The 107,470-nt window shown below is 51.3% G+C and carries 105 protein-coding genes (1 of these 105 running past the window's edge); 69 read left to right on the top strand and 36 right to left on the bottom strand.

The annotated features are described in order from the left end of the window. Positions 1-210: 210 nt before the first annotated feature. The 36 genes from RBT11_09980 to RBT11_09805 all read left to right on the top strand — a co-directional run bounded on the left by RBT11_09980 (position 211) and on the right by RBT11_09805 (position 38,178). Positions 211-1,305 (top strand): polysaccharide pyruvyl transferase family protein, encoded by a 1,095-nt coding sequence (locus tag RBT11_09980; protein MDX9787096.1) that lies wholly within the window; start codon positions 211-213, stop codon positions 1,303-1,305. 41 nt (positions 1,306-1,346) lie between these two features. Further along, on the top strand, positions 1,347-2,924 hold the full coding sequence (locus RBT11_09975; GenBank protein ID MDX9787095.1) for an oligosaccharide flippase family protein: 1,578 nt from the start codon (positions 1,347-1,349) through the stop codon (positions 2,922-2,924). Further along, positions 2,921-4,090 (top strand): Coenzyme F420 hydrogenase/dehydrogenase, beta subunit C-terminal domain, encoded by a 1,170-nt coding sequence (locus tag RBT11_09970; GenBank protein ID MDX9787094.1) that lies wholly within the window; start codon positions 2,921-2,923, stop codon positions 4,088-4,090. Before RBT11_09975 ends, RBT11_09970 begins: the two co-directional genes overlap by 4 nt. Next, positions 4,075-5,382 (top strand): hypothetical protein, encoded by a 1,308-nt coding sequence (locus RBT11_09965; protein MDX9787093.1) that lies wholly within the window; start codon positions 4,075-4,077, stop codon positions 5,380-5,382. Before RBT11_09970 ends, RBT11_09965 begins: the two co-directional genes overlap by 16 nt. Beyond that, positions 5,379-7,241 carry an asparagine synthase-related protein gene (locus RBT11_09960; GenBank protein ID MDX9787092.1) on the top strand — a complete coding sequence of 621 codons (1,863 nt, stop codon included), beginning with the start codon at positions 5,379-5,381 and terminating at the stop codon, positions 7,239-7,241. The genes RBT11_09965 and RBT11_09960 overlap by 4 nt, the downstream gene beginning before the upstream one ends. A gap of 150 nt (positions 7,242-7,391) precedes the next feature. Then, positions 7,392-8,531 carry a glycosyltransferase family 4 protein gene (locus RBT11_09955; protein ID MDX9787091.1) on the top strand — a complete coding sequence of 380 codons (1,140 nt, stop codon included), beginning with the start codon at positions 7,392-7,394 and terminating at the stop codon, positions 8,529-8,531. 107 nt (positions 8,532-8,638) lie between these two features. Next, entirely contained in the window at positions 8,639-9,829 is a 1,191-nt protein-coding gene (locus RBT11_09950; GenBank protein MDX9787090.1) for a glycosyltransferase, read from the top strand. A gap of 77 nt (positions 9,830-9,906) precedes the next feature. Next, complete coding sequence (locus RBT11_09945) at positions 9,907-10,929, top strand: polysaccharide biosynthesis protein (protein MDX9787089.1); 1,023 nt, start codon at positions 9,907-9,909, stop codon at positions 10,927-10,929. Positions 10,930-11,084: 155 nt separating this feature from the next. Then, the gene (locus RBT11_09940; GenBank protein ID MDX9787088.1) at positions 11,085-11,306 is read left to right on the top strand and encodes a UPF0175 family protein; all 222 of its coding nucleotides are present in this window, start codon (positions 11,085-11,087) and stop codon (positions 11,304-11,306) included. Beyond that, positions 11,299-11,703, top strand: a complete 405-nt coding sequence (locus RBT11_09935) for a hypothetical protein (protein ID MDX9787087.1) — start codon at positions 11,299-11,301, stop codon at positions 11,701-11,703. Before RBT11_09940 ends, RBT11_09935 begins: the two co-directional genes overlap by 8 nt. Positions 11,704-12,057: 354 nt before the next feature. Beyond that, on the top strand, positions 12,058-13,164 hold the full coding sequence (locus tag RBT11_09930; GenBank protein ID MDX9787086.1) for an NAD-dependent epimerase/dehydratase family protein: 1,107 nt from the start codon (positions 12,058-12,060) through the stop codon (positions 13,162-13,164). A 31-nt stretch (positions 13,165-13,195) separates the two neighbouring features. Continuing rightward, positions 13,196-13,489, top strand: coding sequence for a four helix bundle protein (locus RBT11_09925; GenBank protein ID MDX9787085.1), 294 nt, complete (start codon positions 13,196-13,198; stop codon positions 13,487-13,489). Between the two features lie 99 nt (positions 13,490-13,588). Then, entirely contained in the window at positions 13,589-14,779 is a 1,191-nt protein-coding gene (gene wecB, locus RBT11_09920; protein ID MDX9787084.1) for a UDP-N-acetylglucosamine 2-epimerase (non-hydrolyzing), read from the top strand. Between the two features lie 9 nt (positions 14,780-14,788). After that, a complete protein-coding gene (locus tag RBT11_09915; GenBank protein MDX9787083.1) occupies positions 14,789-15,994 on the top strand; it encodes a glycosyltransferase family 4 protein in 1,206 nt (401 codons plus the stop codon). An 18-nt stretch (positions 15,995-16,012) separates the two neighbouring features. Further along, entirely contained in the window at positions 16,013-16,669 is a 657-nt protein-coding gene (locus RBT11_09910) for a sugar transferase (protein ID MDX9787082.1), read from the top strand. A gap of 90 nt (positions 16,670-16,759) precedes the next feature. Then, on the top strand, positions 16,760-17,131 hold the full coding sequence (locus RBT11_09905; GenBank protein MDX9787081.1) for a GxxExxY protein: 372 nt from the start codon (positions 16,760-16,762) through the stop codon (positions 17,129-17,131). A gap of 83 nt (positions 17,132-17,214) precedes the next feature. Then, entirely contained in the window at positions 17,215-17,850 is a 636-nt protein-coding gene (locus tag RBT11_09900) for an acetyltransferase (protein ID MDX9787080.1), read from the top strand. A 22-nt stretch (positions 17,851-17,872) separates the two neighbouring features. Continuing rightward, positions 17,873-18,301, top strand: coding sequence for an acyltransferase (locus RBT11_09895; protein MDX9787079.1), 429 nt, complete (start codon positions 17,873-17,875; stop codon positions 18,299-18,301). 6 nt (positions 18,302-18,307) lie between these two features. Continuing rightward, the gene (locus RBT11_09890) at positions 18,308-19,009 is read left to right on the top strand and encodes a YdcF family protein (protein ID MDX9787078.1); all 702 of its coding nucleotides are present in this window, start codon (positions 18,308-18,310) and stop codon (positions 19,007-19,009) included. A 37-nt stretch (positions 19,010-19,046) separates the two neighbouring features. After that, positions 19,047-20,315, top strand: coding sequence for an aminotransferase class I/II-fold pyridoxal phosphate-dependent enzyme (locus RBT11_09885; protein ID MDX9787077.1), 1,269 nt, complete (start codon positions 19,047-19,049; stop codon positions 20,313-20,315). A 449-nt stretch (positions 20,316-20,764) separates the two neighbouring features. Further along, positions 20,765-22,705, top strand: a complete 1,941-nt coding sequence (locus RBT11_09880; GenBank protein ID MDX9787076.1) for a nucleoside-diphosphate sugar epimerase/dehydratase — start codon at positions 20,765-20,767, stop codon at positions 22,703-22,705. Continuing rightward, positions 22,698-23,936, top strand: a complete 1,239-nt coding sequence (locus RBT11_09875) for a nucleotidyltransferase family protein (GenBank protein MDX9787075.1) — start codon at positions 22,698-22,700, stop codon at positions 23,934-23,936. Before RBT11_09880 ends, RBT11_09875 begins: the two co-directional genes overlap by 8 nt. 38 nt (positions 23,937-23,974) lie before the next feature. Beyond that, positions 23,975-24,460, top strand: coding sequence for a response regulator (locus RBT11_09870; protein MDX9787074.1), 486 nt, complete (start codon positions 23,975-23,977; stop codon positions 24,458-24,460). Positions 24,461-24,556: 96 nt separating this feature from the next. Beyond that, positions 24,557-25,450, top strand: coding sequence for a hypothetical protein (locus RBT11_09865; GenBank protein ID MDX9787073.1), 894 nt, complete (start codon positions 24,557-24,559; stop codon positions 25,448-25,450). Positions 25,451-25,480: 30 nt separating this feature from the next. Next, positions 25,481-25,771, top strand: coding sequence for a PqqD family protein (locus tag RBT11_09860; protein MDX9787072.1), 291 nt, complete (start codon positions 25,481-25,483; stop codon positions 25,769-25,771). Beyond that, complete coding sequence (locus tag RBT11_09855) at positions 25,768-26,241, top strand: S24/S26 family peptidase (GenBank protein ID MDX9787071.1); 474 nt, start codon at positions 25,768-25,770, stop codon at positions 26,239-26,241. Before RBT11_09860 ends, RBT11_09855 begins: the two co-directional genes overlap by 4 nt. Positions 26,242-26,293: 52 nt before the next feature. Then, the gene (locus RBT11_09850) at positions 26,294-27,415 is read left to right on the top strand and encodes a radical SAM protein (protein ID MDX9787070.1); all 1,122 of its coding nucleotides are present in this window, start codon (positions 26,294-26,296) and stop codon (positions 27,413-27,415) included. Positions 27,416-27,504: 89 nt separating this feature from the next. Further along, positions 27,505-27,669 carry a hypothetical protein gene (locus RBT11_09845; GenBank protein ID MDX9787069.1) on the top strand — a complete coding sequence of 55 codons (165 nt, stop codon included), beginning with the start codon at positions 27,505-27,507 and terminating at the stop codon, positions 27,667-27,669. Between the two features lie 66 nt (positions 27,670-27,735). Continuing rightward, positions 27,736-28,527 (top strand): PEP-CTERM sorting domain-containing protein, encoded by a 792-nt coding sequence (locus tag RBT11_09840; GenBank protein ID MDX9787068.1) that lies wholly within the window; start codon positions 27,736-27,738, stop codon positions 28,525-28,527. Then, positions 28,520-30,340, top strand: coding sequence for an ABC transporter ATP-binding protein (locus RBT11_09835; GenBank protein MDX9787067.1), 1,821 nt, complete (start codon positions 28,520-28,522; stop codon positions 30,338-30,340). The genes RBT11_09840 and RBT11_09835 overlap by 8 nt, the downstream gene beginning before the upstream one ends. A gap of 54 nt (positions 30,341-30,394) precedes the next feature. Continuing rightward, positions 30,395-30,715 (top strand): hypothetical protein, encoded by a 321-nt coding sequence (locus RBT11_09830; GenBank protein ID MDX9787066.1) that lies wholly within the window; start codon positions 30,395-30,397, stop codon positions 30,713-30,715. A 15-nt stretch (positions 30,716-30,730) separates the two neighbouring features. Beyond that, on the top strand, positions 30,731-32,023 hold the full coding sequence (locus tag RBT11_09825; GenBank protein ID MDX9787065.1) for an outer membrane beta-barrel protein: 1,293 nt from the start codon (positions 30,731-30,733) through the stop codon (positions 32,021-32,023). A 14-nt stretch (positions 32,024-32,037) separates the two neighbouring features. Next, positions 32,038-32,829, top strand: coding sequence for an SLBB domain-containing protein (locus RBT11_09820; protein MDX9787064.1), 792 nt, complete (start codon positions 32,038-32,040; stop codon positions 32,827-32,829). 32 nt (positions 32,830-32,861) lie between these two features. Continuing rightward, positions 32,862-35,054 (top strand): polysaccharide biosynthesis tyrosine autokinase, encoded by a 2,193-nt coding sequence (locus RBT11_09815; GenBank protein ID MDX9787063.1) that lies wholly within the window; start codon positions 32,862-32,864, stop codon positions 35,052-35,054. Positions 35,055-35,079: 25 nt separating this feature from the next. Then, complete coding sequence (locus RBT11_09810; protein ID MDX9787062.1) at positions 35,080-35,772, top strand: CpsB/CapC family capsule biosynthesis tyrosine phosphatase; 693 nt, start codon at positions 35,080-35,082, stop codon at positions 35,770-35,772. Between the two features lie 54 nt (positions 35,773-35,826). Beyond that, positions 35,827-38,178 (top strand): O-antigen ligase family protein, encoded by a 2,352-nt coding sequence (locus RBT11_09805; protein ID MDX9787061.1) that lies wholly within the window; start codon positions 35,827-35,829, stop codon positions 38,176-38,178. A 97-nt stretch (positions 38,179-38,275) separates the two neighbouring features. Here RBT11_09805 and RBT11_09800 read toward each other — a convergent pair whose 3' ends face one another. After that, positions 38,276-39,256: a hypothetical protein gene (locus RBT11_09800; protein MDX9787060.1), complete on the bottom strand. Its 981-nt coding sequence runs from the start codon at positions 39,254-39,256 to the stop codon at positions 38,276-38,278. Positions 39,257-39,754: 498 nt separating this feature from the next. Between RBT11_09800 and speD the strand changes: the two genes are divergently transcribed. Genes speD through RBT11_09785 form a run of 3 tightly spaced genes read left to right on the top strand, consistent with a single transcriptional unit; the run spans position 39,755 to position 42,292 of the window. Further along, complete coding sequence (gene speD, locus RBT11_09795; protein ID MDX9787059.1) at positions 39,755-40,258, top strand: adenosylmethionine decarboxylase; 504 nt, start codon at positions 39,755-39,757, stop codon at positions 40,256-40,258. After that, entirely contained in the window at positions 40,239-41,099 is an 861-nt protein-coding gene (gene speE, locus RBT11_09790) for a polyamine aminopropyltransferase (GenBank protein MDX9787058.1), read from the top strand. Before speD ends, speE begins: the two co-directional genes overlap by 20 nt. Further along, entirely contained in the window at positions 41,099-42,292 is a 1,194-nt protein-coding gene (locus RBT11_09785) for a type III PLP-dependent enzyme (protein ID MDX9787057.1), read from the top strand. Before speE ends, RBT11_09785 begins: the two co-directional genes overlap by 1 nt. A 70-nt stretch (positions 42,293-42,362) precedes the next feature. On the opposite strand, the gene tyrA is transcribed toward RBT11_09785, so the two are convergent. Together tyrA and RBT11_09775 are read right to left on the bottom strand one after the other, a co-directional pair. After that, positions 42,363-43,544, bottom strand: coding sequence for a bifunctional chorismate mutase/prephenate dehydrogenase (gene tyrA / locus RBT11_09780; protein MDX9787056.1), 1,182 nt, complete (start codon positions 43,542-43,544; stop codon positions 42,363-42,365). 98 nt (positions 43,545-43,642) lie between these two features. Next, positions 43,643-44,485 carry a hypothetical protein gene (locus RBT11_09775; GenBank protein MDX9787055.1) on the bottom strand — a complete coding sequence of 281 codons (843 nt, stop codon included), beginning with the start codon at positions 44,483-44,485 and terminating at the stop codon, positions 43,643-43,645. Positions 44,486-44,843: 358 nt separating this feature from the next. Between RBT11_09775 and RBT11_09770 the strand changes: the two genes are divergently transcribed. The 3 genes from RBT11_09770 (at position 44,844) to RBT11_09760 (ending at position 46,267) form a co-directional block, all read left to right on the top strand. Then, positions 44,844-45,056 (top strand): hypothetical protein, encoded by a 213-nt coding sequence (locus RBT11_09770; GenBank protein ID MDX9787054.1) that lies wholly within the window; start codon positions 44,844-44,846, stop codon positions 45,054-45,056. A gap of 119 nt (positions 45,057-45,175) precedes the next feature. After that, positions 45,176-45,538 carry a cytoplasmic protein gene (locus RBT11_09765; protein ID MDX9787053.1) on the top strand — a complete coding sequence of 121 codons (363 nt, stop codon included), beginning with the start codon at positions 45,176-45,178 and terminating at the stop codon, positions 45,536-45,538. 15 nt (positions 45,539-45,553) lie between these two features. After that, a complete protein-coding gene (locus RBT11_09760) occupies positions 45,554-46,267 on the top strand; it encodes a single-stranded DNA-binding protein (GenBank protein ID MDX9787052.1) in 714 nt (237 codons plus the stop codon). On the opposite strand, the gene RBT11_09755 is transcribed toward RBT11_09760, so the two are convergent. Next, entirely contained in the window at positions 46,229-46,852 is a 624-nt protein-coding gene (locus RBT11_09755) for a TrmH family RNA methyltransferase (GenBank protein MDX9787051.1), read from the bottom strand. The two genes, RBT11_09760 and RBT11_09755, sit on opposite strands and share 39 nt — an antisense overlap. A 195-nt stretch (positions 46,853-47,047) precedes the next feature. Between RBT11_09755 and RBT11_09750 the strand changes: the two genes are divergently transcribed. From RBT11_09750 to RBT11_09710, 9 genes are all read left to right on the top strand, one after another. Then, positions 47,048-47,875, top strand: a complete 828-nt coding sequence (locus RBT11_09750; protein ID MDX9787050.1) for a purine-nucleoside phosphorylase — start codon at positions 47,048-47,050, stop codon at positions 47,873-47,875. Then, entirely contained in the window at positions 47,868-49,172 is a 1,305-nt protein-coding gene (locus RBT11_09745; protein MDX9787049.1) for an amidohydrolase, read from the top strand. The genes RBT11_09750 and RBT11_09745 overlap by 8 nt, the downstream gene beginning before the upstream one ends. 42 nt (positions 49,173-49,214) lie before the next feature. Then, positions 49,215-50,534, top strand: coding sequence for an amidohydrolase (locus tag RBT11_09740; GenBank protein MDX9787048.1), 1,320 nt, complete (start codon positions 49,215-49,217; stop codon positions 50,532-50,534). Continuing rightward, the gene (gene ade / locus RBT11_09735; GenBank protein ID MDX9787047.1) at positions 50,531-52,309 is read left to right on the top strand and encodes an adenine deaminase; all 1,779 of its coding nucleotides are present in this window, start codon (positions 50,531-50,533) and stop codon (positions 52,307-52,309) included. The genes RBT11_09740 and ade overlap by 4 nt, the downstream gene beginning before the upstream one ends. Positions 52,310-52,583: 274 nt before the next feature. Continuing rightward, positions 52,584-52,784, top strand: coding sequence for a hypothetical protein (locus RBT11_09730; protein ID MDX9787046.1), 201 nt, complete (start codon positions 52,584-52,586; stop codon positions 52,782-52,784). A gap of 205 nt (positions 52,785-52,989) precedes the next feature. Continuing rightward, positions 52,990-53,892, top strand: coding sequence for a TIGR01777 family oxidoreductase (locus RBT11_09725; protein MDX9787045.1), 903 nt, complete (start codon positions 52,990-52,992; stop codon positions 53,890-53,892). Between the two features lie 254 nt (positions 53,893-54,146). Beyond that, complete coding sequence (locus RBT11_09720; protein ID MDX9787044.1) at positions 54,147-54,554, top strand: response regulator; 408 nt, start codon at positions 54,147-54,149, stop codon at positions 54,552-54,554. 66 nt (positions 54,555-54,620) lie between these two features. After that, positions 54,621-55,163 carry a nitroreductase family protein gene (locus RBT11_09715; GenBank protein MDX9787043.1) on the top strand — a complete coding sequence of 181 codons (543 nt, stop codon included), beginning with the start codon at positions 54,621-54,623 and terminating at the stop codon, positions 55,161-55,163. A 111-nt stretch (positions 55,164-55,274) separates the two neighbouring features. Then, on the top strand, positions 55,275-55,916 hold the full coding sequence (locus RBT11_09710; GenBank protein MDX9787042.1) for an XRE family transcriptional regulator: 642 nt from the start codon (positions 55,275-55,277) through the stop codon (positions 55,914-55,916). 11 nt (positions 55,917-55,927) lie between these two features. Here the strand turns inward: RBT11_09710 and RBT11_09705 are convergent, their stop codons facing one another. Then, on the bottom strand, positions 55,928-57,781 hold the full coding sequence (locus tag RBT11_09705; GenBank protein ID MDX9787041.1) for a M3 family oligoendopeptidase: 1,854 nt from the start codon (positions 57,779-57,781) through the stop codon (positions 55,928-55,930). A 346-nt stretch (positions 57,782-58,127) separates the two neighbouring features. On the opposite strand from RBT11_09705, the gene RBT11_09700 reads away from it, so the two are divergent. The 5 genes from RBT11_09700 to RBT11_09680 all read left to right on the top strand — a co-directional run bounded on the left by RBT11_09700 (position 58,128) and on the right by RBT11_09680 (position 62,369). After that, positions 58,128-58,619, top strand: a complete 492-nt coding sequence (locus tag RBT11_09700; protein MDX9787040.1) for a hypothetical protein — start codon at positions 58,128-58,130, stop codon at positions 58,617-58,619. A gap of 151 nt (positions 58,620-58,770) precedes the next feature. Continuing rightward, positions 58,771-59,394, top strand: coding sequence for a cytidylate kinase-like family protein (locus tag RBT11_09695; protein MDX9787039.1), 624 nt, complete (start codon positions 58,771-58,773; stop codon positions 59,392-59,394). A gap of 22 nt (positions 59,395-59,416) precedes the next feature. Then, positions 59,417-60,766, top strand: coding sequence for an NADP-specific glutamate dehydrogenase (gene gdhA / locus RBT11_09690; GenBank protein MDX9787038.1), 1,350 nt, complete (start codon positions 59,417-59,419; stop codon positions 60,764-60,766). A 47-nt stretch (positions 60,767-60,813) separates the two neighbouring features. Then, positions 60,814-61,740 carry an FAD-dependent oxidoreductase gene (locus RBT11_09685; protein MDX9787037.1) on the top strand — a complete coding sequence of 309 codons (927 nt, stop codon included), beginning with the start codon at positions 60,814-60,816 and terminating at the stop codon, positions 61,738-61,740. Then, complete coding sequence (locus RBT11_09680; GenBank protein MDX9787036.1) at positions 61,719-62,369, top strand: TIGR00730 family Rossman fold protein; 651 nt, start codon at positions 61,719-61,721, stop codon at positions 62,367-62,369. The genes RBT11_09685 and RBT11_09680 overlap by 22 nt, the downstream gene beginning before the upstream one ends. Before the next feature lie 49 nt (positions 62,370-62,418). On the opposite strand, the gene RBT11_09675 is transcribed toward RBT11_09680, so the two are convergent. After that, the gene (locus RBT11_09675) at positions 62,419-62,889 is read right to left on the bottom strand and encodes a universal stress protein (GenBank protein ID MDX9787035.1); all 471 of its coding nucleotides are present in this window, start codon (positions 62,887-62,889) and stop codon (positions 62,419-62,421) included. Positions 62,890-63,022: 133 nt separating this feature from the next. Further along, entirely contained in the window at positions 63,023-64,318 is a 1,296-nt protein-coding gene (locus RBT11_09670; GenBank protein ID MDX9787034.1) for a (Fe-S)-binding protein, read from the bottom strand. A 224-nt stretch (positions 64,319-64,542) separates the two neighbouring features. Between RBT11_09670 and ilvC the strand changes: the two genes are divergently transcribed. Beyond that, positions 64,543-65,598, top strand: a complete 1,056-nt coding sequence (gene ilvC, locus RBT11_09665) for a ketol-acid reductoisomerase (GenBank protein MDX9787033.1) — start codon at positions 64,543-64,545, stop codon at positions 65,596-65,598. A 71-nt stretch (positions 65,599-65,669) separates the two neighbouring features. Here the strand turns inward: ilvC and RBT11_09660 are convergent, their stop codons facing one another. Further along, complete coding sequence (locus tag RBT11_09660; GenBank protein MDX9787032.1) at positions 65,670-66,719, bottom strand: GGDEF domain-containing protein; 1,050 nt, start codon at positions 66,717-66,719, stop codon at positions 65,670-65,672. 544 nt (positions 66,720-67,263) lie between these two features. On the opposite strand from RBT11_09660, the gene RBT11_09655 reads away from it, so the two are divergent. Continuing rightward, positions 67,264-67,941 (top strand): zinc ribbon domain-containing protein, encoded by a 678-nt coding sequence (locus RBT11_09655; GenBank protein ID MDX9787031.1) that lies wholly within the window; start codon positions 67,264-67,266, stop codon positions 67,939-67,941. Between the two features lie 9 nt (positions 67,942-67,950). On the opposite strand, the gene RBT11_09650 is transcribed toward RBT11_09655, so the two are convergent. From RBT11_09650 to RBT11_09625, 6 genes are all read right to left on the bottom strand, one after another. Further along, positions 67,951-68,823, bottom strand: a complete 873-nt coding sequence (locus RBT11_09650; protein ID MDX9787030.1) for an NAD(P)H-hydrate dehydratase — start codon at positions 68,821-68,823, stop codon at positions 67,951-67,953. Then, entirely contained in the window at positions 68,808-69,356 is a 549-nt protein-coding gene (locus RBT11_09645) for a DUF3343 domain-containing protein (GenBank protein MDX9787029.1), read from the bottom strand. The genes RBT11_09650 and RBT11_09645 overlap by 16 nt, the downstream gene beginning before the upstream one ends. Positions 69,357-69,359: 3 nt before the next feature. Then, entirely contained in the window at positions 69,360-69,578 is a 219-nt protein-coding gene (locus tag RBT11_09640) for a sulfurtransferase TusA family protein (protein MDX9787028.1), read from the bottom strand. 11 nt (positions 69,579-69,589) lie between these two features. Beyond that, positions 69,590-70,681 (bottom strand): YedE family putative selenium transporter, encoded by a 1,092-nt coding sequence (gene yedE, locus RBT11_09635; GenBank protein MDX9787027.1) that lies wholly within the window; start codon positions 70,679-70,681, stop codon positions 69,590-69,592. A 36-nt stretch (positions 70,682-70,717) separates the two neighbouring features. Further along, on the bottom strand, positions 70,718-70,924 hold the full coding sequence (locus RBT11_09630; GenBank protein MDX9787026.1) for a hypothetical protein: 207 nt from the start codon (positions 70,922-70,924) through the stop codon (positions 70,718-70,720). A 63-nt stretch (positions 70,925-70,987) separates the two neighbouring features. Next, positions 70,988-72,166 (bottom strand): hypothetical protein, encoded by a 1,179-nt coding sequence (locus RBT11_09625; GenBank protein ID MDX9787025.1) that lies wholly within the window; start codon positions 72,164-72,166, stop codon positions 70,988-70,990. Between the two features lie 448 nt (positions 72,167-72,614). Here RBT11_09625 and rpsF point away from each other — a divergent pair, with 448 nt between their 5' ends. The 7 genes from rpsF to RBT11_09590 all read left to right on the top strand — a co-directional run bounded on the left by rpsF (position 72,615) and on the right by RBT11_09590 (position 79,115). Further along, complete coding sequence (gene rpsF, locus RBT11_09620; protein MDX9787024.1) at positions 72,615-73,085, top strand: 30S ribosomal protein S6; 471 nt, start codon at positions 72,615-72,617, stop codon at positions 73,083-73,085. A 1-nt stretch (position 73,086) separates the two neighbouring features. Then, a complete protein-coding gene (gene rpsR / locus RBT11_09615) occupies positions 73,087-73,383 on the top strand; it encodes a 30S ribosomal protein S18 (protein ID MDX9787023.1) in 297 nt (98 codons plus the stop codon). 46 nt (positions 73,384-73,429) lie between these two features. Beyond that, positions 73,430-74,395 carry a YybS family protein gene (locus RBT11_09610; protein MDX9787022.1) on the top strand — a complete coding sequence of 322 codons (966 nt, stop codon included), beginning with the start codon at positions 73,430-73,432 and terminating at the stop codon, positions 74,393-74,395. A 14-nt stretch (positions 74,396-74,409) separates the two neighbouring features. Continuing rightward, on the top strand, positions 74,410-74,856 hold the full coding sequence (rplI, locus tag RBT11_09605; protein MDX9787021.1) for a 50S ribosomal protein L9: 447 nt from the start codon (positions 74,410-74,412) through the stop codon (positions 74,854-74,856). Positions 74,857-75,134: 278 nt separating this feature from the next. Next, entirely contained in the window at positions 75,135-76,514 is a 1,380-nt protein-coding gene (gene dnaB, locus RBT11_09600) for a replicative DNA helicase (protein ID MDX9787020.1), read from the top strand. Next, complete coding sequence (gene hflX, locus RBT11_09595) at positions 76,515-78,155, top strand: GTPase HflX (protein ID MDX9787019.1); 1,641 nt, start codon at positions 76,515-76,517, stop codon at positions 78,153-78,155. Between the two features lie 138 nt (positions 78,156-78,293). Further along, complete coding sequence (locus RBT11_09590; GenBank protein ID MDX9787018.1) at positions 78,294-79,115, top strand: inositol monophosphatase family protein; 822 nt, start codon at positions 78,294-78,296, stop codon at positions 79,113-79,115. Between the two features lie 326 nt (positions 79,116-79,441). Here the strand turns inward: RBT11_09590 and RBT11_09585 are convergent, their stop codons facing one another. Together RBT11_09585 and dnaA are read right to left on the bottom strand one after the other, a co-directional pair. Further along, a complete protein-coding gene (locus tag RBT11_09585) occupies positions 79,442-80,821 on the bottom strand; it encodes an FAD-linked oxidase C-terminal domain-containing protein (protein ID MDX9787017.1) in 1,380 nt (459 codons plus the stop codon). A gap of 27 nt (positions 80,822-80,848) precedes the next feature. Beyond that, positions 80,849-82,204, bottom strand: a complete 1,356-nt coding sequence (gene dnaA, locus RBT11_09580; GenBank protein ID MDX9787016.1) for a chromosomal replication initiator protein DnaA — start codon at positions 82,202-82,204, stop codon at positions 80,849-80,851. A gap of 573 nt (positions 82,205-82,777) precedes the next feature. Here dnaA and pdxA point away from each other — a divergent pair. Beyond that, on the top strand, positions 82,778-83,800 hold the full coding sequence (gene pdxA, locus RBT11_09575; protein MDX9787015.1) for a 4-hydroxythreonine-4-phosphate dehydrogenase PdxA: 1,023 nt from the start codon (positions 82,778-82,780) through the stop codon (positions 83,798-83,800). Between the two features lie 107 nt (positions 83,801-83,907). Continuing rightward, complete coding sequence (gene uvrA / locus RBT11_09570) at positions 83,908-86,757, top strand: excinuclease ABC subunit UvrA (protein MDX9787014.1); 2,850 nt, start codon at positions 83,908-83,910, stop codon at positions 86,755-86,757. 189 nt (positions 86,758-86,946) lie between these two features. Here the strand turns inward: uvrA and atpE are convergent, their stop codons facing one another. From atpE to RBT11_09495, 15 genes are all read right to left on the bottom strand, one after another. After that, positions 86,947-87,237, bottom strand: a complete 291-nt coding sequence (atpE, locus tag RBT11_09565; GenBank protein MDX9787013.1) for an ATP synthase F0 subunit C — start codon at positions 87,235-87,237, stop codon at positions 86,947-86,949. Positions 87,238-87,330: 93 nt separating this feature from the next. Next, complete coding sequence (atpB, locus tag RBT11_09560; protein ID MDX9787012.1) at positions 87,331-88,020, bottom strand: F0F1 ATP synthase subunit A; 690 nt, start codon at positions 88,018-88,020, stop codon at positions 87,331-87,333. A gap of 1 nt (position 88,021) precedes the next feature. Next, positions 88,022-88,408, bottom strand: a complete 387-nt coding sequence (locus RBT11_09555; protein MDX9787011.1) for an ATP synthase subunit I — start codon at positions 88,406-88,408, stop codon at positions 88,022-88,024. 28 nt (positions 88,409-88,436) lie between these two features. Then, the gene (locus RBT11_09550; protein MDX9787010.1) at positions 88,437-88,655 is read right to left on the bottom strand and encodes an AtpZ/AtpI family protein; all 219 of its coding nucleotides are present in this window, start codon (positions 88,653-88,655) and stop codon (positions 88,437-88,439) included. A 117-nt stretch (positions 88,656-88,772) separates the two neighbouring features. Further along, positions 88,773-89,567 (bottom strand): dihydroorotate dehydrogenase electron transfer subunit, encoded by a 795-nt coding sequence (locus RBT11_09545; protein ID MDX9787009.1) that lies wholly within the window; start codon positions 89,565-89,567, stop codon positions 88,773-88,775. Positions 89,568-89,573: 6 nt separating this feature from the next. After that, the gene (gene pgeF / locus RBT11_09540) at positions 89,574-90,395 is read right to left on the bottom strand and encodes a peptidoglycan editing factor PgeF (GenBank protein MDX9787008.1); all 822 of its coding nucleotides are present in this window, start codon (positions 90,393-90,395) and stop codon (positions 89,574-89,576) included. Next, a complete protein-coding gene (locus RBT11_09535; protein ID MDX9787007.1) occupies positions 90,392-91,270 on the bottom strand; it encodes a ComF family protein in 879 nt (292 codons plus the stop codon). The genes pgeF and RBT11_09535 overlap by 4 nt, the downstream gene beginning before the upstream one ends. Continuing rightward, a complete protein-coding gene (gene icd, locus RBT11_09530; protein ID MDX9787006.1) occupies positions 91,228-92,451 on the bottom strand; it encodes an isocitrate dehydrogenase (NADP(+)) in 1,224 nt (407 codons plus the stop codon). Before icd ends, RBT11_09535 begins: the two co-directional genes overlap by 43 nt. Continuing rightward, positions 92,451-93,239 carry a 23S rRNA (guanosine(2251)-2'-O)-methyltransferase RlmB gene (gene rlmB / locus RBT11_09525; protein MDX9787005.1) on the bottom strand — a complete coding sequence of 263 codons (789 nt, stop codon included), beginning with the start codon at positions 93,237-93,239 and terminating at the stop codon, positions 92,451-92,453. Before rlmB ends, icd begins: the two co-directional genes overlap by 1 nt. After that, on the bottom strand, positions 93,236-93,895 hold the full coding sequence (gmk, locus tag RBT11_09520; GenBank protein ID MDX9787004.1) for a guanylate kinase: 660 nt from the start codon (positions 93,893-93,895) through the stop codon (positions 93,236-93,238). The genes rlmB and gmk overlap by 4 nt, the downstream gene beginning before the upstream one ends. After that, positions 93,873-94,166, bottom strand: coding sequence for a DUF370 domain-containing protein (locus tag RBT11_09515; GenBank protein ID MDX9787003.1), 294 nt, complete (start codon positions 94,164-94,166; stop codon positions 93,873-93,875). Before RBT11_09515 ends, gmk begins: the two co-directional genes overlap by 23 nt. Before the next feature lie 90 nt (positions 94,167-94,256). Next, on the bottom strand, positions 94,257-95,141 hold the full coding sequence (locus tag RBT11_09510) for a YicC/YloC family endoribonuclease (protein MDX9787002.1): 885 nt from the start codon (positions 95,139-95,141) through the stop codon (positions 94,257-94,259). A gap of 165 nt (positions 95,142-95,306) precedes the next feature. Continuing rightward, positions 95,307-95,837 (bottom strand): DUF4416 family protein, encoded by a 531-nt coding sequence (locus RBT11_09505; GenBank protein MDX9787001.1) that lies wholly within the window; start codon positions 95,835-95,837, stop codon positions 95,307-95,309. Between the two features lie 85 nt (positions 95,838-95,922). After that, on the bottom strand, positions 95,923-96,093 hold the full coding sequence (locus tag RBT11_09500; protein ID MDX9787000.1) for a Trm112 family protein: 171 nt from the start codon (positions 96,091-96,093) through the stop codon (positions 95,923-95,925). 27 nt (positions 96,094-96,120) lie between these two features. Beyond that, positions 96,121-97,182 (bottom strand): ketoacyl-ACP synthase III, encoded by a 1,062-nt coding sequence (locus RBT11_09495; protein MDX9786999.1) that lies wholly within the window; start codon positions 97,180-97,182, stop codon positions 96,121-96,123. A 289-nt stretch (positions 97,183-97,471) separates the two neighbouring features. Here RBT11_09495 and RBT11_09490 point away from each other — a divergent pair, with 289 nt between their 5' ends. Then, a complete protein-coding gene (locus RBT11_09490) occupies positions 97,472-98,233 on the top strand; it encodes a putative 4-mercaptohistidine N1-methyltransferase (GenBank protein MDX9786998.1) in 762 nt (253 codons plus the stop codon). Between the two features lie 150 nt (positions 98,234-98,383). Here RBT11_09490 and RBT11_09485 read toward each other — a convergent pair whose 3' ends face one another. The 3 genes from RBT11_09485 to RBT11_09475 all read right to left on the bottom strand — a co-directional run bounded on the left by RBT11_09485 (position 98,384) and on the right by RBT11_09475 (position 104,050). Next, on the bottom strand, positions 98,384-101,374 hold the full coding sequence (locus RBT11_09485; GenBank protein MDX9786997.1) for an MMPL family transporter: 2,991 nt from the start codon (positions 101,372-101,374) through the stop codon (positions 98,384-98,386). A 160-nt stretch (positions 101,375-101,534) separates the two neighbouring features. Beyond that, a complete protein-coding gene (locus RBT11_09480) occupies positions 101,535-103,400 on the bottom strand; it encodes an AMIN domain-containing protein (GenBank protein MDX9786996.1) in 1,866 nt (621 codons plus the stop codon). Positions 103,401-103,417: 17 nt separating this feature from the next. Further along, entirely contained in the window at positions 103,418-104,050 is a 633-nt protein-coding gene (locus RBT11_09475) for an outer membrane lipoprotein-sorting protein (protein ID MDX9786995.1), read from the bottom strand. Positions 104,051-105,193: 1,143 nt separating this feature from the next. Between RBT11_09475 and RBT11_09470 the strand changes: the two genes are divergently transcribed. Continuing rightward, positions 105,194-106,198 (top strand): glycosyltransferase, encoded by a 1,005-nt coding sequence (locus RBT11_09470; protein ID MDX9786994.1) that lies wholly within the window; start codon positions 105,194-105,196, stop codon positions 106,196-106,198. 29 nt (positions 106,199-106,227) lie between these two features. Here the strand turns inward: RBT11_09470 and RBT11_09465 are convergent, their stop codons facing one another. Further along, positions 106,228-106,911 carry a DapH/DapD/GlmU-related protein gene (locus tag RBT11_09465; GenBank protein MDX9786993.1) on the bottom strand — a complete coding sequence of 228 codons (684 nt, stop codon included), beginning with the start codon at positions 106,909-106,911 and terminating at the stop codon, positions 106,228-106,230. Positions 106,912-107,035: 124 nt separating this feature from the next. Beyond that, positions 107,036-107,470, bottom strand: the 3' portion of a protein-coding gene (locus RBT11_09460) for a PEP-CTERM sorting domain-containing protein (protein ID MDX9786992.1). It continues 486 nt past the right edge of the window; the window shows 435 of its 921 coding nt (coding positions 487-921); the start codon falls outside the window, past its right edge; it ends in the stop codon at positions 107,036-107,038.

Below are 107,470 nucleotides of genomic sequence, written 5' to 3'. Positions count from 1 at the left end.
CAGCCCCTCCCATCACGCAAAAACAGCCCCTTCCTGAAATAGAGACAGTAATGAGGGCTTTTTATTTAACGATAGGGGGGTCAAAATTGGGTTATCGCAGGGGGTCAATTTTGGGTTGTCATTTCGATTAAGTAATTAAGTTAACATGGTTTTGTTTGGTTCGACCCCAAATCCACACCCAAATCCACTCAAGACCCATCAGAGTTCAAAATGAAAATTGGAATCCTAACTTTTTTCCGTTTTAACTATGGCGCGATCCTGCAAGCTTACGCGCTGCAGACCGTTTTAACATCTCTCGGGCATTCGGCTGAAATTATAGACTATGAAGCCTCCCACCGCATCGAATCCTTGTTCACTTCATGGACGAGTACAAAGGGTGTCGCCCTTAACCTCTCCACGATTTTGCGATACCGGAAGTTTATTGAGCGAAATGAGCGTATTGCCGCTTTTCGCCGGCAAAATTTACATGTCAGCGAGAAAAGGTATTATTCCAGCGAAGACCTAGAAAAAAGTCTACTCGAATATGACGCATTCATTTGCGGAAGCGACCAGGTGTGGCACCCCAGAGCGGATCATGATTGCAATCGGGCCTATTTCCTTGGTTTTGTGAAGCAAGACCAAGCGATTAAGACATCGTATGCGCCGAGTTTTGGGGTTTCCTCTGTTTCGCAATCGTTTCAGAAAGAAATACAGCCCTGGCTAACTGACATTCCAAATCTCTCTGTTCGCGAGGAGACCGGGCGCGCCATCATTGAGCAGGTGGCGGGGCGGCTGAGCGCAGTGGTGCTTGACCCTACCCTGTTGCTGAAAAGTGATCAATGGGGTCGTATTGCAGCGCCGTCAACGGTCAAGCCTCCCTATATTCTTGTTTATACCACAAGCCAAAGAGGGTTATTCCCGCAATTGGTAAAACACGTAAAAAAGACGACACGGCTTCCCCTCGTCGTTCTTTCGCTCACTGCCCTTAATCTTATTCCCATGGCAGACCGGGTGATCTACGATGCGGGTCCATCCGAGTTTGTCGGTTTGTTTGCCAATGCAACATGCGTTTGCACTAATTCGTTCCACGGAACCGCGTTTTCGATCATTTACCGGAAGCCGTTCTGGTCTGTCCCTCACAATGCGACAAACTCGCGGGTCGCTGACTTGCTAAACCGAATCGGATTGTCAAATAGACAAGTAAGTGCTTTGGACCAGTTCCCCGAATGGCCTTTGAAAATCGATTACACAGCCGCCAATTCATTATTTGACGGAGAAAGACGGCAATCAATCGTCTTTCTGAAAACCGCGTTGCAACAACCGTGAATTTCAATGAGCCCCCTCATGATCGACCGGCGAAATCGAATATGACCCACGTTGCTTCGGAAATACAAGGCCAAAGGGAAAGAAGGCTGGGCGCCGCTTTTGGGCTGGTGTATGTGATTTCCAGTCTCAGCTCGAAGCTGTTGATCATCCCGATTATCCTGCGCCACCTCGATAGCGCCGAGTTCGGTTTGTATCAGTTGATCGGCGCCTTCGTGGGGTACCTGGCGCTGATTGATTTCGGCATCAGCGGCACTCTGGGTAGATTCACCGCTAAATATCAAGCCTTGAATGACCGCGTCCGTCAGGACAATGTTTTTGCGATGTGTATCATCATTTATGTATTTTTGGCCGCAGTAATCAGTGTCGTCGGCTTTTTTCTGTACCTTAACCTGGACACGATATTTTCGAAGTCGCTGACATCGAACGAGATGGCGGATGCCAGGGTTATGTTTATGATTCTCCTCGGCAGCATTTGCGCCACAATTATTGGCAGAGCGTTTATTGGGGTGAATGCCGGTCACGAGCGGTTTGTTTTTTCCCGGATTACTGACAGCGTTTGTATGTGGGTGAAAGTTGGCGTGGTTGCGGCCGTGCTGGCCCTGGGGCATCGAGCGATCGGCATCGTTATCGCTGAAGCGTTTATTAATGTTGCGATTCTGGCGTTGAACGCGGCCTATGCCGGTATTGTTCTTAAGGTCCGCTTTAAACTTCACTACTGGGACTGGTCTCTCTTTGGCGAGGTGCTTGGATTCGCCTTCTGGGCGTTTCTCGCCATGCTGGTGCTTCAAATCAATTTCCGTCTGGGGAGCATTTTGCTCGGCGCCATGACAACCACCAGCCTGGTCGGCATCTATGCAATCGCCTTGCAGGTCAATACGATATACAACACGCTGCCGTCGATGATTTCCAGCGTGTTTCTGCCCCGAATTACGCGATTAGTCGTGGAAGATGCGGATGGTGAGCTGCTCACACGAGCCATTATCGGTCCCAGTCGATATCAACTCATGCTCGTGGGGTGCGTCTTGGGCGGATTCATTCTTTTCGGGCGGCAATTTATTTCGCTGTGGGCCGGGCCCGAATATGTCGGCGCCTGGGCGACGGCGCTTTTTATAGTGGCTCCGGTGACGATCCCCATATGTCAAAATACGATTCTCTCTATTCTTTATGCAAAAATGCTCAACCGCGACCGGGCGCTTATCACCTTGGCCTTCGCTGTTATCAGCGGCGTGAGCGCTGTTTTCCTGATTCGTGCTTTCGGATTATATGGTCCGGCAATTGCCACGGGTTTGGCGCTGCTGATCGGTCATGGGGTGGTCATGAACCTTTACTACCATTACTATGTCGGCCTGAATATGTGGCTGTTCTTCAAAAAAGTGTCTGAACGGATTCTTACCGTCATTGTCGCAGTCACGGTCGTGGGAGCTGCCCTTGTTTATCTGCCGGTGGGTGAGGGCTGGGTTGGGCTAACGGTGCGCTTAATCCTTTTCCTTATCCTCTATGCCCTGTCGATGTGGCTTTTCGGTATGAATGAAAGTGAGCGCGCCCTCTTTCGTTCCGCATTTCAGGCTGGTATCAGGGTGACGTTCGCGGTAGGCGGAGGGGAGGTAAAAGCACGATGAACGATAGGGTGCCCGTTGAAAACTGCACAGGTTGTTCCGCCTGTGTTTTTAGTTGCCCACAGAAGGCCATCGACATGGTCGAGGATGGCGAGGGGTTTCTTTACCCGCGAGTCGACCCGGAAAGATGCAATTCCTGCGGTCTTTGTATCAAGGGCTGCCCGGTGCGGGCTGATGCCGTCGTAACATCAATGGCCATACCGACCGTTTATGCGGGTTGGACAACTGATCCCGACCTGTTGCGGCAAAGCACCTCCGGCGGCGTATTTTCGGAAATCGCCCGCCCTATTATCGAAGAAGGCGGTGTCGTGTTTGGCGCCGCGTACGATGAGAAGATGACGGTTCGGCATATGGCCGTAACGTCGTGGGGCGGTCTGCGGGCGCTGCGCGGCAGCAAATATGTGCAATCGGACGTCGGGTACTCATACCACGCGGCCGAAAAATACCTTATGGCTGGAAAGCGCGTTCTTTATTCCGGAACGCCCTGCCAGATCGCCGGACTTCAGGCTGCGATCGGAAAAGACCATGAGGGCCTTTTAACTTGTGACTTGATTTGCCATGGTGTTCCTTCCCCGAAGGTCTTCCGTATGGCTATCGACTCAATAGAAAAACACAAAAACTCAAAGGTCGTCGACTTTTTCTTCCGGGATAAGTCGTTCGGTTGGTTGTACCCCATGGTGCGAATTGCTTGTGCAGACGGCATGTTTTGTGATGAAAACAATATGGATAATCATTTTAATCTTGGCTTTCTAAAAAACATCTATCTAAGACCGGCTTGTCATCAATGCACCAGTAAGCTTGGCGACTCAGCGGCTGACATCACGTTAGGGGATTTTTGGCAGTTGTTGAAATTCGAGCCGTCACTGATAAATCGCGGGGGCACTTCGGCTGTCATTGTCAATACAGCACGGGGCCGCCGGGCAATCCAGCAAAGTGCAGGGCGTCTTTCTCTTACGGAATGCCCGTTCGCCTATGTCGAAAAAGAAAGCAATCTTCGAAAATCGGTCAAGCCTTCGCCTGAAAGAGCGGCGTTTTTTGCGGACCTCGATCGCTTGTCATTCGAGGAACTCACACAAAAGTATATAAAACCCCGAAATACCTTGGTGCGCCGGCTTGCCTATATTCGCCGGGTTTGTCTCAGGTGGCGCGACAATTGGAAATGCGCATGAGAATTCCTTCAACGCCATCCAGGAGGTTACGACCACCCCCGATGATGCGGCTTCCTTTTTTTCCACGGTTGGATATCCCATTTGCCGTCATGGGGTTGTTTTTTGTGGCGATGGCCGTTTCAGAATACTTGCTCCCAGGTGGGGCAGGGGGCGACCGGTTGCCAGTCAGGATACTCTGCGGGGCTCAGACTGCTTTCGCGCTCATGGTTGTTTTTTTTAGTCACGCGCCCACCATTCTCTCCGGCCGTATGCCTATTTCCTTTCTCCTTTTATTTATCTGGCTGTGTGTTTCAGGAATTACATATACGGACAACAAGATGATGGAGGCGGTGTACCTATGGGTCATGTATCTTTATTGGTATTCGCTGTTTCTATTCTTCTATATTCGTTCCCGTGCCCATCCCGAACGCTTGCAGATGTTTATAGTTCTGGCCGTCTGTTCATTGTTGGTATGGGTGCCTGCGTTACTGAATTTCACGAGGGTTAATGTGGAAATAAGCAATACTCCGGTGTACCGGCAGGCCCAGAACTACGCAGGTTATTACATCGTAGCCCTGTTCCCCTATGCGCTGTTACTAAAGAGAAAGACTTTAAAAATAATTGCCATTGCGTTGATATCCTATGGGGCGGTTTATTCCTTGAAACGTGGCGTGATACTGGCGTTAATTTTAATGGGGTTCAGTTCATCCCTGCTCTATTATACTATTTTTTCCAACGTAAAAAAAAAAGGCAAAAACGCCATTGCCATAATCGCTCTATGGGCCATAGCTATATCGGCTGGATTGCTATTCGTGCGCGCCAATCCAGAGGCTGTTTCTCGCCGTTTAAAATCCGACACCGGCCGAAGCGGCATTTATGCCGCAACTTTGGAGGCAATTGCAAAAGCGGATTATTATTTATTAGTTATAGGACACGGAAACCGGCAATCGCTTGCAGCGACAGGGCATGAACCGCATAATGATTGGCTTTTACTTCTTTATGATTATGGCATAGTCGGTGTGATAATTATGCTTAATATTTATAGTAGTCTAATCAGTTTGCTTTTAAAACTTTGTAAGTTAAAATCGCCTTTGGCAATACCGTTGGTCTCGGTCATCGTATTGATGGCTTGTGTTCAATTCTATAGCACCGGTTTATACGTAAAGATTTTTGGTTTCATTACAGGGGGCATTGGTATAATAGTGGGCCGTTTCTATGGCGAACCCACATCCATACAGAATTCAACTGAATTGAGTCGATCGCGACCGCTTCTGATTGGTTGTAACGCACCTATTCGTGGAGAATTGACATGAGCATAGCCATCGTTCTGCTTAAGGCGGAGGAAAATATTTCCCATCACATGGAAGCACTGCGCAATGCTATTGCTCCCAATTCAAAACAGCTGTTGCCTTGTGTATATTCTCTGCGCCAAGCGGTGGTCGGTTGGGTGCCTGGACCAGAGGTTTTTCTTTTTTATGAGAATAACGATTCCCGCATTGGTGTAACTGGCCGGGTCGTCATTTTGGGGTACGCAGTAGCGCCAGGTGCAAGTGCACCCGGCAAATTAGGGCAGATCCTTCTCAATGCTTGGAGGGAACGCGGCACTGCTTTTCTCGCCGATGTAGAAGGCTCTTTTTCCTTGTTTATGCATGATAGCCAAAAAGAGATTTCCCTTGTAGCGACGGACCCAATTTCAAGCCGCCCCTTATGGTCTACAAACACCTCGTACGGCACCGTGATTTCTTCTGATTTGCGCGACGTTTGCCATTTGTTCGATGGCAAATTGTCGATTGACAAGGCCTATTTGTGGTCATTTTTTTCTTGGGCCAAAACTGTCGGCGATCATTCGCCAATAGACGGAGTGAAAGGATTAGAGCCGGGACAAGCGATAGAATTTAAGGGTGATCGTGTAATCAGCAAGTCCTACTATACAGAACCGGTATTTAGACCGGATTTCGATCGGTCTACCCGAGAGACGGCTGAAGCGCTTGTTGAATGCATGCGTCATACCCTCGTGGATCTTTGCACCGGAAGCCGTGCCCCGTGCCTCATGCTTAGCGGTGGCCTTGATTCAAGACTGATCGCTGCATTGTGTCCTGATGAAATGGGTGCGGTCACTTTGTGCGACAGGGTCAATCGGGAAGTGGATATCGCACACAAAATCGCAAACCGCTGTGGTCTGAAACATTCGATCATTAAACGAAACATTGACTGGTACCCTTCTCTCGTGGCGAAGGCCAGCCAGGGAAGTTCAGGGTTATGGTCCTGGCTGGAGTCACATTACACGCCATTGGCGGACATGCACGACTTATTTCCATACGATGTTGTGACCTTAGGTTTCGGCGCCGATACTTACTTTAAGGGCTTACTTTTAAAGAAAGATAAAAGATTTTGGTGCGACTGGCGAAATCGTCGTGGACCAAAACCGAATTCTGACCAAATTCTTCGTCTTTTGATGGATACCCGCCAAGATAATTTTTTGGGGTACAATGTTTTGCGCAAGGAAATTCATCGAGAATGCAGAGACGCATATGTAGAAGCGGCAAGCAAAGAGATCGAAAAATGTATTCGGTGGGCGAACAATTTGCCAGACTTGTGGGAGCTTTACCAAACACGGAGTATGGTCCGCGTAAAAGAAATGCTGAATTTGGTTTGCTTTCGGTCTTTTACATCTGAAAGAAATCTATTCAGTTCTCCGCGCCTCCGAAAACTATATTTGACGATTCCTTCAGATACGCGTGCAGGCGGCCGTCTCGTACTTGAAGCATTAAAAATCGTTGGGAAGGGGCTTGCTTCGCTCCCTGATGCATCGAGCTGGCTGCCTGCCAGATTTCCCGGTTGGATGCATAATGGAGCGCTACAATGTCGCGGCAATTTATCGCGAGCTCGAGGCGCTCTTTTAAGAATCTCGTCCAGTCGTGAAGTAAGCGGGCATGGCGCATGGCAACGGACTGATCGACTGCTTGATACGAGTTCGGATTTACAACAAATTATTACTAATGTCATTGAGGATAATGAAGCGTTACCCGATAGTATTTTCGACCGCGATGTTTTGATAGAACTATGGACGAAAAGGACTAAAAATTCAGCCGAAAAGCACATGATGCTTGCTCTCTTGGTTTCATTTGGACTTTTCCATAACGAGTTGATTTCGCAGTCATTAGAACCTTAGGCGGGGCAAAAAATTTTTAAGCGTATGTAGTTATGGCCTGATCAATATCAGGCCAGATAAAAGCAATTGAAGTGGTAATATCTGAATACCGTTAGAGTAATGAACAGTTACTGGCTGAGATACCATAATCGATAAAATTTAGGTTTCCGCATGCAAAATATACTTATTCTCACCAACATCGCCCCAAATTATCGCAAGCCATTGTGGCTTAAATTGTTGCAAACCGATTCGTTTAACTGTTCTTTTGCTTATGGTGAAAATCTCTCAATAGGAATCCCGCAAATTCGAATGAAAGAGTTTGAAAATTCCAGTAAATCAAATCAAATTCAAAGGCTAAAAAATATTTGGCTAAAAAATATAATACTTTTTTGGCAATTGGGAGCATTAGCTATTATTTTGAAAAGCGATTATTCGGTGGTCGTCTTCCTTGGGGAATGTTATTGCCTTTCTACTTGGCTATCAGCCATCATTTGCAGGCTTAAAGGTGCCCGGGTTGTGTTTTGGGGGCATGGGATATATGGGAATGAATCGAGGCTAAAACTCTTCCTGCGGAAAAATTTTTACCGCCTGGCACACCAACACTTGGTGTACGGGCGGCGGGCAAAAAGATTGATGATCGCGTTGGGGTTTAAGGCCGAAGACCTGTTCGTGGTGTTTAACTCGTTAGATTATGATCGTCATAAAGCTATGCGGGAACAATACCGTACTTTGACCAAGCAAGAAGTTTATCCCTTTTTTCGAAACCAATGTCTTCCGATTCTTTTGTTTATTGGGAGGCTTACAATAAGCAAAAGACTAGATATTTTATTGCATGCTGCGAATTCCATCAACAGCAAAAAACCTTTTTTAAACCTTGTTGTCATCGGCGATGGCCCCGAACGTGAAAAACTTGAGAAACTTGGTCAGAAAGGAATTGCGGGTAAATGGCTGCATTTTGTTGGTGCTTGTTATCTCGAGGAAAAAAATGGAAGATATCTATCGGTTTCAGATCTGTGCGTCTCGCCGGGCAATGTTGGGCTAACAGCCATCCACAGCCTTAGTTTTGGCACGCCAGTTTGCACCCACAGTAATTTAAACAACCAAGGGCCAGAAGCGGAGGCCATTGTGGATGGTTATAATGGTTTTTATTTTAAAGAAAACGACGTCGCTGACTTAATAGAAGGAATAAAAAAATGGTTGTTGATCAATCCGGACAGAGAACTGGTGAGGGAGCGGTGTTTCAGGATCATTGATGCCTACTATAACCCTGACTACCAATTATCTGTCTTTAACAGAATGGTTAGCAGTTAACAACCCGAAATCATATAGTGTTATATGCTTTGAGGTGATGAACGCGTGAAGACCTGCTGCCCCCTTCCTATTATCAAAAAATACTATTAACAAAGCATCCAAAAATCGTGTTTAAAATCCTGCATATCACACCAATGGTCGGCAAAAGGTCCTTCGGTATCGGCCCGATCCCCTTGAACCTTGCCGAAAGCCAGCAATATTTGGGGCATCATACTGAAATTTGGACTTGTGACTCGAAGGCTGAAATTACAGGCGTAGCGAAGAATTCAGGGCTGGCCCCTGAATCGATTCTCACTTTCCCGTTTGTGGGGCCCGAAAGGTTGAGTTTTTCGCCTGAGATGGGACGTATGGCTGCCCGAAAGGGGTGCACCTTTCAGATTTTGCATCAACACGGCATCTGGACGGCTATGTCGCTTGTTACGAATTTATGGCGAGATCAAACAAACTTGCCAACCATTATTGCGCCGCATGGCTCTCTTGACCCATGGGCGCTGAAGCGATCCAACCTTAAAAAACAGATTGCGCTCAGTTTGTATGAGCGAAAGAATCTCGCCCGCACCTCTTGTCTTCATGCTTTGTCTCATCGTGAGGCTGATGGTTTCAGGCAATACGGCCTACAAAACCCCATTGCGGTAATCTCTAACGGTATTGCAACTTCCTGGATGATTTGCAAGGGGGATGGGAAGGCTTTCAGGCAACGGCACGCAATTCCAGAAACAGCCCGGTTGATGCTGTTTTTGGGCCGCATCACACCCATAAAAGGTCTGCTCATGCTGGTGCAGGCGTTGTCAGAGATAAAGTGGCGCCTCGGAGATTGGATGCTTTGTATTGCAGGTGTGGATGAATTCAGTCATCAGGCGGAAGTTGACGCCACGGTGCGACAGCTATCTCTGACGCAATATGTCAAATTTGTGGGGCCGCAGTTTGACCAGGAAAAACGAGATGCCTTTGCAGCAGCGGAAATGTTCGTGCTGCCATCCTACAGCGAAGGCGCGCCGGTGGCTATCCTTGAGGCTCTGGGGGCCGATCTCCCGGTTTTAACGACTCACGCATCTCCGTGGGAAGATTTATTAACCCATCGTTGTGGATGGTGGTGCGATATTTCAGTGAATGCGATAACTGAGTCCTTACAAGAGGCCATTAATCAGCCTCGCTCAGTGCTGATGGAAATGGGGCAACGAGGCAAAGTGTTGGCCCGGGATCAATATGCCTGGTCTCAGATCGCCCAGCAGACGATTTTACTCTATGAATGGCTTCTGGGACTGGCACCACAGCCCAATTTTGTGACTAAGGATTGAAACGATGAGAAGACGCAAAGATGGTAATGGAAAAAATAACCACGAAGAATCTGAAGAGCCCGAATGGACGATAGCCAATGTTTAAAGATAAAACACTTTTGATCACCGGCGGAACCGGGACTTTCGGCAATGCGGTTCTAAATCGTTTTCTGGACACGGGCATCGAAGAAATCCGCATCTTCAGCCGCGACGAAAAAAAACAGGACGACATGCGAAAGGTCTATGCCAACCCGAAACTGAAATTTTATATCGGAGATGTCCGTAACGGCGGAAGTCTGCGTGACGCAATGGTGGGTGTTGATTTCGTCTTTCATGCGGCGGCGCTGAAGCAGGTGCCGTCCTGCGAGTTTTTTCCGCTTGAAGCGCTGAATACCAATGCCCTCGGAACGGAAAATGTGCTTAGCACGGCGATCGCCACCCAGGTGGAGCGGGTGATCGTGCTCAGCACAGACAAAGCGGTGTATCCGATCAATGCCATGGGGATTTCCAAGGCGATGATGGAGAAACTGGCCGTGGCAAAATCCCGCGTGGCAAAGGATAAGCCGCTGATTTCGATCACGCGCTATGGCAATGTCATGGCCAGCCGGGGGTCGGTGATTCCTCTTTTCATCGAGCAGATTCAGGCGGGCCGGCCGATTACGATTACCGACCCGGCCATGAGCCGCTTTATGATGACCATCGAGGATGCGGTGGACCTGGTGGTGTATGCCTTTGAAAACGGAAATACCGGGGATATTTTCGTTCAAAAGGCCGCGGCCTGCACCCTTGAGACCCTGGCCAAGGCGCTTAAAAGCTTGTTGGAAACAGATACCCCCATCGAGGTGATCGGCACGCGCCATGGGGAGAAGCTGTATGAAACCTTGCTGACACGCGAGGAATTGTCGGTGGCCGAGGATCTGGGGGGCTATTTCCGGGTGCCGGCGGACAACCGGGATCTGAATTATTCACAGTATTTCAGCGAGGGCCGCGAGGAAGTCACCCTGCAACAGGATTATAACTCTCACAATACGGAACAAAAGGATGTGGAAGGGATGTGTGAGCTGTTATTGAAGCTGGAATGCGTGCGGCAGGCGATGCGGGGGGAACGGGTCGCTGCCTGATTTATTTGCCACGAGCTGCACGATGGTAAAAGGAAGCGATACAACACAACGGGCTGAATACCTGCTTATTGTGTTTGAAAAGGTGGTTATAATGAATTATGCTAAAAATCATAATGTAGGTTTTTAAAAAAGGTTTTTAACCACGAGGTGATATCATGACCCAAGTCTTGGAAATACCTGATCTTAATGTGTCGGCCCAAGATCTCAAGATAATCCTTGCGGAAGCCTTGCTTGCACAAGGATCGATTTCCCTGGGAAAAGCCGCACAAATTGCAGGATACAGCGAACGCACCTTTTCTGAACTTCTGCTGAAAAAAGGGGTGAGCCCCATCACCTTTGACGATGAACATATAGCAGAAGATATTCGAAATGCCTGAAATACAGCAAGTTATTGCCGACACCTCAGTTTTGATCGCATTTGAAAAGCTTAAACTGCTCAATTTGTTGTGCCATGTTTATGACCAAATTCTCTTGCCTTCCGCGGTACATCATGAATATTCAAGCGATTCAAAGCCATGCTTCACCATGGCCGAAGCGCCTCAAGGGGTTTCGAAGCTTTTGGAAAATGAGATCGGACTTGGCCGCGGAGAGTCCGAAGCTATTGCTTTGGCCTTTACGTCCGATGTGCCGGTTTTAATAGATGATCTAAAAGGCAGAAAAGCTGCGAGAACATTGGGCTGCCGAATAAGCGGAACGATTGGGGTTTTGGTAAAAATGGAACGCTGGGGTTTTGGTAAAAATGGAACGCCTAAGGCTGATTTCAAGTGCCTATGAGGAAGCTCAAAAATTGATGGCTATGGGGTTTCGAGTATCGAAGGTAATTTTGGATAATTTAAAAGGCTAACCATGCACATTTCATTTCATCTGACTTGTGGTGCGCTTCTGCGTTAACATATTCCCACCATCTTCGTGTTCCTCGTGCCCCGTTTTGAAATAATATTTGTAACTACTCAGGAATACAGAATTCAGGAGCCAGAATTCAGAATAATGCACTAACCGCCTGAATCTTCATTCAACTATATTTAATCCGACTGCTTTCGGTTGTTTTTATTCTGAATTCTGGATTCTGTCTCCTGACTACTGGGCAGTTACTACTATTTTATATTATTTGGTTATAAGGAGTTGGCCTTGAAAGTATTGGTTACCGGCTCAAAAGGTTTTGTCGGAAAAAATCTATGTGCGGTATTACGCCATCGTGAAGATGTTGAACTTTTAGAATATGACATTGACAACTCACTTCAGGACCTCGATTCGGCCTTAGAAAAAGCCGATTGCATCATCCATCTTGCCGGCGTAAACCGCCCCAAAAATATGGACGAATTTGAAACCGGCAATGCCGGGTCGCTGGATACAATCTGCACGAGACTTGAAACAATGGGGCGCGCCCCCAAAATCGTGCTCAGTTCCTCCATCCAGGCGGACCTGGAAAACCCGTACGGGCTCAGCAAGCGCCATGCGGAGTTGCGATTGAAGGCGTACGCTGAAAAGACCGGCGCTGCGTGCGTGGTGTATCGACTTAAAAATCTTTTCGGGAAATGGTGTCGGCCTAATTATAATTCCGTGACCGCGACCTTTTGCCACAACATCGCTCGCGGGCTTCCCATACAGGTATCTGATCCGGCCTATGAATTTGAGTTGACCTATATCGATGATGTGGTGAAAATGTTTGTCGGGGAACTGGCGGAAGGGGCGACGGGTTTCAGGTTCGGATCGGCGCTTTCGGCCCGTAAAATAACGCTGGGGGAACTTGCGGATAAGATTCGGTGCTATCGGGATGTGCGCCAAACCCTTCGGTTGCCGAATTTTGAGAGTGCGTTTGATCGCGCGTTATATGCGACGTATTTAAGTTATCTTGAAGAAGAAGATTTTGGATATGCGTTGGACGTTAAATCCGATGAAAGGGGAAGCCTGGCGGAATTTATCAAATCGCCGGCTTTGGGGCAGATTTTTGTGAGCCATACGAAGCCGGGAATCACCCGGGGGCACCACTTTCACCATACGAAGACCGAGAAATTTCTGGTAGTGAAGGGGACGGCGGTGATTCGGTTTCGGCATATCGAACGCGATGAGGTGATTGAATATGAGGTGAGGGGGGAAGAGTATCGGGTGCTGGACATTCCGCCGGGGTATACGCATTCCATTGAAAACGTTGGCGTAGAGGATTTGGTGACGCTGTTTTGGACCAGTGAGATGTTTGATCCAGGAAAACCGGATACTTATTTTGACAGGGTGTGAGTGGTGAGTGGTGAATGGTGAGGGAGGGCTGGTGGCAGGAAAGAGTGTGAAAGAGGGGGCGGTCAGAACGCACAGGGATTTGGATGTCTGGCAAAAATCCATTACCTTTGTCACCACTGTTTATAAAGCAACCGATGCATTTCCCAACAGAGAAATTTACGGGTTAACGTCACAAATTCGAAGATCAGCGGTATCCATTCCGTCCAATATTGCAGAGGGCGCAACCAGGAAAAACAAGGCGGAATTTAAACAATTTCTTTACATTGGATTATCAAGCGGTGCCGAGCTTGAGACCCAGCTCATTATCGCAAATAATCTAAAATAGTTAGAAGTAACCCAATGCAAAAGAATGCTTGATGAATTACATTCCATTTCCCGAATGATCCAGGGGCTTATTAAATCTCCTTCAAGGTAAAAATACATTATGAAAACCAACAACCACTCACCACTCATCACTCACCACTCACCGCTCACCAAGCTCAAAGTGATGACCGTCATTGGTACGCGCCCGGAGATCATTCGGCTCTCTCGCGTCATGGCGGCCCTGGATCGTTACATGGATCAGGTGATCGTCCACACCGGCCAGAACTACGATTATGAGCTGAACCAGGTTTTTTTCGACGATCTTGAATTACGGAAGCCCGATCACTTCCTCAAGGCTGCCGGTAAGTCCGCCTGCGAAACCGTCGGTAACGTAATCGCCCGCGTGGATACGGTTCTTGAAAAAGAAACACCGGACGCTCTTCTGGTGCTTGGCGACACCAACAGCTGCCTGGCCGCATACCCGGCCAAACGCCGAAAAATCCCTGTCTTTCACATGGAAGCAGGCAACCGCTGCTTTGATCAGCGGGTGCCGGAGGAGATTAATCGCAAAATCATCGATCATATCAGCGATATCAACCTCCCTTACAGCACCATTGCCCGTGAATATCTTTTGCGCGAAGGCTTTCCGCCGGATCGCATCATCAAAACCGGCAGCCCCATGTATGAGGTGATCCATCACTATCTTCCCAAAATCGAAGGCTCGAATATACTGAAAAAAATGGGGTTGGAACCTGAAAAATATTTTGTGGTCAGCGCGCATCGGGAAGAAAATATCGATGATCCTCGGCAATTCAACAAATATATTGAAGTGTTGAACGGGATTGCCGAAACGTATCACCTTCGCGTCATTGTCTCCACCCATCCTCGCACCCGAAAGCGCATTGAAGAGACTGGCGCCGCTCTCAATGCCAACATAGAGCTTCTCAAACCGATGGGGTTTAGCGATTACGTGCACCTTCAGACCAAGGCAAGAGCAACGCTGTCGGACAGCGGCACCATCACCGAAGAAAGCTCGATTCTCAATTTTCCAGCCTTAAACATTCGCAATGCCCACGAGCGCCCCGAAGGCATGGAAGAGGCGTGCGTTATGCTGACCGGTCTTGAGCCGGACCGGGTGATGGGAGGGCTTGCCGTTCTGGAGCGCCAACCCCGTGGCAAGGCGCGGTTGCTAAGACCTGTTATGGATTACGAAGTACCCAATGTGTCCGAAAAAGTAGCGCGGCTCATCCTGAGCTATACGGACTATGTCCAGCGAACCGTTTGGCATAAAGGGCCTGTGGAAGGTAAGTGATTAAAGAAAATGCGCATCCTGTTTTTGACCCAGTGGTTTCAGCCGGAGCCTTTTTTCAAAGGATTGCCGTTCGCTAAAAAGATTCAAGCGCGCGGTCATGAAGTCGAGATACTCACCGGCTTTCCGAACTATCCGGGCGGCAAACTCTACCCGGGGTACAGGTTGCGATTCTTTCAAAGGGAAATGATCGAGGGGGTGCCCGTTAACAGGGTGGCACTCTTTCCAAGCCATGACCGGTCCGGATTAAGACGGATTATAACGTATCTAAGCTTTTCAATATCGGCCCTGTTAATAGGGCCATTTATGGTTAAGAAGCCCGACGTCGTTTATGTTTACAATCTGATTACCCTTGCATGGGCGGCAGTGGTTTTCAGGAAAATAAGCGGGTGCAAAATAGTATATGATGTTCAGGACCTGTGGCCCGAATCGGTTCGAAACTCCGGAATGCTCAATAGCCGAGTGGCCCAAAGCCTTTTGGGGAAATGGTGTTGCTGGGCCTATCGTCAAGCCGATAAGATTGCAGTCCTGTCACCCGGGTTCAAAGAGGCACTTGTTAAACGGGGAATTGCCGAAGAGCGCATCGAAGTTATTTATAATTGGTGTGATGAAGCGGGTGGTACCACACAAGAAGGTGCCGGCGACTTAGCGCCAACATTCGGCTTAAAAGAAACGTTTAATATTGTCTTTGCCGGAACGATGGGGTTGATGCAGGGAATGGATACGGTATTAGAGGCGGCTTGCCTTTGCAGGAAGGAAATACCGGCCTTGCGTTTTGTTCTCGTCGGTGGCGGTGTTGAGCTTGAGCGCTTGAAATCCAAGGCAAAGGCTTTGATGCTTGAAAATGTGGTGTTCATACCGAGACAACCCATGCATGAGATGAAAAAGATATGGGCGCTTGCAGATGTATTATTGGTTCACTTAGTAGATGACCCCTTATTCAGAATAACGATCCCATCAAAAACGCAAGCATACTTAGCGACAGGCACGCCGATCCTCATGGCAGTGCGAGGGGATTCAGCCGCTTTGATTCATGAAATAGGTGCCGGCATTGTCTGCGCACCTGAAAATCCGGATGAAATGCTTCTGGCGATAAAAGAATTATATGGTATGCCGCCGGAAGAGCGAAAACGGAGGGGATTGAACGGCAAGTTATTTTATGACCGTTTTTTATCTTTCGACATCGGGTGTGAAAAATTTTTGCGGCTCTTTTCGTAGGGGATCGTTTTTGAACCAATGCCGAGATCTTCCGACTATCTTAAGCGCGTGATCGATTTGATTTTTGCATTAATTGCAGGTGTTGCCGCCTTACCCCTCTGGGTGCTTCTCCTCTTGGTCGTGCGAATAAAGCATGGCTCGCCGGTTTTCTTCAATCAGACGCGCCCCGGCAGATACGGCAAGCCTTTTACGCTTTATAAGTTCAAGTCCATGACGGAAAAGAGGGATGTAAATGGAAGGTTATTACCGGATGCCGACCGGTTAACCCCCTTTGGTAAGGTTCTCAGATCCACATCATTGGACGAGCTTCCCGAGTTGTTCAATGTACTAAAAGGCGAAATGAGTCTGGTCGGCCCACGCCCGCTTCTCGTGCAGTATCTGGAAAGATATACCCCGGAGCAGGCAAGACGTCATGAAGTAAAACCGGGCTTGACTGGCTGGGCGCAGGTGAATGGGCGGAATGCGATTTCGTGGGGGGAAAAGTTTGCGCTGGATGTATGGTATGTGGACAACCAGTCTTTATGGCTGGATATTAAAATTATTTTGATGACGGTGAAAAAGGTGGTTTTCCGGGAAGGAATTTCGGCTGAGGGGGAGGCTACTATGCCCGAGTTTTATCCGCAGATTACGCAGATTAACGCAGATTTAAAAACTGACCCTCCCTATAACAGATGAAACAGCCTAAAAGGGATGCAGAGTGGCATAAGCCCTTACAATCAAAGATTTAATCCGTTTAATCTGCGTAATCTGCGGATAGATGAATAAATGATTAAAGACGCAAGGACATACCGGATAATCGGCTGCGCCATGGAGGTCCACAAGGAACTGGGGTGCGGATTTCTTGAAGCGGTGTATCAAGAAGCTTTGGAAAAAGAATTGGCAGAGCAGGATGTCTCTTTCAAAGCACAGCCTCTTGTCGAAATTTCATACAAAGGCAAACCCCTCAATAAAACATATCAACCCGATTTCGTCTGCTTTAAAGAAATCATCGTCGAAATAAAAGCGATTTCCGGCCTGTCCGGAATCGAAGAGGCTCAACTGATAAACTACCTAAAAGCCACTGGGCTCAAAACCGGGCTATTAATTAATTTCGGCTCAAAATCCCTGGATTATAAAAGGTTCGTTTATCATCTGTGAAATCCGCGTAATCTGCGTACCCCTCAAGGGGGTATTGAACAGAATAATCTGCGGATACCAAACGTTTTTGGGTGAGAAAAACCATGAAACAAATTTTAATCTACGGAGCGAGCGGTTTTGGCCGAGAGGTGGCCTGGCTGGCGGAATCTTGCAACGTTCAGGTGACCTGCTTTATCGATGATGATCCGGCAACGCATGGAAATATCTTGAATGGAATTAAGGTCTTGAGCCTTGCCGATGCCCGGGCAACCTTTCCGGCCGCTGCTGTTGTGGGCGGCGTGGGCAGCCCGCAAACACGGCATCGGTTGATGGATAAAGCCCGGGATGCGGATTTTGAATTTACCCCGCTGCTTCATCCGGGCGTCCAAAAGTCCCGCTGGATCGAGATGGGGGAAGGAACGGTGATTTGCGCGGGCTGCATCCTCACGACGAATATTCACCTTGGCCATCATGTCCAAATCAACCTCGCCTGCACCATCGGCCATGATGTGGTGTTGGGAGATTACACCACCCTGGCCCCCGGGGTGCACGTTTCCGGCTGGGTGCATCTCGGCAAACGGGTGTATGTCGGGACCGGCACCGTCTTCATCAACGGCACGGAAAATGCCCCCCTGATGATCGGCGACGACGCCGTAATCGGTGCCGGGGCCGTAGTTACCCAGTCTGTTCCACCCGGTGAAACATGGGGGGGGGTACCAGCCAAACCCCTCCGAAAATAACCATCTGCCATCCACCTCATCAGTGGAATCTTCCGAATCCGCGAAATCTGCGAAATCTGCGGATCGGTTTTCAGCCTGGCAATCCCCAAAAATAGAAGAGAGCAAACTCACCCAATACAACTGGCTGGTCCAGCACAAAAACAACCTGCAATTGGGATATAAAACGGACATCGGCGCCTTCACCTATATCAATGCAAAATACGGCGTGACGATCGAGGACCATGTTCAGGTTGGATCTCACTGTTCCCTGTATTCCGTATCCACGATAGACCATAAAACCGGGCCGGTGCTTCTGAAGCGAAACTGCAGGATCGGCAGCCACAGCATCGTGATGCCGGGGGTGACAATCGGTGAAAATGCGGTGGTCGGGGCGATGAGTTTTGTGAACCGGGATGTTCCGGATGGTGCGGTAGTGGTTGGGGTGCCTGCCGGGATTGTCGAGAGTCGGTGAGGGAATGTGGTCAAACGCGTATCGATTTGGCTTTTCGTAACGGTAGGGTTGGTTCTGCTGAGTGAGGCAGTTTATTTTTATGCGGTGTTGACGGCCAAGCGGACGGTCGAAGCAGCGAATGCGGTGGTGGTGTTTCATGGGGCTGCGGAACGCAACAAATTGGGGTATCAACTGGCAAATGACGGCATCGCGCCGTATCTGATTATCTCCCCCGCCACAGAGAAGGTAAGAAAAAAATACGATAAACAATATTCCCGGTGCGGTGACTGGCGACACTTGGTCGAAGACCGGGCGGAAACGACCTTTCAAAACGCCCTGTTGACCCGCCGGCTGATTCGCGACCACGGGCTGAAGAAGATTGTTCTCGTGACGGATGCCTACCATATGCCCCGATCCTATGGGTTGCTGCGCTTGCTGATGATCGGGGCGGGCGTGACCATCATTTCCTGTGACACCGGCTCGAATCTCTATGCCGGAAATATCAGCACATGGTCCGTCAAGCAGGTGAAAAGGGTTTATAATGAAATGGTGGAATTTTGGGGGAGCATGGCGGAAGGGGTCGTTTACTTATTTCGAGGAGAGCTGCCTGCGCGGAATGCAAAAGCGCATCCGGTGGTTGGGATTTTGCGGTCTTTGCTTTTGTTTGATGTGGATGGCGGCGTGCCGGCAAAAGTGATCGGGACTGATTCGGACGCTTTCGAAGCGTAACAGCAAGACTTCGTGGGTAATAAGAAAGAAAACTTTTATGACCGATGCCGTTAACAAAGCAAACAACCTGTCGCCGCGACCGATGGGTCGCATTTTTCTTTCCCCCCCGCATATGAGCGGCATGGAAATCAGTTTTGTCCAGGACGCTTTTGACAGCAACTATATCGCGCCGGTGGGGCCTCATGTGGATGCGTTTGAAAAAGAGTTCTGTGCGGGTACGGGCTTTCGGCATGCCGTCGCGCTGACGAGCGGCACGGCGGCCATGCATCTTGGGCTCCGGTTTCTCGGGGTCGGCCCGGGGGATGAGGTGTTCGCCTCGACGCTCACCTTTATCGGCAGCGTCAGCCCGGTCTCTTTTTTGGGCGCCACCCCGGTTTTTATCGATTGCGACCGGGAAAGCTGGAACATGGACCCGAAGATTCTGGAAAGGGAACTGGCGCGGTGCGCGGCGGAAGGGAAATTGCCGAAGGCGGTGGTGCCGACGGATTTGTACGGACAATGTTGTGACCTGGCGCGTATCACGGCGGTTTGCGACGGATATGGGGTGCCGGTGGTGTGCGATTCGGCCGAAGCGATGGGGGCAAGCTATCTCCCGCGGGTAAGTGAGCGAGAGAGAAAAAATTCAGTGCATGCCGGGAAAGGGGCGCGGGCGTCCGTTTATTCGTTTAACGGCAATAAGATTATCACGACTTCCGGTGGGGGAATGCTGGCATCGGATGATGCGGCGCTGATTGATAAGGCGCGGTTCTGGTCGCAGCAGGCCCGGGATCCGTTTCCCCATTATGAGCATACGGAAATCGGGTATAATTACCGGATGAGCAATGTCGTGGCGGCGATCGGCCGGGGGCAGCTTCGGGTGCTGGGGGCGCGCGTCGCGCGGAGGCGGGAGATTTTTGATTATTACCGAAACGCGCTGGAAGGTGTGCCGGGGATTGAGGTGATGCCGGAGGCGGCCCATGGGCGGTGCAATCGGTGGTTGACGGTGATTCTGATTTCGCCGGAGTGGTTCGGGGCGGACCGGGAGGCGGTGCGGCTGGCGCTGGAGGCGGAGAATATCGAGTCGCGGCCGGTGTGGAAGCCGATGCATTTGCAGCCGGTATTTGATCCGCAGATTTCGCAGATTACGCGGATTTCGCAGATTGGCGCGGATTGTCGGAAGGGGAAAAGATATCCTTGCCGGGTAGTGGGGGGGTGCGTTTCGGAGGATTTGTTTGAGCGGGGGCTTTGTCTGCCGTCGGGGACGGCGATGACGGAGGCGGATTTGGACAGGGTGGTTCGGATTGTGCGGGGAACGGGGTCGGAATAGTCTTGGTCTATGAAAAAGTGTCGACTCATTATCAATGGGGTCGCATTCGCCTTTTTTATCGCCCGCATTGATCACGGGTTTCCCGGTTGCCCCTGAAAAAAGTCCTCATGACATGTTGCCGGTTCCCAGGAGAAGGCCCTTCCGGCCGATGGCCCCCAGAAGAGGTATCTTTTCTACCTTTCATGTCTTAAAACAGCCATAAGTGGGTAGTGGTTTTACCCCTTTCATACCCCCTTTTTTTCCTCCTTGACGGTTCAGTATAACCCGCGTAATTTCCACAGGTAAGATAAAATGAACCCCTCCTTCTACATTCGCCGTGGAGACATTTTAACGCAACCCGTTGACTGCCGTGTCCGTCTGTGGCCGACCAGACGGAGTTAGGCGTTTTTGACGGAAAAGCGCCCCGGAAGCGGCGTGAGCGGCGGACACCTATACGCACAGGCGGTATTATGTTTTTAAGGATAAAAAACGACCGGAATTTCTTTATCATGCTTCTGGTGGATGCGCTCCTTGTTTCCGCCGCATACTATCTTGCCCACCTGTTTCGGTTTGAAGGGGCTTTTCCCGCCGCCGTTCAAGAAAAATTCCGGTTGACGCTGCTTTGGATTGTTCCCGTCAAAATCGGGTTTTTTTTCATTTTTGAATTGTACAAGGGGATGTGGCGGTATACCAGCGTTCACGATCTCATCAGCATCGTGAAGGCCTGCGTCGTGTCTTCGGTGACGATTGGGCTGGTGATCTTCGGCATCTATCATTTCCGGGGGTTTTCCCGGTCCGTTTTCTTTATCGATTTTGTCCTGACGTTTTTGTTCATCAGCGGGTTCAGGGTCACTATCCGCTTTTTCTTCACCGCCCACTTCAACCACGCGCTTTTCCGGTGTTTCAACAAGGACTTTCACGCGCTGAAACGGCTCCTCATCATCGGCGCCGGAAGCGCCGGTGAAAAACTGTTGCGCGAGCTTATCGAGAATCCGAAGCTGAATTATAATGTCATCGGGTTTATCGACGACAATCCCGACAAGTTGAAAAACACCCTTCACCGGGTGCCTGTTCTCGGTGCGATGCAGGATCTCAACACCATCGCAACAGACTACGGCATTGAAGAGATCATTATCGCGGTGCCGTCGGCCACGGCCGCGCAAATCCGCCGCATTGTCGGCTTCTGCAAAAGCACCGGTATTCCGTTCAAGACCCTGCCCGGCATCGGGGAACTGGTGGCGGGAAAGATCGTGGTAAGCGCCATTCGCGATATCCGGTATGAAGACCTGCTCGGGCGCCCCCAGGTGTGCATCGAGAACGAACAGATCTGCGGGTACATCACCGGGAAAAGGGTGCTGGTGACCGGCGGGGCCGGCTCCATCGGCTCCGAGCTGTGCCGCCAGATCGCCCGTTTTCATCCGGAAAGCCTTGTCGTCGTGGAGCGCAATGAATCCGGGCTGTATGACATCGACCTGAAGCTGAAGGCCGATCATCCGGAACTGGCGGTGAAGGCCGTGTTGGGCGCGATTCAGAACAAGGGCATCATGACCCAGGTGTTTCAGGAACACCGGCCTCAGACCGTGTTTCATGCGGCCGCCTACAAGCATGTGCCGATGATGGAGTCGCACCCCTGGGAAGCGGTTTTTAACAACGTGGTCGGCACGCATACCATTATCGGTCTTTGCCGGTCCACGGGGGTGGAGCGTTGCGTGATCGTCTCCACCGACAAGGCGGTCCGGCCCACGAACGTCATGGGCGCCACAAAGCGGATGATCGAACTATTGACCGAGTGCTATGCCGTCGATAGCCGGTGCCGGTTCATGGCGGTCCGGTTCGGCAATGTCCTCGGCAGCGCCGGGAGCGTGCTGCCGCTGTTCAAGCGCCAGATCGAGCGCGGCGGACCGGTGACCGTGACCCATCCGGAGGTGACCCGGTATTTCATGACCATCCCCGAGGCATGCAGTCTGATCCTTCAGGCCGGTGCCATCGGCAAGGGGCGTGAAATCTTCGTTCTTAAGATGGGCACGCCGGTCCTGATCGACAGCATGGCACGGGACCTTATCACCTTGTCGGGCTTTACGCCGGACAAGGATATCAACGTCGTATACACCGGACTGCGGCCGGGCGAAAAGCTCTATGAAGAGCTCATCACCGAAGGAGAAGACATTCAGAAAACGGGCCATGCCGATATCATGGTGTTAAAGGCCGATGACTGCCTGCCCCTTCCCGAACTCAAGCGGCACCTGGAAGCACTGGTGCTGCTGGCGGAGAGGCGCGATGCCGACGGGATTAAGCGGAAGCTGAACGAAATCGTGCCCGAATATACGCCCCAGTTCGATATCCTCGATCCGGCGCTGCCATCGAATGTTATCCCCCTCACAGGGGAGCACAAGGTCGCGTATCGTGCGTGAAACGGATCGGCTGCTTCTCGATTGCCTCTGTCTGACGGAAGGTGGAGACGCAGCCCGGCTGAAGGCGCTGAGCGCCCGAGACTGGGACGATATCATCGCGCAGGCCGTTTGCCATCTGGTGTTGCCGCAGCTTTATCTGGGGATAACGCGAACCGGTGCGCAGGCGGCGCTGCGGCCGGCGCTTTTCGGTCGAATGCAGCAACTGTATTTCCGGAATCTCGCGGCGAATGTCCGGTTCTATCATGCGCTGTCCCAATGCCTGGGCGTGCTGACCGCCGGGGAAATCCCGGTCGTGGTCCTGAAGGGGGCGCACTTGGGCGAGCTCGTATACGAGAATGTCGGTGCCAGGATCCTCTCGGATGTCGATCTCATGGTTCGGGAGAAACATCTTAAAAAGGCGCAACAGTGCCTGATGCGGGCCGGTCTCTACCCGACAAAGGGTGTGCTGAGTATCGATCTTCACTGGTATCTCGACACGGATTACCCGATTGACATGGCGGGTGTCTGGGAACGAACGCAATCTGCGCGGATTGCCGGGCAAAGCGTCCGGGTGCTGTCTCCGGAGGACCTGCTGCTGCATCTGTGCATGCATCTGGGCTCACATCATCAGTTCCGCCGGATCGGGATCAGAACCTTTTGCGATATCAGGGAAATTGTTTTCCGCTACGGAAACGACATCGACTGGGATCGCGTTGCGTCGCGGGCGGCGCAGTGGCGGATGGGAAAAGCGCTGGGACTGACGTTGGCGATGGCAAGAACCCTGCTGAAGGTTGAGATTCCGGATGCGATGTTCGGAGCATCGCTTTCCGGAAAAAGCGACAGGCAGGTCTTTGAGCGGGTGCTGGTCAATATCTTCGAGGACACGCCTGAAACGCAGGCGCCGGCGCTTTCGCCCTTTTTCTGGGGCATCTGGACCTCGGAATCCTTACCGGATAAACTCAAAAACCTTCGGGCCGTGCTGGCGCCTTCCCCGGCCTTTGTTTCTCAGAAATACCCGGCGCCGTACGGCTCTTTTCGAAATTATCTGTTTTATTTCATACGGTTTAAAGCCCATATGCTCAGATACCTGGACGCCACATGGCGAATGGTGACCCGGGAAAGCAGAATGCAGGCGGTCTTCCGGGCGGAGCGGCGCAATTCGGCAATAAAAAATTGGCTGGTTGAAGAAAATGGCGGGAGGCCGTGTCCCGGCCGGGTGGTAAAAGACAGTGGACAGGATCTTGCATCTTAGGTATCCTTGCCGATAGAACAACGGTAAGGATCTGTCGATTGGAAAAAAGCAACCATTACAACACCCGGATTCTGGTCGTGGATGATGACAGGGATGCCGCGGAGAAGCTCGTAGCGCATCTGTCCCGCCTCGGCTACCCTGCGACGGCGGTTTGTTCCGGCAAGGAGGCCTTGGCTGTTTTCGGCCCGGGTCGGTTTCATCTGGTGCTCTCCGAGCTGAAACTGCCGGATATCGACGGCATTGCGCTGCTGGATGCATTGAAACGGCGGGACAAACGGGTTGTTTTCATTATGGTCGCAAGCCAAGGCACCATCGACGACGCTGTTCAGGCACTTCACAAAGGCGCTTACGATGTTATCACAAAACCGCTCAACATGAATGACATCGCGCTTCTCCTTCGAAGAGGGACCGGGCACTACGCCTTGTCCGCAAAACTCCACAACTATCGGAAATATGCGCTCATTCTGGCAGCCTCGTTGCCCCTGTGGCTCCTTCTGGGATTCTGGGCCGTCAGGCTTTGGTGAATAGGCGATAGGGGGCCGCTGCAGAAGGTTGTTGGCCGCCAAGCAGCCCGGCTTCCCAGCCGCCCGGCTTCCGGTTTCGCCGGATAAGGAATCAAATTGACGAACTGCGTCTTTTACAAAATTGCCGGCATTACGATTCGGGTGGATTCGGATCTGCCCATTACCCCCTCGACGTTTCACCCGAAGTTTAAAGCGTTTGAAACCGACGGCCGGGGTGAAGACACCATCTATCTCCACCATCATTTTGAGTTGCCGTTGCTGTCGTCGAGGCCGCAGAGCAGGGAACTTTATCGAAAACCGCCTTGGGTGATTTCCCGGAGCGCTGATGCGTATACCTATGCGTGGATTCCCCAGAGCGCGGATGACGACGCGGACCGGCAGCGCATGGCGGTCTTTTCTCTGGATCACACCCGTTCCGATTTTTACAATGATGAGGTGGGCGAATATCAGTTCCGCACCGGCGATCTGGAATCTCTGACGCTGTTTCCCACGGACCAGATTCTTCTGGCCCGGATTCTGGCGGACCGGAAAGCTTGTTTTGTTCATTCGGCCGGTATTGTGCAAGATCGGCAGGGGTATTTATTCGTAGGCAAATCCGGCGCCGGGAAATCAACCATCACGCAACTGTTTTCCGGTCAGTCAGAGGTGTTATGCGATGACCGAAATATCATTCGACGTTGGCCCAAGGGGTTCAGCGTCCATGGGTCCTGGAGCCACGGGGATATTCCCGATGTTTCTTCCGGTGATGTGCCGTTAAAAGCCATTTTTTTTCTGAACCAGGCGAGCCAAAATCACCTGGAGCTGATGAAGAACCGTTGGAAAATCATCCAAAAACTGCTGTCCTGCCTGATCCGGCCCTTTATTACGGCGGATTGGTGGAAAAAAACGCTTGATTTGGTGGAAGTGATTGCGAATGAGGTGCCGTGTTATGAGCTTTATTTTGATACAAGTGGAGAGATAGTCGAAGCGGTTTTAAGTGTTACCTGTTGACTTTTTTTACTTAGAACGAGGGTGGATGGGATGGATGTGAATATGAATGCGGCGTATCGGCCTTCTGAACATGTGGTGGTGCGGAAAATCGAAGGCGAGATTCTCATTGTGCCGGTTTCGGCCGGTGTGGGTGAATCAGACGATGACCTTTATTCATTAAATGAGACGGGAAAAGATGTCTGGGCGCTGTTGGACGGCACGATGTGCATCAAAGATGTCGTGGCGCGCCTGTCCCAGCAGTATGACGCGCCGGTATCTGAAATCGAAACGGATATCCGGGATCTCATTGCTGACCTGTTGCGGCGGAGAATTCTTGTGTGAGCCCATTCCGGCAAGAAACGCTTCCCGGGAAAAACCCCTTCACTTCGGATTCGGGATTGGGTGAGCTTTTGTCGGCCGTGATGGCAAAAGGCGGATATTTTCGGTTTAAAGCCAGGGGTACCAGCATGCATCCCTTTATTCGTGACGGCGATGTCATCACCTTGTCTGCCGTAACGGCCGGCACAGGCCTTCACGTGGGAGACATTGCCGCTGTTCTTCACCCGGTTTCGGGAAAACTGATCGTTCACCGGGTCATTCGAAAACGGGGAACCCGGGTTCAAACCAAAGGGGATAACAGTAAACTGGCGGACGAATCGGTTCCCGTCAGCGCTGTTTTAGGCCGTGTCAGTCAAGTGAGGCGCGGCGGCTCCAATTGTTATAACCGGACGAAAATAAAGGATCTGCTTGCGGCATGGTTCTCCCGCCTCGGACTGCTGCCTGGCCGCTTGTCTGTCTTCTTTCATCCTTAAGAAATAACACAGCCGCATTCGCCTTAAAACGCAACACTTGAGACCTTTTTTAATGCCCCAAATACCATTAAAAGATTTCCCGCTGTGGCAAGCCCGGCCGGACGGCCATGCCCCGATGATCGCGATGAATTTAGAGATTACGGCGCGGTGCAATCATGACTGCCGGCATTGTTACATTAATCTTCCGGAAGAAGACCGGGCGGCAAAAGCTTCCGAGTTAAGTTGTAAGGAGATTGAAACCATCGCGGATGAGGCGGTTTCCCTGGGGGTTCTGTGGGTCTTGATTACCGGCGGAGAGCCGTTGCTGCGGGAAGATTTTGCGGAGATATACCTGGCCCTGAAGAAAAAAGGGCTTTTGGTGTCGGTGTTCACCAATGCCACGTTGATCACGGAAGAGCATGTGCGGTTGTTTAAAGCCTATCCGCCCAGGGCTGTAGAAATTTCGGTGTACGGCGTGACGCGGGAAACCTATGAGCGGGTGACCCGGCGAAAGGGCGCTTTTGCGGCATTTAGCCGTGGGCTCGGGTTGATGGCGAAAAACGCGCTTCCGGTAACGTTAAAAGCCATGGCCATGCAATCGAATTTAAAAGAAATGGCGAATATCGCGGCCTTTTGCAGAATAAAAAGCAGCAACCCCTTTCGATTCGATCCGTTGCTGCATCTTCGGTATGACCGAAACCCGTTACGCAACAAGGAAATCAGGGCGGAGCGATTGACACCGGCCCAGATAACCGATCTGGAGCAGGGGGACGCCGCGCGCAAGATAGCGTTAAAAAAAGGGTGTGAGCAGCTCATGCTGCCGTGGGTGTCGGCGCGCACGGATTCGGCGCTTTTTATTTGCGGCGCAGGAATCGGAGAATGTACCGTGAGTGCGGACGGCCGATTTCGACTGTGTGCAGCGTTATGTCACCCGGATTGCCAGTATGATCTGAAAAGCGGCAGCCTGACCGAGGCGCTGACGCACGTGGTGCCGCGCATTCGGGCCATGCAGTCGCAGCAAACGGCCTATTTGGAGACTTGCCGAAAATGCAGCCTTATCAACCTGTGTCACTGGTGTCCGGCACATGCTTTTCTGGAAACCGGGGAATTGGATTTGCCGGTGGATTATTTTTGCGATGTGGCCAAGGCGCGGTGGGCGGTTATCGACGTATCGAACGGCGGGAAGAGGGGGTAGTTTTTTTGTTTTATTCGGCAGAGGACAGTGATTTGGCGGGTAATTTGCCTGACTTAACAAAGATAGTGTTACCGGTGAAAGGAGCGAGAATGAACAGTAAAAAGAAAAAATGGGCCAAACCGGAATTGTTGGTGTTGGTCAAAGGAAATCTGGAAGAAAATGTGTTGGCGGTTTGCAAAGCGGCGCAGGGCAGCTGCCCTTACAAAGCGTGCAGTGCGCTTAACGGCCGTTGTGACGGCATTGGCGTGAGCTGATTTTTATCCTTTTTCAGATGAACATTGAACCCATCCGGCGTTGCCGGATTATCAGGAGAAATGGCGATGGCTCGGTTGACTAAAACGACATTGTGTAGCGCATTGATCGCTCTGTTCTTTTGCGCACCGGCATTGGCGGTCACGTTTACAATGGGTGACAACTATCGTGAATGGCCGGGTAGTGAAACCGCCTTGAACGCTCAAGACGCATATGGCAACCCGGAAATTTTAGGCGCTGGTATTATAATTGAAAACGGGTATTTGAAACAGATTAGCATCAAATTTTTAGCGGAGCAGGGAATCGGCCTTTGGTATCAAGGCGATTTTAACTCCTTGTTTATTAACAGTAATGGAACAGGGGCCACGTTGAATGATTGGGACTATTATGTTCGCGGATATTTGCCCGGTGCTGAGTTTAACTCTGCCTCCTCTTCAGAGGCCGACTTCGATGACTTTGAGACAGTGGGGTATTCCCTTTCCCCGGCGAATTATGCTTACACCACGCCCTCATCGTTAAGTCATGCCGGGGGTTTATTATTTCGCGATGATCATCCCAACGGGCTTGAAGGCGTGGGATCATCGCTGGTGCCAACAGCGGGTCTTCTTGCATCAGCGATTCTTCCGGATAAAGATCTGATCATATCGGGAAATACGAATACTATAGAAATTCAGTATATCTTTTCAGATAATGCGATCGCAATGGGAAGCAGCTTTGCTGTTGGATTTACGCCTTACAGTGCGGGAGATGTTTTTCTGGCGCCTGTGCCCGAACCGTCGGCGGTTTTTCTGATCGGTACGGGCATCGTGTCGATGGGCCTTTGTATTCGGCGCAAAAAAAAGCATTCCGTGATTGGCTGACGTTTCCATCTTGCCTTTTGATCTTGCCCGAAAGCTGAAGCATATTTTAAGGGTGGATCGCGCGGTGCGTCTCGCCTGGGCCGCCGGCCCCGGATGGGGCGGCGCGAGCCTCGTGTTGGTGGTGATTCAGGGGGTGTTACCGCTGGCGGCGCTCTATGTGATGAAGCTGCTGGTGGATGCGGTGGCAGGCACCCTATCCCGTCCGGAAAGCGGGGCCGGAAAGGAAATCGCCGTGCTGGTTTGTGCGGCCGGTGCGGTGGCCTTAATAGAGGCGGCCTGCCGGTTCCTGGGTGATATGGTAAAGGAAGGGCAGGCTCAGGCCGTAACGGATTACATGTATCACCTGCTTCACGCCAAATCCGTTTCAGTGGATCTCGGGTTTTATGAAAACCCGCGGTATCTGGACACGCTTCATCGCGCGCAGGAAGAAGGCCCCTTTCGGCCGACACGGATTGTCAACACCCTCTTATCGATGGGGCAGAGCAGTGTATCCGTACTTGCCGTTGCCGCCTTGTTGTTCTCCCTTCATTGGGGGGTGCCGCTGGTTTTGATAGCGGCCGCCTTGCCGGGTGTATTTCTACGCATCAAATATTCCCAATTGACGTACCGGTGGCGCGAGGCGCAAACCGGAACCGAAAGAAAATCCCGCTACTATAACTGGATGTTGACGGGCGATGCCCATGCCAAGGAGGTTCGACTTTTCGGCCTTGGGGCATACCTCATGGCGCGGTTCAATGCGTTGCGAAAAATACTTCGAGAGCAATTTGTGGCGCTGCATAAAAAACGCGCTGCTGCGGAATTTTTAGCGCAGACGGGAAGTATTCTGGCTGTTTTTGCCACCTTGGGCTATCTCTCCTGGCGGGTGAGTCTGGGGGCCGTCACGATCGGTGGTATGATCATGTATTTTCAGGCGTTTCAGCGCGGCATGGGGCATTTCAGGGAGTTACTGGGGGGCCTTGCCGATCTGTATGAAAACAATCTTTTTCTATCCAATTTTTATGACTTTATAGACTATCAACCGCAGGTCGCCGCGCCGGCGGTGCCGCTGCCGGTGCCCGCAGTCATACAAACCGGAGTGGTCTTTGATCAGGTCGGCTTTCGCTACCCGGGTGCTGGCAAGGATGTATTAACGGAGGTCTCCTTTACGCTTTCTCCGGGTGAAGTCGTGGCCTTGGTCGGTGAAAACGGATCAGGTAAAACCACGCTGGTAAAATTATTGTGCCGCCTATATGATCCGTGCCGAGGTGCCATTACAGTGGACGGCATCGATATCCGCTCTTTTGATCCGAATGCTTTCCGGAATCTTATCAGTGTCACGTTTCAGGATTTTATGAAGTACCAGCTACCCGCTTCGGAAAACATTTGCTTCGGGAATATCGCGTTACCCAAGGAGGGCCTCGCCATAGAAAAGGCTGCCCGTGCCGCAGGTGCCCACCATGTCATCTCCGGGCTTCCTGCCGGGTATGACACCATGTTGGGAAAATGGTTTGAAAACGGGGAAGAACTCAGCGTCGGCCAGTGGCAAAAGGTGGCCCTGGCGCGTGCGTTTTACCGCAATGCACCCATTCTTGTTCTGGATGAGCCGACCAGCGCGCTGGATGTTCAAACAGAATACGAAGTACTTACACGCTTTCGCTCACTTTTGAACGGCAATAGCGCCGTCCTCATCAGCCACCGGTTATCGACTATTCGCATGGCGGATAAAATTCTGGTCCTGGATCAAGGAAGGATATTGCACATTGGGACGCATGACGAGTTGACGGCGATTGATGGCGTGTACGCCGAAATGGTTGGGAAAAATATCCGGCCTTAAGTAGAAAAGCTTCCTGTCGCAAATATTTTAACGCTATTAAAAGGAGAGTTGAACATGAAAAAACAAACGTGTGCGATTTTGGTTTCCTTCTTCATGTTGTTAGTTTCTTTACCCACCCATGCCGCGGACAATCGGCAAGCCGCACATGAGGAAGAAATCATGTCTACCGGAGAAGTGGATCAAGCGGTAGAAGATACGGGATCATATGGTATGTCAACGGATGATAGGTTGTACGCATCCAACAGTGTGTTGGAAAAGGAAAAATGGAATTTGAGCGGTTGTGACACATTTCAAGCTGACTGCTGCGACGGCTCGGTATATAAACCGCGCAAACCCCAATGCGGTGGCTGGTCTAATAGCTGCTCATGTCAATAAGGTGATTCTATTTTAATGAACCCATTACCTATCATTGCGATTACGTTAGCACTGCTCTTTTCCAATTTGGTTAACGCTTACGCCGCCGAAACGAACTCAGGCGGCACCATCAGCGGCGCTGTATTTGAGCGGGCCGGCGGGTATTGCCATGGATTTCTATCTGTGGCGGAACTTTATTCGGATAATATTTATTATTCGGATCGGGATAACGCGTCGGATACTATCACGCGGATTACGCCCGGGGTTTGGTTTGTGCTGCCGGGGGGAAAAGAACGGCTTCCGGAAACGGCCACGGCTAGTATTACGCCCGGTGGGGTTGTCATTCGCGGCGCCGGGTCCGAGTCCTTTCGGCGGCTTCGGGCGCATTTGTTTTACAGCCCGGAATTTGAGGTGTATGCGGATCACTCGGGGGAAAACACGCAGCGGCACCTGGCTGAAGGATCGGTGGCCTATAATTTCAGCGGCGGGCTCACGCTCGGGGTGAAAGATCAGTACCATTATACCAACGATGAGCGGGGGGCGGGAGTCACCTCCGCGACGCTGGCGCTGGATAAATACAGCAGTAATCTTTTCAGCGTGTTCGGCGCGTATCCGATCTCGTCGAAACTGTCGGTGGAAGCGGATTATTCGCGTTTTTATGTGGACTATCTGGCCGGCCGAAATGACTTTCGCGACCGGAATGACGCTTCGGCCTCAGCCGCGCTTTTTTTTCAGTTATTTTCAAAAACCGCCCTGTTCGGGGAGTATGAATACGTCGACATCGTCTATGATTCCGAGAATGTCTGGGATGGCGATGAGCATCATTTTTTCGGCGGGCTGCGGTGGCGAATGACCGGAAAGTCAACCGGCATGATCAAGGCCGGATGGGGCTTGAAAAACTATGATATAGACGCTTCGGAGCAAGAAAATATCGGCATTTTTCAAGCGAAGATCGATTACGCGTTTACCGCCTATACGGGAATGACCATCAGTGCTTACCGGCGCACAAACGAAAGCAATATCGAAACCGCTGATTACACGGTCACGGACAACCTGAGCGTGACTTATAGTCAGAGAATCAGAAAAAAAATCAAGGCGAGTTTCGAATTGGCCTATACCCGGGACAGTTATAACAGCAACCGTATGGGGGAAAATGTGGCGGGTGACCGGGAAGATGAGATTTATGATATCGTGGCCGCGGTCAACTATGCTTTCCGAAAATGGATAACCGCAGGGGTTGAATATACGCACGCCGAACGCGATTCAAGTTTTGAGGATTATGAGTATAGCGTCAACGAGTTTCTTTTCAAGATCAGCTGTTCGTTGTAACAAAAGGAAACAAAATGAAGAAGGTCGTATTTGTCACGTTTTTTATGGTGGTATGGTGTATCGCATTGCCCATGAACGCGCAACAATATGTTGTCGGAGAGGGCGATGTGATGAAGATCACCGTCTATGATCATGCCGACCTCGCGCAGACCGTGCGTGTAGACGGAGATGGCACCATTATGGTTGCGTTTTTGGGAAAGGTGCCGGTCAGCGGGTTGACGGTGACGCAGGTATCGGAAAAACTCACGCGGCTTTATGCGGATGGGTATCTCATTGAGCCTCAAATCGGTGTTTTCATGGAGGACTTCAGCAGTAGAAAAGCAACCATTCTCGGGCAGGTTTCAAAGCCCGGATTGTATGAAATCCGTCAACATATTACTTTTCTGGAGCTGATTTCAACCGCCGGCGGGCTGACGGCCGATGCGGGCGATATGGCGGTGATTAAGCGAAAACAGAGCGGTGATGAAAAAGAACAGATCATCAAAGTCGATCTGAAGCGGCTGGTGCAGCATGGCGATACGGCCCTGAATATTCCCATCGAGGCGGGGGATAATATCTACATTCAGAAGGCGCAGATGGTGTACGTGAACGGTGAGGTGAAAAAGCCGGGCTTATACAAATGCGAAAATGAAACCACTGTGATTAAAGCCATTACCCTGGCTGGTGGATTCACGGACAAAGCCGCCGCAACGCGGGTAAAAATCATTCGAAAAAAAGACGGTACGGAAACGATTCTCGAGAATGTGAAAATGGATCGTATGGTTTATCAGGATGATGTGCTCGTGGTTCCGGAGAGTTTTTTTTGACGCGTAACACTTCTTAATTTTTGGAAACGAATATGATTGAAACTGAAAAAGAGGCCCATCTTCGCGATTATCTGAGAGTTGTCTTAAAGCGAAAAAATACGATTCTGGCGGTTTTTATCATCGTTTTTACGGCGGTGCTGATCAAAACCTACTCCGACACACCGCTCTACAAAGCTTCCGCAACGGTGTTGATAGAAAAAAGCGAGCCCACCCAGATTATAACCAACTATGCGTATACGCCCTTTGATCCGGAATTTCTGGAAACGCAATCGCATATCATCAAAAGCACCTCGGTGGCGGAGAAGGTGGTGCGGTTGCTGGATCTGGAAAAATCTTACGATTCTTTCAGCCGGCAACATGCCAAAAGGCTACCGGTTGTCGACAGTGTCAAGACCTGGATCGATTCACTGGTAAAGACGATCAAGTCCCTTTTCGGCGTAACGGCGTCAGAGGCATCCTTTGCGGAGGGGTCTGTTCCGAAAACCGGGCGATCTAAAACGGACGAAATCGCGGCGATGATCAGCGGCAACATCGTTGTTTCTCCGGTTCGGGACAGTAAAATTCTCAGCATCAACTTTACCTCTCCCAATCCGGTTCTGGCCTCGCTGATTACCAACACGGTCGCCAAAGCCTACATCGAGCAAATTCTGGATATGCGCATGCAATCCTCTGGGTACAGTATCGGCTGGATGACCCGGAAGGCCGATGAAGAGCGCAAAAAAATGGCTGCATCGGAAAAAGCGCTTCAGGATTATATTCGGGCCTCGGATATTATCACCATTGAGGATCGGCTTGCCATTTTGCCCCAGAAATTGACCGAACTGAGCCAGAACCTGACGCAGGCCCAGAGCAAAAGAAGAGAAATTGAAGCGCTCTATGCCAAGGTGTCGGTGATATCCAACCAAATGGACGAGGCGGAAACCATTTCCATCATCGCGGATAATCTCACGCTTCAGTCCTTGAACCAGCAGATTCTAAAGACGGAACAGAAAATAGTGGAGCTGTCCAAGAAGTGCGGGCCGAAACATCCCATTATGAAAAACGCCCAAAAGGAGCTGGCGGTGTTCCGGCAAAAACGGGAGCGGGAAATCACCCATATTATCAAAAAGGTGGCAAACGAGCTGGAATTGGTAAAATCGGCGGAAGAGGATTTCAAACGGCTTCTTGCGGATACAAAGGCCCAGACCGTCAATCTCAATGAGCGATTTATTCAGTACGGAATGCTTCAGCGTGAAGTGGAAACCAACCGCAATTTATACAATGCGCTTATGGCCAAAATAAAAGAGCAAAGCGTGACCGAGCAGATTCAGACGGTCAATGTCTGGGTCGTGGAAGAGGCGAAAACGCCGGAGTTTCCCTCCTCGCCGAATATCAAGCGGAACTTGTTGCTCGGGATTTTCCTGGGCTTGATCGGTGGGGTCGGCCTGGCCTTGTTTCTCGAGTACCTCGATAACACCATCAAGCTGCCCGAAGATGTGCAGGATGTCTTCGGTGTGCCGGCCTTGGGGCTGGTATCTTTGCTGAAGGAAAAGGAAAAAATTCCGGAAAAAATGATGATTACGGATAGTGCCTCCGCTTTTGCCGAAGCGTTTAAATCCATTCGAACGGCGGTGCAACTCTCCTCTCACGATGCGATGCCCAAGCAGATACTGATCACGAGCACAGCACCCCAGGACGGCAAGACCACGATCGCGGTCAATTTGTCGGTGGCCATGAGCCAGATGGAAAAACGCGTGCTGTTAATCGATGCCGATCTTCGCAGACCGAGCATTCATAAGATTTTCGAGTTGGAAAACACCAAGGGCCTCAGCACATTTCTTACGGGTGTCAGCGATAAGGACATCATTCAAAAAGGCCCGGCGGATAATTTTTTTGTGATTCCCTCGGGCCCGATTCCGCCGAACCCCTCCGAATTGCTGGGGTCCGAAAGGTTTAAAGTCTTATTGGCCTATCTCAGCGAAAAATTTGATTTGATCATCATCGATTCGCCGCCCTTGCTGTCCGTGGCCGACGGCCTCGTAATCAGTAAGCTGGCGGCCGGCACGATTTTGGTGATGAGATCAGGTAAAACCACCTATGAGTCAGCCTATAAAGTTTTAAAATCTATGGAAGAAATTGAAACAAAAGTCCTCGGCGTCGTCATCAATGCGGCTGACCTGAAGAAAAGCGGATATTATTACTATAATGATTATTCGTATCATTATTCGTCGGAGGATGGCCGGTGAGAGGCGGCCGTTGCAGCCATGAGCGGTGATTGATATTCATTGCCATATTTTGCCCGGAATCGATGACGGGCCAAGTTCTATTGAAGCGTCTGTCGAGATGGCGAAAATTGCAGCAACGGACGGGATCGAAACCATTGTCGCCACGCCGCATGTGCAAGAGAAAACGCCGTCCGTATCAGCGATTGAGAGCGCGCTTGCCGCCTTGAATGAGCGGTTGAAAAGCGAGGGCATTCCCATCCGCGTGCTTCGCGGCGCCGATGTTCCCTCGCATTTGAATCCGGCGGATCTGCGCCATCGGACAATCAACAGTACGCGGTATATCCTGATTGAATTTCCCCACTCCCATCTGCCGGCAAGCGCGCGGGAAACTTTGTTCAATCTTTCGGTTCACGGGTACCGGCCGATCATAACCCATCCGGAACGCAATTCGAGTGTGATACGCAGGCCCGAAACATTATTGAATCTGTTATCGTCCGATGTGAAGGTTCAGATTACGGCCGATAGCCTGACCGGGCATTTTGGCGCCGATATTGCCGCCTGTGCCCGTTTTCTTCTAAAAAAGGGGGTTGTCGATTTTCTGGCAACCGATGCCCATAGCGCCACCTATCGTCAGCCGGTGCTCTCCGATGCGGTCAGGATAGCGGGAAAAATCCTGGGCAAGGCCAAAGCGGCCCAACTCGTCACGACCAACCCCGCCGCCGTCATTGCCGGCCGGTAGAAGATCTTAACGCTTATTCATATTGAACACTTCCGGCCACCCCGGTGCCGCCTGATGAAAAAACTGATATACCGCCTCTTCATCTTTCTTCTCATATTTGCCCCCCTGGCCTTCGGTGCGGTGGAATCTTGGGCGCTTGCCGTCATGGAGGGGGCGGCGCTGCTGATTCTTGCCCTATTATGGGTGCAGCGAAAGGATGAGGAAACGCAATGGGTCGAAGTTCCGGGCTTTTTGCCGCTGATGCTTTTCCTGGGGTATATTTTGTTACAGTTGGTGCCGCTGCCCGCTGTGCTCATAAAGCTGGTATCGCCGTCAACCCATCGAATCTATGCCGATACGGTCGGTATATTTGATCCGAAGGCCTGGCTGCCGCTTACGGTGAATCAAAAAGCCACCCTTTCGGAATTTTTCCTATTTGCCGCCTATACGGCGTTATATATATCGACCGTTCAACTCTTGACGGATCAGACGCTGCTGAAGCGGACCGTTTATATACTGGTTGGATTCGGAGCGGTCTTTGCTTTGGTTGCCATCGTACAGCATATTACCGCTCCCGAGACGATGTTCTGGTTCCGATCGGTTCCGCGCACATCCGGTTTTGGAACGTATGTTAACCGAAACCATTATGCCGGCCTGATGGAAATGCTGATACCGATTGCTGTCAGCTTGTTTCTGCTCATGAGGCCAGTGGTGTGCTATACGAGCCTTCGGGAGCGAATCGTTGAATTTTTCAGCCAACCCCGGAGCCACACATACGTGCTTATCGGGTATGGCTGTATTTTGATGGCCGCCTCGGTTTTTGTGTCCCTTTCCAGAGGGGGCATTTCGGGCCTATGCTTGGGCCTTAGTTTATTGGGTGTGCTGCTGCTGATCAGAGGCAAAAACAAGAAAGCCGGAATTAGCCTTTGTGTCTTGTTTATCGTTGTTCTCTTTTCCGTCGGCTGGTTCGGGTGGGATCCGATTTTCGATCGGTTTCAGAAAATTCGGAATATAGACGGTGATATCGCTGACAGCCGGTTGTTGATATGGCAGGATTCAATTCGAATAATGACGGATTTTCCGATTTCCGGAGCCGGTTTTGGTTCCTTTGGGGCGATCTTTCCGGCGTACCGAAGCTTTCCAGGCGGCATGACATTCTCCCACGCGCATAACGATTACATCGAACTGGCTACGGATGGAGGCCTTATTGCCGTTGTATTGGCATCCTGGTTTCTGGGGATCGTTTTTCTGCAATCATTTCGAACAATTAAAAAGCGTCGGGAGCCGTTTTCAGTTTATATTTTTGTCGGATGCGCAGCGGGCCTTTTTTCAATCCTGATTCACAGCCTAACGGATTTTAATCTGCATCTCGGTGCTAACGGGCTTTATTTTTTTCTCATGCTTGGCATTCTGGTTTCAGCGGCTAATACGCGGCTTCGCAGCACACAAAAGGCCACATTGCTTAAAGCGGTCAATAATGACCCCTGGAAGCATATCGCCATTCCTGTGTTTTTGATCCTGTTGAGTGCGGTGACTTTTAATCTCGGGACGCACACGGGGGAACGGTTTTCTGCACCGCTCTGGAAGATTTTATTCAACAAAGAAGTTACTTCGGAGCAACTGGCGCTGATTCATGCCAATCTGGACAAGGCGGCCATTTTTGATCGCTTGCATGCAATGTATCCGCTTTTAAAGGCCAATACGATTATGCTTCATGATGACAATCCAGAGACGGCGTTGCCGTTTTATCATAAGGCCATCCGGCTGGCGCCCTCAAACGCTCTTTTTCTGCGCGAGCTGGCGCTCTTTCATGCCGCGCGGGGATCGGACGGGGAAACGGCCGATAAGCTGTTTCGGGCCGCCATTCATTATGGCCCGACCGATTCAGATGGATACAAGGAATACGGCGTGTGGCTAATCAACCGGCAGCGTAAGGAAGAAGGCTTTTTAATGATCAAAAAGGCCATCTCGATCGCCCCCTCTCAAACGAAATCCTGTATGGCGCTTATGTTGGAAAACAAGCTGGCGCTAACGGACATCCCGCGGGTGTTGCCGGACAGGGTGGCGCCGCATTTGATCTATGCGGCGTTTCTGGCAACTGAGGGGATGGAAGATCTGGCGGCGCGGGCCTTCGCAACAGCGCTTGATCAAATAAATAATGAGCCGGTGATCACCGCCGGCTGGTTCCACCAGGTGTGCGGTTACTACCGGAAACGAAAGCAATATGATAAAGCCCTTGGGGTGATGCTTGCAGCGATTCATCATTTGCCAAAGGATGTTCGGGTGCGGCTGGAAACCGCTTCGTTATATGAAACGCTTCAGATTACCTTTCGCGCAAAAGAGGAATACACCCATGCTCTTTTTCTGGAACCGGACAATAAAGAGGCAAAAAGACGGATGGAAAGTCTATTAAATCTTAACAGCTAACTTTTGACACGGAACACTTGAACCCCCCCAAAGCACTCGCTGCCGATAGCGGCAAATGCTTTGGGGGTTTTTTTGTTCCTGAACCAGAGAGCCGGTTTCAATGATCATGAAGATCAACCCCCATTTTCCCGAAAATGGGGTTGAGCCGATCCATGGCAAGGGCTTGGTGCGCTTTGACTGCATCCTGAAATAAAAACCAATCCGTCTTTTCTATTTCAACATCCTCGCGCCAGTGACAAAGTCCGCTATGAATCCGTGCGATCACATTTTTCTCGATGGCGTTGTCAAACCACTTGGTTTCGTCGAATTTTTCAAGCCAGGGAGCCAATGCGAGGTATTGACGCATGCGATTCTCGCGATACCAATTCATGGCGCCGGAAAAGAGGGTACCCATGGCATTTGCGAGTTTTTCACACAGCGTTTCCCAATTCATCTTGGGTTTCCGGCTTTTCAACGGATCCGACTGGCGGTACTTTTTATAGATCTTCTCCGCAGCTTCAAGAAAGCGGGCGGTGTTGTTGATTTCACCTTCGACCAGCCGGTTATCCTCCCACCGGTGGCTCGGCCAATCGGGGTGATGCTCTGCGTCGGCATGGCCGATATCGGGCTTTATATCGAGGCCGATATTGTTGAAATAATCGTACCAGCCCACAAAATTTTGATGCGCCCAGGTGTCCGCGTAGGCGTGGGTTGCAATGCCGATGCGATGCAGGCGGGTTTCATCCTGAACTTTCAGTGCCGCATCGATCAGGTCATTGGCTATCTCATTGTCGGGTGTCGTAACGAGTAAGTGCATTTTTCCGTCTTTTCTTCGGGCTGTCTCGGCGTCATAGTCTCCGGGAATGAAGTGAAACACCGGATAGATGCGCATCAGATGCCGCCTTGGCTTTAGAATGTTCATGGTCTGAGAAATATAATTTTCGTAGATTTCTTCGGTCCGGCGGTCCTTGACCCGAAAGGTTTCATCGTTCTCGTCGGTGTACTCGCAAGCGTAAGCGATGGTTCGGGCCTCTTTTTGCGTAAAACCGGCCGCATACGCGATAATGCCCGTCATATGGAAATGAAATTCCGTATCCATTCAAACCTCCTAACCGTTTATGCTTCCCGTATCCTCTTGAAGTTATGCCCATCCGGAACCGGCGTCTTTTTGCCCGTAACGGCGTCCCCGTTCTTTTGTTAAATTACCTGATTCCGAGCAGGTGCCCCTATGCAACCATTGTCAATCATAACTACTTGTTTTTAGATTAAAAGTATTTCTCAGTCAATCAGTATTGCATCGACAAAACGCTTGGGGGCGGAGGTTTCCGACAGGGAGGGGTTGATGTTGCGGCACGCCCCTTCGGCCGGCAGACTCCAATAAAAAAAAGACCGTCTTCAGGGCGGCCTAGGGGGCTGGCTTGACGGGAATTAAAAAAAAAGACGGATTATGAAAATTTTTCTTGAAATTCATTCATAAATGGGTAGAATCCGCCCCAACCAAAAACTAACCAACGAGGATTTATGTTTTCCTAAATCAGCGCCGCTCCAAAAACGGCGCTTAAAAAAGAAGGGTGCTGTTTTATAAGGAGTGATGCCAATGATGCATACCAACGTCGCTACCCGGGAGAGGGTGCCGATTGATTCGGTCGGTGCCAATAGATCAATTTCCAAATGGCCCGCATACTGCCAACCCGAGAGTCAAAAAGAGCCAAAAGATCACTTTATTAAACGTGATGGACTCGAATGTGCCGGATCTCATCTGATCATTGATCTGTGGGGAGCGCAACATTTAGATAATCTGGATGTGATGGAAGAAACTTTCCGTAAGGCGGTTGAGGCCGCCGGAGCGACGTTGCTTCATATCCATCTGCACCATTTTACGCCTGAAGGCGGTATATCGGGCGTGGCGGTGTTAGCGGAATCCCATATCAGCGTTCATACCTGGCCGGAGCGTCAGTTTGCGGCCTTTGACATTTTCATGTGCGGCGAATCGGAACCGAGAAAAGCCTTGGAAATTATTACGCGCAATTTGAATCCCGAACGCGTCACGGTTCATGAGCACCTCAGAGGAGCAGTTGAACATGATGAAGCCGTTTGTTGAAACGCTGTATGATGCCTATGGACAACTGTTTTCCGTGGACAAGGTCTATTACGAACTTCAGACCGAGCATCAACATCTGGTAATATTCCATAATGCCAAGTTCGGCCGGGTGATGATCCTGGACGGGATTGTTCAAAGCACGGAGCGGGATGAGTTCATCTATCATGAGATGCTGACCCATGTGCCGATTTTCGCGCACGGCCATGCGAAAAGAGTGCTCATTATCGGCGGCGGCGACGGCGGCATGCTGCGGGAAGTGCTGCGGCACAAGGATGTGGCGCATGTCACCCTCGTGGAAATTGACGGGGAACTGGTGGAGATTTGCCGTGAGCACATGCCGAATCATCACCAGGGCGCTTTTGATGATCCGCGCACCCGAATTGTGATTCAGGACGGAATCGTGTTTGTCAAGGAAAACACGGAACAGTTTGACGTCATCATTACCGACTCCACCGACCCCATCGGGCCGGGAGAGGTTCTGTTTAAAGAAAATTATTATGCCGGCTGCCGGCGCCTTTTGGCTCCGGGCGGCGTTCTGGTCACCCAGAACGGGGTGCCCTTCATGCAATTGGATGAAGTGGTCAACACCGATAGAAACCTGTCCAAGGTGTTTAAGGACTGGGGGTTTTTCTCTGCCGCGGTTCCCACTTACGTGGGGGGAATCATGGCCTTTGCCTGGGCATCGGATGATCCGCAGTTGCGCCGGGTACCGCTTCAGACCCTTCAAGAGCGGTATGCAGCCTCCGGCATAGAGACGCGATACTATAACCCGGAAATTCATCAGGCGGCGTTTGCGTTGCCTCAATATGTCAAAGCCGCCATAGGAGCTGCCCCGAAATAATGATGCCCTCAATCGTTAAAGACGAGCTGTCGTGGCATGATCAACTGATTGTGGAAGCCGAGACCTGTCGCAGGGTTTCGGAAAGTCACGGCACTCCCCTGCTCGTGCTTGATTGTGAGACGTTACGTCGTAAATTCAGAGCATTATCCGATGTGCTGCCGGGCGTGCAGTTGTACTATGCGATCAAAGCCCTGCCGCATGCGTCCGTTGTGGCCACGCTGCATCAAGAGGGGGCTTTTTTCGACGTGGCCTCGTTCGGGGAAATTCGGCTCCTTCAAAGCCTGCATTTAGACCCTCGGCGCACTGTTTTTACGCATCCGATCAAACGGGATGCGGATATTCGAAAGGCCCTTCGGTTCGGGTGCACCACCTTTGTCGTGGATAACCCCTTGGAGCTTGAAAAATTTCAAGTGTATCGCCATCGGGTCGGGATTTTGCTGCGGGTGAGTTTCAGGGGCAAGGATGCGGTCGTCGATCTTTCCAAAAAGTTCGGTTGCGCACCCGCCGAAGCTTTGCATCTGATCAATCAGGCCAGAAACATGGGGATTCACATCAAAGGGCTGTGCTTTCATGTGGGGTCTCAATCCCGGACGCCGGATGCCCATGTCGCCGCGATTGAATCCTGCAAAGAGTTGATCGCGCGGGCCGAGGCCATGGGGGTGACGATGAGCGTCCTCAACATCGGCGGCGGTTTCCCGGCGGCCTATGAGGCGGACACCGCGGACATCGGCGAATTTTGCGCACCGATTCGCGCGGCGCTTGGCACCCTGCCCGAGCATCTTCGGGTCATCGCCGAACCGGGCCGGTATCTGGCCGCGCCTTCGGTGACGGCGGTAACCAGCGTTGTGGGAAAGGCCTATCGAGAAGGGCGCTGGTGGTATTACCTTGATGACGGCGTTTACGGCTCCTTTAGCGGGCGCATTTTTGATAAGGCGCAGTACCCCATCACGGTGCTTCGAAAAGAAAACGCGCAATATCCCAGCGTGCTGGCCGGTCCGACGTGCGACAGTGTGGATGTGATCGCCGAAGATATTCTGCTTCCCGAGCTTGAGCTGGGGGATCTTGTGGTCGCGCACATGATGGGCGCCTACACGATCGCCAGCGCCACCACCTTTAATTCCCTTGAAAAAGTCGATATCGTCATTCTGAACGAAAAAAAGAATGATGCCGGAAACATTGCCTATATCGGATAACCGGCTTCATCTTCCCTGCCACGGGCACCCCGCAGATGGCTTTGATTCCATTGAAAGATGCCGTACGGAATTAAAATCGCTCGATCAGCTTATCGATCAAAAAGGTGCTCTCCCGCATGGCCTGTTCGCTGAAGGGGCCGAACCATTCGGCAATTTTGGCGAATTCCTTGTTAAAGGTCTCCTTGCCGCCCTTTTCAAGCATTTCGATGTTATCCATCATGGAGGCGACGTAGGCCTTTAGCAGCTCGATCCGCTCCCTGGAAGCGAAGATGATTTCGGCGTAAAGGGCGGCGTCCTGAGCAAAGAGTCTTCCCACCATGCCGAGTTCCAGCCGGTAGATGGGACTTGAAAATTCAAGCGATCTTGCGAGATTCAGGCGGCGCTGCCATAAAAACTTGCCGAAGGTAAAGGTGGCAAAATGGCGCAACGCTTGAACAATGGCCATGATGTCATCATGCTCCCGGGGGGTGGTCTGCACGAGGATGGCCCCCCAGAGGATAAACTGATCGATCAGCCATTGGCAGGCCGCCATTCCCCTGCCGGGGGTTACGGCCACGATCTGTTTGTCCATAATGGAAGTGGTCGGGCCGAATAGCGGATGCAACCCCACCACCGGCCCGGTGTGAGCCGCGAGCATGGCCGTCATGGGCGGCCCCTTGATGCTGGTCAGATCCGTAAGAATGCAATCGGGCGGCAGATAGGGGGCAATTTTTTCAATCACCGAAACCGTGACGTCGATCGGGACGCTGATGATGGCCAGATCGATTCGATCGCAAAGGGCTTCTATGTTCGGCCAATCCGTGCTTCGCATGCTTCTGACTGAATAGCCGGCCTCTCTGAAATATCGGGTGAAATATCTTCCCATGCCGCCGCTTCCCCCCACGATAAGGACCGTTGCGCCGGGCCGGGTTCCCTTTTCAGCGATTTTGGCGGTTTGTTCCACACGGGACTGGTGAATGATACAACGGAAAAGCTCTTCAAGATAATCCGGATTGAGCCCTGCCTGAATGCCTCTGGCACGCCGGTCGGAAATCAGATTTTCTTCCCGGGCGGGGTGGTAAACCGGAAGGTTGTGGGTTTTTTTCAGGGCTACCACCGCATTGACTTCCTGCTGGCGTTGCGCCAGAAGTGAAACGATTTGCCGATCGATGGCATCGATATTATTCCGCAGGGCGCTCAGGCTTTCGGCGGCCGCTTCGGGAATTTCCGAGGGGGTGCAGATCGCGCTATTTCCCGATGGTATTTTTTCCATAAGATGAAATTAATCGCCAGTTAGGGTTTTTTTGAAAATCTGGAATCCCCTTATCATTTTTAGCCTTATGCTGACAAGGGCCAGGGGGTGGCCAATTTTCAAGGCTTGCGTGGCATATAGTTTTTTCCCAGATTGCCGGGAATCATCGGCAGGGATTCGAGTGCCGGGGGCTCAAACCCGAAGACCACGGCCAGAAAGGTCAGAACAATGCGAAATGTGGCGCCATACAACGGTGCGGTGCCGTTATCGATTGGGGGAATAAAACACGGATGCTCCGCCGGAAGGGGTGCTAACGTGTTTCCCATCGTACGCTGGTCGTACCGAAAATGAAGCCGGGCGTAATGATTCGGGTTGAAAAAATCCCTTAACGGCAGATAAATGATTTGCGCCACCTCCGGATTCAGCTTGAGGCGTTGCAGCCGGCCGAGCCATCCGACCGTTGGGAAAATGACCCGATGAAACAGGATCAACTTCTCCGAGGGCATGGGGCCGAGAAAATCGATTCCCAGCGGGTTCAGTCGCATTTCCTCAAAGCTTTCCCTGAGACCGGTGGCCAGAAACAGCGCCATTCGGCGCGCGGTGTCCGGATACCGGCGTTGCCAATAAGACCAGTGCGGCCAGCGGGATAGCGGCATTCCGGGCAGTTTAAGCAATCCCGCCAAAATCGGGTCGAGCCGTTCCATGATGCCGCCGCCCGGAAAACACAGATCTCCGGCTTGACGAACCAACTCGGAGCGTTCGTTTAACACCAGACAAGGTTCTGCGTGTGCCCGGCCCGGCAAACGATGCATTTCCAACAGGAAGAGAATCGCAAAGGAAGGAATCGATGTGTCGGCATATGTTTCGCGCAGTTTGTGCCGCAGGCAGGCGACCTGCAGCCGATCACAAATATGCGATTTTAACCGGCCCGGATCTTTAATGAAGGGTTCAAGCGGTATCACGTTAATGGTTGCATCCTTGATATTCCGGTTTCGTCAACCGGCCGCGCCTTTCGGCGTTTTCGTGTTCATACCATTCGGTTTCAACTTATTGGCGTCACCTTTAATGAAATCTCACTTTGGGAAATTCAAGTCAACCTTTTCCGAACTCCGGGCAGTTCCACATGCAACCTGGAACTCTTGCCCCTGCAGGGGTGCCCACTATACCGATCTTTTGCGCGATCTCCTTAGTAAATTTTGATTCCTTAAGCACGGTTTCTATCCGGAGGGTTTGATTTTTTCATGCGATTGTATTATCACTCTGAAAATTTTAATAAATACTCGAAAATACCCGGGGGTCAAATAGATTCCGGGGATCTTGGTGGAGAGAATGATGCAGGGGATAGCGGGGCTTTTGAAGATGATAGCGGTTTTGGTTGCCGCGATTTTTATCGGGAACTGGTTTTTGTCGGAATTGAAAAAAGCGCGCGTGGCCGGCGCGCCCTGGTATCGGCCCTATCTGACGGTTCCGGGCATTATGATCATTATTGCCTTGCTGTTGCCGGTTATCCTTCGATTGCTGGGCATTGTGTGATAGAAGTAACGATTATGCACCTTTGCAGTTTCACCGATTATAGGTGCAAAGCCGGGGTGATTATGGTATGAGGCGGCACATATTTGATTAACCGCCTGTTTACGAAAAGGATAAATATTATGGCGCAAGGCAATCAGGGAATCGATTTTACGGTAAACCAAGACAATCTCTACCGGGAAGAGAATATTACGGATATGAAAGTGGCCTCCATTCGGCGGCTGGTGCCCATCAAGCCGGACGGCTCACGGGATGATAGCCGCACGGAGCAATATGTCGGCTCCACGCAACTGATGAGCCCCGAAGGGCCGCTGCCGCTTCAGGCGATGCTGGAGGCCAATAGCTTCGAGGAAGCGCTTCACGTCTTTCCCGCGGCGATGGAAAAAGCCATGGCGCAAATGATCGAGCAGTTCCAGAAAATGCAGGAAATGCAAAAAAAACAACAGCAACAAAGCGATTCTCGGATTATTGTGCCGGGGCGCTAAAACGAATTCGAGCCGATGGCGTTTGAGACAATCATCGCGAAACTGGTGAAGGCGGTTTCGGCGCTCAGTTTCTCCTTGCCCGTCACGCATGTGTATAATCCCTTGGTATATGCCCGCGCGCCGCACGAACATTATCTGAAGCGATACGGTCGTGCGCCGCGGGAAGTCTTGCTGTTGGGTATGAATCCGGGTCCATGGGGAATGGTCCAGACCGGGGTTCCCTTCGGCGAGGTGGCCGCCGTGACCGAGTGGCTGGGCATTCGCGCACCGGTGAATCAGCCCGCATCCATGCATCCCAGGCGGCCGGTGGAGGGATTTGCCTGCAAGCGAAGCGAGGTCAGCGGCAGACGGCTGTGGGGATGGGCGAAAAAGGAATTTAATACGCCGGATCTTTTTTTCAGCCGATTTTTCGTCGCCAATTACTGCCCGCTGGTATTTATGGCGGAAAGCGGTAAAAACATCACCCCGAACCACCTGCCCAAATCGGAACGCGAGCCGTTATTGGCCATCTGCGACCGGGCGCTTCGCGAGACCGCCGCCTATTTTTCTCCCCGCTATGTGATCGGTATCGGTGAATTTGCCGCGCAACGGGCGGCCATCGCCCTTTCGGACACGAAGATCACGGTTGGGAAAATCACACACCCGAGCCCCGCCAACCCAAAGGCCAACCGGGGATGGGAAAAGATCATTTCAGAAGAGTTCAGAGCGATCGGGATTATCCGTGATTAAGTCCGCCGTTGCGGGAATAGGAGCCGGTTGCGTCCGCGGCGGACCATGCTGGCGCGTGTATTCATACATCACCAGGGACGCCGCGATGCTCACGTTTAAACTTTGCACCTTTCCCAATTGCGGAATGCGAAGGGAAGCGATGCCCTCATAGTCAAGCGGGTCAAAGCTGATGCCGAACTCCTCATGGCCGAAAATAAAGGCGCTGTTTTTCGGCAGGGTTGTTTCGGGCAGCGGCGTTCCGGTTGATGGATCCAGCGTGAAAAGCGAATAGCCGCGTTCGCGCAAGGTCTGGTAACACGCATCAAAGGTGTCGTGAAACCGGGCCGGCACCCATTTAAAGGACCCCATGGCAGGCGTCGGGTCGAAAAAGGGCGTGCCGATGACATGCACTTCGTGAGCGCCGAAAGCCTCGGCGCTGCGGAAGATCTTTCCAATATTGAAGGTCGGTTTTAACTGGTCGAGAACGATAATGTATGCGTATTCTCCGGGCGTCGCGAGAAGATTTTTCCTGCGGTGGCGCTCGAAACTGCGAAGCGCATGTTTTCGCTGGTTCTGAAGTCTTCTTCTGAATTGTCTGATGGTCATTCGAAGCGTTTCCTTGCCGTTTCCGAACGGGCAATCGTTAGGGACTGCACGGGTGAATGAAAGGGCTTATACCGCATGGCGCCCTTCAGGGCAAGCAAGACCGGCGAATGCGCCGAGAGCAGCTTGACGGCGGTGTTCGGGTTGATTATGATGGCCGCACCCTAATTATTTTTTGATGACACCGGAGACGATTGCATGAGTCAATACGGGACACAAGTTCTTGAAACAGCCGAATTTTTAAAAAGATATAGCCGCAATGCGCCCTTAATCGGCCTGATGACCGGCACCGGGCTGGGAGAAAGCACGGCGAAGGTCGAAATCGATGCCGCGTTTGCGTACCGGGAAATTCCAAATTTTCCGGTTTCCACGGTGGAGAGTCATGCCGGAAGGCTGTTGCTGGGGCGTCTGGCCGAAAAACCGGTGATAGCGATGCAGGGCCGGTTTCATTTATACGAGGGTTATACTTCCCGGGAAGTGGCGTTTCCCGTGCGGGTCATGCAGGCTATGGGTGTAAAATATCTTATTTTGTCCAATGCGGCCGGCGGGCTGAACACGGCCTTTTCACCGGGCGATCTGATGGTCATCGCGGATCACATCAACCTCACCGGCCATAACCCGCTGATCGGGCCGAACGAAGACGGCTGGGGAGAGCGGTTTCCGGACATGAGCCGGGTTTATGACCCGACGCTCGCAGCCCTGGCGCGACAGGTGGGCCGGGCCTGTGGCGCCGGCATGCAAACCGGGGTTTACGCCGGATTGATCGGGCCTTCTCTGGAAACACCGGCGGAGGTTCGGTTTTTAAGCACCATCGGCGCCGATGCCGTGGGCTTTTCCACGGTACAGGAAGTTATATGCGGCGGCCATGCCGGTATGCGGATTTTGGGGCTTTCCACCATTACCAATGTGCACACCCCCGATTCCCCTCAGCCGGCGTCGGTGGCGGACATCATTGCGTGCGCCGAAGGGGCGGCGACGAAAATGGGAGAGATGATTCAGGAGGTAATCAAACAAATCGATGAATGAGACTCCGCTGGATCTGCTGATTTCAAATGGCACCGTGCTGACGATGGATTCGCGCGCGCCCTTAATCGAAAACGGCGCGGTGGCGGTTCAAAATGACGGCATCGTGTGGGTGGGCCCCGCGTCAAATAGCCCGTGGAAAACCGCGAAACGGCATATCGACGCACGGGGCGGCATTATCATGCCGGGATTGATCAATACCCATACCCATGCCGCCATGACGCTTTTTCGGGGCATTGCTGACGATTTGCCGCTCATGAGCTGGCTAAATGACCATATTTTTCCGGCCGAAGCCGGTCTGACCGAAGAAAAGGTGTATTGGGGCGCCCTTCTGGCCTGCGCGGAAATGATACTGTCCGGTACCACCTGCTTTTGCGATATGTATCTCTTTGAGGGCGGGGTGGCGCGGGCTGCCGCGGATGCCGGCATGCGGGCTATTGTGGGAGAAGTGCTTTTTGATTTTCCGTCTCCCCATTACGGTGAGTTGGAAAAGGGTTTTGCCTACAGCCGATCCCTTGCGACCCAATGGAAGGATCATCCCCTGGTCTCTATCGCCATAGAGCCGCACTCGCCCTATTTGTGCGCGCCCGATCTCTTGCAGCGGGGCCATTGGATGGCCGAGGAGATGAATCTTCGGTTGGTGGTTCATGTGTCCGAAACGCAGAGCGAAGTAGAACAGATACGGGGAAAATATGGGGTGACGCCCGTGCGCCATCTGGCGAACCTGGGCGTGCTCTCCTCCCGACTGCTGGCCTGTCACTGCGTGGTTCTGGAAAATGAGGATATTTCACTTCTAAAGGCCCATGAGGTAAAGGTGGCCCATAACCCGGAAAGCAATATGAAGCTTGCTTCGGGCATCGCGCCGGTGCCGCAGCTCATGAATGCGGGCATTTGCGTGAGCCTTGGCACGGACGGGTGCGCTTCCAACAACAATCTCGATATGTTCCGGGAGATGGATACGGCCGCCAAACTTCACAAGGTTCATGCGCTCGATCCCACGGTCATGGCCGCGGCCGATACCCTTCGCATGGCGACCCTGAACGGCGCGGCCGCACTGGGGCTTGATGCCGTCACCGGGTCCTTGGTCGCCGGGAAAAAGGCGGACATCATCGTGATCGATACCCGAAAGCCCCACCTTACGCCCATGTACCGGCCCGAATCCCATCTGGTGTATGCGGCCTCCGGAAGCGATGTGATGCATACCATCATTAACGGCCGGGTCGTGATGGAGAATAGACATCTTCTGACCATGGATGTGAATACGGTCATGCAAGAGGTGCGGGAAATCGTAAAGCGGTGAGCATGGCCCCCACCTTAAGGGGGGAAAGACGGGATCGGTGAAATGATGCATGTTGACACATTGATAACCAATGGCACCCTTGTCACGGTGAATCCGGATTTCGACATCATTGAAAACGGCGTCATCGGGATTCGAGAAGGGAGGATCGTTCATATCGGTGAGGAGAATTCCATCCCTTTGGAAGCCGGGGAAATAAGGAATGCGCAGGGCGCTATCGTGCTTCCCGGCCTGGTGAATACGCACACGCATCTTCCCATGTCGCTGTTTCGCGGGCTTGCCGATGATTTGCCGCTGATGACGTGGCTGAACGAGCACATGTTTCCGGCCGAGGCGGCCCACGTGGCACCCGATTCGGTTCGGGCCGGGACGTTGTTGTCCTGTGCGGAGTTGCTTCTTTCCGGCACCACCACCTGCTGCGATGGGTATTTTTTTGAAGATGTCGTGGCGCAGGCGGTTTTGGAAGCAGGCATGCGCGCGGTTTTGGGCCAGGGCGTCATCGATTTTCCGGCGCCGGGCGTACCCGATCCCAGGGACAATGTGGCCCATGCGGTTCGGTTTATGGAAAAATGGCAAAACCGATCACCGCTAATTACCCCTTCCATCTTTTGTCATTCGCCGTACACGTGCAGCGCCGATACCATTCAAAAGGCCAAAGCCGCGGCCGAGGCAAAAGGGAGCTTGTTTCAGATTCACGCGGCCGAAACGCAGACGGAGTTGGTTCAAATTCAGGAAGCGCACGGCGCTTCTTCCATCGGCTACCTGAATCGGCTGGGCGTGCTGAATGCGCGAACGCTTCTGGTGCACACCATTTGGGTGAATGCGGAAGATATCGCCCTTATCGCCCGACAAAATGCGCCGGTTTCGGTTACCACGGAAAGCGAGATGAAACTGGCCTCCGGCATCGCCCCCATTTCCGCCTTTCTAACTGCCGGCATTACCGTAGGACTCGGCACGGACGGCTGCGCCAGCAATAACAACCAGGACATGTTTCAAGAGATGGACATGACGGCCAAGCTGCACAAGGCACATCTTCTCGACCCGACCGTCCTGAATGCCGAAAGCGTGCTGCGTCTTGCGACCCTGGGCGGTGCTGCGGCGCTGGGAATGGCGGATAGTATCGGCTCTCTTGAGGTGGGAAAACAGGCGGATCTTATTTTGATCGATACCCGGCAACCCCATCTGACCCCGATGTACTCACCGGTGTCCCATGTGGTGTATGCGGCCAAAGGCGCGGATGTGCGCGAGGTGATGGTGGCGGGGAAATGGCGGGTGAAAAACGGAAAGCTTGTGGACCTTGATGTGGAAGACATTCTGAAGCGAGCCAGTGCGTGGGGGCGCGTGATCGCGCGGGGCAAGTCATGACCAAAACGCAATTCATCGCAGCGGCGGGTGGGAATACGCCGGTTGATTTACTTCTCACGAATGCGCGGATCGTCAATGTTTTTTCAGGTGAAATGCTTCCCGGAAATATTGCCATTGCCGGATGCCATATTGTGGGCATCGGAGACTATGCGGCGAAACAGGTCGTAGACCTGAAAGGAAAAATCGTTGCGCCCGGATTTATCGATCCCCATCTTCATATCGAAAGCGCCATGGTGAGTGTAAGCGAGTTTGCCAGGGCCGTGCTGGCAAGGGGTACCACCACTGTGGTGGCTGATCCCCATGAAATCGCCAATGTTCTGGGCATCGCCGGGATTCGGTATATGCTTGACGCCGCCGAAGGCCAGCCGGTCAATGTGTATTATACGCTGCCGTCCTGTGTTCCGGCGACTGAATTGGAAACCGCCGGTGCTCGTCTTGCGGCCGGGGATCTATCGCCTCTGATGGCGCACGAGCGAATCCTCGCGTTGGCCGAAATGATGAATTTTCCCGGCGTGATTCACCGGGATTCTGCCGTTCTTGAAAAAATCGAGATAGCAGAAACGCACGGCAAAAAGGTCGACGGGCACGCCCCCGGACTTTCCGGAAAGGCGCTCAATGCCTATATCGGCGCCGGCATCGCCAGCGATCACGAGTGCACCAGCGCTTTAGAGGCCCGGGACAAGCTGCGGGCCGGGATGCACATCATGATTCGCGAGGGCACCGGCGCGAAAAATCTTTTCGATATTCTTCCCTTGGTCAACGCGGGCGACTGCCACCGCATGATGTGGTGCACGGATGATCGTCACCCGCAGGATCTATTGGAGAAAGGGCATGTGGATGACCTCATCCGCCGGGCGATTCAGGCCGGGCTTGATCCTGTTACCGCCATTCGAATGGGCACGTTGAATCCGGCCGAATATTTCGGCTTATCGCATTCGGGTGCCATCGGGCCGGGCAGAAGGGCGGATCTGGTGGTTCTCTCCGATCTTTCAAATCTTAAGATCGAATCGGTTTACTCGGGCGGCATTTTGTCCGTCGAGAATGGGTATGTCCTGCCGGGCATTTTGTTTCCGACCCTTCCGCCCCCGCCGCCGGCCATGAACGTGGGAATCAGCAAGCCCGATTTTTCCATTCCCCTGGCAGGGACCGATATTCGCGTTATTCAAATCATTCCGGATCAGATCGTAACCACCGCAGCCTTTGTGCCGGTATCCGTTAAGGAGAACAGGGCGGTGGCGGATACCCGTCGCGATCTGTTAAAAATCGCCGTCGTGGAGCGTCACAAGGCAACCGGCAATGTCGGTGTGGGGTTTGTGCGGGGCATGGGGCTGAAGCGCGGCGCTATCGGCGCCAGCGTGGCGCATGACTCCCACAATATCATTTTGGTGGGCGAAAACGATACGGATATGAACACAGTGCTTGCCCGCATTATAGAGATGGGCGGCGGTCTGGCCGTCGCCTGCGAGGGTCAAATCCTTTGCGAATTGCCGCTACCGGTGGCGGGCCTCATGTCCGGGGAGCCATTGGCGGTGGTTCGAAACAAACTGGATGAACTCACCTTGGCGGCAAGAAGCCTGGGTGCTGTTCTTTCTGATCCTTTTATGACGCTTTCCTTTCTGGCGCTTCCGGTTATCCCCGATCTGAAAATCACCGATTTGGGGCTGGTGGATGTGGCTTCCTTTAAGATCGTGCCGCTCTTCCAAAACCACCCTGACTCGGCCTTCCTGCCGTGGGAAATTGGCCGAAACGATGATCAAGCCCCATGTCGCCGTTAAAGCGGATGAATGTCGGGCGCTTCATATATATTAATTCGATATGTTTTCGCATGCACATTGACAAACTCGATTCTTGCCGTTATTTTAAGCCCATATTTCAGAGCAGGGAACGCTGACATCTTAATTCCCCCCTGCCATATTTATTAAGGAGGCACTCATGCTTAATGTAACGGAATCAGCAACAACACAGATTGGCGAATTTTTTAAGGGAAAAACGCCGACACCGATTCGGATTTTCCTTAACCAGGGCGGCTGAGCGGGGCCGGGACTGGCAATGGCTCTGGATGAGCCAACGGATCGAGATGAAAAATATGTGATTGATGGGTTTACCTATCTGGTGGAAAAAAGCCTGATGGAAAAGGCCAAACCCATTAAAGTCGATTTTCTGATAAACGGATTTAAACTTGACTGCGGTTTGGATTTCGGACCGCCCACCGCATGTGGTTCCTGTAGCACGACCGGCAGCTGCCACTAATTCGTACAAAACAAGTTACGGGGCCTCATTTCAAGATGTTGCCCCGTTTTTTTTTATTTCTTGCACTTAGCTGCAAGGAAAGCCCTGCTTTATGGTGCGCCTCTTTTATACCGGTTGACCTCCAATGGCGCTTCTGCTAGATTTACAAAATAGGTTTGCTTAAGTTCTTGACATGCCTTTGCGCGAAAAACACGGGAGAATGTCCATGAAAATATTGGTCACTGGCGGGCTGGGTTTCGTGGGACGGTATTTATCGCAGCACTTGCTGAAAAACGGTCATCAGGTCATTGCTTTGGGAAGAAGTCCTCATCCGAAGGGGATTGACCATTCGCAGTTTCAATACATGGCGGCTGACACAACTGTCGAGGGGGATTGGCAGCAAACGGTGTCTCAAGTCGATGCGGTGATAAACCTTGCCGGCCAGTCCATATTTCACCGTTGGGATGATTCCTATAAAGGCCTGATGTATGACAGCCGCGTGTTGACCACCCGCCACCTGGTTTCCGCGATTCCCGAAAATCGGGAAATGGTGTTTCTGAGCACATCAGCGGTCGGGTATTATGGGGATCGCGGGGAGGATATTCTGACGGAATCCGAACCCTGGCGGCAGGATTTTCTGGGAACCCTAAGCCGGGACTGGGAAGCCGAAGCATTAAAAGCGGAGCGTCCGGGCGTCCGGGTGGCCCTCATGCGATTGGGTGTTGTGCTGGGAAGGGGCGGCGGCGCGTTTGCAAAGATGGAACCGGCCTTTAAGCTGTTTGTTGGCGGTCCGATGGGCAACGGTGCCCATTGGTTCCCCTGGATTCATATGGCGGATCTGATTCGTGCGATTCATTTTTTGCTCGAAGAACGGGATGCCCGCGGGCCGTTCAACCTTTGCGCACCTGAACCGGTTCGAAATTCCGAGCTGGCCGAAACGCTCGGCCGGGTGCTGGACCGGCCCGCAATCATGTCCGCGCCGAAGTTTATGATACGCCTTCTTCTCGGGGAACTTGTCGACGTTCTGCTGTCAAGTACCCGGGCGGTTCCGGAGAATTTACTGAAAGCAGGGTTCACTTTCCGCTTTCCGGATATTGAATCCGCCTTGCTTGACCTGGTAAACAACTGATAGCCGTTTGGGAAAAATGGAGAAATCACGAGTGAAAAGGCCGGGTGCTTCTCATCATCCGGGGCAGGAGGATTCTTGATGATCGTTTTAATCACGTTGGCGGTCGTAATGACGGTGGTATTTTTATTTTGGTCGGTTAACGCCAAGAGAAAGAAAGCCGCTGATACGGTGCCGCAATATATCTGTTCCCATTGCGGCGAAAAACATTGCGACTGTCACAGAGATTCGGTCGCGTCACAAGGGCCAGGCAACTCATGAAAGCGAAGCATTCCGTAAAAAAAATACTGGTCGTGGATGACGAGGCGGATATGCGGATATTTGTTTCCACTGTTGCGGAAACAAACGGATATGAAGCAATTTCCGCGGAAACCGGTCAACAGGCGCTTGAAATGGCGTGGCATCATCGGCCGGATCTGGTGATACTGGACGTCATGATGCCGAAAATCGAAGACGGTATTCATACCTTTCATCAATTCAAGTCTGATGCCGTGTTGAAAGACACGCCGGTGATCATGCTTTCCGCCATCGCTCAAAAAACTTTTTTTCATTACGTCAAATTATTGAATCCGGTCGCCGGAGATAATTCGTATACACCCGAGGGGTATGTGGAAAAGCCCCCTGATGCCGAGGACTTGATTCAACTGATTCAATCCATCATTTGAATGCCCGGTTGTTTCCGGTGGGGGGAGCGTCCGTAATCGAAACCCGCATGCAAGGAGGTATGTTTCATGGCTGAATTCAGTGAAGTGATTCGAGACCGAAGAAGTGTTCGTAATTATGAAGATCGACCGATTCCGGAAGCGGTTCTATCCCATATTTTAGACGCGGCCAAATGGACCCCTTCCTGGGCGAACTCGCAGTGCTGGGAAGTGATCGTGGTCAAAGACCTCGAATTGAAGCGGCAGCTTCAAGGTGCTATGGAAAAAACCAATCCCGCATGGAAATCCATGGCTGCGGCCCCCGTGGTGTTGGCGATCTGCGGAAAACTGAACAGCTCCGGTTTTTATAAAGAAAAAGTTACGACCAAATTCGGGGACTGGTTTCTGTTTGACCTGGGCCTTTTTACCCAGAGCCTATGCCTGGCTGCGCAAGATCAGGGGATAGGATCGGTGATTACCGGGTTATTCGACCATAATCAGGCAAAAGCGATTTTAAAGGTGCCCGATGGCTTTGAGCTGGTGTCCCTGATTCCCGTCGGGTATCCGGCCAGAATTCCATCCGCCCCCAAACGACGGGAGCCGGTGGAATTTACCCATTACGAAACATTCTAATCGTGAGGACCATCTCCCAAAAAGGGAACACAACAACGGTTGATTAGGTACAGCCCGGCATTTTTTTGTAACGATTGGGCCAACCGGCCCCCCATAAACCAGGAGGCAACCATGGGAATCGATCAGGAACTCCCTCGGAATCATCTTGATTATTTGGACGATTTGACCGGCGACATTCGACCGGAGCGGCTGGAAAAAACGGTCGCCATCGGCGATAAAATCCGACAACTCAGGGAATCCAAGGGCATCACACTCTCGTCCCTGGCGGGTATGACCGGTTTTGACGAGGCGCTGCTTTCAGATATTGAAAATAAGGAAGTTCAACCCCAGCTAGGAACGGTTATCCGGCTTTCAAAGGCCATGGACAGTGCGTTTGGCAATGTGATTTCCGGCGAAGGCGATAAGCCCTTTTCCGTTACGCGAAAAACGGATCGAAAAACCATTCAGCGCTCTACCGGAAAGAAGGGGAAGCAGCACCTTTATTCATATAAAAGCCTCGCCGCGGATGTAAAAGGCCGGCACATGGAAGCATTGATGGTAACGCTGGCGGAAAATCCGGAAGGAGCCGTGAGCCTTCATGATGGCGAAGAATTTATCTATGTCTTGGAAGGGTCTGTCACCGCAAAGATTGGAGAAGACCACGTCATTTTGGCGCCCGGTGACAGCATTTACTACCATTCCGCAACGCCCCATCTGCTTGCTGCCGAAAAAGGGACGGCTACGATTTTAGCGGTGATTTACGCTGTTGAATGAAGATGACGTTATCATGCCGCATGGTTTCTCATGCTTTTTTTAAGCAGTTCTGAATAAGCATCCACTTGCGTGGATAAACTTTGAATCGCCTCGGCCCAAAATTCCGGCCGGCGAATATCGACGCCGAAAAGTGCCTGTATCATGGTTTCAACCGAAGCACTGCCGCTTTCTTTCAAAAACAGTTCATACCGTGAAAGAAACGCCTTGCCCTCTTGCTCAAAGCGCCGGTGCAGCGCCAAAGCCAGCAAGAAACCGAAGGTGTAAGGAAAATTATAAAACGCGACATCCGTGAAATAGAAATGAAGCTTGGAAGCCCAAAACAGGGGGTCCGCGCCGTTATCGAGAAGAATATCCCCATAAATCCGGTGCTGCGCCGAGCACATTATCTCCTTAAGCCGGGAAACCGGAACCACCCCTTCTTGCCGTTCTTCATAAAAACGTTTTTCAAATTCAAAGCGGCAGGTAATGTCCAAAAGCAGGACTGCCGCGCTGCATAGCTCGGCATTCAGCACGTGCAGTTTTTCGATAGGGTCGAGGCGGGGGTCATTCAGCAGCGATCGAGTGAGAATTCGCTCACAAAAAATAGATGCCGTTTCCGCAATGGGCATGGGATATCGTTGGGCCATGGGACGCAAATTGCCTATCAAGTGCCCGTGCCAGGCATGCCCGGCTTCGTGGGCCAGCGTTTGGACATCCGCCAGGGTGCCTGAAAAAGACATATAGATGCGCTGTTGCCGAATCAGTTTGGAATGAATGCAAAACGCACCGGGACGTTTTCCGGGGCGAAGCGCTGATTCGATCCATCGGGCATCGACCATGCGGGAAAAATAATCGCCCAATTCCGGGTACATCGATTCAAAAGCGTTCCGGACCATCGCGAGGGCCTCTGTCCAGGTGATATTGCCGGCGCTTGGCAGGGGTAGCGCCGCCTCTCTTTCGAAAAACCAAATTCCCTTGCGCTGAAGATAGGTTGCCTTGAGTCGGTAAACCGTCGAAGCCAAATTGAGGTGCGCGTAAACCGCTTCGTACATGGCGGCCAGGGTTTCTTTTTGAATGCCGGCGTCGAACAGGGCGGGCGATAGAAAATGATCAATTCCCCGATACCGTTGCAACGTTAAGCGGCCGCCGGCAATGGCGTTAAGCGCGGCGGCGCAACTATCGGCCTCGCGGGCCCATGCCCGGTTTCCCGCTTCAAACGCGGCGCGCCCGATTCGGTGATCCGGGTGAGCCAAAAGCCCGCGCAACTGCGCCATCGGACGTGTTTCCCGGTGACCGTCCGGAAAGGTCATGGTAAAGGTCAGCTTGCCGGACAGATCATGGTAGAGACGCTCCCAGGCGTGAAACCCGTCAATGTTCAGATCAGCGGCCAACGCCTCTTTTTCCTGATCCATGCGAAGGGATGCGTTTTGGCGCAACCGGTCCAGCGCATAGGAGATCTCCCGAAGTCGATCTCTTGCCAGAAATGGGCCGAGAAAACCGGGGTCGGCGCTGTTCAATGCCTGGCCCAACAACACCTTGAACTTTTCGATTCCGGCCGTCACGATGTTCAGATCGCCTTTGGCTTGTCCGTAGGCTTCATTGGCGGCATCGCAAGCTGACAACGCGTCGATATAGGCGGATAAGTGCTCTGTGCGCATGCCGATATCTTCTGCGCGAAGAACAAGCGCTTCCCATTTGGCGGCATTCTTAGGTGTCGGCGCGGGCATATCGGCCGCGTCCGTGAGCAAGGCACAGATATCCGCATGTAAGGCCTGTTTGAAGGTCACCAAATGCGGGCTGTGAAAATCCTGAAAAAATGCGGTCAGATCCCATTGCCCGCCGCCAGCATCTTCGCCTGAATGTTTGCCGATGTTGTTGGAACGCATTCCCATTGAATCCCTATTAGCCCGAGAGAGCGCTTCCGGGTTTAATCGAAGCGGCAGGAGAAACTCTGAGGGCTTCGACTGCCATTCCCTGCCTTTAAGTGCCATAAAATGTTCATTATGCCGCCCATATTTGGCAGGAACATGCCATGAATAACAATCACATTTTGGGCCAAAAAGCAACCTCTTGATAATCAAAGAAAAAAATATGATCACACTGGCACTGTTATTGCTTCGCTATGTCATGATCCGTACCGATGTATGATAATCGCAGCGATTTTCCGAAAAGAAAATCGCATTGAATGGCCAACAAAGCCTGAATTTCCGAAGACCGGTATGAGGGGGGATCTTGAAAAAGTGGGGAAATGACCTTTCGTCGTTGCTGGGCGAAACGATTGCCCGGAAAATGGCTACCAAGACCTTCCGGCGGTTTTTAGTGGTCTACATAGTATCCATGTTCTTTGCCATTTGGGCGGTAACAACCTCCGGAGTCGGCCAGCGAACCCTCAAAGCCCTCTTCTTCGATGCATCTGCTGATTATCCTTACGCCTATGTTCCCTGTGAGGTGTCATTCAACCTTGACGATCAGACCTTTTTAGAATTGAGAATATTGATTCCCTGTAAGGACAAATATCAGGAGAAAAGTCTGAGTCGTATGCTTCCCCTTATAAAAAATGAGATTATCACTGGCACGGGCGGTCGAATGGCGGCTCATATTCGTCAAAGAAATATGGCCACCTTGAAAAGTGACCTGACAGCCCTCGTGAATAATAAACTTTCGCATCCGGTGGAGACCATCTATTTCCAAAATCTTATCGCATTCAGAGTTTGGTCTCTGTAGAGAGCCGGCAACCCGTTCATCGAACTGAAATCACGCCTTTGCAAATCAAATCGAACCGATATTTCGGAACGGCCTCCATTTCGGCCTTGACCCGGTTTTGAAATGCCTATACAGTTAACTTCATTCATAAATTTAGCAAAAGGAGGTTTCGATGCCCGTTATCACAGTTTCCAGACAATTTGGTTCAGGCGGTCACACGTTGGCGCAAGTCGTGGCGGAAAAACTCGGGTACAAGTTCGTATATGAAGAGATCATCGATTCAATGGCGGAACAAGCCAAGATTTCCACTGAAAGCATAAAAGCGTTTGAATCCGAGGGGATTGACGGGCTTAAAAACTCCGGACGTCTTTCCCCGAAGCGGTTTATCGATCATATTTTTGATAGTCAGCGAAAATACATGGACGGTCCGACATATGTGCGCTTGCTCAATGAAATCATACCGCGCCTGGCGGAAAAGGATAATACGATTATTCTGGGGCGGGGCGCACAATTTATTCTGAAGAACCGACCCAATACCCTGCATATACTTTGCGTGGCGGATCAAGAGGATCGCAATCGCTTTATGCAGAAGCGATACGATTTGTCTGCCAGTGCGGCCGCAGATGCCGTGAATCGCCAGAGCAAGCGGAGAATGAAGTTGCTCAAGCTTTTTCATCATGAAGATTATGATCAGCCGTATTATTATGACCTGGTATTGAATTTGTCCAAACTGAGTATGGATCAAGCCGTCAACTTGGTGATCAGGTTGGTTGAGGCCAAAAAAGCGGCCGCTTGATTTTTTTTGGAGGAGGTCTTTCGTGCAACAATTCATGGACCGGCTCAGGTTTCGAGCCCCCGGAGAAATAGAATTTCACCAAGCCGTTCAGGAAATAATTGATTCGGTTCGGCCCGCTTTGGATAAGAATCCGGAGTTCGGAAAAGCGAAAATTTTAGAGCGAATCACAGCGCCGGAGCTTGTCATCATTTTCAGTGTTCCCTGGATGGATGACCGGGGAGAGGTACACGTCAATACAGGGTATAGAATCGGCATGAACAGCGCCTTGGGTCCATACCAGGGTGGCCTGCGGTTTCACCCGTCTGTTAACTTGAGCATTCTGAAATTTCTTGCCCTTCAGCAGGTCATGAGAAATGCTTTGACCACGATGCCCTTAGGTGGTGGCAAAGGCGGCTCCGATTTTGACCCGAAAGGCAAATCGGATAACGAGATGATGCAGTTTTGCCAGTCGTACATGCGCACCCTTTTTCGGCATATGGGGCCCAATACGGATATTCCCAGCGCGGATGTCGGCGTTGGTCCGAGAGAAATAGGTTATCTTTTCGGCATGTATAAAAAGCTTCGAAACGAATTTTCAGGGGCTTTCACCGGCAAAAACCTTTCCTGGGGAGGGAGTCTGATGCGACCCGAAGCCACCGGTTACAGTGTGGCTTATTTTGCCCAGGAAATGCTGGCGACGCGCAACCAAGAACTTGCCGGAAAGACCTGCCTTGTTTCAGGGGCGGGAAATGTCGCGCTTCATGTCGCGGAAAAAATCATTTCTCTGGGTGGAAAGGTCATTACCCTTTCGGATTCTGGCGGCTATATATACGATGAAGAAGGGTTGGATCATGGCAAATTGGCGTTTGTTAAAAACCTTAAAACCATTCAGCGGGCACGGATCAGCGAGTACGCACATGAGTATTCAAATGCGAGCTATACCCCGTTTGATCCCCAAAGAAACACCAATCCGTTATGGAACCACTGGGCGGATTGCGCCTTTCCCTGCGCCGCCGAAAATGAAATCGGCGAGGAAGATGCGTATCATTTAATTAATCAGGGCATTAAAGTTATCGCGGAAGGGGCCGACATGCCGTGCACACCGGAAGCGGTACGCATTTTCCATGATAAGAATATATTGCATGCCCCCGCAAAAGCAACCGGTGCCGGCGGCGCTGCAGTGGCCGGCCTGGAAATGGCTCAAAATAGCATGCGCCTCAGCTGGACGCGGGAGGAGGTGGATGCCAGGCTACAGACCGTTGTGAAAACCATTCACCGGAATTGCCTGAATATTGCAGCCGCGCATGGTGCGCCGGCGAACTATCATATCGGCGCCAATATTGCCGGTTTTGTTCGCATTGTGTCGGCCATGATGGACCAGGGGATTGTGTAACGGAATCAACGCGATTGATGGCTTAAGGCGGTATACCGGGGTGAAAAATGGCGGAAATACAATTATATGATGTGGTTATTCTCGGGACAGGGCCTGCCGGAATTCAGGCGGCCATCCATTCGGCAAGAAAAAAGGCCGCTGTCATCGTATTGGGAAAGGAAAGCGGCAGCAGCGCGTACAAGGCGCATGTGGAAAACTTCGCCTTTATTTTTAAAGTGTCAGGGGAAGAAATGCTGAAAACCGGCCGTATTCAGGCCAATGCTTTTGGCGCCGAGTTTTTGGAAGAAGATATTTTGCGGATTACGCCGAAAGAGTTGGGATACCAGGTATTGACTGAAAGCGGCTGTGAAATTGAAACCCGAACGATCATTATCGCGACCGGAACGTATCGAAACCAATTGGGAGTCCCGGGTGAAAAGGAGCTTCTCGGCAAAGGGGTCAGCTATTGCGTGGACTGTGACGGCAATTTTTTTCGAGGTGAAACTGTCGCGGTGATCGGCTGCGAAAGTGCTGCCGCGGACGGTGCTTTGACACTGTCCGAGATTGCGGGCACGGTCCATTTGGTCTGCGACCAAATGAACCTATCCGAATCGCTTGAAAGAAAAGTCAGAAACAGCAGGATTGTGCTTCACGAGACAACCGGTGTAACAGCCATTATCGGCAGCGACGCTGTCAACGCGTTGCTTTTAAGCGATGGCGTTTCCCTTCCGGTCAGTGGTGTCTTTATCGAGTTGGGCGCCAAAGGCCTTATGGAGCTTGCTTTGTCCCTCGGTATTCGGTTGGATGATGAGATGAAGTATATCGGTGTCAATCGGAAGCAGGAAACCAATCTCCCCGGTATTTATGCAGCCGGGGATATCTGTGGCCCGCCTTGGCAAATTGCCAAGGCGGTTGGTGAGGGATGTGTGGCGGGCATAGAGGCGGCTTCCTATGCGAAAAAATTGAGGGGGCAATGGAAAAGCAATATATTGTAGACGATATCAAGCTCGGAGAAGCCTGGCGGCTGTTCAAAATTATGGGTGAGTTCGTGGAGGGCGTGGAATCTTTGCATGATATCGGACCGGCGGCCAGCTTTTTCGGGTCGGCCCGAACAAAACCGGGAGATCCTTTTTATAAAATCGCAGAGAAAACAGCGGCGCTTTTCGCTAGAAACGGGTTTGCCGTCATTACGGGCGGTGGCGCAGGCATTATGGAAGCAGCCAACAAAGGCGCCGCCGAAGCCGGCGGCACCTCCGTGGGATTGAATATTTCACTTCCATTTGAGCAAAAACCGAATCCCTACGCCAATATCAAGATTGAATTCAAATATTTTTTCATCCGAAAGGTCATGTTTGTCAAATATGCCACGGCTTACCTTATCTTTCCGGGGGGCATGGGAACTTTAGATGAGCTTTTCGAAGCTGTTACGTTGATACAAACCCGGCGAATCCGTCCTTTCCCCTTAATCCTGGTGGGGTCTGCCTATTGGAGCGGTCTTGCCGATTGGATCAGGGAGCAGTTACTGGACCATAAAATGATATCCCCGGAAGACATGGATATTCTGAAAATTATGGATGACCCGCAGGAAATCCTCAAAGCCATCAAGCAAACCATAGTGCTCTGAAGATGCCCCTGGTCCGGCTTCACAAGATCGCATGCGGGCAACAACCAAATTAATTTACGATGACTACGGATAAGTTTTTTGCGGAATTAAACACTTTTTGAGAAACACTTCCGAGAAAAAACTCACGAACGCCGGAAAGCCCGCGTCGCCCCAACACGATCGTATCAAAGCCGTCCTCCGAGGCGGCCAATATATCTCGGGCAATTCCGCTTTTTCTGGTCTGAATCGTACTGGTGATATTTGCGGATAAAAATCCACTTGATATCAACAACGACTTGGCTTTTTCCATTGCCGCTTCAATCAGTTGCCTTTTTTTGGCTTCCAATACACAGAAACTGCTTTGTTGTGCTACAAAAAACTCCGTAAGCTCGGGACTATGCAATTCACATAAGGCTGCCGTGTCGGGGAGCACATGAAACAGGGTCACCTTGTTTTTGGGGTTGAACTTTGCACCAACAAATTCAACTGCGCGCATGGCATTTTCCGAGTCATCAAAAGCAATCAGTATATTTTGCGACATAGGCCACCTCCTGCATGATTTGGTAAAGTGTTTAATATGATTAAGCCAAAGCGATGATTCCACCCGTGAAGTTGCATCATATTCATTATTGCCAAATAGACGCCGTATGACAAGAAAAAAACAAGTGGTTGGCTTATAACTGCATAATATGCTTTACTGTTATTCCGGGGGAGGTATTCGCGAGTAAATCCTTGAGCTGTAACATACAGGCGGGGCAGGAAGTGGCAACTATCTTGGCACCGGTCGCTAATATTTTTTCCCGTTTTCGATTGCCTATTTGCATGGATAAATCGTAGTGCCGCCAATTAAAGATGCCGCCCATGCCGCAGCAGGTGTTTGTCCCCTCCATTTCAACCAGACGATAACCGGGAATGGCCCGTATCAATTGCCTGGGCTCTTTGAAGACCCCTAATGATCCGCTTAAATGGCACGGGTCATGATAGGTGATGGGAATCGGTTCTGATTCAACGGGCGGCGCCTTTTTCGGAATAGCGTTCAAATGGACTAAAAATTGGCTGATCTCCATGGTCTTTTCGGAAATCGCGGTGGTTTGGGTCGCCAAATTTTTGGAAACGATTCGGGAAAGCTTCGGCCACAGGGTCTTGATCATGGCGGCGCATGTGGCGCAGGCTGTCACCAGATAATCATAGGGTTGCGATGAGAGCAGGGAGACGTGGTATTGCATGAGACGGGCAAAAGCGGTTGAATCCCCCATGGATACCGCCGGCATGCCGCAACATCCCTGCTGCGGCGGAATAAAGAGGTGAACCCCGGCATGGGTAAGCGCGGCGGTTGCTGTTTGAGCAACGTCGGGGAAAAATTTATCCGTCAAACATCCCGCAAAAAAAATTACTCGGGGCATGCCGGGGCGGCCGGCCGATTGCTCCGGTAGCGCTCCTTTTCGTATGCTGTCGAGAAAAGATGCGGGGGCCAGCGGCACCATATGCCGGTCCCGAATGCGCGTCGGGCCGATGGGAATCGATACGGTTTCACGCTGGCATACCGTTTTCCCCAAGAAGATGTTTTGAACCCTGGCGGCAGCGGACAGCACCCTGTCAAAACGCTTCGGTTCCGCCAGAATCTGTTTCAATGCGGCCCGGTGAACGGCTGAGAGTCCCATGACCCCCTTTAAAATAAACCGTGCTTTGGAAAAAATCTCCAACACGTTCACCCCTGCCGGACAGTGATGCGCGCATGATCCGCACAGCAGGCAGCGATCGAGCCTTTCCATAACCCCCGCGGGGGTTTCAAACAGTTTGTCGGCAAGCGCGTCTAACATCGCGAGCTTACCCCGGGCGACATCCGCCTCGTGGCCGGTAATTTGGTACACCGGGCAAACGCTTAGGCATGATCCGCAGCGCGTGCATGCCGAAAGCAGCTTTTCAAGGCCGATCATTGATTCGGCGATGTTATGAATGGCGGGTGTCATGGCAAATCAGCTTTACAACGGTATACGGGACGTGTCAACTTGCCGGGGAATCAGCTTTCAAATATGGAAACTTTCTTTTGACAAAAAAGGGGCGGGAGCCTATGAAAAATGGTTGCTTGTTTTGCAACATTGGGTATCAATCTGATATTAATCAGTCTGGTAACATATTTTCGATTCGGCCTGAGTGGGCGTAACCGGGACAAACCAATTATCAGGAGGAACACATGGCTAAAATTGATTTTGGCGGCACTGTGGAAGACGTCGTGACATCAGAAGAATTTCCCTTGGAAAAGGCGCGGGCGATTCTTCAAAATGAAACGGTCGTGGTGCTGGGTTACGGAGTTCAGGGGCCCGGGCAGGCATTGAACTTGAAAGATAACGGCATTGCCGTCATGGTCGGGCAGCGGGAAGGGACCGCCTCCTGGCATAAGGCTGTTGCGGACGGATTTATTCCCGGAAAGACCCTTTTCTCAATTGAAGAGGCTGCCCGCAGGGGAACCATCGTTCAGTTTCTGCTTTCCGATGCCGGCCAGGTGGCGTTGTGGCCCAAGGTCAAAGAATGCTTGAATGAGGGAGACGCCCTGTTTTTTTCTCATGGATTCGGCGCGGTATACAAGGATCAGACCGGCATTATTCCACCGGCCAATATCGATGTCATTTTGGTGGCACCAAAGGGTTCGGGTCGCACGGTACGCACCAATTTTCTGGACGGCAGCGGTATCAACTCGAGCTATGCGGTATTTCAGGACTATACGGGACGGGCCGAAGAGCGAACGTTGGCCATGGGAATCGCCATCGGAAGCGGCTATCTTTTTCCCACCACCTTTGAAAAAGAAGTTTACAGCGATTTGACGGGTGAGCGTGGGGTTCTCATGGGATGCCTGGCGGGGGTGATGGAAGCTCAGTATCAAACACTTCGACAAAACGGGCACTCTCCCAGTGAGGCCTTTAATGAAACCGTGGAAGAACTGACGCAGAGTCTTATTCGCCTGGTCGCTGAAAACGGCATGGATTGGATGTTCGCCAATTGCAGCACCACGGCTCAGCGCGGCGCCCTGGATTGGGCGCCCAAGTTCCGGGATGCGGTATTGCCGTTGTTCAAAGATCTTTATCACAGCGTCATCACCGGAAAAGAAACCGCGCGGACGCTCGATTTGAACAGCAAGCCCGATTATCGCGAAAAGCTCCAGGTGGAATTGGATGCCATCAAAAATTCTGAAATGTGGCGGGCCGGTGCTGCGGTTCGCTCCTTGCGGCCCGAGAGAAGAAAAAAAAGCTAAACCGGGTTTGCTGTCGTTAATGGGTGTTATGCGCCGGCGAAAAACGCTTTCGCCGGCGCTTGTCGGCCCGACTAGTTTTGCCTATTCGTTTTTACGGCATAAAGCTTGGGCATGACCTGGTTTCGACCGGCGGCTTTGGCTTGATACAGCATGGTATCAGCCGCTTTTACCAGGCTGTCTTTGTTATCGTGTCCGCGTAGGGTGGCGACCCCGAAGGAAGCGGTTTTTCGAAGTTTCTGCCCGCCCGGAATCGTAATGTCAAGATTCTCGATAATGCCCTGAAGCCGCTGGGCCAATTCCATGGCCCGGGGCATTTTCGTGTCCGGCAACACCACAATGAACTCTTCTCCGCCATACCGTGATAGATAGTCCTCTTTTCGAATAGCCTTTAAAATCGCCTGTGACAAGGTTTTCAGCACGGCGTCGCCCGCCGGATGCCCGTACGTGTCGTTGACATGCTTAAAGTGATCCACATCAAACATGATGATCGATAAATCCCGATTGTGCCGTTTTGTGCTGGCGATGTGGTGGCTTATCAAACGGTCGAATTCCCGCCGGTTGTAACAACCCGTCAGCGAATCTAAGGCCACATCATCTTCCAGGCGCTTGATGCTTAGGTAATTTTTCAGTGCAACACCCAGCGTTTTAGTGATAATATCCAGGATTTCAGTGTGATGGGGAAGCATATATCGCTCCGGTAGAATATACATGCGCGCCAGACACTTTTCGTCCATCAGGGAATAGGAAAGCAGGTTCCGGTCATGAAATGTCAGCCAGTCATGGGGCTGGTGCGCTTGGTCATAAATTGAATGAACCTTTAGGTTTTGGATCGTCCCGAAATCTCGCTGAATCACACGCTTCAGGGGTTCCTGATAGATACGCGGATCAATCCAGATATCCAGCCGGTGTTTGTCTTGAACGGCAAAGGCAAATAGTTGATAGTTCAAAATATCCTTTAAACACCGGCCGGCTTCCTGCAAGATGGCTTCTAAGGTCAGGCCCTGATTGATGGAGAGGATGTATCGATTGAGGGTCTTGTAATCGATTTGCCGGGCCATACCACAGAGAGCCTGCGCTGCTGAGGCCGCATGTTTAAAAAACCGTTTGATTGGCAGTATCATAAGCATTTTTCCCTTTTATAAGCTCATCTTTAAGAGAGAGAAAGAAGAAGCGTTTGATTGAGTAATAAGCAAGCCTTGTGCCAAGATGAAATATGCCGTTCTTTAAGGGGCAATTCAAATATAGGCGCGGGAATTCGGCAATTTTTTCCTATTCGAACCTGAATATTTTTCCGTTGTTTTCCCAAAAGTTATAATCGCTTTTAGCGCCGTTGAAGGGAAGGGCGGGCAGGCTTGAGCGTCGATTTTGAATGGGGGCAAAGATGGGGATCGCCTGCCAAATTTTTGACGATCATCGGAAAAAACTCGCCTTCTTGCCCCTTGTCGTCAAATGGATGACAATTTGTTTTGATGGGTGAATCCATATTTATTAATTCTACCATCAAATTGAAATTATTCATCAATCGCTTAAGGGGCCGGTGAGTTTGATTGACAACACCGCTAAGTGCGCTTAATTTTTCCGGTAATGCACCGGGCATCATCGAAACAAGATTGGCGCAGAAATCATCGATGCATGGTTTTGACCCTCAAAACAAGGAGAAATAAAATGGCATTTGAAACCAAGGAAGAAATCCTTCATGATCTGATAGATAAGAAAAAACCCCTTTGCCCTCACTGCGGACATGAAATGAGCTTGTGGGAAGTGCCGCCGATCAACGTTGGTGACGGCCTGGGATGGGGAACGCCTTATCTCTATCTTTGCTTTAATGATGAGTGCCCGCTATATGTCGAGGGCTGGAATAATATGAAAGAAAACTACGGGCGAAATTCATCTTATCGTTGTATGTGCTATCCGGGGACGGAACAATTCGAAGGAATGCCGGTTTTCAGCCCGATCGGCGCTTCGGGCCAAGCCATCGACAATCAGGTGGTGATGGAGCAGGAGATGCTCAAGGAAAATATTAAACGAGGATTTTCCCTGTTGGCGGACTGTTATATTGCCAAGGATGGCGTCACTGTGCTCAGAATATTGACCGATGCCGGCGAGCCGGTTCGCGTTCGGCTTAAATCGGCTGAAATGATAGGCGATATCGGCGAGCTGGAGGCAATAGACCCGCTTCGAAGCCTAAAATTCGGCAATCACCTTCTTCAGGAGATGGTGAATAAGGCCATTGATAAAATTCATGCGCGCCATTTTACCAGAGAGTGCCCATTCTGCTCGGAAATCATAAAGCAGCGGGCCAACGTTTGCAAACATTGCGGCAAAGAAGTGGCAGGGGTGTAACCGGCCTGGTTATGGGTGAACATCTGCCACCTTCCACACAGCCAACGGGATTTTATCTATCAATTCGGAAATCTGCGTGGCAGGACAGGGGGTGGCATAGTAGCCGGTCCAACGATTGACTCTGGCGGCGGACACCGCAGCATTCGCCGGCTTTAGCCCCATACCGCAAAAAACGGTCAGCAGTCCGGTCAAGGTGTCACCGGTACCGCCGATAGCCTCCATGGCATCAAAGGACGGGTGCGCCACGGTTTCAATTACTGTGTCTTCAGTGACAATGTAATCGGTGTTGCCTTTCACCAATAGATGGTTGGCGGCGTTACCGTGTTGGTAAGCTCGCCGAATCAGATCCGGCACTCTATTGTTTTGGTGCAGAATAAACCCCCTGGTGTAAAAGGGATGCGGCGCGAGCTCATCCGCCAGAAATGCCAACTCCCCGACATCCGGGGTGAAAAAATCATAGAGGGGGGCCTGCCCGCTCATTTTTGCCGCATACATAAATCCCGCATCGGCAATTAGCGTCGGCCTTTGTTTCATGGTGTCCACCGCGAATAAAACCCGGTTATGCCAATCTACATCCGGTTGAAGATAATGAAAGGTCAGCACCTGAAAATCGAAATCGGGCAAATGCTTGGCCAGAAATTGATATAGGTGACGGCTGCCGTCTCCTTTGCCGATATCTCCGACCAAAAAGGCATATATCTCAGAACCCTTGATGCATTCGGAAGCCTTTAGCGCTGCCGCCAGAAGCGCGGGCGTGCCGCGATTGACGGTAATCTTTCGGGTGTTTATGGTGATATTCCCGTCGACCAGGGACACTTTCCCGTGAATCAGGGGAAACTCACGGTCTGGTACCGTACCGACAATGCCTAACATTTTTTGCATAATGCCTCGTAGGCGAGATCGAGGGCATATCCGCAGAGGGTATGCCCTATGTCTCTGGGTCTGGGCGCTTCCGCCACTGTTTTGCCCACCATTTCCTGCGCCAAAAAAGGCACGTCCGGACACCCGCCGCCTGAAATATTCACAATTTTCAAGCTTTTTTTTTCGATGGTGATTTTCATGTTGGCCGCTCGCACCATCAGATAATCGCCAAAATCCTTGGTGTGAAATAAGTCGACGGGTTTAAGCAATGGCGCTGTAACCGGCACTACCTGAAGGGGGGGAACCGCTGCGTTGGTCAATATCCTTATAATATTCAGCTCTTCTATCAACGGGAATTCAATGACCAAATCACAGCCGGTCTGAATTTCAGGCGGTGGCCCCATGACGCGAACAGTCCAACCGGACCTTTTAAGGACATTTTCAGCGTGTATCACGTCACTGGTATTTTCAAAAACCAGCAGTCCACAGTTTACGGATGCACTTTTTGCCTTTTTGGGGCGTGCCTGTTTTGGTTTTCCGAAAAATCTGCGCACGGCTTAAGCCTTCGTAATCGTGATGCGATAGCTTTCTCCTTGCGAAGAGACATCGGTTACCTGACACCCCTGACTGGCTGCGGCTCTTATGACATTTTCCTTGGATGTGTCCGTATCCACGATCACGAAGATTTCCTTTTCGGTTCCTTTTTTGATTTCATTCAGTGTCAAAATGACCGGCTGGGGGCAGGAAAGCCCTCTTGCATCGACAGTTGAACTCATTTTACCCCTCCTTATGCGGTTTTTCTTCTCATGGTAACGCCGATAAACAGACATACTAGAAAACCGATGATGACGGCCGCAATGCCGTAGGTGCCCAAGCCTTTGGGTGAACTTGCCAGTCCGAAATTATGGGCGAACCCGGCGCCCACAATCATCCCCAGCACAAAGACAGCGGCATCCCCATCCCCTTCACCGGAGAGAAACAGTTGCCGCCCGGGGCATCCACCGGCCAGCGCAAACGCCAGACCGGCCAGGGCCATGCCTAAAAAATTCCAGAGATGCAGGGTGTGAGCTACGGGCTGACTGTCAAACCCCACCTTAAACTGCCCCAGAATCAGGTTGGTTAAAAACGCGAAGAGCAGCAGGCTGATAAAACCGGTCAATAGGTGAATCTGGCCGAACAGGACCGTGTCCCGAATGGCGCCCATGGTGCAAAACCGGCTACGCTGGGCCAGAAAACCGATACTCAGACCGATGATTAACGCCAAAAACAGAGGTGCATGCATGGCGCCCGGTCCTTCCATGCTGTAAAACAGCACGCCGCTCTTGTCGTTGCCCGAAACTTGGGGAAAAACAAGCATTAATAAAAGAAATCCGAGCATGATCAGCGGGAGCATCCATCCGACGGTGGTGTGAGTTGCCTGTGAGCGCCCGAGAGTATATCCTTTTTTCAAAAAAAGCGTGCCGACCCAGATGCCGAAGGTCAGGCCCAATACCCCCGGAATCGCATTGGCGTCTCCCCCTGCAAGCCGCAATACGGCTCGCCATGGGCAGCCCAAAAAAACCAGCGCGCCGATCATGGCAAAGACCCCCAGAACAAACCGGACAATGGGCGCCGAGCCGACCCTTGGCCGAAACTCCTTAAACAGGTAGGCGGCCATCATCGACCCGAGCACAAATCCGATGATCTCGGGGCGAAGATACTGCACCACCGCTGCCCGGTGAAGCCCGAGCGCGCCGGCAATGTCCCGCTCAAAGCAGGCCACACAAATCCCCATGTTTCCGGGATTGCCCAGTTTCTGCAATACAGGGGCGATAATTCCGATAAAAGCCCCCACCCCGATGATGCCCCATCTTGTAGCAAAAATGTTTTTCCCTTGCATCTTTTGTTCCCCCCCTCTCTTTTTTCCCAGAGCGCGTTAACCGGTAAACGGACACAAAAACTCACTGGCATGATAGATATGCTTTTCCCCACAAAACGGACACGGCACGGTCAGCGCCACCTTGGCATTCAGCGTTTTGTTTCCCGCCGCGTCGGTGATGACGCCTTGGTTTTCCAATACGGTAAAATCCGCACTTTCAAACACCTTGTTATGAGTCGGGCAGAAAAAAATGAAATTGATCATACGGTCCTATAAACTGCTGCACAGATACTATCCCGTGTCCGGTTTCATATGGGTGATGACGGTTTAGAAGCCGGCGGCGAACTGAAGGGTAAGAATGGTATTATCCTGAAGCAACGTATCCGTGATTTCCTCCTCCTGATCGATGAACGTCAGGTCCAGGGTGATTTTGTTTCCCGCGCCCTTTAGGTAGTAATTGATGCCGAATCCGTAAATAAAAGTGTCATCGTCACCTTTTTCGTCGGAACTGATATTCTGAACGTGGGCACAGGGCTGCAGGTTGCCGGGGCCGAATGGATGGCCGAAATAATACCCTGCGCTTGCGGATATCAGATTTCCGTCATCTCCCGCGCTAAAATTCGTCCATGAAATGGCGTTGGCATTGTGTGAAATATCAATATAGGAAACGGAAAGCGTCAGGTTGTCGCCGTTTGCCAGGGGGTGATCGAAATGAAGATCAATGGTCCAGGCGGCATAATCATCTTCTTTAGCGCCGATAACCATATCCTGCTCAAAATCGAAGCCCGCACCGAAGGCCAGTATATGCTTGCTTCCCAGATAAGTGCCGGCGTTAAACCAATTGGTTTCAGGATCAAAAAGGTTAAGACTCAGGCGTCCGGCAAAACGCACGTTGTCATCCGGATTTTTGGCATCGCTTTCTTCCCCGTCGCCGACCATCAATCGATATTGCAGTTTATCTTTCAGAATATTGCCCCACAGCGTGATGGCATCGTCACGGCCGACCGTACTCGGATAAAAAATACTGCTGCGCAATCCGCCCTGACCCCAGTCAAGGTCGACTGTCAGCAGGGACTTGGTGGAGGTGGTGCCGTAGTTGCGGGTAAAGGGGATATACATGCGGCCGACCTGTACCATAACATCGTCACCAGCAAGTTTATAATTAATCCAGCCGTCCCGCAGGGCAATGCCCGACCCCAGGCCGTCGCCCGAATTGTTCGTAATTTCATCCATTCCCAGTTTGTCCCCGGCCAAGTGAACAAAGAAGCTCAGCGCCGGGGTGACAATGCCTTCAAGATAAAAATAGCTGCGGCGGACAAGAAAATCGTTTGCGTTGTCATCCACTGCGCCGTCATCATCCGTGTCCATATCGGAAACAAACTGATACCAGGCTTGTCCCCACCAGCCGGCGCTTAAGGAAATATTATCCTTTTTGTAGATTTCCATAGACATGGCAATGGCGGGTAAAAGCAACGTAACAGCGAGCACCCCTATCATTTTTTTCATCTTTATTCTCCTTTTGATCCTAATGAATTACTTTATAGAACGGCATGCGGTGATGTCAGTCGCAGCCTTTTTGTACTTTCAAACGGATGCGGTTGACGATGCCGAGGGCTAAAAATCCCGGTAAGGTGACTCTTATTCAGTGACAAAGACATAAATGTCAAATACGTAATTACGATATACTTTTGATATGTTATTGAAAATTTCGATGGTAAGCATTTTCTCCTTAATAATCAGGAAGCACTTGCGGTTAAACCGCGAACTGTCTTTAATCCCAAATCGGCCGTGGCATACCCCGGGACGTGAAAGCCCATCCATTTTTATTATTTGGAAAAAGACCTTGACAGCCAAGGGCCGGGAGTGTTAACTGACCAAGTTTTGGTTTTGATAAAACACAGTGGTCCTTGCTCCGTGCATATCGCACGGGGCTTTATACCCATAAGGAGGCACAATGAGACGATACGAGACAATTTTTATTGTCGATCCCGAGGTTTCCGATGAACAACGGGGGTCCATTTTTGAGCGCCTTGCCGAACTCATTTCAAAATACAAAGGAGTGTTGGTGATGCGTGACGATTGGGGCATGAGAAAACTTGCCTACGAGGTTCGCAAACGCAACCGGGGATTTTATGTCCGGCTCGATTATTGCGGGGACGGGCCTTTGGTGGATGAGATCGAACGCTCTTTTCGCATTGACGATAAGGTCATCAAATACATGACCATTATCCTGGATAACGATGCCGACCCGGATCGAATTCGTGAAGAAATGGCAAAATCGGCAGAAGAAAAGGCGGTTGCATCCGAGTCGGGGGATGGTGCATCGGCTACAGCGGCCAAGCTTGGTGCCGTGGCGGACGACGATGACGATGATGCCGGCGACACCTTGAACACCGATACCGACGAAGAAGACGAGGAGGCATAACATGGCGATAGGAACCCAATATAAAGGACGGGGCGGCAGTAACGCCAAAAATGGCGCTCCCAAACGAAAAAAACGGTTTTTTCATCGCCGGAAAGTCTGTCGTTTCTGCGCGGACAGCAGCCTGGTTATCGATTATAAAGACGCAAAGGCGTTGCGTTATTTTGTATCGGAGCGGGGTAAAATTATTCCCCGCCGAATTTCCGGCACCTGCGCGAAACATCAACGGGTGCTGCAAACAGCCATTAAACGGGCACGTTCCATTGCACTGTTGCCCTTTGTCGGATCCCTTCCGCACTGAAACGGGGCATCCGGAATAGCTCGGCTGACAAGGAGAAAATTCGCGCGTGCCGAAGGTGGTGACTGGCCAGAGCCCCACGCTGATTCTGAGTGGAATCGTGATCACTGCGTTGCTGTTTGCCGCTGCGGTCATGATTCCGTTTTTCGGGGTGTTTGCCGTCCTGGTGATTCCTTTGCCGGTACTGTTTTACCGGCTTAAGCTCGGCAGGTTTTACGGGGGCATTGTTCCGGCAGCCGCTTTTCTCCTTTGGCTGGGGCAAACCGGCGGTCTGACGGCGGATCTGTTTTTCTTTTTGGGGCAATTGGTGATGGGCTTTTCCCTGGGGGAATGCCTGGAGCGCCGATTGCCTATTGAAAAGACCATCGGCGTTGCAGCCGGTGTTGTTTTTTTGGCTGCTATTTGCACGCTGTTTTTATACACGAATGCGGCAGGCCTTGATATCGGCGTGTTTTTATCGGATTATATCAAGGCAAACCTCGCGGTTTACCAGGAGGCGTACAAAACACTCGATATGCCGAGTGAGCAGATGCAAGCGCTTTCCGTCGCGTTTGAGCATGCGCCATATGTGATTGTTCGCATTTTGCCCGGAATTTGTATGGCTGCAGCACTGTTCGGCGCTTGGATAAACTTGCTGTTGGCCCGGCCGTTATTAAAGGTCGGATGCCCGGATATTGAGCGTTTTGAGCGGTTGAATCAATGGAAAGCACCGGAGCATTTCGTGTGGGGGATTATCGGCTTCGGTGTATTGTTGCTTATCCCCGAAGTGGGGATTAAGCTGACAGGTTTCAACGGTCTGATCGTGCTGTTGCCGGTCTATTTTTTTCAGGGCATTGCCATCGTTTCTTTTTATTTTAATAAAAAGCGCTTGCCCGCAGCAATGAAATGGTTTTTATACAGCATGATCGCCTTGCAGATTTATGCCCTTATCCTTGTGATCGGCTTGGGGATTTTCGACATTTGGCTGGATTTTAGAAAATTAAAGCAACCGACGGAAACCAACGGCGTTTCCTGAGTGGAGGAACAACCATGAGAGTCTTATTAAGGGAGACGATTGAGTCCCTCGGTATCATCGGCAGCGAAGTCAATGTTGCCAAGGGCTATGCCCGAAATTATTTGCTGCCGCAGCGCAAAGCCATATTGGCGACTGTGCAGAACCGAAAATTGATGGAGTCGGAAAAAGGCAAGGTAGACCTGCAGATAGCAAAGGAAAAGTCCATGGCCGAGGAAATGGCCAAACGGCTTGAATCCGTGGTCTGCACCATTGCGGCAAAGGTTAGCGAAGAGGATCGTTTGTATGGATCGATCACCGTGCGGGATATTCTGGATGCTTTGGCCAAACAGGAAATCGAGGTGGATAAACGCAGGGTGCTCTTAAGCGAGCCGATTAAAAGCTTGGGTTCTTATAAAATCCCCATTCGAGTGTATAAGGATGTGGAACCCGAGATTACCGTGGAAATCGTTCCCGAGCAGTAGCCCCTTTTTCAAAGATATGCCCGAAAAAACGCGGATAATCGCAGAGGGGCCGTGAAACGAGATGTTTGAGTTAAGCTGATAGCTGATAGCTGATAGCTGATAGCTCATAGCTCATAGCTCATAGTTGATAGCTCATAGCTCATAGCTGACAGCGGATAGCGGATAGGGTTTAGCCTCCGGCAAAGCCGGTTTCGATGTTTCGTGTGTTTAATCATTTGCCCGGGGAAAGGCGGCCGTTTTGCCTGCCCCCGGGATTAGTGAGACTTGGCCGCATTTATATGGCAGATTCCCCGCAAAATCGTTCCAAAGATCCCTCCCTAAGCCATCTGCCCCCCCAAAGCATTGAAGCCGAGGAATCCCTTTTAAGCGCCATTTTAATTGATAATGAGGCGTTGTTTGATGTGGTGGAAGTGTTGGGAGCGGACGATTTTTACCGGCCCGCCCATCAGAAGATATTCTCGGCTATCACGAATTTATTTGATAAGCGGGAACCGATCGATTTGGTGACGCTTACCACGCATCTTCGGAATATCAACCTGCTGGAAGATATCGGGGGGGCCGCTTATCTTTCAAATCTGGTCAGTTCGGTGCCGATGGCCGTTAATCCGAGGCACTACGCGGGCATCATTCACGAAAAAGCGGTGCTCAGGCGCTTGATTCAGCGCAGCAATGAAATCACTCGCCGGTGTTATGAGCACCAGGGGGAAGTGGACGAGGTCATCAATTTTGCCGAAAGCAGTATTTTTGAAATATCGGAAGATAAGATCAAGCCGGCATTTTATCCGGTGGAAAAACTCGTCATTGATAACCTGGACGAGCTTGAAGAACGAAAAAATAACAAGTCGCTTCTCACCGGAGTGCCCACCGGCTATACGCAGCTGGATCAGATGACGGCCGGGCTTCAGAAATCGGATTTGATTATTCTAGCCGCCCGGCCCAGTATGGGGAAAACCGCCTTTGCGTTGAATATCGCCAGAAATGCCGCGGTGGACGGAAAGGTGCCGGTGGCCGTTTTTTCTCTGGAAATGTCCAAGGAACAGCTTTCCATGCGCATGCTTTGCGCGGAATCCCGGGTGGACTCCTCTAAATTGAGAAGCGGGTTTTTCAGCAATGACGATTATCGAAAGCTGACGGATGCCGCGGACGCCTTTTCACAGGCGCCCATCTACATTGACGACTCGCCCAGTCTGGGCTCCATGGATGTTCGAACCAAGTCCAGACGGCTGAAAATGGAGAAAGGGCTGGGGCTTATCATCATTGATTATATTCAGCTCATGCGAAGCCGAACCATTTCCGATCGGCGGGATCTTGAGATTTCGGAAATTTCCAGATCGTTAAAAGGCCTTGCCAAGGAATTGAATGTGCCCGTCATTGCCTTATCGCAGCTTAACCGCAAGCTTGAAGAAAGAAGCGATAAGCGTCCCCAGCTATCGGACCTTAGAGAGTCCGGCGCTCTGGAGCAGGATGCCGATGTGGTGGCGTTCATCTATCGGGATGAGGTCTATAATAAGGAAGAAAACAACCCCAACATCAACACGGCGGAAATTATTGTGGCCAAACAGAGAAATGGCCCCATCGGTACCGCGCGTCTTGCCTTTTTAAAATCCTATACCCGCTTTGAGAACCTGGCATCTTCTGATTATTATGACGGGAGTTAAATGAAGCGACTCCATGGGAACACCATCGGGCTGAAGGCAAATCAGTTGCACCGGCTTGAAAACCTTTACCGGCGGCGGATTCCACCGCAATTTGTCATCACTCCGGAGCTGTGCCGCGATCTTGCCGCGCTTTCCCACGAAACCGGCCGCCAAATGGGACTTTTGGTCAACCGCCGGGGGCATGTGGAATTTGTGATCGTGGGGGATGCGCATGGTATCGTGATTCCCGACACGCAGTCCTATCGCAGCGCTCCCGGTCGGTTAAGAGGACTTCGCTGCATTCATACGCATCTGAAGGAAACCGAAGGGGTCAGCCGGGATGATCTGACCGATTTATCCCTGCTGCGACTGGACCTTATGGCGGTGGTGACGGTCGCCGGTGATGGGCTGGCTCGCGAAATATGGGTCGCGCACCTTATCCCGAGTGCGTCCGAAGAGGCACCCTACGAGATATTGCCCCCGATTTCCCCGCACCATCCGGAGATGGATTGCCTGGAGATGATTCTGGCTCTGGAACGTGAGATCGGCCGGTCGGCGGGCAGTATTCATTATACCGAGAGTGGAATCGAACGGGCGTTGTTGGTCGGGGTCGCCATCGGACCCAAACAGGCTGCGTTGGATAGCTTAAATGAGCTGAAAGCGCTTTCCCGATCCTGCGGCATAGAGGTGGTCGGTACCCGGCTTCAGCAGCGCAGCCGGGCGGATGCCCGGTATCTTCTGGGTAGTGGAAAACTTCAGGAATTGTCCATTGTTGCGCAGCAGGCAGGGGTTTCCCTGCTGGTGTTTGACCAGGAGCTGAACCCTTCCCAGATTCGCGCCATCACGGACCTGATAGATCTTAAAGTGATTGACCGCACGCAACTGATTCTGGATATTTTTGCCCAGCGCGCCCGGACCCGAGATGGCAAGCGGCAGGTGGAGCTAGCCCAGTTGCGGTATTTATTGCCCCGGCTGATTGCCAAAAATACCGCCATGAGCCGGTTGACCGGCGGTATCGGCGGCAGAGGCCCCGGGGAAACAAAGCTTGAGATCAACCGCCGCCGGGTACGGGAACGAATCACCCGCCTTGAAAAGGATCTGGCGCTGGTCCGCAAGCAGCGCGCGCAACAACGGGCCCGCCGGGATCGCAAGCAAATTCCGGTTATTTCGATTATCGGCTATACCAATGCCGGAAAATCCACCCTGCTCAACACACTGACACACAGTCACATGCTGGCGGAAAGCCGTTTGTTCGCAACGCTTGATACGGCCAGCAGGCGCCTGCGGTTTCCACGGGATACGGAAGTGATCATCACGGACACGGTCGGGTTTATTCGGGATCTTCCCAAGGAGTTGATGGCGGCCTTTCGGGCGACGCTAGAAGAATTGGAAAGCGCGGATTTACTGCTGCATGTGGTGGATGTCAGCTCACCGCATTTTGAGGCGCATATGGATTCCGTGGAAAAGGTGCTGATCGAACTCAACTTGAACCGGATGCCGTGCCTTTGTGCCTTTAACAAACAAGATCGGGTGGCGCCGGAGTTGCTGGCCGGCTTGAAGGGCCGGCTGGACGGGGTCTTTATTTCCGCTCGTGACCCCGAAACACTTCGGCCGCTCATCGAAGAAATGGAGCAACTGGTCAACCGTTGCAAACCGGATTAATACCGTTATCAGCAACATACATCCCAAAACGGGAATGATCGTTTTTTTTGCGCTAAGGGCGTTATCTTTAAAGCGTTCGAGCATCCCAGCATCCCAGCATCCTAGCATCCGGCTTTGCCGGATTAGGATTGACTTTCCATGGTCGAGTTCATATACTCAGCGTCAGATATGGATCTTGAACAAATCAAAAGCGTCGGTGTTCGTGCCGCTTGTCAGGCTGGAGAGATCTTGCGCGGCTTTCATGGCGGCGCATTGAATATTCGGAAAAAAGGGGTCATCGATCTGGTGACCGAAGCGGATACGGCATCGGAAAAGCGGATTATCGATACCATTCGTTCCGCTTATCCGGGCCATGATATTCTGGCGGAAGAAAGTGGCCTTATCATCGGCGATGGAAAATACCAGTGGATCATCGACCCGCTGGACGGTACCACTAATTTTGCGCATGGGCTGGATGTATATTCCGTTTCCATTGCCTTTTCGGTGGCCGGTCAGGTGGTGATGGGGGTGGTGTTTTCCCCGGCCGGCGGTGAGTTGTTTGCAGCGATTAAAGGAAAAGGCGCGACGTTAAATGGCAAGGCTATCCGGGTCTCATCCACTGAGTCCATCGCGGATAGCCTTTTGGTTACGGGCTTTCCGTATAACGCAAGAGACATGATGGCGCCGCTCTTGACGCGGTTTTCAAATTGTATGGCTGCCAGTCAGGGCATTCGGCGATTCGGTTCGGCAGCCATTGATCTATGTTATGTGGCTTGTGGGCGGTTTGACGGATTTTGGGAAGAAAATCTCAAGCCGTGGGATACGGCCGCCGGGGCGTTGATTGCCGAAGAAGCCGGCGGCAGAGTGACGAATTTTCAGAATAGCCCCTTTTCGAACGATATGGCGCAGATCGTGGCCACCAATGGCTTTATTCACTCCGAGATGCTTGTGTTGCTTGGAAGTGAAAATAACATAAGTTAGGTTAAGGTGTATAATGAATAAAAGTATTTTGAAGGCCATCTCTCTGGATGATCATGTGGGATGTTTTGGAAATTTCAACCGGAAAAATTTGATCTGTAAAAAATATTGTGCCCTGAATTTGCGTTGCGCAATTGAGAATGAACAAAGTGTCCGGATTGAGGTGTTGGAAGATCTGATGATCTCTGAAGGTTTTTTTAGCAGGGTAAATTAGGCCCTTTTAGTAACCATATACCCTTTATCAGAAACATGCACGAAAAAGCGTGTATCATTGGAGAAGGTTGTTAGCTGCCAAGCATCCCAGCCGCCCAGCTTCCGGCTTTGCCGGATTAGGAGAATATCTTACCCGGATTGAGCACTCCCCGTGGATCGAACGCCGATTTTATTTTTTTCATTAACCGGGTTTCAACGACGCCGATTTCCCGGTTAAAATAGGGCGCCTTGGCGGTTCCAACCCCATGTTCGCCGGAAATGGTTCCCCCGAGCGCCAGCGTGTAATCGAAAAGCGCGCTGACCGCGTTTTCAGCCTTCAGCGCATCCCGGCTCACCTTTTTATCCAACATAATGTGAAAATGAATGTTGCCGTCCCCCGCATGGCCGAAACTGGCCATGGTGAGTCCGGTTTCTTTTTTCAAGGCTTCTATCTTTCGCACCATATCTGGAATCTTGCTGCGTGGTACCACGATGTCTTCATTTATTTTATCCGGGCCATATAAATACATGGCGGGTGAGAGCGCTTTTCGCGCCCGCCACAGATTCTTGGCTTCCTGTTCATTTTGGGCGATGACGGCTTCCAGCGCGCCCCTGGCATCGCACAGGGTTTTTAAGGCCTGAATATCGCGGGCGGTCTCTTCATTCCGGCCATCCACTTCAATAATGAGAAGCGCACCCGCCGTGGTCGGCAACCCGATTTTTAGATACGTTTCCGCGCAGCGGATGGATGCATTGTCCATATATTCAATGGCGCGGGGAACCAAACCGCTCCGGATGATTTCAGATACGGTTTCCGCGGCGGTTTCGATTCTTTCAAACACAACTTTTAAGGTCCGAACCGATTCGGGCTTGGGAATGAGCCGAAGTGCCATGCGGGTGATCACCCCCAGGGTGCCTTCGGAGCCGACCATCAGGCGGGTTAAATCATAACCGACCACGCCCTTGGTGGTTTGAACCCCGGCATGAATGATCTCGCCTGTGCCGATGACCGCTTCAAGTCCCAGCACGTAATCCCGCGTAACGCCGTATTTTACGGCACGCGGGCCTCCGGCGCACTCGCCTAAGTTCCCGCCGAGCGTTGAAAATTCGGCACTGGATGGATCCGGCGGATAATAAAGGCCCAGCTTTTCGACTTCCGTGTGAAGATGACCCGTCAGGACGCCCGGCTCCACATGGGCCACGAGATTATCCGTATCGATATGAAGAATTTTGTTCAGACGGGTGGTTACCAGGACGACGCCTCCATTGACAGGTAGTGCGCCACCGGTGGTGCCGGAGCCGCTGCCCCGGGGGATGACGGGAAAATTCGCCTCGTTGGCCAGCCGAAGGATGGCCGCCACTTCCCCTGTGCTTCCCGGAAAGATGACCGCATCCGGCAGATGCATTTGCCGGGTGGCATCATAGGCGTAGCAGGCCAGATCTTCCTTCTCGCGCGTGCAATGGGCGCTTCCCACACAGTGTTGAAGTTGAGCGTATATCCGGTTTTCAAGGGGCATGACGTGATCGGTTCCGTTTAAGGCGGATTAGAATACACCCCGCTCCAGTTTGTCGACAAGGTAGTTGACCTGTTGCTTGAGCACGCCGCTGTCTTTGATGCCGGATTCAACCAGGTTGACAGCATGAAGGACGGTGGCATGATAGCGGTTAAAACTCCTGCCGATGGTCTGAAGGGGAGAGTCCGTATATTTACGGGAAAGATACATAGCGATTTGCCTTGGCCGTGAAATATGCTGCTTGCGGGATTTGGAGGCGATATCGGCGGCGCTGATGCCGAATTGCTTGCATACCAACTGCTTGATGCTTTCAACCGTGATGGTTTGTCGCTGGCTGGTAATATGCTTGACCACGCTTTCGGCCAGATCCAAATCGATCTCTTTGCTTAAAAGGGAGGATTTTGCCGAAACACCAATGAGTCCGCTTTCCAGTTGCCGAACGTTTTCCGACAACTCTCCGGCCAGATAATGGATGACATCGTCGGGAATATTCAGATTTTTAGCCTTTGCCTTTTTCTGAAGAATACGGACCCGGGTTCGAAAATTAGGCGTATCGATCCGGGTGATCAGGCCTGAAGAGAGCCGTGATCTGAGTGAATCCGAAATTTTCGGAATCTCCACGGGAGAAAAACAACTGGAAAAAATAATTTTTTTGCCCGTATCGCTCAGATAATCCAGGGTGGCGGCCAGTTCGGACTGCGTACGTGTTTTACCGCTCAGAAAATGCACATCTTCAAGCAAAAGAACATCGCAATGGTCCCGGTATTTTTTTTTGAATTTGTCGATGCAGTCCTGGCGCAAGGATTGTACCATCTCGTTGGTAAAATCTTCCGCTGTCATATAAAACACCCGCTCATGGGGCCTTTCAGAAAGAATATGGTGCCCGACTGCCTGGGATAAGTGGCTTTTCCCCATGCCGGTTTGGGACAGGAGCATCAACGGATTCTGATCCATCACTTTGCGCGAGGCATGGGCCAGGGCCGCGGAAAAGGCAAAATCATTGTTGGTGCCGACCACAAACTGGTCAAAGGTAAAATCTCTTCGCAACAGGCGACCGCTGAACGGTTTGACTTGAATACCGGGCAGCGCCAGCTGTATCGGCGCCTTTGGTTCGGCGCCGGTAGGCTCTACGGCCTGTTTTCCATTGTTTTTCAGGACGTCCACCTGTAGGCTCATGCGCATGCCGGTGGCGTGTTCCCACTCGGACAATACAAGCCCTGCGAACTGATCCTGAAACCGGCGTTTGATATAAAAATTTGGGGCGCCGAGAATGAGCTGATTACTCTCGATATTACTAAACTCGATCGGCTCGATCCACATTTTGAACGCGTGTGTGGGAAGTTGTTGTTTACAGGCAGCCTTGACTTTTTGAAATAGTGAATCCATCAGTTTCAAACCGCTTTCCGTTAGAGAATAATTCGGGTATAATTTTTGCTTCAGATGAGACCCGCTAAAGAGCGGAAAATTTTCAGTTTGGAAGGATACTGCCGATTTATTATTGCTTCCGTGACAACGAGATGGGTTTTAGGGGAAACAGGGATAAGTGTCAATCCGGAAAAACCGTGTTTTGAAGGTGAAGGGCCAATGAGTTGTTAACAATTTGTAATGATATGGATATACAATAAAAATTATCTTGTTGACACAGTTCCCCCTCCTGAAATCGGATTCTGCGGAGGGTGACGTTTCTTTAGGGATTTTAAGGGGATCTATCATTGATACCCGCTTGTCGAAAAACAATGAATCTCTTAAAAGCTGTTTTTTTTAACGAATATCGTCTGTTTTCAATATAATTAATAACCACTGAAATCGAATCGCTGGCACGGTATTTTCATAGCGATAAAACTGGCCGCCCTCAGGGATTTTGATCCGGCGCCTGCCGTGCTATAAAGCCAAAAACAGTATTTTATTCCCGTTAACGGGGGGGAAAAAAGAGTAACGAATTACCTAGGAAAATCATATATGAGTAATAAATTACCACTTCCGATTATTGGCATTACCATGGGGGATCCGGTGGGGGTCGGCCCGGAAATTGTGATCAAGACCTTTGAGGATGCCACGTTATCGGCGCTGTGCCGGCCGTTGGTAGTGGGGGATGTCTCCCGGCTTGCATGGATTGCGCACCGCATGGGCAGCCGGTTGCGACTTAATCCGATACCCGCACCGGCCAAGGGGGTATACGAGGCGGGGGTGTTGAACGTGTTACAAGTTTCCCCGCTATTGCCGGACCGGATTGACTGGGGCCATCCGACTTATGAAACCGGACGGGCTATGGTCTCTTATATCGAAACAGCGGTTGATTTAGCGGTTCAAGGTGAAATAGCCGCCATGGTCACCTGCCCCATCAATAAAAAAGCCATGGCCGAGGCCGGTTTTGATTTCCCCGGGCATACGGAGTTGTTGGCCAAGCGGACGGGCACGGAGCAGGTGGTTATGATGCTTGCCGGTACGCGGCTGCGTGTGGTGCTGGTCACAATTCATACGGCCCTTTGCCGGGTGGCGGCAGAACTGAGCACGCAACGCATTTTGGAAACGATTATTCTAACAGCGCATGCCCTTCGGGAAAGATTCGGCATGGTTGATCCCCGGTTGGCGGTGGCGGGGTTAAACCCCCATGCGGGCGAGGGCGGCTTATTCGGGGATGAGGAGGCCCGGCTGATTCTGCCCGCCGTTCTGGCGGCAAGAGCGGCCGGGGTGAATGCTTCCGGCCCCTTTGCGCCGGACACGGTGTTTTATCATGCCGCCGCCGGACAGTTTGACGGGGTGGTTTGCATGTACCATGACCAGGGGTTGATTCCGTTTAAATTGCTGCATTTTGAAGACGGCGTCAATACGACCCTGGGCCTTCCCATTATCAGAACTTCCGTGGACCATGGGACGGCCTATGATATAGCTGGCACCGGCCGGGCGAATGAGAGAAGCCTTCGGGCGGCCGTTGAAATGGCGGTGCAACAGGTGTTTTTTAAAGCGGCTGCGAAATTGTAGGGGAATTTGGAGCGGGCAAAGAGGGGTGGGTTCTTATAGATCCGTGCACGTGCACGTTCACGCGCACGTGTACGTTTACGTTCACGATTAACCATGATGGTATTTCTTTGCAAACAGATAAAATTATGATTCGCGGGGCGCGGCAACATAACCTGAAGGGGATAGATGTGGATATTCCCCGAAATGCCCTGGTTGTGGTAACGGGCCTTTCGGGATCCGGTAAATCAAGCCTGGCGTTTGATACCTTGTATGCCGAGGGGCAGCGCCGGTATGTGGAATCGTTGAGCGCCTATGCCCGGCAGTTTCTGGAACGGCTTGAAAAACCGGATGTGGATCATATCGAGGGGCTTTCCCCCGCCATTGCCATTGAGCAAAAAAGCGCTGGGCACAACCCCCGCTCCACGGTAGGCACCGTGACCGAAATTTACGATTATTTAAGGTTGCTCTATGCCCGGGTCGGGGTGCCCCGCTGCCATCAATGCGGCGCCGTCATCAGCGCGCAGAGCATCGACCAAATGGTCGATCAGGTGATGGCGTTGCCGGAAGGAACGCGCATCATTTTGCTTTCGCCTCTGGTGTCGGCTGCAAAAGGGGGGCATGAGAAACTGATTCAACGATTGCGAAAGGATGGGTTTGCTCGTGTTCGGGTGGATGGCCGAATGCTGGAAATAGAAGCGGTGAAAGGTCTGGACAAGCAGACGCCGCACACGATCGACGTGGTCGTGGACCGGTTGATCGTCAAACCCGAAATCAAAAATCGCCTGGCCGATTCACTGGAGTTGGCCTTGGCCCAGTCGGCAGGCCGCGCGATGGTGGATGTCATAACAGGGGATGAGGTGAATAGCAGCCTTTTTTTCAGCGAGAAGGCTGTCTGCGTTACCTGTGATGTCAGTTATCCTGAATTGACGCCGGCCAGCTTTTCATTTAACTCGCCGCAGGGTGCCTGCCCGGAATGCAACGGACTGGGCGCTATTACCGAATTTGATCCGGAGCTCATCTTCCCGAATCCCTCGCTTTCCCTGCGCCAAGGGGCGGCAGCGCCATGGGCGACTCGCAGTTCTCTGTATTTCATAGAATTTTTAGAGGCACTCACCGCCTGTTATCAGGTGGATATTTATACGCCCTACAAGGCGCTGCCCGAAGCCTTTCAGCAGGTCCTTCTCTACGGCTCGGGAGAGACGCAAATTCCCTTTTCCTTTATGCGCAAGGAACGTCGGGTGACCATTCAAAAGCCCTTTGAAGGAATAATTCCCAATTTAAAACGGCGCTATCGGGAAAGCGATTCCCGCCAGATTCGGGAGGAGGTCTCCCGGTTTATGAATTATCGCACCTGCTCCGCCTGCCGGGGTGCCAAATTGAATCCGGCGAGCCGATCGGTGACGCTTGGCGGTGTGCGCATTCATGAGTTGACGGCCATGACCGTGGAAAAGGTTCGAGCGTTTTTTGATCAGCTTTCCCTGAATGAGAAAGAAGGGGCCATTGCCCGGAATATTGTCAAGGAGGTCGGAGCCAGAATCGGCTTTCTGGAAGATGTCGGTTTATCCTATCTGACCCTGGACCGGTCGGCGCAGAGCTTGTCCGGTGGAGAAAGCCAGCGAATCCGGTTGGCCACCCAGATCGGATCAAAATTAACGGGGGTTCTGTATGTATTGGATGAACCGAGCATCGGGCTGCATCAGCGGGATAATTTGCGGCTGCTGAATGCGTTGTTTAAAATGCGTGATTTGGGTAATACCGTGCTGGTGGTGGAACACGATGAAACCACCATTCGCACCTGCGACCACGTGATCGATATGGGCCCCGGTGCCGGCGTGAACGGCGGGCGAATTCTGTATTCGGGGCCGCCCGGCCAGCTTTCAGCGGTTGCCGAGTCCTTGACCGGGCAGTATCTATCGGGACAAAGACAGGTGCCGGTGCCGGCCGTTCGCCGTTGCGGGAATGGGACAAGGCTTTTGATCGAGGGCGCCTCGGAAAATAATCTGAAGGACATCGATGTGGCGTTTCCCTTAGGGTGTTTGATCTGTGTGACGGGGGTGTCCGGGTCTGGAAAATCAAGTCTCGTTCTGGAAACCTTATACCCGGCGATAGCACAGCAATTATACCGGTCCCGCAGCCGGGCCGGCCGGTATCGGCATATTTCCGGGTTGAATCATATCGACAAGATCGTTCATATCGATCAAAGCCCCATCGGCAAAACGCCCAGATCCAATCCCGGCACCTATACCGGCCTGTTTACCTATATTCGGGATCTTTTTGCCAAAACAGCGGATGCCCGTATGCGGGGGTATAAATCAGGGCGGTTCAGTTTCAATGTGAAAGGCGGCCGGTGTGAGGCTTGCGGCGGGGACGGCATTATTCGTATTGAGATGCATTTTTTGCCGGATGTGTATGTGACCTGCGATGTCTGCCACGGCAAACGGTATAACCGAGAAACCCTGGAGATCCGATACAAGGGAAAAACCATCGCCGAGGTGCTGAATATGACCATCAACCAGTGCCGGGCCTTTTTTGAACCTATTCGGCTCATTCGGGAAAAGCTTGAAACCCTGCAGGATGTGGGGGTCGGCTATATTAAAATAGGTCAGTCGGCCACCACGCTGTCCGGCGGAGAGGCCCAGCGCATCAAGCTGGCCCGGGAGCTTAGTAAGCAGGGTACCGGAAAGACGCTCTACATACTCGATGAACCGACCACGGGCCTTCACATGGAAGATGTGCGCCATTTGCTTGAAGTGTTAAATCGCTTGGTGGACGCGGGAAATACCATTCTGGTGATTGAGCATAACCTGGATGTGATTAAAACGGCCGATTATATTATTGACCTTGGGCCAGAGGGCGGCGAGGCCGGGGGACGAATTCTAGGATGCGGCACGCCGGAAGAGATTGCGGCCATGCCCGAATCCCATACCGGCCGGTATCTTAAAGTCGTGTTGGAAAAGAGGGGGATGACGCCGAGCTGACAGTTTATAAATAGTGTGGTTAAGACTTATAACATATCGATAGTTAAACTATAAAAATAGCCGATATGAAATTGGTTGAATAGCGGGTGCGGATTGAAGGCTTGCGGTGTTCTCGAATGTAAAAAAGGCAGCGCTGAAAATATTCAGCGCCGCCTTTTTTATAAAAACAGATGTATCCGCAAATATGCGTTAGTGCGCGCCGCCACCTAACAAGCCGGCGATGGCTGCTGCCTGCGGATGCGCAAAAATCAGAATCAGCGCGATAACCAGAGCGTAAATACACAAAGACTCGATCAGCGCCAGACCGATCAGCAGGGTAACCGTTACCTTACCTGAAGATTCGGGGTTCCGGGCAATCCCTTCGACGGCTGCTTTCAGGCCGAGGCCCTGGGCAATACCGCAACCAAACGCTGCAACGGCGATACCGAAACCAGCTGCGGTAACGCAAGCAATAAAAAACTGTAATGCATTCGCTTCCATGTTTAACTCTACCTCCTCATTTAAAAGTATTAAAGTTTGGCTTCTTCCATAATCCTGTATAAAAAACAATGACGTCGAAAAAACGATGCTTGATTAATGGGCATGTTCCATTGCGCCGGTAAAGTACATGACCGAGAGCAGGAAGAAAACGAACGCCTGCACCAGGGCCACGAAAATACCCAACGCCATAATCGGCAGCGGTGCCAGAAAGGCGCCCGCGAGCATGAATAAAATTCCCAACACCAGTTCATGGCCCATCATGTTACCGAAAAGACGAATGGACAGGCTCAAGATTCGGGCGATATGACCGATTACTTCGATAAAGAAAATAATCGGTACCAGCCACCAAATGGGACCCATAAAGTGTTTGATGTATTTTGCGCCGTGGTATTTCACACCGATGAGGTGCGTGGAAACAACAACGACAAGCGCGCAGGATAGGGTGGTGTTCAAGTTGGCCGTCGGGGGGAAAAAACCGGGAACCAGGCCGATCAGGTTGCATGCGGCGATGTAGATAAATACCGTTGCCAGCAACGGGAAGAGCCACCGGCCTTCCTCGCCGGTGATGTCGACCATGAATTCTTCCATCCCCGAAATGACCACCTCAAAAAAGTTCTGCATTTTGGTGGGAATCAGACTTACGGTTTTGGCAGCCATCGCACCCACAATAATCAGAACGACGATGACAAACCAGGAATAAATAACATGCGGATAATGATGGGCAAAACTGCCCAAGCCGACCATCTCGAACAATTTGACCAAAAACAAATACGGATGTTCCACCTTATACAGCCTCCTTGCAGAGTAAAAGTTTGATTTCACGCATGGTGGCGAGCATAATGCTGGCCACGACCACGGAAAGACCGATGATAAGCCCCACGGGGTCTACGATATGTTCCCAAATAAGCAGGAAAATGATCGCGCCGCTGACAACGAACCGAAAATAGTACTTTGCCAGAACCAGAGTATGCGACCCGATGTGCGGCGGTGTGAGCGTTTTTTTCAGCGTTCCGGACAATAGGTGAAAGTTGACCGTGACAATAAGACCACCGAAAAAAATGCCGCCCGCAAAGTCTAAAGAAAACAGGGAAACACTCAGAATGCTGGCGATGGCAAACAGCACCCAATTGGATCGGGTGACAAATACCAATAATCGCTGTTGAATATTCACTATTCCCTCTTTCCGCCGTTGCCGCTGGTCAGAACTTCCTGGTTTTTTTAATGGCAAGTCCGATGTTGCGAAAACCGGCGGCGATTCCAAGTCCCAGACAGATAAACAACCCCCACGGATGGGTGTTGAGTTTGCGGTCCAAATAAAGCCCGAGCCCGAGCCCGATGAAGATCGAAAATGCCACCGACAGGCCGAGACTGCTGTAAAAAGCCAGTTCCCTGAATGCTTGCCGGTTTTCTTTTTTCAAAAACAGCGCCGTCCTTTCGAATGCGTTTGACCCGTCTCATCAGGCATGACTATAAGATAAAGGGCACTAACACAAGCCGCCGGTCAAGTCAATGCAATTTTGGCAATTTTGGCGGCGTTACAGAGACACATCCGCTGCATCAAATACCGGACCGTCCTTGCACACATGCCAATATCGGTCCGGGTCATTCCGTTTGGGAACGGCACAGCCGAGACACGCACCCATGCCGCAAGCCATCATGGATTCAATGGATACCTGGCAGGCAACGGCATATTTTTCACTGATGCCGACGATACAGGCCAGCATCGGCAGGGGGCCGCAGGCATATATCCCATCGGGCGGCGATTGGGCGACCGCTGTTTCCAGGGGATGCGTGACCAGGCAATGGTCCCCGGCACTGCCGTCATCTGTGGTGATGTGCACGGCGATTCCCAGGGATTTAAAATCCTCGATGCACAGCAGATCCTCCTCTGACCGGCCGCCTAAAAACATGCGGCATGCGGCAGGCGACATGCCGGATTGCACCAGCTGCGTGGCCAGAAACACCAGCGGCGGGACACCGATGCCGCCGCCGACCAGGTAGACGGTGTGATATCGGTCCGGAATGCGAAAACCGTTTCCAATGGGTCCCAGTATATCCAGCAAATCTCCTTTCCGTGCACTGGAAAGCAGTCTTGTTCCCACGCCCACCACCTTATATAAAAGTTCGATGCCGACGCATTGTCCCTTTTGAATAATCAACCGGTGAATGGAAAACGGCCTGCGAAGCAGAGGGGCGTGTTGCTGTGAGATGCGAAGCATCACAAACTGGCCCGGTATGGCTTGTGCATAGCCCTTGCACGCCAACCCCAGGCTGTAATAGGCGGGCCCTTTGGGCCGGTTCCACAGAACGTTCGCACTTTCTTGTATCATGGTGAATTAATCCGTTACCCCGGTCAGGCCGATGACAGCGGCAAACCGGCCTGTGTTTTTTTCGGCCCGATAAGAGAAAAAAAGATCGGTTCGGCACCGGGTACACAGGTTGCTTTGGTGAATATTGTGTGCCATGACGCCGGCAGCCTGCAATTGGTTCCGGCTGATGGCCCAGAAATCAAAATAACACGACCTGGTTCTATATTGCCATAGCGCTTCGGGGATTTCCTCTCTATAATGGATGAATTCCGCGCAACAGGGACCGAGCGACGGCCCGATTCCTGCCAACAGGTCGCAGGGCCGCGAGCCGAACACCGCTGCCAATTTTTCCACGGTCCGCTCGACAATGTTTTGAATACTGCCCCGCCATCCGGAATGAATGTTGGCAATGGCGGTGTGAACCGGATCAACCAGCATGACGGATTGACAATCCGCCGCTTGAATAACGAGATGGGCGCCGGGGACATTGGTGATGACAGCGTCGCCCACGGGGGGAATGATCGGGGGCATCTCCGGGGAATGCCCCTCGAAAACGACAATGTCGCTGCCGTGCACCTGGTGAATAAATATTAAGCTGGCATCGGCAAGAGCGCGCCGCACCGCAAGCCGGTTTTTTTCTACGGCCTCGGGCGAATCGCCCACCGACCGCCCCACATTCAAGCTCGCATACGGCCCGCGGCTGTGACCGCCCTTTCGCGTAAAAACGCCATGGCGCAGCCCCGCAATTTCTGAAAAATGAGGGAACTCATAATACGATACCCCCTCAACCTGCTTTTCAATCAACACACACCACCCGTTTTTTTCAGCCGCCACGCACAATCGGCTCACATCGTTCTTGCCAAGGTCAACACATCCACCTGCCGGGCACCGGCTGCCAGAAGCACCCGGGCGCATTCGTTGACGGTGGCGCCCGTGGTGAAGACATCGTCCACCAAAAGGATGCGCTTGCCGGTGATTCCGGCTGCCGGCGTCACGGAAAATGCATTTAAAATATTGTGCTGCCGGTGGTGCTTTCCCAGGCCGGTTTGCGGCGCGGTCGGCCGGTGGCGGAAAAGGTATTCGTTTTGCACTTCGATTCCGCACGCCTTACCATAGGTCTTTTGAAACCGATCCGGCCAGTCCCGAATCAGCAGCCAGGCCTGATTGAATCCACGCCGTCGCATTCGCTTTCGATGCAGGGGCACCGGCAGCACAAGATCAATGCTTTCGGACTTCCAAAACCGTTGAAATGCGACATAAAGCAGGCTGCTCAACGGGCGCGCCAGGGTGGTGTTCTCTTTGTACTTCAGGCTGTGAACCATCGCCATGAGGGGGCCGTCATACACACCGGCGGCCCGAGCGCGGGCAAAATGCCCGGGCGCTGAAATGCAATCGCCGCAAAGATGATCCGCCCCTTCCCGGCTGGTAAACAGGATGCCGCACCGGCTGCACAGCGGAGAGCTGATCGGCCTGAACCGAGACATACAAGCCGGGCACCATAAGCCATTCATCATGGGAACCCGCCCCTCGTCGACAGGCGAAGCGCCCCCTATCACCGGTGTTCCCGGGTTTTCAGGGAAAGAATGAAATGCCTGCCCGCAAGCCCGGCATCTTAACGGCAGCAGCAGGCCCAGCACAGCGGACCCGAGACGGCGCCATTCCCATCGGCCCTTCCTTCGGGTTATCCCATTTGATTGACTATTTCCTCGGCAAACCGGGAGCATTTGACCTCGGTCGCCCCCTTTATCTGGCGGGCCAGGTCATAGGTGACGATTCCTTTTTGAATGGTTTGCTGCAGGGCGCTTCTGATCAGATCGGCGGCCGCTTTCCATCCCATATAATCGAGCATCATGGCGCCTGAGAGAATCAGAGAGCCGGGGTTTACCATATCCAGTCCGGCATATTTGGGCGCGGTGCCGTGCGTGGCCTCGAACACGGCGCAGGTGTCTCCGATATTGGCGCCCGGCGCCATACCAAGACCGCCGATCTGCGCGGCCAGTGCATCGGAAATATAATCGCCGTTCAGGTTCGGCGTGGCAATAACATGATACTCTTCCGGCCGCAGCAGCACCTGCTGAAAGAGCATGTCCGCGATCCGGTCCTTGATCACGACTTTGCCTTCCGGTTGTTTGCCGTCATAGGTGTCCCACAGCTCGGCCTCGGTAAGGGTCTTGTCCCCGAATTTTTCCTTTGCAACCTCATATCCCCAGGTGGCAAAGGCCCCTTCGGTGAACTTCATGATATTGCCTTTATGCATGAGGGTGACCGAGGGCAGGTGGTTGTCGATGGCATGAAGGATGGCGCTGGCGACCAGGCGCTTGCTGTTCTGCGGGCTCATGGGCTTAATGCCGATACCGGCATTCCGCGGAAGCTCGGCGCCCATTTGATCCCGAATAAAAGCGGCGATTTTCTCGGCTTCCGGACTGCCGCTGGCCCATTCAATCCCCGCGTAGACATCTTCCGTATTTTCCCGAAAGATCACCATGTTGATTTTCTCGGGGGCTTTCATGGGGCTTGGCACCGGGTCGATGTATTGAACCGGCCGAACACAGGCGTACAAATCCAGTTTTTGCCGAATGGTCACATTGAGGCTTCGAATGCCTTTTCCAACCGGTGTGGTTAACGGCCCCTTGATGGCGACCACGTATTCCCGAATCGCTTCAAGGGCCTCGTTCGGTAGCCACTCGCCGGTTCTTTCAAACCCCTTTTCGCCGACATTGAGTTCTTTCCAGAGAATCTTTTTGGTGCCGCCGAAGGCGTGCGCCACTGCCTGGTCGATGACCCGTCTGGAGGCCCGCCAGATATCGGGTCCGGTACCATCCCCTTCAATAAAGGGAATGACCGGTGTGTTCGGGACGGTCAGGGTGCCGTCGGCGTTTTTAACAATTTTGTTTCCTGTTTCCATTATGCGTCACCTTTCGCGGAATAAAGCGTTTTTTCATTTTGTTGATAGGGGGTCGAGCGATTTCGCTGGCGCAGAACCTCGTACATGGCCACGGCGCCGGCCACCGACGCATTCAGGGAATTAAGCGGTCCCAGCTGCGGAATGGATACCAACCCATCGCAATGCTTTTTGACCAGCGGCCGAATGCCTTTTTCCTCACCGCCGACCACCAGGGCTGTGGGGACCGTCATGTCCGTGTCATATAGTTGCCTCGCCGCCGCCCGATCAAGTCCGAAGACCCACAAGCCTTTTTCCTTTAACGCATCGATCGTTCGGCTCAGGTTGGTAACCCTCGCCAATCGGATATGTTCCAGCGCGCCGGCCGATGCTTTTGACACGGCGGCGGTCGGCGGAACGCTTCGATCCTGCGGCGTGATGACCATTCCTACGCCCACGGCCAGCGCGCTGCGAATCAGCGCCCCCAGATTGTGGGGGTCCAGAACGCCGTCGATCACCAGAAAAAAAGCCGGCTTGCCGGTTTGGCTCATCGTGTTAAATAATTCCGTGTCGCTCGTCAAGGGAAAGCCGTCCACTACCGCGCAAAGCCCTTGATGTTTGTCTGTCCGGGTCAAGGATTGTATTTTATCCCCGGTTACTCTTTCCACCGGAATATGTTGTTGTTCGGCAAGGGCCAGGATGGCATGGCTTGAAGCGGCCTCCCGGCTTAAGTAAAGGAGATGAATCTTTCTTCGGCTGGCTTTCAGCGCCTCTCTAACCGGATGATGGCCGTAAAGGAGTTCCGTTTTCATACCGGCCCGGTCGCGTTTTCTGGCCTTGATGTGAGGGGGGAAACCCGTCCTTCCCGATAGGCCGTTACCAGGGTGGTTAATTCCGAGACAGCCTTATTCAGATCATCATTGACGATGATGTGGCGGTATGAGTGTTTCTGTGCGATTTCTGCCGCCGCGCTGTCCAATCGTCGTTTCGTGTCCTCGGCCGAAGCCGTGCCCCTTTTGGTTAACCGCTGCGCCAGCGTATCCATGGACGGGGGCAGAATAAAAATGGTGATGCTGTCGCTAAACCGTTTCACAATTTGAGTGGCGCCCTGCACATCGATATCGAGCAGCACATCCTCTCCGGCGGCCACGGTATGTTCCAGAAATTCGGCATCGGTGCCGTAATAGTTGCCGTAGACCTCGGCCCACTCCGCCCACATGCCGCGGGTCAAGCGGGTTTTAAATTCCGCCTGTGTAATAAAATGATAATCGATGCCGTTTTGTTCTCCGGGCCTGGGCGCACGGGTGGTATAGGAGATGGAATAACGCAGATCCGGAATATTTCCCCGCAACGCGCGGCACATCGTTGTTTTTCCGGCGCCGGATGGTGCGGAAACAATAAAAATGTGACCTCTGGCAGGGGGAAATTGGTCGTTTGAAGCGCGATTACAGTTCGTTTTCGTCGGCATGAAGGCTCGGCTTTGTTTTTTTGGGGTCTTTTAAAGCGGCAAATCGTTGAGAAACGGTTTCCGCTTGAATGGCGGAGAGAAAAATATGGTTGCTGTCCATGACGATGATCGCCCGGGTACGTCTGCCGTGAGTGACATCCACGAGCCGATTGTTTTCCTTGGCCTGGTCCTTGAGCCGTTTCATGGGCGCTGAATTCGGAGACACAATGGCCACCACCCGGTCCGCCACCACCGTGTTGCCGAATCCGATATTTAATAAATCCTGTTCCATAATCACTCCATCACCTTAAAAGGCTTGTGGGGCGCAGTTCGGTATGCCGCTCGACGCCCTCTTGCCGCCCGGGGAAAAACGATGTTTTCATTATTCCACGTTTTGCACTTGTTCGCGCATTTTTTCAAGTTCTGATTTGACCTCGACAATGGTGTGGGAAATATCGGCATTGCCGGCCTTGGCGCCCATGGTGTTGAACTCCCGGTTAAATTCTTGCAGCAGAAAGTTGAGTTTCCGGCCGCTGGCCTCCTGCTCGGCCATGATGGCGCGGAACTGCTGAATATGGCTTTTGGCTCGAATAATCTCCTCGGAAATATCGCTACGATCCGCCAAAATGGCTGCTTCCTGGGCGATTCTGGCGGCATCGATTTCAATGCTCCCTTTCGTGATGGCCAATATTCGCTCCATCAGCCGCTCGCGGTAGCGTGTCAGCAAGCCCGCCGACGCGGCTTCAATGTCCACAAGCCGCGTTTCGATGGTTCCCAGTCGGTGGGTCAGATCCGCCGCCAGGTTGGCGCCTTCTGCGGCCCGCATGGTACACAGCGCGTCCAATGCAGTTTGCAGGCAGGCCTGAATCACTATCCAGTCCGAATCCAAATTCCGCTCGTTTTCCGCCGGCCGAATAATATTTCCCGATGCGGTAATCTGCTCCAGGGCAATGGGACCGGTAAGCCCCAATTCATCCTTCAGCGCACTGAGTGCCTTGTACAAGGCTTTTGCCTTTATCGTGTTGATTTCAAAAGACTCGGCCTCATCCGGATCCAGCGGCGTTACCTGGCAGCTGATTTCAATTCTACCCCTTGACACCCGTTGATTCACCAATGATTTGATTCTTTCTTCCAGCGGCTGATAGCCGGAGGGAATGCGAATCATCATATCCAGTGCCTTGCTGTTAACCGCCCTGATTTCCATCAGAACCGATAACTTCTCAGTCGCGTGTTCCGCCCTTGCAAAAGCCGTCATGCTATTGATCATGCGTTTTTCCGTTTCCTTTCTCCATTCTCCAATCTCTACGCTCTAAGCCCTAATGCGGCAAAGCCGGATGCTGGGCGGCTGGGATGCTGGGATGCTTGGCAGCTAACAACCTTCTCCAATGATACACGCTTTTTCGTGTATGTTTCTGATAAAGGGCTCTACGCTCTAAGCCCCAACCTTCAAATCCAAAGCGAATTTTTTTCGAACTTTTTTAAGAAACCCAATCATCTCATCGCCGGCATAGTCCGGATAGGTCCAGGGCAGTGTCTGAAAATTTCCCTGCGTGTATATCAGCGTCAGGTCCGCATAGATATGATGGCCGATATAGATTCTATGGGCGAAATTTTTACCGGTGGCCAGAACGAACCGTTCAAGTAAAAGGTATCCCGGATCGATATTGACCCGGCGCTTGCCGCTTTCGCAATAGTCCTTTTCGATGGTGTTGGTGGCGAGCTTTATCGTTGAAAGCGCATCTTGCCCAATGAGTTGCTTGAACACCACCATGCGACGGAACAGCCCAGTACCCATCTCGGTTTCGTAATAATTCGTATAATCAAATGGAAACCAGGAGCTTATCATGTCAATGGCCCCGAATCGCTCCGAAAGTGCTGCCGCAATAGGATGAAACAGGTCCTTTTGGCGGGTAAAAAGGCCGATGACGAGTTTGGCGGATTGAGGCGGTTGCGGCTGGCTCATGGGCAATCGGGTTTCTTTTTTCGTCCTGGCGCTGTAGGGGCACGGCGCACCGTGCCCCTAAGGGTTTCGGGCAAAATAGTCCGCATTAGTCTATCGGCTTGGCTTCGTCTATGAGCATGATGGGTATATCATCCCGAATTTCATAAAGAAGCTTGCAATGATGGCAAATGAGGCCGTTTTCAGCTTCATTGAGCGAAAGAGGACCCTTGCATTTCGGACAGGCTAGAATATCGAGAAGTTCTTTACTAACGGCCATTGGTTTCCTCCTGGGGTACCCTGTTTTTCAGGGCATGCGGTAAATCATGGAATTGGTATTCATGCCGGCGCCGACCGAGGCGAAAACAACAATATCACCGGGTTGTAACCGATGATCAGGGAGCTTTCCTCTTTGGATGAGATCGAACATGATGGGCAACGTGGCCACGGAGCTGTTACCGGCCCAGGAAATAATCATCGGCGCGATATCTGCGGGGATTTCTTCGATCTGGTAGAGTTTGAAAAGCCGATTTAACATGGCATTGTCCATTTTCTCATTTGCCTGGTGCAACAGAATCTTCTTCACTTCGGTCAAGGTGATGCCGGCGTTGTCAAGATTTTGTTTGATTGTTTTCGGAACCTGTCTTGCGGCATATTTATAAATTTCATGCCCCTTCATTTTGATGTAAAGCTGCTGACCGGTTCGCTCCGGTTGATAGGATCGGCCCATATTCAACAGATGGGCTTCACGATATGTGTCCGAGCGGGTAAGGTGGTTCAAAATGCCGGTGTTTTCCGCGGTGGCCTCCATCAGGGTGGCGCCGGCGCCGTCAGCAAATATCATGCAATCCATATCAAATTTATCCGAGACACGGGAGAGAATCTCCGCGCCGATCACCAGAATGCGCTTGGCATCTCCGGATTTAATCAGATAGTCGGCCAAGATGGTTCCCTGCAGCCAGCCGGGGCACCCGAAGGGAATATCAAAGGCGACCGTAAAGGGGTTTTTAATTCGCAGATTGTGTTTTACCCGGGCCGCGATGCAGGGGACCATGTCCGTTTGACGAAAAGCAAGAGACACATCCCCAAAATTTTGTGCGACAATGATATAATCAAGCGTTTCGCGATCCATGTTGGCCAGCGCTTTTTCCGCGGCCAATGTGGCGATATCGGACGTGTTCAGATCATCCGGAGCGATGCGACGTTCCTGAATACCGGTAATTTCCTGTAATTTTGTGACGACCTCGGGCGTTGGTTTGGCTATCCTTTCGCCTTTCTCGTCATAGAATTCGTGATTGAGAAAGTGCTGGTTCGGAACCTTTCTATCGGGGATATAGGATCCCGTGGCGGTGATAATTGAGTTTGCCATATGAAAACCGTTTTCTCCTTAAATTGAAAATTGCGCCAATATATCGAATTATCGTTGCGTTCACAAGAGGAAGCGGAATTAAAAAAACGCGGAATTCGGTTGCATCGGCATTGGCGCGATTCCATATTGATACGGGTCCATCTCTGATGTATTGCGTTATTAACATGCCAACGCGCCCGGGAGAAAGCATGGATATTCAAAACTAGCTTATCATCATTCTGAATTCTGGAACGGCCGAAGATAAGCAGGAAACCATTTAGCCCAGATTCCGTTCAAGGAGGAAGCGTCATTGAATGCCTTGTCGCCCGCAGCCATTTACGAAACCGATTCGGCGCTTGCCCAGTACTGTGATGCGCATTACGGTGTTCCCCATTTTGGCACGGGGAATTTTTCCGTCCGTTGCGTTACCCATACACTTTCCTTTATGACGGGCCGCCCCATGAAACGCGCGCTGGATCTGGGATGCGCCGTGGGACGGGCGAGTTTTGAGCTGGCCAAAACCTTTGCGTTCGTCACGGGGCTGGATTTTTCAGCGCGGTTTATTCAAATCGCGGTTCAGCTTCGGGAAAAGGGGGTGATCCATTACGCATTGGCGGAAGAAGGCGAGCTGTTCTCCTACCATGAGAAACGGTTATCCGACTTGGGACTTGATTCTTTTGCCGGCCGGGTGGAATTTTTTCAGGCGGACGCGATCAACCTGAACCCACAGTTTACTAATTATGACCTGATTCTCGCGGCTAATTTGATCGATCGGCTCTATGATCCCGGAAAATTATTGGCCACCATTCATGAACGGCTCAACCCGGGCGGGCTGCTGGTGCTCACCTCTCCCTATACCTGGCTTGAGGAATTTACCCGGCGGGACAACTGGATCGGCGGTTTCAAAAAGAACGGCGAGCCTTATACGACCCTTCAAGGGTTGCGTGGCTTGCTGCAACCTCATTTCAAAATGCTCGGGACACCAAAGGATATTGAATTTGTCATTCGGGAGACCGCTCGAAAATTTCAACACACGATCAGTCAGGCAACGTTGTGGGAGCGGGTGCTGTAATGGGGGGATTCGGTTTGTATTACTATAAACCCAATTGGTTTTGAGCTACAGAAGCGCTTTGGTGGCTCGATTGGGCAAGCAGGTATCATTTTAGCTTTTCCAGTGAAAAAAAGGGGGCGGCCATCAATAAGGGACTTGGAATTTTTAAACTTACCGTTTTTTCTGGCTCTTGGTCTTGCTAAGAAGGATGAGAGTATTATTTGCCTGTCCCCTATTTTTTTTCAATAAAATGATCGCCGGCAACACGATGATATCTCCTATCATCGCCGTCACCATGATAATCGCGCAAAGCATTCCGAAGTTGACAATCGGAGCGAAACTGCTGAGGACAAGCACACCGAACCCGAGGCTGAGAATCAGCGAAGAGGCGATAATCGCGTGGCCTTTTTGCATGATCGTATCTTCCAATGCCGCCGGAAGCGCTATCCCTTGCGCCCGTTTGCGTTGATATTCCGATAAGAAGTGGATTGTGTCGTCAACCGCGATGCCAAGCGCCACAGCGGCGATAATGGCGGTTCCGGTATCCAGGGCGATGCCGGTGGCCCCCATAATGCCGAAGTTCAATAGAATCGGAAATAAATTCGGCACCAGGCTCAAGGCCGCCAGAGACACCGATCGAAAAACAATCAGCATGATGACGCTGATAACCAGGGTGGCAAGACCTAAACTGCTCACCTGGCTGCTTACTAACGCTTCGATGATATGAATAAAGTTGACCGTTGAGCCGGTAATGCGAATATCGATGCCGTGTTTATCCGTTTCGTTGATAAAATCAGAAATCTTTTTCATCAGCTGCTTCTGCGCGCTGGAGCTATGAACTGATAAGCGAAGAGTCAACCGCGCATGGTCATAACTCGAATTGACATAATCGCTGATATCCTCAGAATCATAGAGCAGCAGATACTGTGAAACCAGTTCCAGGGATTCCGGTATGCGATAAAAATCCGGATTTTCGCTGTGAAAGGACTGATTCATGTCCTTCATGAAGTCCACAAAGCTCAAGGACTTGTCAACCCCCTTCAACCCGTCAACATACCGCTGCACCTTTTCAATCACGAGCAGATTCGCCGGATACTTAAACGCATCGGGGTCGTCCGCTTTAAAAGAGATATCCATCGTCTCGATGCCGGCCAGACGCTTTTCGATAAAGTCGAGCGCAACGCGAACAGGGCTTTTTTCCTTAAAAAATTCGATGAGATTCGTCTCCACCCGCACCCGGGGAATCATGACGATTGCACCTATCACAATCACCGCGCTGAAAAGCAGCACCCATCGATTGTATTTCACTAAAATCGCATGCAACATTTTGAGGAATGCCGTCATGCGGGTTCCCTCTTCATGGGCGGAATAAATACGTCGCGGGTGAAACAACAACAGAAGCGGTGGCAGAAAAAAGAAGGAAAACATAAACTCGAAAACCATGCCGGCCGACGCGATCCAGGCGAACTCCTTGATTGGTTGAATTTCACTCACTGCCAATGAAAAAAAACCCACGGCGGTTGTAAGGGTGGTCAGAAAACAGGGAAGTCCGACCCGGTTCAGAATATGGGCAAGCGCCTCCTTCTCGTTCTGAAACCGATCCAGCAGCGTTATGTCCAGATGGGAAAAAATATGAACCGTGTCGCATAATGCAAGGGACATCACCAACGGGATCACGATGCTGGTGATATTATTTTCGGTAACACCCGTAAGCCCCATCAACCCGAACGTCGCGCCGACACAGACCGATATGTTTAAAACTGCAAGCAGGGTTAATACCACCTTCCTGTAGAACATCCATATGGCAAGAGTGATCAGTAGGTAGGTGGCCGGCATGAAAATCGCCATATCCTTCTTGAGGTATTGGCTGAGCCGTAAATTGGTGATGGTCCCGCCGCTCAAATAAAACCGACCGATTTCCGTTTCATAGGGTTTCAGGATTGCCTCTGTTTTCTCCACCAACCGTTTGCGCAACCCTTCGTCCTGCGGCCGGTCATGCGGCCTGACAATAATCGCCGCGGACCTGCCGTCAGTGGAAATAAGGTTTTTCACATACAAGGGATTTCCGGTCGCACGGTTTCCAAGGACGGCCAGTTCGGATGCATCCTCCGGGATTTCTTCAAAAAATTTTCCAGTCTCAAAATAGTCGGCGCCTCCTACAATATCCTCGACATTGGCCAGGCTGATAACCTCCTCGACCTCCTCCAGTGATTCGATTTTTTCAGTAATGTTTTTTATGGCGGTCAGGCATTGGGTTGAAAACACCGCATCATTCTCAAAGGCCACGATAAAGAACTCATCGTTTCCGAAAACGGATTTAATATGATTATAAAACAGAGTATCCGGATGCTGTTCGAGAACAAAATAATCGATATTGTCAACGGTTTTAACGGAAGGGATGAACGCCATAAAAAAGAGTGCCACCAGAATGCTCGCGATGAGAAACCATTTCGGATACCGGCAGATGGTGGCCAGTTCCAGGGGAGAACGCCTCAGTTCCGCTGACAGTTGATCTATTTTTTGAAGTGCCCGGGCATAATGCGCATCCAGTGAGATAAGCTCACGATAAACGCCGATCGCTTTTTGTTTGTTCCCCATGGACTCATATGCGTCTGCGATTTTTTCATAAATACGGATCTGGCTGTCGGATTGATCCGCCTCGAGGTCAATGGCCTGGCGCAGCATATGAACCCCGTTTTCAAGTTCACCCTTTCCCAAAAGGGCCAGACCGATGTGCTCATAACATTCACCCACCATTTCCGCCTGCTGGGCCGCCGCATGCCGGAATTCATCGATGGCCTCGTCATAAAAGCCGAGCCCTTGCAGCAAAATACCTCTCTGAAGAATATTTTCCGCAGTAAGATCCGCCTCTATCTTTTTTACGGGGCCACCAGCTGAATCCAGAAAAGCCGCTTTTTTTTGATCGATTTCCCTTAATCTGACCTCAAGCGAGCGCACGGAGTTGACGAGCTTTTCACGGCCGGAGGGGCGCAGTTTTTGACCGGCCTCCGCTGCGTCAAGTTCTTCTTTTAGTTTTTGATGCAGCGAGGAAAAAATTCGCCTTGCCTCATCCAAAAGGCCTTGTTGCAGATATAACTCCGCCTCTTTGAGATGCTGTTGAAATTTATCGGAAGAGTCTTTCGATGGCGTTATTCCGGGCATCGCATCCGTCACATTCCACGCTGATCCGGCTTCCCCGGAAGCTAAAGGCTTGAAGCTTGAAGGCTGAAGGCTTTAAAAAAAAGGAAATCACTGTCCATCAAATACAAACCGGTTATCCGTGTCTGCGCCTGATCGAGGGCTTGCCGGCCCAGGGAGACGGCTAAAAGTTAATCTCGAAAACAGCATATACCAGGTCGTTTCCATCAACAACCTCAAATATGGTTCCGTCGGTGCCATAGAAGACTTCCGCACCGAATTCCATCATGAGCGGTTCAAAATAATTCAGAATCAGTTTTGGGTTCAGCATGAACGCATTTCCGGAAAAATCATAATAAAACCGGAATTCAGGTTTCGCATGCCCGTAAAAAAATTCTTTCGACAGCGACCCTGTTACGGCGGTTACAACCTCATCGGCGCCGGTGATCCGGTCATCATAATTGATGATGAAATTCTGAAGCAACTGTAAATTCGCATATAACGCGCCTTCGCCGTTGTAATCAATGCCTGCCATGTACTGGAGCAGTGGTTTCCGGGTCCGCTTCAACTCACGCGTAAAATAGCTGCTTTCGTCGAAGTATGCAACATCCCCCCTGATCCCGAAGTCGCCCATAATCGTTTCAAGTTCAAATCCATATATATTTTGCCGGTCATGCTTCAGGACCAGGGGTTGCCCTGTCAACTGGCACAGAAATAGCAGATCGGTCATAGATCCGTTTCCGGATGGAACCGGAAACCCACCGGGCAAAATAATGCTGTCGGGTGCCGGCAGGTCTTCCCGGGTATGAAACCAGCTGAAGGCGTAATCCAAGCGATGCACGGTGCCGGACAACCGGATGCCCGCTTCACTGTTCCGAAGTGAAAAGGAAGGATCCTGCTCGTGAACACTGAAAGCGCCAAGCGTTTTATCCGCATGCTGGAAAAAGGCCCAATCCGCTCCCTCCCGGTCAAGTGCCGGGGAAACAAATACCGGAAGATAGATCCCCTGAAGGGTGGATTTGCCGTGGTACCATTCGAGGTTCAAAATGGGGATCGGCAGTTTCCTGTCCTCCCGGCGTCCGGCAATCCCTTCGCGATAATCCTCGGGATTCACGTTGTCCAGCGGACTGTATCCGTCGGTCTTGCCCCACCGAACGATCTGGTTGCCGGCTTTCACGTTAAACCCCGGCCCGCTCCAATTGACGAACGCATTATGAAGGCGAAGGGTATCGTCATAATCCCAGTCCCCGTCATTGCCGTACACAAAATAATCGGCATCCATAGATAAAATCGCATGAAAACGGTCATTTGGCACATATTTTACACCGAGTTGTACCTCGCTGTGATTGTGCAAGTCGTGTTCGAGGTTATTGTCTTCTTTCATGTCAAAGGCGATCTTGTGTCTGATCAGCCCGGTCAATTCCACGCTTCGGGTTGCGGTTTCATCCGTCCCTTCGGCATCGCCCTTATCCTCCCATAGCGAATCATTGGAAGCATCCGCCTCCTCATCAGGTCCCGGTGGTGCATCCCCCCAGACATCTTCCTCTTTTTCCGGATCACCCTCCGCTACCTCATCAGCTTCCTGAGATAAAATGCCTGCATCCTCCTCTTGCATGTCCTCCTCCGGACCATCGAGCTCCTCCGCCTGCTCCGCCATCGCAATTCGGATTTCAATTTCATCCTCACCTTTGACCACGGAATAGGTCAGCGGCAGGTCTTCCGGTAAATTCGCTGCGATTCGAACCTTGTCGGGATGTTTACCCATCCGCAGGTTTCTGACAAACCGGCCTTCCGTTCTGTCCGGGGCAACACTTTCTTGGGCATCGCCGCCCAATAGGTCCACCGCGACCCGTTTGGGATTATCCAACATAACCGACTGATATTTTTCAACAGGAAGGCTTGTTTGCACATGAATGATATCGATGCCCGCGTGACTTTCAAGGATAATCCCCCGTACCCCTGGCGAGGAAGAGATTGCCCATCCGATAGTTAGTGGAACAAAAAAGGTTAGAACGATAAGGCCGCCAAAAACAGCCAAAAGTTTCCTCATTATGCGCAATCCTCTCATCATTCCTTATGTTCCATATACCCCGTTGTAAACACTCTATCCGAAATACCGCTGTTATAACGGATAGTTTCCGTTTTCATCAGGGTCCGATGCCGCCGCTTGAGATCCTTCATCTCCGATTCAACAATGGTCCAGATTCCGTCGATTCTTTTGATCGCCGAGCTGGTAAACACTTTGACTAAATTGTTTTTTTTGTCATAATACTCAACTTTTGCAGGTAGATAAATGTCTTTGATCACCCAACTAATTCGTTTGCCGTACTGGGTATCCTTCAACTCCCGCGGTATGCTTTCCAGAATCCAGCAGTCATGATCCCGCCATTTTTCCTCTCTGAGAATTTTGTGGTCATCGGCGTCCACTTCTCTTGTCTGAAAATCTTCATAGGTATAATCGGTGTTGACAAACCGGCCGGATTTCTGGCTGGAAACGATGCGGCGAACCCGCTGAAGCGCCGGCAAGTACAGAAACTGATCATCGTCTCTGCCCTCATTTCCCCAGGTCAGAAAAGCGGTTCCCGCAATGCTCGCCGGGGAGGTAAATCGCGAATAACTCTTGGATGTTTTCCCGTAGTCTTTGGCGTACATGACAAGGGCTCTGAATCTTTTCTGGTTTCCCTTATCAATTAAGAGCATTTTGACTTCCGCCCTGGAGTCATTGCCAACGTCCCGATCGTACGCTCTTTGCGCAAGAGTGCGCCCATCAATTGATTCTCCAGAAAGCGGAGAGGATGATACCCCTGCCAACCCGAAAAGGAGAAATAACATCCAAATTGTTTTGTTGTTCAAAGCGATATCCCCAAATCAATAAAAAAACGTTATGCCCCCCAACCCCCTTTTATCCTCTGACCGAGCAAAATTATGTTTTCGGATTTTACATAGCGGGGGGTTGGCTGTCAAAGAAAAAACCACCGGGTGGCGTTCAGTATTGGATGGAATTCAGCAGGATGGAATCAGGCGCTTGCCTTTACAGAGTCGGCATGGGGTGAATACCGCATCATTGGAGAATCACACGTCCGCCTCGTCCGAGCATACCGCAAATGGATGTCAGGTTAAAAGAGCTGCCTTTTTAACCTAAAAACGGCAAAGATCCGGACCGATAATATCATGTGTAAAGTAGTGCCAGGGGGGTATCACCGCCGGTGAAAGGTTTTTTTGGGGGGTTGGGTAGGAAAAGTTTTATTTTTTACCTGACAGCGCGTATCATGAATGTCCCCAATTTTAATACCCGAAATAGTCTGAGACTCCGCTTTGCCGTTATTCAAATCTTGCAGAATGCGGCTGCAGATGGTAGAGTCCGCGTTAATGGGCCCGATGATTATTTTAAGCTCTTGACTCTGTGGGTGATTCAGAATTTGGGGCAATAGGGCATCGGATTTTGCCATTTTCTCGCATGTTATGATGGGCTCCTTTTTTGTTTTTGTAGTTATGTTGGTTTGTTGCTACTTTCCTCTTTATAATATGACGCAGTAAAAAGCTAACATAAAATGTGCTTTTTTTTACAATCAGTTATAGCCTTGAATGGGTGCTAATTAAAAAATAAAAATGCTAAATCACAAAAAAACCGTTCTTTGCATTCCGTATTCTCATACAATTTCTCATATCAGCCGTCCGCTTCAAATTGCGAAAGAGTTGAGATCCAGAGGGCACCATTTAATCTTTGCCGGCGAAAGCGATAAAACTATATTCATAGAACGTGAGGGCTTTAAAGTACACCCGCTTTATGAGCCTGCTCCGGACTTGCTTTATGGCAATATCCGAAAAGGCAAACTCAGATTTATGGAGCAAGATGAAATTGAACGTATGATTGTGGCGGATCTCGAACTCTACCGGCAAATACGCCCCGATCTTGTCTTGACGGACGGCCGGTTCACGGCGTCAATATCTACTCATATTGCACGATTAAGGCATGCTGCCATCGTAAATGTATCTTCCACCGAATACAGGGCGATGCCTTACATACCAATCTTTGAGTGGCTGAGCGGATTTGGTATAAGCCAAGACAGCGGTATCAAACGATATGCCGACAGGCTAAACCTTAAAATAGAGATGTTTATCTTTGACCATGCGATGAATGTCTTCCATAAGCTCAGCAAAAAACATGGCCTTGAAAAAAGGGTCACGGCAACCAATTGCCTCGCGGGAAAAGACATTACTTTGCTTTCGGATATACCTGAATATTTTCCTGTCAGACATCTTCCCGGAAACTACCATTTTATCGGACCGATCACATTAAAAACAGCCCTGCCGCCACCCAACTGGTGGCCGCCGGAAAAAGACGGCCATCCGCTAATATATATTACCATGGGTTCGACGGGCATCAGCAGTTTTTTCATGAAGGTTTATGAGTATTTTAAACAAACGGAAATGAAAGCGGTTATAACCACGGGGGGGCAGGTTAAATCATTCGCCGGCCTTTCAGGGAAGATTTACATTGAGCAATTCATCGACGGTGATCTGGTTTTGGAGAAGAGCGATCTGGTCGTATGTCATGGAGGCAACGGAACAATATATCAGGCGCTGCTGCACGGGAAGCCCATTATTGGAATCCCCACTATTCCCGACCAAAAATTTAATATGCGAAGAGTTGAATCTTTGGGAATGGGCATCTCAATACCCTATAAAAATTTTTATAACAATCAGGAAATACTCATTAACGCAATAGAAAAAATACTGCGGGACCCTTCCTATTCAAATAACGCCGTCCGTTTTCAAAAAAAGCTGGAAAAATATCATGGCTATTTTACCGGCGCGAATCTTATTGAAAGCTGCTTTGCCTCATAATCCACCTGAGAAGCTAATTGCGCGATATCTTATTTTGTTATTTCAGATGAATTCAATCTTTTTATAAATTTTGCAGGCACTCCTCCCCAGACTTCATGCGACCCAATCCGAGTGTTTTTTAATACCACAGCGCCAGCAGCCAAAATAGAATTACTACCGATAGTAACCCCCGACATGATGACGCTCTTGGCACCCACTGTGACATTGTCTCCTATTTCAATGATTTTATAAGATAAAAAATGGCCCTCAATTGCATGTGAATACAACAATGCGTCTTGTCCAATAATTGTATTCGAACCTATTTTTGTCAGAGGGGGATCTAAAATAATGCCTGTGCAGTAGGTATTTGCGCCTAATTGCGCCCCGAGAAGCAAGTATACAATTCGCATAATTGGGGTTGGAACGAAGCTTGTACATATAACTGAACGAAATATTAACAAATAAAAAAGAGAATAAACGTCATGACTAAACGCAGCTTTCGTCCGCTCGCTGATATCACCTTCTTTTATTGGGAAAAAATAAAAAAATATTCTATAGAGAAAAACGCAATTTGCAAAGTAAATAAACACGAAAGAACCTGTAGCAATGATTCCTTCATATGCCCCTAAAGGTATTCTTAATATTGTTAGCTTAAGAATTGCAACCGAAAATAAGACTGAAATTAAAAGCATAGTTAAAAATACAACAATGGATTCATTTGATATTTTGCGCATTTTTAAAACTCTTATTCGATGAATTGCCATTGCAGTTTGTCAATTCATATCTATTATAATAAATACAAAAACGGAGTGGTATATAAAAACCACTCCGTTTAGATTCGGTATTCGGAAATCAATATCAGGCTGTTTTCTTTTTTCTTGCAATCACTGAAAGGCCAAGAAGACCCAATCCGAGGAGCAAAACAGTTCCCGGCTCTGGAACGGTTGGCAGCATGATAGCAGGATCATTGCTCGCCAGATGCCAAGGTGAATTTCCTTGGACGAAGCCATTATTTTCTTCTATCTCAGAAGTAAATGCAACTTGAACAAAAGTATCAAAAAGATCTTCACCCGCATCGTTAACAAGTTCGAAGCCCAAAAAGCCGGTATTGTTCTGAATAACACTTAGGCCGGCATACGCCTCAGCTGAAAATTCGCCCAGCAGAACACCCAATGTGGCATAGCTATAAGCATAATCATCAAGTCCTGCCACCCCTGCCGTCAACCAAACCGCGCCAGAATCGGAATCCGTAGCGTCCGCGACATCTTCCTGTACAGTTCCATTCGTGTTATA

It is taken from the genome of Desulfobacterales bacterium, from assembly GCA_034003325.1.
GTDB lineage: Bacteria > Desulfobacterota > Desulfobacteria > Desulfobacterales > JAFDDL01 > JAVEYW01.
Note: the sequence above shows the minus strand (reverse complement) of the source record. Positions and strands in the feature narration are given on the sequence as shown.

Excerpts from the sequence above, each read along its gene's own strand:
- RBT11_09980 (MDX9787096.1), top strand. The coding sequence starts at position 211 with ATGAAAATTGGAATCCTAACTTTTTTCCGTTTTAACTATGGCGCGATC.
- RBT11_09975 (MDX9787095.1), top strand. The coding sequence starts at position 1,347 with ATGACCCACGTTGCTTCGGAAATACAAGGCCAAAGGGAAAGAAGGCTG.
- RBT11_09970 (MDX9787094.1), top strand. The coding sequence starts at position 2,921 with ATGAACGATAGGGTGCCCGTTGAAAACTGCACAGGTTGTTCCGCCTGT.
- RBT11_09960 (MDX9787092.1), top strand. The coding sequence starts at position 5,379 with ATGAGCATAGCCATCGTTCTGCTTAAGGCGGAGGAAAATATTTCCCAT.
- RBT11_09955 (MDX9787091.1), top strand. The coding sequence starts at position 7,392 with ATGCAAAATATACTTATTCTCACCAACATCGCCCCAAATTATCGCAAG.
- RBT11_09945 (MDX9787089.1), top strand. The coding sequence starts at position 9,907 with ATGTTTAAAGATAAAACACTTTTGATCACCGGCGGAACCGGGACTTTC.
- RBT11_09940 (MDX9787088.1), top strand. The coding sequence starts at position 11,085 with ATGACCCAAGTCTTGGAAATACCTGATCTTAATGTGTCGGCCCAAGAT.
- RBT11_09935 (MDX9787087.1), top strand. The coding sequence starts at position 11,299 with ATGCCTGAAATACAGCAAGTTATTGCCGACACCTCAGTTTTGATCGCA.
- wecB (MDX9787084.1), top strand. The coding sequence starts at position 13,589 with ATGAAAACCAACAACCACTCACCACTCATCACTCACCACTCACCGCTC.
- RBT11_09915 (MDX9787083.1), top strand. The coding sequence starts at position 14,789 with ATGCGCATCCTGTTTTTGACCCAGTGGTTTCAGCCGGAGCCTTTTTTC.
- RBT11_09910 (MDX9787082.1), top strand. The coding sequence starts at position 16,013 with ATGCCGAGATCTTCCGACTATCTTAAGCGCGTGATCGATTTGATTTTT.
- RBT11_09905 (MDX9787081.1), top strand. The coding sequence starts at position 16,760 with ATGATTAAAGACGCAAGGACATACCGGATAATCGGCTGCGCCATGGAG.
- RBT11_09900 (MDX9787080.1), top strand. The coding sequence starts at position 17,215 with ATGAAACAAATTTTAATCTACGGAGCGAGCGGTTTTGGCCGAGAGGTG.
- RBT11_09885 (MDX9787077.1), top strand. The coding sequence starts at position 19,047 with ATGACCGATGCCGTTAACAAAGCAAACAACCTGTCGCCGCGACCGATG.
- RBT11_09880 (MDX9787076.1), top strand. The coding sequence starts at position 20,765 with ATGTTTTTAAGGATAAAAAACGACCGGAATTTCTTTATCATGCTTCTG.
- RBT11_09860 (MDX9787072.1), top strand. The coding sequence starts at position 25,481 with ATGGATGTGAATATGAATGCGGCGTATCGGCCTTCTGAACATGTGGTG.
- RBT11_09850 (MDX9787070.1), top strand. The coding sequence starts at position 26,294 with ATGCCCCAAATACCATTAAAAGATTTCCCGCTGTGGCAAGCCCGGCCG.
- RBT11_09845 (MDX9787069.1), top strand. The coding sequence starts at position 27,505 with ATGAACAGTAAAAAGAAAAAATGGGCCAAACCGGAATTGTTGGTGTTG.
- RBT11_09840 (MDX9787068.1), top strand. The coding sequence starts at position 27,736 with ATGGCTCGGTTGACTAAAACGACATTGTGTAGCGCATTGATCGCTCTG.
- RBT11_09830 (MDX9787066.1), top strand. The coding sequence starts at position 30,395 with ATGAAAAAACAAACGTGTGCGATTTTGGTTTCCTTCTTCATGTTGTTA.
- RBT11_09825 (MDX9787065.1), top strand. The coding sequence starts at position 30,731 with ATGAACCCATTACCTATCATTGCGATTACGTTAGCACTGCTCTTTTCC.
- RBT11_09820 (MDX9787064.1), top strand. The coding sequence starts at position 32,038 with ATGAAGAAGGTCGTATTTGTCACGTTTTTTATGGTGGTATGGTGTATC.
- RBT11_09815 (MDX9787063.1), top strand. The coding sequence starts at position 32,862 with ATGATTGAAACTGAAAAAGAGGCCCATCTTCGCGATTATCTGAGAGTT.
- RBT11_09805 (MDX9787061.1), top strand. The coding sequence starts at position 35,827 with ATGAAAAAACTGATATACCGCCTCTTCATCTTTCTTCTCATATTTGCC.
- RBT11_09800 (MDX9787060.1), bottom strand. The coding sequence starts at position 39,256 with ATGGATACGGAATTTCATTTCCATATGACGGGCATTATCGCGTATGCG.
- speD (MDX9787059.1), top strand. The coding sequence starts at position 39,755 with ATGATGCATACCAACGTCGCTACCCGGGAGAGGGTGCCGATTGATTCG.
- speE (MDX9787058.1), top strand. The coding sequence starts at position 40,239 with ATGATGAAGCCGTTTGTTGAAACGCTGTATGATGCCTATGGACAACTG.
- RBT11_09785 (MDX9787057.1), top strand. The coding sequence starts at position 41,099 with ATGATGCCCTCAATCGTTAAAGACGAGCTGTCGTGGCATGATCAACTG.
- tyrA (MDX9787056.1), bottom strand. The coding sequence starts at position 43,544 with ATGGAAAAAATACCATCGGGAAATAGCGCGATCTGCACCCCCTCGGAA.
- RBT11_09765 (MDX9787053.1), top strand. The coding sequence starts at position 45,176 with ATGGCGCAAGGCAATCAGGGAATCGATTTTACGGTAAACCAAGACAAT.
- RBT11_09760 (MDX9787052.1), top strand. The coding sequence starts at position 45,554 with ATGGCGTTTGAGACAATCATCGCGAAACTGGTGAAGGCGGTTTCGGCG.
- RBT11_09755 (MDX9787051.1), bottom strand. The coding sequence starts at position 46,852 with ATGACCATCAGACAATTCAGAAGAAGACTTCAGAACCAGCGAAAACAT.
- RBT11_09750 (MDX9787050.1), top strand. The coding sequence starts at position 47,048 with ATGAGTCAATACGGGACACAAGTTCTTGAAACAGCCGAATTTTTAAAA.
- RBT11_09745 (MDX9787049.1), top strand. The coding sequence starts at position 47,868 with ATGAATGAGACTCCGCTGGATCTGCTGATTTCAAATGGCACCGTGCTG.
- RBT11_09740 (MDX9787048.1), top strand. The coding sequence starts at position 49,215 with ATGATGCATGTTGACACATTGATAACCAATGGCACCCTTGTCACGGTG.
- ade (MDX9787047.1), top strand. The coding sequence starts at position 50,531 with ATGACCAAAACGCAATTCATCGCAGCGGCGGGTGGGAATACGCCGGTT.
- RBT11_09730 (MDX9787046.1), top strand. The coding sequence starts at position 52,584 with ATGGCTCTGGATGAGCCAACGGATCGAGATGAAAAATATGTGATTGAT.
- RBT11_09725 (MDX9787045.1), top strand. The coding sequence starts at position 52,990 with ATGAAAATATTGGTCACTGGCGGGCTGGGTTTCGTGGGACGGTATTTA.
- RBT11_09720 (MDX9787044.1), top strand. The coding sequence starts at position 54,147 with ATGAAAGCGAAGCATTCCGTAAAAAAAATACTGGTCGTGGATGACGAG.
- RBT11_09715 (MDX9787043.1), top strand. The coding sequence starts at position 54,621 with ATGGCTGAATTCAGTGAAGTGATTCGAGACCGAAGAAGTGTTCGTAAT.
- RBT11_09710 (MDX9787042.1), top strand. The coding sequence starts at position 55,275 with ATGGGAATCGATCAGGAACTCCCTCGGAATCATCTTGATTATTTGGAC.
- RBT11_09705 (MDX9787041.1), bottom strand. The coding sequence starts at position 57,781 with ATGCGTTCCAACAACATCGGCAAACATTCAGGCGAAGATGCTGGCGGC.
- RBT11_09695 (MDX9787039.1), top strand. The coding sequence starts at position 58,771 with ATGCCCGTTATCACAGTTTCCAGACAATTTGGTTCAGGCGGTCACACG.
- RBT11_09685 (MDX9787037.1), top strand. The coding sequence starts at position 60,814 with ATGGCGGAAATACAATTATATGATGTGGTTATTCTCGGGACAGGGCCT.
- RBT11_09680 (MDX9787036.1), top strand. The coding sequence starts at position 61,719 with ATGGAAAAGCAATATATTGTAGACGATATCAAGCTCGGAGAAGCCTGG.
- RBT11_09675 (MDX9787035.1), bottom strand. The coding sequence starts at position 62,889 with ATGTCGCAAAATATACTGATTGCTTTTGATGACTCGGAAAATGCCATG.
- RBT11_09670 (MDX9787034.1), bottom strand. The coding sequence starts at position 64,318 with ATGACACCCGCCATTCATAACATCGCCGAATCAATGATCGGCCTTGAA.
- ilvC (MDX9787033.1), top strand. The coding sequence starts at position 64,543 with ATGGCTAAAATTGATTTTGGCGGCACTGTGGAAGACGTCGTGACATCA.
- RBT11_09660 (MDX9787032.1), bottom strand. The coding sequence starts at position 66,719 with ATGATACTGCCAATCAAACGGTTTTTTAAACATGCGGCCTCAGCAGCG.
- RBT11_09655 (MDX9787031.1), top strand. The coding sequence starts at position 67,264 with ATGGCATTTGAAACCAAGGAAGAAATCCTTCATGATCTGATAGATAAG.
- RBT11_09650 (MDX9787030.1), bottom strand. The coding sequence starts at position 68,823 with ATGCAAAAAATGTTAGGCATTGTCGGTACGGTACCAGACCGTGAGTTT.
- RBT11_09640 (MDX9787028.1), bottom strand. The coding sequence starts at position 69,578 with ATGAGTTCAACTGTCGATGCAAGAGGGCTTTCCTGCCCCCAGCCGGTC.
- yedE (MDX9787027.1), bottom strand. The coding sequence starts at position 70,681 with ATGCAAGGGAAAAACATTTTTGCTACAAGATGGGGCATCATCGGGGTG.
- RBT11_09630 (MDX9787026.1), bottom strand. The coding sequence starts at position 70,924 with ATGATCAATTTCATTTTTTTCTGCCCGACTCATAACAAGGTGTTTGAA.
- RBT11_09625 (MDX9787025.1), bottom strand. The coding sequence starts at position 72,166 with ATGAAAAAAATGATAGGGGTGCTCGCTGTTACGTTGCTTTTACCCGCC.
- rpsF (MDX9787024.1), top strand. The coding sequence starts at position 72,615 with ATGAGACGATACGAGACAATTTTTATTGTCGATCCCGAGGTTTCCGAT.
- rpsR (MDX9787023.1), top strand. The coding sequence starts at position 73,087 with ATGGCGATAGGAACCCAATATAAAGGACGGGGCGGCAGTAACGCCAAA.
- rplI (MDX9787021.1), top strand. The coding sequence starts at position 74,410 with ATGAGAGTCTTATTAAGGGAGACGATTGAGTCCCTCGGTATCATCGGC.
- dnaB (MDX9787020.1), top strand. The coding sequence starts at position 75,135 with ATGGCAGATTCCCCGCAAAATCGTTCCAAAGATCCCTCCCTAAGCCAT.
- hflX (MDX9787019.1), top strand. The coding sequence starts at position 76,515 with ATGAAGCGACTCCATGGGAACACCATCGGGCTGAAGGCAAATCAGTTG.
- RBT11_09590 (MDX9787018.1), top strand. The coding sequence starts at position 78,294 with ATGGTCGAGTTCATATACTCAGCGTCAGATATGGATCTTGAACAAATC.
- RBT11_09585 (MDX9787017.1), bottom strand. The coding sequence starts at position 80,821 with ATGCCCCTTGAAAACCGGATATACGCTCAACTTCAACACTGTGTGGGA.
- dnaA (MDX9787016.1), bottom strand. The coding sequence starts at position 82,204 with ATGGATTCACTATTTCAAAAAGTCAAGGCTGCCTGTAAACAACAACTT.
- pdxA (MDX9787015.1), top strand. The coding sequence starts at position 82,778 with ATGAGTAATAAATTACCACTTCCGATTATTGGCATTACCATGGGGGAT.
- atpE (MDX9787013.1), bottom strand. The coding sequence starts at position 87,237 with ATGGAAGCGAATGCATTACAGTTTTTTATTGCTTGCGTTACCGCAGCT.
- RBT11_09545 (MDX9787009.1), bottom strand. The coding sequence starts at position 89,567 with ATGATACAAGAAAGTGCGAACGTTCTGTGGAACCGGCCCAAAGGGCCC.
- RBT11_09535 (MDX9787007.1), bottom strand. The coding sequence starts at position 91,270 with ATGCTCCCGGTTTGCCGAGGAAATAGTCAATCAAATGGGATAACCCGA.
- icd (MDX9787006.1), bottom strand. The coding sequence starts at position 92,451 with ATGGAAACAGGAAACAAAATTGTTAAAAACGCCGACGGCACCCTGACC.
- rlmB (MDX9787005.1), bottom strand. The coding sequence starts at position 93,239 with ATGAAAACGGAACTCCTTTACGGCCATCATCCGGTTAGAGAGGCGCTG.
- gmk (MDX9787004.1), bottom strand. The coding sequence starts at position 93,895 with ATGCCGACGAAAACGAACTGTAATCGCGCTTCAAACGACCAATTTCCC.
- RBT11_09515 (MDX9787003.1), bottom strand. The coding sequence starts at position 94,166 with ATGGAACAGGATTTATTAAATATCGGATTCGGCAACACGGTGGTGGCG.
- RBT11_09510 (MDX9787002.1), bottom strand. The coding sequence starts at position 95,141 with ATGATCAATAGCATGACGGCTTTTGCAAGGGCGGAACACGCGACTGAG.
- RBT11_09505 (MDX9787001.1), bottom strand. The coding sequence starts at position 95,837 with ATGAGCCAGCCGCAACCGCCTCAATCCGCCAAACTCGTCATCGGCCTT.
- RBT11_09500 (MDX9787000.1), bottom strand. The coding sequence starts at position 96,093 with ATGGCCGTTAGTAAAGAACTTCTCGATATTCTAGCCTGTCCGAAATGC.
- RBT11_09495 (MDX9786999.1), bottom strand. The coding sequence starts at position 97,182 with ATGGCAAACTCAATTATCACCGCCACGGGATCCTATATCCCCGATAGA.
- RBT11_09485 (MDX9786997.1), bottom strand. The coding sequence starts at position 101,374 with ATGCCCGGAATAACGCCATCGAAAGACTCTTCCGATAAATTTCAACAG.
- RBT11_09480 (MDX9786996.1), bottom strand. The coding sequence starts at position 103,400 with ATGAGGAAACTTTTGGCTGTTTTTGGCGGCCTTATCGTTCTAACCTTT.
- RBT11_09475 (MDX9786995.1), bottom strand. The coding sequence starts at position 104,050 with ATGCTCTTAATTGATAAGGGAAACCAGAAAAGATTCAGAGCCCTTGTC.
- RBT11_09470 (MDX9786994.1), top strand. The coding sequence starts at position 105,194 with ATGGAGCAAGATGAAATTGAACGTATGATTGTGGCGGATCTCGAACTC.
- RBT11_09465 (MDX9786993.1), bottom strand. The coding sequence starts at position 106,911 with ATGCGCAAAATATCAAATGAATCCATTGTTGTATTTTTAACTATGCTT.